At 64.7% G+C, this 113,698-nt stretch carries 105 protein-coding genes and 1 pseudogene (1 of these 106 running past the window's edge); 52 read left to right on the plus strand and 54 right to left on the minus strand.

Translation table 11 applies throughout. From position 1 onward, the window contains the following. Positions 1-158 precede the first annotated feature (158 nt). The 4 genes from erpA to rplM all read right to left on the minus strand — a co-directional run bounded on the left by erpA (position 159) and on the right by rplM (position 2,590). Complete coding sequence (gene erpA, locus AC1PPK_RS23555; RefSeq protein ID WP_481115412.1) at positions 159-509, minus strand: iron-sulfur cluster insertion protein ErpA; 351 nt, start codon at positions 507-509, stop codon at positions 159-161. A 99-nt stretch (positions 510-608) separates the two neighbouring features. Further along, positions 609-1,637 (minus strand): N-acetyl-gamma-glutamyl-phosphate reductase, encoded by a 1,029-nt coding sequence (argC, locus tag AC1PPK_RS23560; protein ID WP_481115413.1) that lies wholly within the window; start codon positions 1,635-1,637, stop codon positions 609-611. Between the two features lie 119 nt (positions 1,638-1,756). After that, on the minus strand, positions 1,757-2,149 hold the full coding sequence (gene rpsI / locus AC1PPK_RS23565) for a 30S ribosomal protein S9 (protein WP_141351686.1): 393 nt from the start codon (positions 2,147-2,149) through the stop codon (positions 1,757-1,759). Positions 2,150-2,161: 12 nt separating this feature from the next. Further along, positions 2,162-2,590, minus strand: coding sequence for a 50S ribosomal protein L13 (gene rplM, locus AC1PPK_RS23570; protein WP_079437046.1), 429 nt, complete (start codon positions 2,588-2,590; stop codon positions 2,162-2,164). Between the two features lie 504 nt (positions 2,591-3,094). Here rplM and AC1PPK_RS23575 point away from each other — a divergent pair. Further along, positions 3,095-3,511 (plus strand): OsmC family protein, encoded by a 417-nt coding sequence (locus AC1PPK_RS23575; RefSeq protein ID WP_481115414.1) that lies wholly within the window; start codon positions 3,095-3,097, stop codon positions 3,509-3,511. Between the two features lie 11 nt (positions 3,512-3,522). Here AC1PPK_RS23575 and coq7 read toward each other — a convergent pair whose 3' ends face one another. The 4 genes from coq7 to AC1PPK_RS23595 form a co-directional block, all read right to left on the minus strand. Beyond that, positions 3,523-4,143, minus strand: coding sequence for a 2-polyprenyl-3-methyl-6-methoxy-1,4-benzoquinone monooxygenase (coq7, locus tag AC1PPK_RS23580; RefSeq protein ID WP_481115415.1), 621 nt, complete (start codon positions 4,141-4,143; stop codon positions 3,523-3,525). A 25-nt stretch (positions 4,144-4,168) separates the two neighbouring features. Further along, on the minus strand, positions 4,169-4,705 hold the full coding sequence (locus AC1PPK_RS23585; RefSeq protein ID WP_481115416.1) for a CNP1-like family protein: 537 nt from the start codon (positions 4,703-4,705) through the stop codon (positions 4,169-4,171). Between the two features lie 101 nt (positions 4,706-4,806). Then, entirely contained in the window at positions 4,807-5,400 is a 594-nt protein-coding gene (locus tag AC1PPK_RS23590) for a CBS domain-containing protein (protein ID WP_481115417.1), read from the minus strand. Between the two features lie 155 nt (positions 5,401-5,555). Continuing rightward, complete coding sequence (locus AC1PPK_RS23595) at positions 5,556-6,107, minus strand: RNA pyrophosphohydrolase (RefSeq protein WP_481115418.1); 552 nt, start codon at positions 6,105-6,107, stop codon at positions 5,556-5,558. Between the two features lie 154 nt (positions 6,108-6,261). Here AC1PPK_RS23595 and AC1PPK_RS23600 point away from each other — a divergent pair, with 154 nt between their 5' ends. Beyond that, a complete protein-coding gene (locus AC1PPK_RS23600) occupies positions 6,262-7,980 on the plus strand; it encodes a proline--tRNA ligase (protein ID WP_481115419.1) in 1,719 nt (572 codons plus the stop codon). A gap of 14 nt (positions 7,981-7,994) precedes the next feature. Beyond that, complete coding sequence (locus AC1PPK_RS23605; RefSeq protein ID WP_481118259.1) at positions 7,995-8,612, plus strand: lytic transglycosylase domain-containing protein; 618 nt, start codon at positions 7,995-7,997, stop codon at positions 8,610-8,612. A gap of 52 nt (positions 8,613-8,664) precedes the next feature. On the opposite strand, the gene mnmA is transcribed toward AC1PPK_RS23605, so the two are convergent. Genes mnmA through AC1PPK_RS23620 form a run of 3 tightly spaced genes read right to left on the minus strand, consistent with a single transcriptional unit; the run spans position 8,665 to position 10,794 of the window. Next, positions 8,665-9,777 carry a tRNA 2-thiouridine(34) synthase MnmA gene (gene mnmA, locus AC1PPK_RS23610; RefSeq protein WP_481115420.1) on the minus strand — a complete coding sequence of 371 codons (1,113 nt, stop codon included), beginning with the start codon at positions 9,775-9,777 and terminating at the stop codon, positions 8,665-8,667. Next, entirely contained in the window at positions 9,767-10,336 is a 570-nt protein-coding gene (locus tag AC1PPK_RS23615; protein WP_481115421.1) for a hypothetical protein, read from the minus strand. Before AC1PPK_RS23615 ends, mnmA begins: the two co-directional genes overlap by 11 nt. Next, complete coding sequence (locus tag AC1PPK_RS23620; protein ID WP_481115422.1) at positions 10,336-10,794, minus strand: NUDIX hydrolase; 459 nt, start codon at positions 10,792-10,794, stop codon at positions 10,336-10,338. Before AC1PPK_RS23620 ends, AC1PPK_RS23615 begins: the two co-directional genes overlap by 1 nt. Positions 10,795-10,910: 116 nt before the next feature. Between AC1PPK_RS23620 and AC1PPK_RS23625 the strand changes: the two genes are divergently transcribed. The 6 genes from AC1PPK_RS23625 (at position 10,911) to AC1PPK_RS23650 (ending at position 17,510) form a co-directional block, all read left to right on the plus strand. Beyond that, positions 10,911-11,831, plus strand: coding sequence for a branched-chain amino acid transaminase (locus AC1PPK_RS23625; protein ID WP_481115423.1), 921 nt, complete (start codon positions 10,911-10,913; stop codon positions 11,829-11,831). An 18-nt stretch (positions 11,832-11,849) separates the two neighbouring features. Further along, entirely contained in the window at positions 11,850-12,050 is a 201-nt protein-coding gene (locus AC1PPK_RS23630) for a zinc-finger domain-containing protein (RefSeq protein WP_481115424.1), read from the plus strand. A 79-nt stretch (positions 12,051-12,129) separates the two neighbouring features. Continuing rightward, positions 12,130-12,561, plus strand: a complete 432-nt coding sequence (locus AC1PPK_RS23635; protein ID WP_481115425.1) for a YybH family protein — start codon at positions 12,130-12,132, stop codon at positions 12,559-12,561. After that, entirely contained in the window at positions 12,558-13,532 is a 975-nt protein-coding gene (locus tag AC1PPK_RS23640) for a YheT family hydrolase (RefSeq protein WP_481115426.1), read from the plus strand. The genes AC1PPK_RS23635 and AC1PPK_RS23640 overlap by 4 nt, the downstream gene beginning before the upstream one ends. A 125-nt stretch (positions 13,533-13,657) precedes the next feature. Beyond that, positions 13,658-15,040, plus strand: a complete 1,383-nt coding sequence (locus tag AC1PPK_RS23645) for a phosphomannomutase/phosphoglucomutase (RefSeq protein WP_481115427.1) — start codon at positions 13,658-13,660, stop codon at positions 15,038-15,040. Between the two features lie 166 nt (positions 15,041-15,206). After that, positions 15,207-17,510, plus strand: coding sequence for a bifunctional diguanylate cyclase/phosphodiesterase (locus AC1PPK_RS23650; protein WP_481115428.1), 2,304 nt, complete (start codon positions 15,207-15,209; stop codon positions 17,508-17,510). A 45-nt stretch (positions 17,511-17,555) separates the two neighbouring features. Here the strand turns inward: AC1PPK_RS23650 and alaS are convergent, their stop codons facing one another. Continuing rightward, positions 17,556-20,180, minus strand: a complete 2,625-nt coding sequence (alaS, locus tag AC1PPK_RS23655; protein WP_481115429.1) for an alanine--tRNA ligase — start codon at positions 20,178-20,180, stop codon at positions 17,556-17,558. Between the two features lie 143 nt (positions 20,181-20,323). Between alaS and AC1PPK_RS23660 the strand changes: the two genes are divergently transcribed. Then, a complete protein-coding gene (locus AC1PPK_RS23660; protein WP_481115430.1) occupies positions 20,324-20,875 on the plus strand; it encodes a cob(I)yrinic acid a,c-diamide adenosyltransferase in 552 nt (183 codons plus the stop codon). Positions 20,876-20,931: 56 nt separating this feature from the next. On the opposite strand, the gene murI is transcribed toward AC1PPK_RS23660, so the two are convergent. From murI to queG, 3 genes are all read right to left on the minus strand, one after another. After that, positions 20,932-21,741, minus strand: a complete 810-nt coding sequence (gene murI, locus AC1PPK_RS23665; RefSeq protein ID WP_481115431.1) for a glutamate racemase — start codon at positions 21,739-21,741, stop codon at positions 20,932-20,934. Between the two features lie 69 nt (positions 21,742-21,810). Beyond that, positions 21,811-22,584: an N-acyl amino acid synthase FeeM domain-containing protein gene (locus AC1PPK_RS23670; protein ID WP_481118260.1), complete on the minus strand. Its 774-nt coding sequence runs from the start codon at positions 22,582-22,584 to the stop codon at positions 21,811-21,813. 9 nt (positions 22,585-22,593) lie between these two features. Beyond that, positions 22,594-23,691 carry a tRNA epoxyqueuosine(34) reductase QueG gene (queG, locus tag AC1PPK_RS23675; RefSeq protein ID WP_481115432.1) on the minus strand — a complete coding sequence of 366 codons (1,098 nt, stop codon included), beginning with the start codon at positions 23,689-23,691 and terminating at the stop codon, positions 22,594-22,596. Here queG and tsaE point away from each other — a divergent pair. After that, positions 23,674-24,183 carry a tRNA (adenosine(37)-N6)-threonylcarbamoyltransferase complex ATPase subunit type 1 TsaE gene (tsaE, locus tag AC1PPK_RS23680; RefSeq protein WP_481118261.1) on the plus strand — a complete coding sequence of 170 codons (510 nt, stop codon included), beginning with the start codon at positions 23,674-23,676 and terminating at the stop codon, positions 24,181-24,183. The genes queG and tsaE overlap by 18 nt on opposite strands. Beyond that, positions 24,147-25,565: an N-acetylmuramoyl-L-alanine amidase gene (locus AC1PPK_RS23685; RefSeq protein WP_481115433.1), complete on the plus strand. Its 1,419-nt coding sequence runs from the start codon at positions 24,147-24,149 to the stop codon at positions 25,563-25,565. Before tsaE ends, AC1PPK_RS23685 begins: the two co-directional genes overlap by 37 nt. A 24-nt stretch (positions 25,566-25,589) precedes the next feature. On the opposite strand, the gene AC1PPK_RS23690 is transcribed toward AC1PPK_RS23685, so the two are convergent. From AC1PPK_RS23690 to AC1PPK_RS23725, 8 genes are all read right to left on the minus strand, one after another. Continuing rightward, a complete protein-coding gene (locus AC1PPK_RS23690; protein ID WP_481115434.1) occupies positions 25,590-27,947 on the minus strand; it encodes an ATPase, T2SS/T4P/T4SS family in 2,358 nt (785 codons plus the stop codon). A 101-nt stretch (positions 27,948-28,048) separates the two neighbouring features. Then, positions 28,049-28,819, minus strand: coding sequence for a 3',5'-cyclic-nucleotide phosphodiesterase (locus tag AC1PPK_RS23695; RefSeq protein ID WP_481115435.1), 771 nt, complete (start codon positions 28,817-28,819; stop codon positions 28,049-28,051). A gap of 142 nt (positions 28,820-28,961) precedes the next feature. Further along, on the minus strand, positions 28,962-29,642 hold the full coding sequence (locus tag AC1PPK_RS23700) for an FHA domain-containing protein (RefSeq protein ID WP_481115436.1): 681 nt from the start codon (positions 29,640-29,642) through the stop codon (positions 28,962-28,964). Positions 29,643-29,666: 24 nt separating this feature from the next. Next, on the minus strand, positions 29,667-30,446 hold the full coding sequence (locus AC1PPK_RS23705; protein WP_481115437.1) for a PP2C family protein-serine/threonine phosphatase: 780 nt from the start codon (positions 30,444-30,446) through the stop codon (positions 29,667-29,669). A 23-nt stretch (positions 30,447-30,469) separates the two neighbouring features. Continuing rightward, a complete protein-coding gene (locus AC1PPK_RS23710; protein ID WP_481115438.1) occupies positions 30,470-31,168 on the minus strand; it encodes a TerC family protein in 699 nt (232 codons plus the stop codon). A gap of 93 nt (positions 31,169-31,261) precedes the next feature. After that, positions 31,262-32,155, minus strand: a complete 894-nt coding sequence (gene sucD, locus AC1PPK_RS23715; protein WP_481115439.1) for a succinate--CoA ligase subunit alpha — start codon at positions 32,153-32,155, stop codon at positions 31,262-31,264. Positions 32,156-32,166: 11 nt separating this feature from the next. Next, complete coding sequence (gene sucC / locus AC1PPK_RS23720) at positions 32,167-33,327, minus strand: ADP-forming succinate--CoA ligase subunit beta (protein WP_481115440.1); 1,161 nt, start codon at positions 33,325-33,327, stop codon at positions 32,167-32,169. 285 nt (positions 33,328-33,612) lie between these two features. Then, positions 33,613-34,170, minus strand: coding sequence for a DUF2889 domain-containing protein (locus tag AC1PPK_RS23725; protein ID WP_481115441.1), 558 nt, complete (start codon positions 34,168-34,170; stop codon positions 33,613-33,615). Between the two features lie 301 nt (positions 34,171-34,471). Here AC1PPK_RS23725 and AC1PPK_RS23730 point away from each other — a divergent pair. Then, positions 34,472-34,750: pseudogene (locus tag AC1PPK_RS23730) on the plus strand (type IV pilus assembly protein FimV); the annotation flags it as partial. A 517-nt stretch (positions 34,751-35,267) separates the two neighbouring features. Further along, positions 35,268-36,161 (plus strand): type IV pilus assembly protein FimV, encoded by an 894-nt coding sequence (locus AC1PPK_RS23735; RefSeq protein WP_481118277.1) that lies wholly within the window; start codon positions 35,268-35,270, stop codon positions 36,159-36,161. Here AC1PPK_RS23735 and AC1PPK_RS23740 read toward each other — a convergent pair whose 3' ends face one another. Next, positions 36,162-36,908 (minus strand): Nif3-like dinuclear metal center hexameric protein, encoded by a 747-nt coding sequence (locus tag AC1PPK_RS23740; RefSeq protein WP_481115442.1) that lies wholly within the window; start codon positions 36,906-36,908, stop codon positions 36,162-36,164. A 66-nt stretch (positions 36,909-36,974) separates the two neighbouring features. Here AC1PPK_RS23740 and AC1PPK_RS23745 point away from each other — a divergent pair, with 66 nt between their 5' ends. Both AC1PPK_RS23745 and AC1PPK_RS23750 read left to right on the plus strand, forming a co-directional pair. Next, positions 36,975-38,144, plus strand: a complete 1,170-nt coding sequence (locus AC1PPK_RS23745; RefSeq protein WP_481115443.1) for a Do family serine endopeptidase — start codon at positions 36,975-36,977, stop codon at positions 38,142-38,144. Beyond that, positions 38,141-39,385, plus strand: a complete 1,245-nt coding sequence (locus tag AC1PPK_RS23750) for an MFS transporter (RefSeq protein WP_481115444.1) — start codon at positions 38,141-38,143, stop codon at positions 39,383-39,385. The genes AC1PPK_RS23745 and AC1PPK_RS23750 overlap by 4 nt, the downstream gene beginning before the upstream one ends. Before the next feature lie 133 nt (positions 39,386-39,518). Here AC1PPK_RS23750 and AC1PPK_RS23755 read toward each other — a convergent pair whose 3' ends face one another. Next, the gene (locus tag AC1PPK_RS23755) at positions 39,519-40,544 is read right to left on the minus strand and encodes a type I glyceraldehyde-3-phosphate dehydrogenase (RefSeq protein WP_481115445.1); all 1,026 of its coding nucleotides are present in this window, start codon (positions 40,542-40,544) and stop codon (positions 39,519-39,521) included. A 408-nt stretch (positions 40,545-40,952) separates the two neighbouring features. Between AC1PPK_RS23755 and AC1PPK_RS23760 the strand changes: the two genes are divergently transcribed. The 6 genes from AC1PPK_RS23760 to AC1PPK_RS23785 all read left to right on the plus strand — a co-directional run bounded on the left by AC1PPK_RS23760 (position 40,953) and on the right by AC1PPK_RS23785 (position 47,922). Further along, positions 40,953-42,716, plus strand: a complete 1,764-nt coding sequence (locus tag AC1PPK_RS23760) for a PQQ-dependent dehydrogenase, methanol/ethanol family (RefSeq protein WP_481115446.1) — start codon at positions 40,953-40,955, stop codon at positions 42,714-42,716. A gap of 56 nt (positions 42,717-42,772) precedes the next feature. Further along, on the plus strand, positions 42,773-43,561 hold the full coding sequence (locus tag AC1PPK_RS23765; RefSeq protein ID WP_481115447.1) for a transporter substrate-binding domain-containing protein: 789 nt from the start codon (positions 42,773-42,775) through the stop codon (positions 43,559-43,561). Between the two features lie 29 nt (positions 43,562-43,590). Then, complete coding sequence (locus tag AC1PPK_RS23770; protein ID WP_481115448.1) at positions 43,591-44,073, plus strand: c-type cytochrome; 483 nt, start codon at positions 43,591-43,593, stop codon at positions 44,071-44,073. A gap of 220 nt (positions 44,074-44,293) precedes the next feature. Continuing rightward, positions 44,294-45,718: an aspartate ammonia-lyase gene (gene aspA / locus AC1PPK_RS23775; RefSeq protein WP_481115449.1), complete on the plus strand. Its 1,425-nt coding sequence runs from the start codon at positions 44,294-44,296 to the stop codon at positions 45,716-45,718. A gap of 34 nt (positions 45,719-45,752) precedes the next feature. Further along, entirely contained in the window at positions 45,753-47,051 is a 1,299-nt protein-coding gene (locus AC1PPK_RS23780; RefSeq protein WP_481115450.1) for a dicarboxylate/amino acid:cation symporter, read from the plus strand. Between the two features lie 115 nt (positions 47,052-47,166). Then, complete coding sequence (locus tag AC1PPK_RS23785; RefSeq protein ID WP_481115451.1) at positions 47,167-47,922, plus strand: sulfite exporter TauE/SafE family protein; 756 nt, start codon at positions 47,167-47,169, stop codon at positions 47,920-47,922. 97 nt (positions 47,923-48,019) lie between these two features. On the opposite strand, the gene thiC is transcribed toward AC1PPK_RS23785, so the two are convergent. Beyond that, a complete protein-coding gene (thiC, locus tag AC1PPK_RS23790) occupies positions 48,020-49,936 on the minus strand; it encodes a phosphomethylpyrimidine synthase ThiC (RefSeq protein WP_481115452.1) in 1,917 nt (638 codons plus the stop codon). Between the two features lie 385 nt (positions 49,937-50,321). Here thiC and AC1PPK_RS23795 point away from each other — a divergent pair, with 385 nt between their 5' ends. The 3 genes from AC1PPK_RS23795 to AC1PPK_RS23805 all read left to right on the plus strand — a co-directional run bounded on the left by AC1PPK_RS23795 (position 50,322) and on the right by AC1PPK_RS23805 (position 54,006). Next, complete coding sequence (locus AC1PPK_RS23795; RefSeq protein ID WP_481115453.1) at positions 50,322-51,470, plus strand: porin; 1,149 nt, start codon at positions 50,322-50,324, stop codon at positions 51,468-51,470. A gap of 40 nt (positions 51,471-51,510) precedes the next feature. Then, positions 51,511-53,181 (plus strand): outer membrane protein assembly factor BamB family protein, encoded by a 1,671-nt coding sequence (locus tag AC1PPK_RS23800; protein WP_481115454.1) that lies wholly within the window; start codon positions 51,511-51,513, stop codon positions 53,179-53,181. A gap of 156 nt (positions 53,182-53,337) precedes the next feature. Then, positions 53,338-54,006: a c-type cytochrome gene (locus AC1PPK_RS23805; protein WP_481115455.1), complete on the plus strand. Its 669-nt coding sequence runs from the start codon at positions 53,338-53,340 to the stop codon at positions 54,004-54,006. Positions 54,007-54,341: 335 nt separating this feature from the next. On the opposite strand, the gene AC1PPK_RS23810 is transcribed toward AC1PPK_RS23805, so the two are convergent. From AC1PPK_RS23810 to AC1PPK_RS23830, 5 genes are all read right to left on the minus strand, one after another. Beyond that, positions 54,342-56,633 (minus strand): TonB-dependent receptor, encoded by a 2,292-nt coding sequence (locus tag AC1PPK_RS23810; protein ID WP_481115456.1) that lies wholly within the window; start codon positions 56,631-56,633, stop codon positions 54,342-54,344. Positions 56,634-56,738: 105 nt separating this feature from the next. Then, positions 56,739-57,830: an ABC transporter substrate-binding protein gene (locus AC1PPK_RS23815; protein ID WP_481115457.1), complete on the minus strand. Its 1,092-nt coding sequence runs from the start codon at positions 57,828-57,830 to the stop codon at positions 56,739-56,741. 34 nt (positions 57,831-57,864) lie between these two features. Further along, positions 57,865-58,884: an amidohydrolase family protein gene (locus tag AC1PPK_RS23820; RefSeq protein WP_481115458.1), complete on the minus strand. Its 1,020-nt coding sequence runs from the start codon at positions 58,882-58,884 to the stop codon at positions 57,865-57,867. A 51-nt stretch (positions 58,885-58,935) separates the two neighbouring features. Continuing rightward, positions 58,936-60,198: an acyl-CoA dehydrogenase family protein gene (locus AC1PPK_RS23825; RefSeq protein WP_481115459.1), complete on the minus strand. Its 1,263-nt coding sequence runs from the start codon at positions 60,196-60,198 to the stop codon at positions 58,936-58,938. Between the two features lie 32 nt (positions 60,199-60,230). After that, entirely contained in the window at positions 60,231-61,550 is a 1,320-nt protein-coding gene (locus tag AC1PPK_RS23830; RefSeq protein WP_481115460.1) for an MFS transporter, read from the minus strand. 342 nt (positions 61,551-61,892) lie between these two features. On the opposite strand from AC1PPK_RS23830, the gene AC1PPK_RS23835 reads away from it, so the two are divergent. Continuing rightward, positions 61,893-63,020: an AraC family transcriptional regulator ligand-binding domain-containing protein gene (locus tag AC1PPK_RS23835; RefSeq protein ID WP_481115461.1), complete on the plus strand. Its 1,128-nt coding sequence runs from the start codon at positions 61,893-61,895 to the stop codon at positions 63,018-63,020. Between the two features lie 109 nt (positions 63,021-63,129). Continuing rightward, positions 63,130-63,687, plus strand: coding sequence for a M15 family metallopeptidase (locus AC1PPK_RS23840; protein WP_481115462.1), 558 nt, complete (start codon positions 63,130-63,132; stop codon positions 63,685-63,687). 12 nt (positions 63,688-63,699) lie between these two features. Here AC1PPK_RS23840 and AC1PPK_RS23845 read toward each other — a convergent pair whose 3' ends face one another. From AC1PPK_RS23845 to petA, 4 genes are read right to left on the minus strand one after another with little or no spacing between them, the layout of a single operon-like run. After that, positions 63,700-63,945 (minus strand): YfhL family 4Fe-4S dicluster ferredoxin, encoded by a 246-nt coding sequence (locus AC1PPK_RS23845; protein ID WP_481115463.1) that lies wholly within the window; start codon positions 63,943-63,945, stop codon positions 63,700-63,702. 14 nt (positions 63,946-63,959) lie between these two features. Then, complete coding sequence (locus tag AC1PPK_RS23850) at positions 63,960-64,625, minus strand: MBL fold metallo-hydrolase (protein WP_481115464.1); 666 nt, start codon at positions 64,623-64,625, stop codon at positions 63,960-63,962. Between the two features lie 11 nt (positions 64,626-64,636). Beyond that, complete coding sequence (locus tag AC1PPK_RS23855) at positions 64,637-64,936, minus strand: cyd operon YbgE family protein (RefSeq protein ID WP_481115465.1); 300 nt, start codon at positions 64,934-64,936, stop codon at positions 64,637-64,639. Between the two features lie 18 nt (positions 64,937-64,954). Further along, the gene (gene petA, locus AC1PPK_RS23860) at positions 64,955-65,584 is read right to left on the minus strand and encodes a ubiquinol-cytochrome c reductase iron-sulfur subunit (RefSeq protein WP_481115466.1); all 630 of its coding nucleotides are present in this window, start codon (positions 65,582-65,584) and stop codon (positions 64,955-64,957) included. Between the two features lie 293 nt (positions 65,585-65,877). Between petA and AC1PPK_RS23865 the strand changes: the two genes are divergently transcribed. Further along, positions 65,878-67,212, plus strand: a complete 1,335-nt coding sequence (locus AC1PPK_RS23865; RefSeq protein ID WP_481115467.1) for a sigma-54 interaction domain-containing protein — start codon at positions 65,878-65,880, stop codon at positions 67,210-67,212. Positions 67,213-67,403: 191 nt separating this feature from the next. On the opposite strand, the gene ccoG is transcribed toward AC1PPK_RS23865, so the two are convergent. Further along, on the minus strand, positions 67,404-68,843 hold the full coding sequence (gene ccoG / locus AC1PPK_RS23870) for a cytochrome c oxidase accessory protein CcoG (RefSeq protein WP_481115468.1): 1,440 nt from the start codon (positions 68,841-68,843) through the stop codon (positions 67,404-67,406). 266 nt (positions 68,844-69,109) lie between these two features. After that, the gene (locus AC1PPK_RS23875; protein WP_481115469.1) at positions 69,110-70,372 is read right to left on the minus strand and encodes an MFS transporter; all 1,263 of its coding nucleotides are present in this window, start codon (positions 70,370-70,372) and stop codon (positions 69,110-69,112) included. A gap of 94 nt (positions 70,373-70,466) precedes the next feature. On the opposite strand from AC1PPK_RS23875, the gene AC1PPK_RS23880 reads away from it, so the two are divergent. Then, positions 70,467-71,447, plus strand: a complete 981-nt coding sequence (locus AC1PPK_RS23880; RefSeq protein WP_481115470.1) for a LysR family transcriptional regulator — start codon at positions 70,467-70,469, stop codon at positions 71,445-71,447. Between the two features lie 133 nt (positions 71,448-71,580). After that, positions 71,581-72,177, plus strand: a complete 597-nt coding sequence (locus AC1PPK_RS23885; protein WP_481115471.1) for a nitroreductase family protein — start codon at positions 71,581-71,583, stop codon at positions 72,175-72,177. 75 nt (positions 72,178-72,252) lie between these two features. On the opposite strand, the gene AC1PPK_RS23890 is transcribed toward AC1PPK_RS23885, so the two are convergent. Then, positions 72,253-74,274 carry a sigma-54-dependent Fis family transcriptional regulator gene (locus tag AC1PPK_RS23890; protein ID WP_481115472.1) on the minus strand — a complete coding sequence of 674 codons (2,022 nt, stop codon included), beginning with the start codon at positions 74,272-74,274 and terminating at the stop codon, positions 72,253-72,255. A 333-nt stretch (positions 74,275-74,607) separates the two neighbouring features. On the opposite strand from AC1PPK_RS23890, the gene AC1PPK_RS23895 reads away from it, so the two are divergent. The 10 genes from AC1PPK_RS23895 (at position 74,608) to AC1PPK_RS23940 (ending at position 83,919) form a co-directional block, all read left to right on the plus strand. Beyond that, positions 74,608-75,651 carry an ATP-NAD kinase family protein gene (locus AC1PPK_RS23895; protein ID WP_481115473.1) on the plus strand — a complete coding sequence of 348 codons (1,044 nt, stop codon included), beginning with the start codon at positions 74,608-74,610 and terminating at the stop codon, positions 75,649-75,651. Between the two features lie 145 nt (positions 75,652-75,796). Then, positions 75,797-76,771 (plus strand): thiamine pyrophosphate-dependent dehydrogenase E1 component subunit alpha, encoded by a 975-nt coding sequence (locus AC1PPK_RS23900; protein WP_481115474.1) that lies wholly within the window; start codon positions 75,797-75,799, stop codon positions 76,769-76,771. Between the two features lie 34 nt (positions 76,772-76,805). Further along, entirely contained in the window at positions 76,806-77,816 is a 1,011-nt protein-coding gene (locus AC1PPK_RS23905; RefSeq protein WP_481115475.1) for an alpha-ketoacid dehydrogenase subunit beta, read from the plus strand. Further along, positions 77,816-78,928, plus strand: coding sequence for an acetoin dehydrogenase dihydrolipoyllysine-residue acetyltransferase subunit (locus AC1PPK_RS23910; RefSeq protein ID WP_481115476.1), 1,113 nt, complete (start codon positions 77,816-77,818; stop codon positions 78,926-78,928). The genes AC1PPK_RS23905 and AC1PPK_RS23910 overlap by 1 nt, the downstream gene beginning before the upstream one ends. Before the next feature lie 149 nt (positions 78,929-79,077). Next, positions 79,078-80,043 carry a lipoyl synthase gene (lipA, locus tag AC1PPK_RS23915; protein WP_481115477.1) on the plus strand — a complete coding sequence of 322 codons (966 nt, stop codon included), beginning with the start codon at positions 79,078-79,080 and terminating at the stop codon, positions 80,041-80,043. After that, a complete protein-coding gene (thiS, locus tag AC1PPK_RS23920) occupies positions 80,040-80,246 on the plus strand; it encodes a sulfur carrier protein ThiS (RefSeq protein ID WP_481115478.1) in 207 nt (68 codons plus the stop codon). The genes lipA and thiS overlap by 4 nt, the downstream gene beginning before the upstream one ends. 55 nt (positions 80,247-80,301) lie before the next feature. Then, the gene (locus tag AC1PPK_RS23925; RefSeq protein WP_481118262.1) at positions 80,302-81,069 is read left to right on the plus strand and encodes a thiazole synthase; all 768 of its coding nucleotides are present in this window, start codon (positions 80,302-80,304) and stop codon (positions 81,067-81,069) included. A gap of 126 nt (positions 81,070-81,195) precedes the next feature. Beyond that, positions 81,196-82,197 (plus strand): LLM class flavin-dependent oxidoreductase, encoded by a 1,002-nt coding sequence (locus tag AC1PPK_RS23930; RefSeq protein ID WP_481115479.1) that lies wholly within the window; start codon positions 81,196-81,198, stop codon positions 82,195-82,197. Between the two features lie 34 nt (positions 82,198-82,231). Then, complete coding sequence (locus tag AC1PPK_RS23935) at positions 82,232-83,698, plus strand: aminoacyl-histidine dipeptidase (RefSeq protein ID WP_481115480.1); 1,467 nt, start codon at positions 82,232-82,234, stop codon at positions 83,696-83,698. Further along, on the plus strand, positions 83,695-83,919 hold the full coding sequence (locus AC1PPK_RS23940) for a DUF3820 family protein (protein ID WP_481115481.1): 225 nt from the start codon (positions 83,695-83,697) through the stop codon (positions 83,917-83,919). Before AC1PPK_RS23935 ends, AC1PPK_RS23940 begins: the two co-directional genes overlap by 4 nt. A 77-nt stretch (positions 83,920-83,996) precedes the next feature. On the opposite strand, the gene bfr (AC1PPK_RS23945) is transcribed toward AC1PPK_RS23940, so the two are convergent. Both bfr (AC1PPK_RS23945) and bfr (AC1PPK_RS23950) read right to left on the minus strand, forming a co-directional pair. Then, the gene (bfr, locus tag AC1PPK_RS23945) at positions 83,997-84,479 is read right to left on the minus strand and encodes a bacterioferritin (protein ID WP_481115482.1); all 483 of its coding nucleotides are present in this window, start codon (positions 84,477-84,479) and stop codon (positions 83,997-83,999) included. A 15-nt stretch (positions 84,480-84,494) separates the two neighbouring features. Beyond that, on the minus strand, positions 84,495-84,980 hold the full coding sequence (gene bfr, locus AC1PPK_RS23950) for a bacterioferritin (RefSeq protein WP_481115483.1): 486 nt from the start codon (positions 84,978-84,980) through the stop codon (positions 84,495-84,497). 237 nt (positions 84,981-85,217) lie between these two features. Between bfr (AC1PPK_RS23950) and AC1PPK_RS23955 the strand changes: the two genes are divergently transcribed. Both AC1PPK_RS23955 and AC1PPK_RS23960 read left to right on the plus strand, forming a co-directional pair. Continuing rightward, complete coding sequence (locus AC1PPK_RS23955; protein WP_481115484.1) at positions 85,218-86,120, plus strand: PhnD/SsuA/transferrin family substrate-binding protein; 903 nt, start codon at positions 85,218-85,220, stop codon at positions 86,118-86,120. Then, positions 86,120-88,558: an ATP-binding protein gene (locus tag AC1PPK_RS23960; protein ID WP_481115485.1), complete on the plus strand. Its 2,439-nt coding sequence runs from the start codon at positions 86,120-86,122 to the stop codon at positions 88,556-88,558. Before AC1PPK_RS23955 ends, AC1PPK_RS23960 begins: the two co-directional genes overlap by 1 nt. A 16-nt stretch (positions 88,559-88,574) precedes the next feature. Here AC1PPK_RS23960 and AC1PPK_RS23965 read toward each other — a convergent pair whose 3' ends face one another. Then, entirely contained in the window at positions 88,575-90,767 is a 2,193-nt protein-coding gene (locus AC1PPK_RS23965; RefSeq protein ID WP_481115486.1) for a TonB-dependent receptor plug domain-containing protein, read from the minus strand. Between the two features lie 511 nt (positions 90,768-91,278). Next, positions 91,279-91,530 (minus strand): hypothetical protein, encoded by a 252-nt coding sequence (locus AC1PPK_RS23970; protein WP_481115487.1) that lies wholly within the window; start codon positions 91,528-91,530, stop codon positions 91,279-91,281. On the opposite strand from AC1PPK_RS23970, the gene AC1PPK_RS23975 reads away from it, so the two are divergent. Next, entirely contained in the window at positions 91,529-92,569 is a 1,041-nt protein-coding gene (locus AC1PPK_RS23975) for an OmpA family protein (protein ID WP_481115488.1), read from the plus strand. The genes AC1PPK_RS23970 and AC1PPK_RS23975 overlap by 2 nt on opposite strands. A gap of 14 nt (positions 92,570-92,583) precedes the next feature. Here the strand turns inward: AC1PPK_RS23975 and AC1PPK_RS23980 are convergent, their stop codons facing one another. Next, positions 92,584-93,258, minus strand: a complete 675-nt coding sequence (locus AC1PPK_RS23980; protein WP_481115489.1) for a carbonic anhydrase family protein — start codon at positions 93,256-93,258, stop codon at positions 92,584-92,586. Between the two features lie 107 nt (positions 93,259-93,365). Between AC1PPK_RS23980 and AC1PPK_RS23985 the strand changes: the two genes are divergently transcribed. Further along, positions 93,366-94,280, plus strand: a complete 915-nt coding sequence (locus tag AC1PPK_RS23985) for a LysR family transcriptional regulator (RefSeq protein WP_481115490.1) — start codon at positions 93,366-93,368, stop codon at positions 94,278-94,280. Positions 94,281-94,340: 60 nt separating this feature from the next. Continuing rightward, positions 94,341-94,850, plus strand: coding sequence for an N-acetyltransferase family protein (locus AC1PPK_RS23990; protein WP_481115491.1), 510 nt, complete (start codon positions 94,341-94,343; stop codon positions 94,848-94,850). Between the two features lie 117 nt (positions 94,851-94,967). On the opposite strand, the gene AC1PPK_RS23995 is transcribed toward AC1PPK_RS23990, so the two are convergent. Further along, the gene (locus AC1PPK_RS23995) at positions 94,968-95,846 is read right to left on the minus strand and encodes a LysR family transcriptional regulator (RefSeq protein ID WP_481115492.1); all 879 of its coding nucleotides are present in this window, start codon (positions 95,844-95,846) and stop codon (positions 94,968-94,970) included. A gap of 96 nt (positions 95,847-95,942) precedes the next feature. Here AC1PPK_RS23995 and AC1PPK_RS24000 point away from each other — a divergent pair, with 96 nt between their 5' ends. The 7 genes from AC1PPK_RS24000 to AC1PPK_RS24030 all read left to right on the plus strand — a co-directional run bounded on the left by AC1PPK_RS24000 (position 95,943) and on the right by AC1PPK_RS24030 (position 104,118). Continuing rightward, a complete protein-coding gene (locus AC1PPK_RS24000) occupies positions 95,943-96,395 on the plus strand; it encodes a DMT family transporter (protein WP_481115493.1) in 453 nt (150 codons plus the stop codon). A 102-nt stretch (positions 96,396-96,497) separates the two neighbouring features. Further along, a complete protein-coding gene (locus AC1PPK_RS24005) occupies positions 96,498-98,135 on the plus strand; it encodes an MbnP family copper-binding protein (protein WP_481115494.1) in 1,638 nt (545 codons plus the stop codon). Between the two features lie 20 nt (positions 98,136-98,155). Then, complete coding sequence (locus AC1PPK_RS24010; RefSeq protein ID WP_481115495.1) at positions 98,156-99,331, plus strand: MbnH family di-heme enzyme; 1,176 nt, start codon at positions 98,156-98,158, stop codon at positions 99,329-99,331. Positions 99,332-99,340: 9 nt separating this feature from the next. Beyond that, a complete protein-coding gene (locus tag AC1PPK_RS24015; RefSeq protein WP_481115496.1) occupies positions 99,341-100,483 on the plus strand; it encodes an MbnH family di-heme enzyme in 1,143 nt (380 codons plus the stop codon). Next, positions 100,464-101,663: a hypothetical protein gene (locus tag AC1PPK_RS24020; protein ID WP_481115497.1), complete on the plus strand. Its 1,200-nt coding sequence runs from the start codon at positions 100,464-100,466 to the stop codon at positions 101,661-101,663. The genes AC1PPK_RS24015 and AC1PPK_RS24020 overlap by 20 nt, the downstream gene beginning before the upstream one ends. A 242-nt stretch (positions 101,664-101,905) precedes the next feature. Beyond that, positions 101,906-102,793: a ThiF family adenylyltransferase gene (locus AC1PPK_RS24025; protein WP_481115498.1), complete on the plus strand. Its 888-nt coding sequence runs from the start codon at positions 101,906-101,908 to the stop codon at positions 102,791-102,793. An 854-nt stretch (positions 102,794-103,647) separates the two neighbouring features. Beyond that, positions 103,648-104,118, plus strand: a complete 471-nt coding sequence (locus tag AC1PPK_RS24030) for a DUF6714 family protein (RefSeq protein WP_481115499.1) — start codon at positions 103,648-103,650, stop codon at positions 104,116-104,118. A gap of 57 nt (positions 104,119-104,175) precedes the next feature. Here AC1PPK_RS24030 and AC1PPK_RS24035 read toward each other — a convergent pair whose 3' ends face one another. The 10 genes from AC1PPK_RS24035 to AC1PPK_RS24080 form a co-directional block, all read right to left on the minus strand. Then, on the minus strand, positions 104,176-104,799 hold the full coding sequence (locus AC1PPK_RS24035) for a response regulator transcription factor (protein WP_481115500.1): 624 nt from the start codon (positions 104,797-104,799) through the stop codon (positions 104,176-104,178). A gap of 17 nt (positions 104,800-104,816) precedes the next feature. Beyond that, the gene (locus tag AC1PPK_RS24040; protein WP_481115501.1) at positions 104,817-107,726 is read right to left on the minus strand and encodes an ATP-binding protein; all 2,910 of its coding nucleotides are present in this window, start codon (positions 107,724-107,726) and stop codon (positions 104,817-104,819) included. Between the two features lie 81 nt (positions 107,727-107,807). Further along, the gene (locus AC1PPK_RS24045; RefSeq protein ID WP_481115502.1) at positions 107,808-109,214 is read right to left on the minus strand and encodes an OmpP1/FadL family transporter; all 1,407 of its coding nucleotides are present in this window, start codon (positions 109,212-109,214) and stop codon (positions 107,808-107,810) included. 31 nt (positions 109,215-109,245) lie between these two features. Next, the gene (locus AC1PPK_RS24050; RefSeq protein WP_481115503.1) at positions 109,246-109,473 is read right to left on the minus strand and encodes a hypothetical protein; all 228 of its coding nucleotides are present in this window, start codon (positions 109,471-109,473) and stop codon (positions 109,246-109,248) included. Further along, on the minus strand, positions 109,457-110,260 hold the full coding sequence (locus tag AC1PPK_RS24055) for a 2Fe-2S iron-sulfur cluster-binding protein (protein WP_481115504.1): 804 nt from the start codon (positions 110,258-110,260) through the stop codon (positions 109,457-109,459). Before AC1PPK_RS24055 ends, AC1PPK_RS24050 begins: the two co-directional genes overlap by 17 nt. A gap of 15 nt (positions 110,261-110,275) precedes the next feature. After that, complete coding sequence (locus AC1PPK_RS24060) at positions 110,276-111,262, minus strand: aromatic/alkene monooxygenase hydroxylase subunit beta (RefSeq protein ID WP_481115505.1); 987 nt, start codon at positions 111,260-111,262, stop codon at positions 110,276-110,278. Between the two features lie 49 nt (positions 111,263-111,311). Next, positions 111,312-111,626, minus strand: coding sequence for an MmoB/DmpM family protein (locus AC1PPK_RS24065; RefSeq protein WP_481115506.1), 315 nt, complete (start codon positions 111,624-111,626; stop codon positions 111,312-111,314). Between the two features lie 39 nt (positions 111,627-111,665). After that, complete coding sequence (locus AC1PPK_RS24070) at positions 111,666-112,001, minus strand: monooxygenase system ferredoxin subunit (protein ID WP_481115507.1); 336 nt, start codon at positions 111,999-112,001, stop codon at positions 111,666-111,668. A 28-nt stretch (positions 112,002-112,029) separates the two neighbouring features. Next, on the minus strand, positions 112,030-112,290 hold the full coding sequence (locus tag AC1PPK_RS24075; RefSeq protein WP_481115508.1) for a toluene-4-monooxygenase system B family protein: 261 nt from the start codon (positions 112,288-112,290) through the stop codon (positions 112,030-112,032). Positions 112,291-112,373: 83 nt separating this feature from the next. Further along, positions 112,374-113,698 carry the 3' portion of an aromatic/alkene/methane monooxygenase hydroxylase/oxygenase subunit alpha gene (locus AC1PPK_RS24080; protein ID WP_481115509.1) on the minus strand. The gene runs 181 nt beyond the window's last position, so only the last 1,325 of its 1,506 coding nucleotides appear in the window; the start codon falls outside the window, past its right edge — the gene reads right to left on this strand; the stop codon is at positions 112,374-112,376.

Here is a 113,698-nt window from a genome sequence, read left to right on the forward strand (position 1 = left end):
AAAAAAAGAGCCAAAATTCTAGCCCATCCCGGTGGGCCGAACTCAACCTTCCGATTTTCGTTAACGAAGAAAAGGCGCCTATCGCTTTCGCAACAGGCGCCTTCCAACACAACCTACCAAATCAGGGCGCGACTTCCCGCACCAACTGATCGCTCAGGTTATGCAGAGAACGACGAGCCACAACCACAGGTGCTCGTCGCATTGGGGTTACGAATAACAAACTGCGAACCTTCAAGACCTTCCGTATAGTCGATCTCAGCCCCAACCAGATATTGATAACTCATCGGATCGATCAGCAGCATCACGCCATCCTTTTCCATAACGGTGTCGTCTTCGTTGCAGATTTCATCGAAGGTAAAACCGTACTGAAAACCGGAACAGCCGCCACCCGTCACGAAGACACGCAACTTGAGATCCGGATTCCCTTCCTCGAGGATCAGCTCCTTCACCTTGCTGGCAGCGCTATCGGTAAACACAAACGGGCTCGGCATTTCGGTCACGGCATCCATGGAACAACTCCTTCAAAACGGTCGTCGGATTATGGTCAGCCCCCAACAGCGGGTCAAGGCAACACCATCAAATAGTCGACAAAAACGCTCAATTTTAGTTCAAGGCATCACTGGGATCTGCCCAAGCCCTGCCGCTTCAGGCAACCCGAACAGGATGTTCATGTTCTGCACCGCCTGACCTGCCGCCCCCTTCACGAGGTTGTCGATGACCGACAGCACCACCACCACATCCCCACCCTGCGGACGATGAACCGCAATCCGGCAGATGTTGGCAGAGCGCACGGAACGCGTGGAAGGATGGGCCCCGCGCGGCATCACATCGACAAACGGCTCGTCGGCAAAACGGGCCTCGAACAGCTCCTGCAGATCGACATCCTTAGTGAGGCGCGCATACAGAGTCGCATGGATACCACGAATCATGGGCGTGAGATGCGGAACGAAAGTCAGCCCGACGGGCGCCTTGGCGTAGCGCGACAGCCCCTGCCGAATTTCCGGCAGATGCCGATGACCGGCCACACCGTAAGCCTGGAAGTTGTCTGCCGACTCGGAGAATAGAATGTGCGTTTCCGCCTTACGGCCACCACCGGAGACACCGGACTTGGCATCAGCAACCAAGCCATCCAGCTGCACAATACCGGCCTCGACGAGCGGCAAGAAGCCGAGCTGCACCGCGGTGGGATAACAACCCGGATTGGCCACCACCCGCGCAGCCTTGACAGCCTCGCGATTCACCTCAGGCAAACCATACACGGCCTCGGCAACCAGCTCGGGGCAGGCGTGCTTCATCCCGTACCACTTTTCCCATTCAGCCACGTCGGAGATCCGGAAATCCGCAGCCAGATCGATGACCTTCACACCCGCAGCAACAAGGGCCGCAGCCTGCTGCATCGCAATCCCGTTAGGCGTAGCGAAGAAGACGACGTCACACCCCGACAGATCGGCTGCCTGGGGATCGATAAACCGCAGATCAACCCGGCGGCGAAGGCTCGGAAACATATCAGCCACCGGCACCCCCGCCTCACCACGCGAGGTGATTGCCTTCAGCTCCACCTCCGGATGCTGCGCCAGCAAGCGCAACAGTTCAACCCCGGTATATCCCGTCCCACCAACTACACCAACCTTGATCATTCTCGCCCCCAACAGGAAATGAACTACCAGCAGATACCAAAACTACGCCGGCACAACATACTACGCCAAGATGACAAAAAGCCGCCCGAAGGCGGCTTTTTGACCATACTCGAAGCGAATTAACGCTTGGAGAACTGCTTGCGACGACGCGCCTTGCGGAAACCGACCTTCTTACGCTCGACTTCACGGGCATCGCGAGTAACCAAGCCAGCCTTCTTCAGCGGGGACTTGAGCTCTGCATCGTAGTCGATCAGCGCACGGGTAATGCCGTGACGAACGGCACCAGCCTGGCCGGATTCGCCACCACCGGTCACATTGACCAGGATGTCGAAGGTGTCGACGAAGTTGGTCAGAACCAGCGGCTGACGCACGATCATGCGGCCGGTTTCACGGGAGAAGAACTGATCAACCGGCTTGCCGTTTACGACGATGTTGCCGGAGCCCTTCTTGATGAAGACACGAGCAACAGCCGACTTGCGACGACCGGTACCGTAGTTGTAAGTCACAGCCATTATCGGCTCCTGTTAAATCGCGAGAACTTGGGGCTGCTGTGCGGCATGCGGATGCTCAGCACCGGCGTAGCACTTCAGCTTCTTCAGCATGGCGTAGCCGAGCGGCCCCTTGGGCAGCATGCCCTTGACGGCCTTCTCAAGCACGCGAGCCGGGAAACGCTGCTGCAGCTTGGTAAAGTTGGTTTCGTAGATACCGCCCGGGTAACCGGAGTGACGGTAGTACTTTTTGTCCTGGGCCTTGGTGCCGGTTACACGCAGCTTGTCGACATTGACGACAACGATGAAGTCACCGGTATCAACGTGCGGGGTGTAGATGGCTTTATGTTTGCCGCGCAAGCGAAGCGCAACTTGGGAAGCAAGCCGACCAAGGACCAAGTCCGTCGCATCAACGACGAACCAGTCGCGCTTGACCTCATGCGGCTTGGCAGAAAACGTTTTCATGAAGATCCCTCTGACTTTTCCCGACACCGGGAACGACCATAATTCGGAAAGCCGCGGATTTTACCCTAGGCTCGAGGCCAGTGTCAAACACTAAATCAAGGCAAAAAAAAGCGCAGATCGGGGAGATCTGCGCTAAATCCACACCAAAGGAGGAGGGTGGAGGAGACACCTTGCAGCCGCTTCAAACAACAAAAGCAACTGGACTGAGCAAATTATCTCCCCCCTGCCCCCTTGGTGCAAGATTTTTTTGTGCATCGCACAATAAAATTACATATCTGATGATAAATTTTTTTTATTCAACAAGAAACTCGTTCAAGCCCATGATTTAATTGAAAAACAACCGACCCAAGACGCGCATCGCAGCGCACTCATAAGAACTTCGCCCTACAGAAATGCGGCATTGCAGCACAAAGACACTCCAGCGCCCCGCGGCAAGACAGCTACAATCAGCGCCGGAAGAAGGGGCCTGGCCTCTCCATACAGTCAATATTGAAGGGAAGCAGAATGGAGTGCGTAGTTAAGTGGGTTGGCGACATGACCTTCATGGCGGAAACTGGTTCCGGCCATATCGTCACCATGGATGGCGCCCCGGAAGCCGGCGGGCGCGACCTTGCCCCCCGACCGATGGAGCTGATGCTGGCCGGCGCAGGCGGCTGCACGGCATTTGACGTCGTCCTGATTCTCAAACGCGGTCGGCAGGATGTGCGGGGCTGCAGCGTCCGCCTGACGGCGGAACGCGCCGAAGCCGACCCCAAGGTGTTCACCCGTATAGCGTTCCACTACACCGTCACGGGCCATGAGTTGAAGCCGGAGAGCGTCGAGCGCGCAATCAAGCTGTCGTCCGACAAGTACTGCTCCGCCACGATCATGCTCAGCAAGACCGCGGAAATCGAACACACCTGGGAAATCGTTCAGGTCTAGTCTCTTTCCGATCAGACCCAGTAAGCCACGCCAGTCATGACTTTCGAGGTCGCCTTCATAGCGGCCTTCACTGGCGTCGGCAGTTCCACCGCGCCGAGGCGGACTGCCGTATCGGCATGAGCAACTTCGTCGATCTTCATCTGGGTAACAATTTCCCGCGAACGCTGATCCTGTTCCGGCAAGCGGCCCAGGTGACTGATCAGATGGGCCTCCACTTGGCGCTCTGTTTCGGCCAAAAAGCCGAGGTTCACCCCATCGCCAAAGCGCGCGGCTAGCATACCGATAGCTAGCGAACCGCCGTACCAGAGCGGGTTAAGGAAGCTCTTACGCCCACCCAACTCAGCAATCCGGCGCTCTGTCCAAGCCAAGTGCTCGGTCTCCTCGTGCGCGGCACCTGCCAACGCCTTCTTGATACCTTCATTCTGAGACATCAACGCCTGCCCTTGATACAAGGCTTGAGCGCAGATTTCACCACAGTGATTCACCCGCATCAGGGATGCCGCACGGCGCTTCTCCTGTTCACTCAGATCAGCTTCAGGCAGCGCCTCCCCCGGAACCGGACGCACTGTGTAGGCGTCCGCAAAGACCGTACGCAAGGCCTTGTCAAAGCCAATGATCAGTTGATCCAGCATCACAAACTCCACTCGAAATTTGACGCTAACGCAGGCGGGCCGCCTGCCGCAGGGATTTCACGATCTCATCCCGATTCGGAAGAATTGCCCCCCGCGGACAAAAGAAATCCATCGCCAGCAAAGCGTACTGACGGTTGTATCCATTGTCTGAAATCCTCTTCCAGTCGCCGGCACGAGGCCTGATCCATTCCCGGTCATTGCGACCTATCGCGTAGAGCTTGCGCTCCGCCGTCTCACAGCGGATACCCTCGAAACTCACGTTCTGAGCACCACCCGCAGCACGCACAACCAATGTAAAGCGCACGACGCCGTCTTCTGCAAGGGTCAGCGATTTTTCATCGATAAAAGACAACGAGGTGGATTCGCTCCCCAGATCGAGAGGGATCAGATTTGCTCTCTCGGGAAACGCGGGGAGCTCCGGCTCGACTTCCTTCCAAGCGGACTTGGCTTCTTCTTCAAACAGGTATGTGCGACCACCGGTTGCACACCCAACGAGTGCAATGCTTGCCGCGGCGAAGAAAAATGGAAGACATGAACGTGCTAAACGGGAGACTGCTGCCATCAGGTTTCAAAGGGAAGGATGGAGGACAGCCGAGATTCTACTCCCCTCCCCTTTCGCCGGGCCAAACCCGCGCAGCACTCGGCACTTGCCGGCCTGCAAACTCAACTCCTGATGGCTGCCTCGATCTCAGCAAACGTACGTGCCACCTCCGTGGTCTGCAAGGGAATGCCCATCTGGCGCGCTATCTGCGAAGCCGAGAAGATACCTCGGATCACCGGCGCCCTGCCGCCCTCTTCTTCCACCACGAGCGCATGCTGCCGCCCACAGGCCTTGAGCATCGCCACGACATGCCCCACCTCAGCGCGCAGGACATCGGCCATCGTCACCGCATCAAGCTCTTCGGTTGCCACCATGATGTCACGCACGGTCAGCTCTTCATGCCGTGACATCCGCTCCCGGGCAACCCGCGTGGGTTTCTCGCCCAGCAGATCGTTGGACGTGATGATGCCCACCACACGGCGGTCGTTATCCATCGCGAAAAGCATCCGCACACCGCGCAAAATCATGCTGTGATTGGCTTCGACCAGTGAAACCGTGTCGGAAATGGTTGCCGCTGGGATTCGTCTCAGGTCAGTCATCACTTCGATGGCCGGCGACGACGCAACGACCTTGGTCAGGCTCCAGGCATCCGCAACTTCGCAGGTGCCGCTCTTGACCCGGAATTGCCGGATCGGCTGATAGTGCAAGCGCTCCATGGTGTCTCCCGATGTGCCCCTACAACAATGAACCGGGATTGGCCGACATGGCATACCCGGACCCGTCGTCGCATCGCAGGCGGCGACAAAACCAGCAACAATCGCAGGATAAGACAAAAAGACGTGTGCCAAGTTTCAACTCGGCACACGTCTTGTCAGGAGAGGGGGGGCTTTCCCGGGGATTCCGGGGTCACTACTATCGGTCGGTAACTTTCCGGGATATCGAGGCTTCGATCGCGGAACAGCAGGCGGGACAGTTCCAGTAGCGCGGCCTGATAAACACCGCGCTTGAACTCAATGACCGCCTCGAGGGGCACCCAATAATAACTCCAGCGCCAGGCATCGAACTCCGGGTGAGTACTTGCACGCAGGCAGACGTCGGAATCGCGTCCCACCAGTCGCAACAGGAACCAGATCTGCTTCTGGCCGCGATAGGTATTACGCCATTCCCGCTTGATCCAGTGCTTGGGCACGTCGTAGCGCAACCAGCCGCGCGTGCGGCCGATGATACGAACGTGCTCAGGCTTCAAGCCGACTTCTTCGAAGAGCTCACGGTACATGGCCTGTTCCGGCGACTCGCCGTGCTTGATTCCGCCCTGCGGAAACTGCCAGGAATGTTCTCGTATCCGTTTGCCCCAGAAAACCTCGTTGCGCGCATTCACCAGAATGATGCCGACGTTAGGCCTGTAGCCTTCACGGTCGAGCATGGTGCAACCTTTAATTCATGAACTGTGCGGAATTCTTCCATATTTCCCCTTGCCACGGAAGCCGACGCCCCGAATCGGTGCAATGCAACAGAAGCGGCGCCAAGGCGCAAGGTGCACGTTAAAATTGAACGCTGTACTAACAATGGACTCCGTCATGCGTGCCTCCCAGTTCTTCCTCTCCACCCTCAAGGAAGCCCCTTCCGACGCAGAAGTCATCAGCCACAAACTGATGATGCGCGCGGGGCTGATCAAGCGCCTCGCCGGCGGTATCTATACCTGGATGCCCCTGGGCCTGCGCGCCCTGCGCAAGGTGGAAGCCATCGTGCGGGAGGAGATGAACCGGGCCGGCGCCATCGAAGTGCTGATGCCCGCCGTTCAACCGGCCGAGCTGTGGCAGGAATCCGGCCGCTGGGATTTCTACGGCCCTGAGCTGCTGCGCTTCAAGGACCGCCACGACCGTGATTTCGTCGTCGGCCCGACCCACGAGGAAGTCATCACCGACGTGGTGCGCAAAGAGCTGAAAAGTTATCGCCAGCTGCCCAAGCACTTCTACCAGGTCCAGATGAAATTCCGCGACGAGATCCGCCCCCGTTTCGGCGTGATGCGCGGCCGCGAATTCGTCATGAAGGACGGCTACTCTTTCCACAGTTCCTTCGAGGATCTGCAGCGGGAATACCGCAACATGTACGACACCTACCACCGCATCTTCAACCGGCTCGGCCTGAAGTTCCGGGCTGTTGCGGCAGATACCGGCTCGATCGGCGGCACCGGCTCCCACGAATTCCATGTGATCGCCGAAACCGGCGAAGACGACATCGCCTACTGTCCGGACTCCGACTACGCGGCCAACGTGGAGCTCGCTGAAGCCCTGGCACCGACCACACCTCGCCCTGCTGCCAGCGCTACGCTGACCAAGGTGCACACGCCCGGCGCCAAGACCATCGACGAGTTGGCGGCCTTCCTGAAGATTCCAGCCACCCAGACCGTCAAGGCGATCGTGGTGGACGGCGACGAAGCGTCCGGCAGCAAGCCGGTACTTCTCCTGCTGCGCGGCGACCATGAACTGAACGAGGTCAAGGCCCAGAAGGTCGCCGGCGTCAAGAATCCGCTGACCTTCGCAAGCCCGGCCTCCATCCTTGCCGCCTTCGGCGCCAACGCCGGCTCCCTCGGCCCCGTCGGCTTCCAGGGCCGCGTGGTCATAGACCGCACCGTTGCGGCGATGGCCGATTTCGTCACCGGCGCCAACGAGGACGACTACCACTACACAGGCGTCAATATCGGCCGTGACTTCCCCGAGGCCGAAGTGGCCGACCTGCGCAACGTCGTCGTCGGCGACCCCTCGCCGGACGGCAAGGGCAGCCTCGACATCTGCCGCGGCATCGAAGTCGGCCACATCTTCCAGCTGCGCACCAAGTACTCCGAAGCCCTCGGCTGCAAGTTCCTCAACGAACAGGGCAAGGAACAGGTCATGGAGATGGGTTGCTACGGCATCGGCGTCTCGCGCATCCTCGGCGCCGCCATCGAACAGAACAACGACACCCGCGGCATCATCTGGCCGGACGGTATCGCCCCCTTCCAGGTGGCCATCGTGCCGATGGGCTACGCCAAGTCCGAAGCGGTGCGCGAAACCGCCGACAAGCTTTACGGGGAACTCGTTGCAGCTGGCGTCGACGCCTTCCTCGACGACCGGGACGAACGTCCGGGCTCCCTGCTGGCCGACAATGAGCTGATCGGCACGCCGCACCGTGTCGTCATCGGCGACCGCGGCCTGAAGGAAGGCGTCGTCGAATACCAGGGCCGCCGCGATGCCGAAGCCACCAAACTGGCCGTTGGCGACATCGCCGCCACGGTCATCGCCAAGCTGAAGAGCTGAGAAGCATGCCGCCCATGCGCTCCATCGTCGCCCGCCTACTGGCCACCTGCCTGCTGGGCGGGACGACGATGGCGCATGCCGGCAATCAGCTCTACGAGCCGCTCGCCGCCAGCGTACAGGCTGCACTGCATGCGGCCGTCGCCGACCAGGCCCCGCTCGACCCGAGCTTTGAACGCTCTCCCGAGCGGGCCCGTTGGCTGGCCGAGATGTCCCGTCGCCTGGCCAAGCGCATCCCAGACGAAACCTATCGCTCAGAGCTGCTGAGGACAATCCACTACGAGGCCACCCGCGCTGGCCTCGACCCACAACTGGTGCTGGGCCTGATCCAGGTAGAAAGCGGCTTCAAGAAATACGCCCTGTCTTCAGCGGGCGCCCGTGGCTACATGCAGGTCATGCCATTCTGGGTCAAACTGATCGGCAATCAAGAGAGCAACCTCTTCTACATGCGCACCAACCTACGCTTTGGCTGCACAATCCTGCGCCATTACTTGGACATCGAACGGGGCGACCTGTTCCGCGCGCTGGGGCGCTACAACGGCAGCCTTGGGCGGCCCGAGTATCCGAACATGGTGCGTGCCGCGTGGGAGCACAACTGGGCCTATCCGAGCTTCCGGCTGGCTCAGAACCCATGAAAGCAAACGGGTGCCACACAGCGCCCGTTTGCTTTTGCATCAACAGGGGCTTTCAAGCCGTGATGATGCCACCGCCCAGGCAAACCCGACTTTCGTAGACCACCACGCTCTGCCCAGGTGTCACCGCCCACTGAGGCTGAGCAAAGGCGATCTCGGCCCGGCCATCGGCAAGAACATCGATCTCGCAGGGCGCATCCGGCGTCCGGTAACGCGGCTTGGCCGTGTACACCCAATGCGTACGCGGATCCCGGCCGGAAACCCAGCTCAGATCTGTAATCACGAGGCGATCCTTCAGGAGCGCTGGGTGATCATGGCCTTGCACAACGTACAACACGTTCTTCGCCATGTCCTTCTGCGCGACGTACCAGGCGTCGTGCTCGCCCGCATCATCCTGGTTGCCCTTGATACCGCCGATCTGCAGGCCCTTGCGCTGACCAATGGTGTGATGCATCAGGCCCTGATGCTGTCCGATCACCTTATCGCCTTCCAGCGTGCGGATCTCTCCCGGCTTGGCTGGCAAGTAGCGAGACAGAAACTCCCGGAACGGGCGCTCGCCGATGAAACAAATACCCGTCGAATCCTTCTTGGCATGTACATGCAGGTTTGCCGCCTCGGCCATCTTGCGCACGTCACGCTTGTAGAGATGGCCAATAGGGAACAAGGCCTTCGACAGTTGGGCCTGATTCAAGCGATACAGGAAGTAGCTCTGATCCTTGGTACCGTCTTCCGCCTTGAGCAATTGGTACTCGGTACGCCCGTCGTTGGTCCACTCACGCACCTGAGCGTAATGCCCGGTCGCGATGCGGTCCGCCCCCAAGGCCAGGGCGTGATCGAGGAAAGCCTTGAACTTGATCTCCGAGTTGCACAGGATGTCCGGATTGGGCGTGCGACCCGCCTCGTACTCGCGCAGGAAATCGGCAAACACCCGCTCCTTGTATTCCTTGGAGAAATTCACCACTTCCAGCTCGATGCCCAGCACGTCGGCCACCGACACCACGTCCACCAGGTCTTCCCGGGTGGAACAGTATTCATCGTCGTCATCGTCTTCCCAGTTCTTCATGAACAGGCCGACCACGTCGTAGCCCTGCTGCTTGAGCAGCATCGCCGCCACGGACGAATCCACGCCGCCGGACATGCCGACGATGACTTTTTCCTTACGAGACATTCGGTCCCTCTCCATCCAGCCAATCTTCCAGGGGCAAGACAACGGCAGGATCGCCGTGCTCCCCAAACCAGGAGTCCACCACGAATCGCGCTCCGCCTGTCGGCGCAGCAGCGTCTTTCTCGCGAATCACCGCCGAGAAATGCTGGGCAACCAGCCAGCGCACCCGACGATGCACTTCATCCACCACATGAAAACGCAGCATCCCGCGCCGCTCCAGCATCTTCAACAGACGCGTCGTCGTCTCTGCATGATCGATGCAATCCATCTTGCCAGGCACATCGTCATCGAGGAAATCCCCCGGCCTGTCGGCATGAATCGGCGACTGCTCGCCCGCCCAACGATAAAACAGCCCGATGACCTGGGCCAGGATGGCCCTTTCCTCGATCGGTGACGTGGCCTGCGTCAGGCGCTCGCCAGCCTCGGCGAGGCGTTCATCGGAAAACACCACCGTCGCCTCGCTCAGACAACCGTAGTTGAAACACACCACGACCTGCTCGGTGGCTTGCGCGATACCGAAACACAGTAGCAACGCTGCGGACAGAACCCACCTGCGTGCCATCAGGCGTCGTAATGGCGCACCAGGTCCAGCGGGTAGCGCCGGCCGGCAAGGTAATCCTCGCAACACTGCAGGATCAGCGGGCTGCGATGGCGCTCCCGCGTCTCCCGCAACTCGTCCAGCGTCAACCACACGGCCCGTACGATCCCAGAATCCAGGCGCCGCTCCGGATCGAACCCCGTAACGCTGCCGCCGAAAGTGAAACGCAAATAGGTAATGTCGCTGTCGGGCTTGGGCCACTGGTAGATACCAACCAGGAACTCCGGCCGGAAGTGATGGGCGGTTTCCTCAAGTGCTTCGCGGACGACGGCCTGCCGCAGGGATTCCCCCTGATCCAGGTGCCCGGCCGGCTGGTTGAAACGCAGACCGGTCTCGGTCTCCTCCTCGACAACCAGAAAGCGTCCATCGCGTTCGACCACGGCCGCCACCGTCACATTCGGCTTCCAGACTCTCATCGCCATCCCACTGCGGATAAAGGCAGCATTTTACCCCGTTCCGGGTGAGGGTCCGCAGTCCCCGCGGAATGAGCTAGAATCGTGGGCTCAAAATTTATTGTTTTCAGCTGGAGATCCCCACAATGTCAATGGCAGACCGCGACGGTTTCATCTGGTACGACGGCAAGCTCGTGCCGTGGCGCGAAGCGACCACCCACGTGCTCACCCACTCCCTGCACTACGGTCTGTCCGTATTCGAGGGCGTCCGCGCGTACAAGACCGTCAAGGGCACGGCGATCTTCCGTCTCGCCGAACACACCCAGCGCCTGCTCAACTCCGGCAAGATCTACATGATGAACATTCCTTACTCCAAGGAAGTTCTGATGGAAGCCCAACTGGAAGTCGTCCGCGCCAACAAGCTCGAGTCCTGCTACCTGCGTCCGATCGCCTTCTACGGCTCCGAAAAGATGGGCATCTCCACCAAGGGTGCCACCGTCCATGTGGCGATCGCCGCCTGGCCGTGGGGTGCTTACCTGGGTGAAGACGGCCTCGAGAAGGGCATCCGAGTGAAGACCTCGTCCTTCGCTCGCCACCACGTCAACGTCACCATGCCGCGCGCCAAGCTGGCCTCCACCTACGCCAACTCCATCCTGGCCAACCTGGAAGCCACCGAAGCCGGCTACGACGAAGCCCTGCTGCTCGACACCAACGGCTTCGTCGCCGAAGGCGCCGGCGAAAACCTCTTCGTGATCAAGGACGGTGCCATCTACGAACCCGAGATCGCCTCTGCGCTGACCGGCATCACCCGCGCGTCCGTGATCCGCGTCGCCAAGGAGTTCGGCCTCGACGTGGTTTCCAAGCGCATCACCCGCGACGATATCTACATCGCCGATGAAGCCTTCTTCACCGGCACCGCCGCCGAAGTGACTCCGATCCGCGAACTGGACGGTCGCACCATCGGCGAAGGCAAACGTGGCCCGATCACCGAGAAGCTGCAGAGCCGCTTCTTCCGGATCGTCAGCGGCCAAGCCCCCGAATACGAAGAATGGCTGTCTTACATCTAAGATCCTACGGAGCAACCCATGCCTGAAAATCAGGACAAGTCGAAGCCGATCGAAGTCACCGCCCACGAACTACCGCTGCACTGCCCGATGCCCGACGCCCCACTGTGGGCACGACACCCGCGCGTCTTCCTTGACGTCACCAAGGAAGGCGAGGCAACCTGCCCGTACTGCGGCGCGAAATACGTCTTCAAGGGCGAACTGCCCAAGGGACATCACTGAGGCTCCTCATCGGGCTTCAGTCGGAACGGGGGCGGCGACGCCCCCGTGTCGCATGCGAACGTCCATTCGAGAAACCCGCATGAGCAACCCGATCTACACCTCCCCCGACGACGCCGAAGCCGCGTTCTACGCCGCGCTGACCCGCGCTGATATTGACGGCATGATGTCCGTCTGGTCGGAGGACGAGGAGGTCGTCTGCGTCCAGCCCGGCAGCATCCGTCTCATCGGGCTCGCCGCGATCCGCGAATCCTGGCGCCAACTCTTCGCCAGCGGAACCCGCATCAACGTCAACATCAGCCACCCGGTCCGCTGGGTCAGCGTCATGACTGCGGTGCATACCCTGCAGCAGCACGTGCATGTGGAGGGTGACGACAGGCTGCACCCCCCAATCATCGCCACCAACGTCTTCACCCGTGGAGCACTGGGCTGGCGCATGGTCATGCACCACGCCTCGCTCGCGCCCGACATGGACAGCCTGCACAGCAACGACGCGCCCCACGTGGTCCATTGACGCTCAACACAGCTGCCATGGGGGCCTATGTCGCCCCCCGCTGGCTTCCCGGCGGACATGCCCAGACCATCTGGCCGCTGCTGCGCAAGGGGCCGCTATCGGCCCTCCAGCGGGAGCGCTGGGACACGCCGGACGGCGACTTCATCGACCTCGACTGGTTGCCGCATCAACCCGGCGCACCGCTGGTCGTCCTCTTCCATGGGCTGGAAGGCTCGAGCCAGTCGCCGTACGCGCGCCACCTCATGCGACATCTGGCGGAACGAGGCTGGAATGGCGTGATCCCGCATTTTCGAGGCTGTTCCGGCGAACCCAACCGCCTGCCTCGCGGTTACCACGCTGGTGACGCCGACGAGATCAGCTGGATCCTGGAGCGCCTGACCGGCTTGTTTCCGACACAGCCCCGCTATGCCGCCGGCGTCTCCCTTGGGGGCAACGCTCTGCTGCTGTGGCTCGGCACCCGCGGCAACGCTGCCACCGGTCTGGTCACCGCCGCTGCTGCGATTTGCCCCCCGGTTGACATGACGGCAACGGGCCACGTGCTGGCCCGCGGCTTCAACCGCCTCTACACCCGCCACTTCCTGGCCACCCTCAAGCACAATGCGGCCGTCAAGCTGAGCCAACATCCGGGGCTCTTCGATGGGCAGAGCATGTGGCGCACGCGTACACTGTACGAATTCGACGACCTGGTGACCGCCCCCTTACACGGATTCCGGAGTGCGGGCGAATATTGGCTCCAAGCGTCCAGCAAGCCGCACTTGGCGGGCATCCGTGTACCGACGCTGCTGCTCAATCCGCGGAACGATCCCTTCCTTCCAGCCCATCATCTGCCCGGACTACGCGACGTTTCCAACACGGTGCTTCTGGAGCAGCCACGGGGGGGAGGTCACGTAGGCTTCGTCAGCGGAGTATGGCCCGGACATCTGAACTGGCTCCCCATGCGCATACTGTCCTTTTTTCAGACAGGCAACTAAAGCTTGCGACCTAGCCAAGCTCTGGCAACCGATAAAACGTCAAATTTCGTGCCACCAGCACACCCAGCCGTCATGGTGCACCGCGTATAATCGAACCCTCATCGTTTTCGACCGGAGTCCACAGCATGTTCGTTCCCGCCCCAGAGATCTTCAAGGCCTATGACATTCGCGGCATCGTTAACAAGACCCTGACTGCCGAAGCCGTGCGGGCGATCGGCCAGGCCCTCGGTTCCGAAGCAGTTGCCCGCGGCCAGAAAGCCATCTCAGTGGGGCGGGATGGCCGCCTCTCCGGTCCGGAGCTGGCCGGTGCGCTGGCCGACGGCATTCGGGCCGCCGGCGTCGACGTCATCGACGTCGGTTGTGTGCCAACCCCGCTCACCTACTTCGCCGCCTACGAACTGGGCACCAACTCCTGCGTGTCCGTCACCGGTAGCCACAACCCGCCCGATTACAACGGCCTCAAGATGGTCCTCGGCGGCCAGACCCTGTTCGGCGAGTTGATTCAGGGCCTGCGCCAACGCATCATCGACGGCAATCTCGTGACCGCCGCCGAACCCGGCAAGCTCAGCCACGCCGACGTGGTGCCGGCCTATGTGGCCAAGATCGTCGGCGACGTCAAGCTGTCCCGCCCGATGAAGGTCGTCATGGATTGCGGCAACGGCGTGGCCGGCGCCGTTGCGCCGGAGCTCTTCAAGCGCCTCGGTTGCGAGTTGGTCGAACTATTCTGCGAAGTGGACGGCAACTTCCCCAATCACCACCCCGATCCTTCCAAGCCTGAAAACCTCCAGGACGTGATCCGTGCCCTGCAGGAGACCGACGCGGAAATCGGCCTGGCCTTCGACGGCGACGGCGACCGCCTGGGCGTCGTCACCAAGGACGGCGAGATTATCTTCCCCGACCGCCAGCTGATGCTGTTCGCCGAAGACGTGCTGACCCGCGTGCCCGGCGGCGAGATCATCTATGACGTCAAGTGCACCCGCAACCTGGCCGGCTGGATCAAGGATCGCGGTGGCAAGCCCACCATGTGGAACACCGGCCACGCGCTGGTAAAGGCCAAGCTGAAGGAAACCGGCGCACCGCTGGCCGGCGAAATGAGCGGTCATGTGTTCTTCAAGGAACGCTGGTACGGCTTCGATGACGGCCTCTATACCGGCGCGCGCCTGCTCGAGATCCTGTCCCGTCACGCCGACGCCAACCCGGTGCTGAAGGGCCTGCCGAACGCCACCAGCACCCCCGAACTGAACATCAAGATGAACGAAGGCGAGCCCTTCGCGCTGGTGGACAAGCTCAAGGCCGAAGCCCAGTTCAACGGCGCGGAAAGCATCCTGACCATCGACGGCGTGCGCGTCGAATACGCCGACGGTTTCGGCCTGGCGCGCCCATCCAACACCACGCCGGTCGTCGTCCTGCGGTTCGAAGCCGACAACCAGGCCGCCATCGAGCGCATCCAGGCCGATTTTCGGCGTGCCATCGAAGGTGTCTGGCCGGGCGTCGCGCTGCCGTTCTGATCCACCCGGCCGGGCTTGCCACTCCATCGCCAAGCCCGGCCGGATGGTTTTTTACACAAATCGCTTCCTCCCTTGTGAGAAAAAAGTGAGACTGGCGGCTGGCAACAGCCGAACAGCCCTCACCGGGACGCTGTCATAAGTTCCACGCCTCGATGGAGGAGCAGCCATGAAGGCTGTGCCCACTTTTCAGTCGGCAAGCTTCAGCTCATCCCAATTCCGAACACGGCTGATCATTGCCGTGGTTCTGCTGAACCTGATGGTCATCGGCCTGGCCTTCCAATCCCTGTACCAGGGACTGGACCAGTCGCGGGCACGCGCCATCGTCAACACCCGCAATCTGGCACAGCTGCTCGATCACGACATCGCCGCCATCTTCGATCGCATCGACCTGACGCTTCAGGCCCTGGTGGACGATCTCGACGATGGCCTTGCGAGCAAGCACGCCCCCAAGCGCTACCAGAGCATTGTCCAGCAGCACTTCGCCAGGCAGCCTGCCCTGCACAGCCTGCTGGTCGTCGATGAACGGGGTAGCCTGCTAGCCAGCAGTGGCCAGTTGAACCGGACCCCCGCCCTGCTGGTCGATCGGGATTATTTCCGGCGCCAGCGCGACTCGGCATCGGCCGGCCTCGTCATCTCCCCGCCCCTGCAGGGACGTGTCGGCGGAGAGTGGATCATCACCTTGAGCCGCCGCATCAATGCCAGCGACGGCCAGTTTGCCGGCATCGCCGTCGCCAGCATCCGCCTGGCCCACCTGCGCGAGCTGTTTGCCGGTATCAATCTTGGACTGGACGGTGCGATCACCCTGCGCGATACCAACCTCGGCCTGGTCACTCGTCATCCAGCGCCAAGCACACCCGAAGTGCAGATCGGCTCACAAGCCGTTTCCCCCCAACTCGCTGCCGCGATCCGGGCCAACCCCGAGCAGGGGGCCTATCTCGCCGCCACCAAGATCGACGGCATAGAGCGGACCAATGCCTATCAGCGCATGAGCCACTATCCCTATTACATCATCGTCGGGCTGGCCGATGACGACTACCTGCTCGGCTGGTACCGCGAGCTCACCAAGACTGCCGTGCAGGTCGCCGCCTTCATGCTGGCAACCCTTCTCATGCTGAGCTTGCTCATCCACACATGGTCACTTCGGGAACGGGACATGAAACACATCGCCAGCAAGGAACTGGAACTGCGCATCCTGCTCGATACCGCCCCAGATGCGATCATCATCATCGATTCGTCCGGGCATGTCCGCCGTGCCAACCAGCGCGCACTGAGCACCTTCGGCTATCAGTACGAGGACCTGATAGGACGCCCCGTCGAAAACCTGCTGGCATCCGAGTGGAGCGAACTGACGCAGCCATCCCATTCCGTCGCCGACGTGGACCTCATCGCCATCGCTGCAGATGGCCGCAGCTTCCCGATCAGCGTCAGCATGACTCCGACCGAAACCGAGAGCGGGCGCATGGCGACATTGGTAATCCGGGACAGCAGTGAACGCCGCGAGCGGGAAGATGCCCTACGGCTGGCTTCGCTCGTCTATCAGGCGGTCGGCGAAGCCATCATGGTCACCGACACCACCAATCGCATCGTCGCCATCAATCCCGCCTTCACCCGGCTCACCGGCTTCACGCCCGAAGAGGCAATCGGACAACAGGCTGCCTTTTTCAGTTCCGGGCGCCACGACCACGCCTTCTTCCGCAGCATGTGGGAGAGCCTTGACGCCACCGGCACCTGGAAAGGGGAAATACTGAACCGCCGGCGCAACGGGGAAATCGCTGCCGACTGGCTGATGATCAACACGATCTACGACGACAACGGCCAAGTGCAGTGGCGAGTCGGCATGTACTCGAGCGTCACCGAGCAGAAGCGTGCGGAAGAGCAGCTATGGCGCCAAGCCAGCTACGACACGCTGACGGACCTGCCCAACCGTCGTCTGTTGCTGGACCGCCTGCAGCAGGACATGAGCATTGCTGACCGCACGAAGACGGAAGTCGCCTTGCTGCTAGTGGACCTCGATTACTTCAAGGAGGTTAACGATAGCCTCGGCCATCTGGCCGGCGATCAATTGCTGGTCGAAGTCGCACACCGTCTGGAGTTCTGCATCCGCGAGATGGACACCGCAGCCCGTCTCGGTGGCGATGAATTCGCCGTGCTCCTCGGTGGTATCACGAATCGGCAGCACGTCGAGCCTATCGCCCAGTCGATCCGGAGCACATTGGCCAATCACTACACCCTCAAGGAAGGCGACGCACGAATTTCGGCCAGCATCGGCATCGCCCTGTACCCTTCGGATGCGAAGGACATCGAAACCCTCTTCCAAAAAGCTGACCAAGCCTTGTACCTCGTCAAGGGCGACGGTCGTAACGGCTTCAGTTTCTATCCGGAATCGTCCACGGAAAAACGGCCTGGAGACAACCCGGCCGTTTATCTGGAAGCCGCCTCACCTACGGAAGAGAAAATCGGCGACGCCTGAAGCAGCGGCGCTAACGCGCGCGCCCCCAGGAACACGGGCCGGCACTCAGCCCAGTTTGCCACCCACCCAACCAGCCACAGCAGCCAGCGCAGCTGGCAGGGCAGCCGCATCGGTACCACCAGCCTGAGCCATGTCGGGACGGCCGCCGCCCTTGCCGCCCACCTGCTGGGCAACGAAGTTGACCAACTCGCCGGCCTTCACCTTACCGGTCAGGTCGGCCGTCACGCCGGCGATCAGAATGACCTTGCCGTCATTCACGCTGGACAGCACGATGGCCGCCGATTTGAGCTTGTCCTTCAGCTTGTCGAGGGTCTCGCGCAAGGTCGGCACATCGGCGCCTTCCAGCGTCGCAGCCAGCACCTTGGCACCGGCCACATCAGTAGCCTGGGCTGCCAGATCATCCCCCTGGCTCGCAGCCAGCTTGCTCTTCAGGCGGGCCAGCTCCTTCTCGAGGGCCTTCACGTTGTCCATCACCTGGGCCACGCGTGCCAGCACGTCCTGCGGCTGGGCCTTGAGCGCGCCGGTCACACCGTCGAGCAGAGCCTGCTGGTCCTGCACCAGCGCCAGCGCCACATCGCCGCACACGGCTTCGATACGGCGCACGCCCGCAGCCACGCCGCCTTCGAGGGTGATCTTGAACAGGCCGATGTCGCCGGTACGCGCCACGTGGGTGCCACCGCACAGTTCCTTGGAGGAGCCGATGGTCAGCACGCGCACCGCGTCGCCGTACTTCTCGCCAAACAGCATCATCGCGCCGGTCTTCTGGGCGGACTCGATATCCATGACGCTGGCGTCGGTGGCGGCGTTGGCGAGGATTTCGTCATTGACGATGCGCTCGATGCGGACGATTTCCTCGGCGGTCACTGGCTGAGTGTGGGCGAAGTCGAAGCGGGTCTTGTCCGGATCGACCTGGGAACCCTTCTGCTGGACGTGGCTGCCGAGCACTTCACGCAGGGCCTTGTGCAGCAGGTGGGTCGCCGAGTGGTGGCGGGCGGTACGGGCGCGGGCCTGGGTATCCACCTTGGCGGTGACGCCGTTACCGACGGTCAGCTTGCCGGTCTTGACCACGCCGTGGTGCCCGAAGACGGTAGCCTGGATCTTCTGTGTGTCCTCCACCGCGAAGATTCCGTGCACGGAACGCAGCTCGCCGCGGTCACCGACCTGGCCGCCGGATTCGGCATAGAACGGCGTGTCGTCGAGAACCACGACGCCCAGTTCGCCCTCGTTGAGCTCGTTGACGGCCACGCCGTCCTTGTACAGGGCCAGCACGTTGCCTTTGGCTTCGAGCTTCTCGTAACCGTGGAAGGTGGTCGCCGGACCGTCGTATTCCAGGTTGGCTGCCATCTTGAACTTGCCTGCGGCGCGGGCCTGCTCCTTTTGGCGGGCCATCGCAGCGTCAAAGGCCGTGCTGTCCACGGTGACATTGCGCTCGCGGCAGACGTCTGCCGTTAGGTCGAGGGGGAAGCCGAAGGTGTCGTGCAGCTTGAAGGCGGTCTCACCGTTGAATACGGTGGAACCTGCGCTGGCCATCGCAGCCAGTTCGCCTTCGAGGATGGCCATGCCGTTCTCGATTGTGGCGAAGAAGCGGTCTTCCTCCTGCTTGAGGATGTCGGTCACGCGGGCTTCGCCTGCCTTCAGCTCGGGATAGGCCTCACCCATCTCGGCGACCAGATCCGGCACCAGCTTGTGGAAGAAGGCTGCGCGAGCGCCCAGCTTGTAGCCGTGGCGGATGGCGCGGCGGATGATCCGGCGCAGCACGTAGCCGCGGCCTTCGTTGCCGGGGATCACGCCGTCGGCGATCAGGAATGCACAGGCACGGATGTGGTCGGCCAGCACCTTCAGGGACGGGCTGTCCATGTCGGCGCCGGAGGTCTCACGGGCCGCAGCCTTGATCAGGGTCTGGAACAGGTCGATCTCGTAGTTGGCATGCACGCCCTGCAGCACGGCAGAAACCCGCTCCAGGCCCATGCCGGTATCCACCGAGGGCTTGGGCAGCGGATGCATCACGCCGGCCTCGTCCCGATTGAACTGCATGAACACGTTGTTCCAGATCTCGATGAAACGGTCGCCGTCTTCCTCCGGCGATCCCGGGGGACCGCCCCAGATATGCTCGCCGTGGTCGTAGAAGATCTCGGTGCACGGGCCGCAGGGGCCGGTGTCACCCATCATCCAGAAGTTGTCGGACGCGTAGCGGGCACCCTTATTGTCGCCGATGCGGATGACCTTGTCGGCCGGCACGCCGACTTCCTTGGTCCAGATGTCGTAGGCTTCGTCGTCTTCGGCATAAACGGTGACGGTCAGCTTGTCCTTCGGCAGCTTGAAGACTTCGGTCAGCAGCTCCCAGGCATAGGTAATCGCATCGCGCTTGAAGTAGTCGCCGAAGCTGAAGTTGCCCAGCATCTCGAAGAAGGTGTGGTGGCGGGCGGTGTAGCCGACGTTTTCCAGGTCGTTGTGCTTGCCGCCGGCACGCACGCACTTTTGCGATGTGGTGGCGCGGGTATAGGGGCGCTTGTCGAAGCCGAGGAAGACGTCCTTGAACTGGTTCATGCCTGCGTTGGTGAACAACAGGGTCGGATCCTCATGGGGAACCAGCGAACTGGACGCCACGATCTGGTGGCCCTTGGAGGCGAAGAATTCGAGGAATTTCTGGCGGATTTCGGCGCTTTTCATCGGCGTAGGGTCTCCGGTTGTCTCAACTGCGACGGTCGGGGAAGGACAAGTATCAAAGCCGGAAATTGTAGCATCCCTCCCCGCCGGGCCCCGCTGGCTATAATCGGCCTTCCAAAAACACAACTCCTTCAGGAGACAGCACAATGGGCCACCGCCTGTCCAAGATCTACACCCGCACCGGCGACGCCGGCACCACCGGCCTCGGCAACGGTAACCGGGTTTCCAAGAACAGCCTTCGCATCCACACCCTCGGTGAAGTGGACGAGGTCAATGCCGCCATCGGCGTACTGCTGTGCGAAGAATTGCCGGACGACGTGCACACGCTGCTGACCAATGTGCAGCACGATCTTTTCGATCTGGGCGGCGAAGTGTGCATCCCCGGCATGGAGATGATCACCGCCAAGCAGGTACAATACCTGGAAGACGAACTGGATCGTTTCAACGACGACCTCGAGCCGCTGAAGGACTTCATTCTGCCCGGCGGCACCCGCGCTGCCGCCCTCGCCCACCAGGCCCGCACCATCTGCCGCCGCGGCGAGCGGATGATCGTCGCACTGGCCCAGGAAGAAGCCGTCAACGACGCACCGCGTCAGTACCTCAACCGCTTGTCCGACTTGCTCTTCGTGCTCGGCCGCGTCCTCAACCGCGCTGGCGGCCGCGGCGACGTGCTGTGGCAGAAGCGCAAGAACGCGTAAATTGAGAAAGGCTGCGGATCACGCAGCCTTTCTCTTACTTGGATGAGCGCCCTTGTTCACCAGTCCACTTTCTGGACCTGCCCCAGCGAACGCCCGAGAAAGCGTTCGCCGATGGTCTGAAAGCGCAGCGGGATGTCGGTGACGGTATAGCGGTAGGTGGACAGACTGTCGCCTGGATTGGCGAGCCCCATCTCGGTCAGCCTGCGTGCCGCCTGCTCGGCGACGGTGATGGCGGAATCGACCAGATGCACGTCCGGCCCGACCACGTCCTGCAGGAGGGGCTTGATCAGCGGGTAATGGGTGCAACCGAGGACCAGCGTATCCACGTTCTCGGCCAGTACCGGTTTGAGGTACTCCTGGGCCGTCAGACGGGTGACCTCGTGCTCCAGCCAGCCCTCCTCGACCAGCGGCACGAAGAGCGGACAGGCCTGGGAATACACGCGCACGCTGGGGTCCATGGCGTGCATCCGCCGGGCGTAGGCATTGCTGTTGACCGTCGTCGGCGTACCGATCACACCGATAGCCCGCGAGCGGGACTCAGCGACCGCCGCCCGGGCCCCCGCATCGATCACATCGAGCACCGGGATGCCACCCGCTTTCTGCTTGACCACCTGAGCCGCCACCGCCGCCATCGTGTTGCAGGCGATGATCAGCATCTTGACGCCCTGCTCGAGCAGATAATCGGTGATCTGCCCGGTGAAGTGCTCGATGGTCGCCACCGACTTCACACCGTAAGGAACGCGGGCCGTATCGCCGAAGTAAACGATGTTCTCAAGGGGCAAGCGCTCCATAAGCGCTCGCACCACGGTTAGTCCACCCACACCGGAGTCGAAGACGCCGATGGGCAGCTTGCCAGGATCAGACATGAAAATGCGAGGGGAAGAGGAGTCGGGATTCTACGCCAGCCGGCCCCTGCTGGTGCGGGGCCTCATCAATCAGTTCTTGAGGCGCTCAATCATTTCCAGTTCTTCTTCAGGCGTGAAGGCGAACTTGTAGATCGACTTCTCATCCGGCAACTCGCGCCAGCGCCCACCGATTTCCTTCATCCGCTGCTCGATGCGGGCGCATGATATGTGCATTAGAAGGGCCGGAGCCTTGACACGTTCACACGTACGCTCCTCACCCAACTGCCTGAATTCCAGCATCTTTTCATAGAAATCCCGGTGGCGCGGATTGATCTCGATGAGGATGTCAGTACAGCCTTTGACGCGCGCTGAATAGACATAGAGCAGATTGAACAGGGAGGCGATGAGGCGCTTGGAGCGAGCCGACGGGTCGATTGCAAATCGACCGAACTCGCACAGCTTGCGCCCTTGCGCGCGCAGGCGTGCGGCTTCGGCCCCATAGGTGCTGTCGAGCGCCAGCCCGGCAGGCGAGTCGACATTGACCGTGAGGGTTGCATAGACACGACCGAACAGCTCAGCATTCATCGTCAGCTGATTCGGCTCATCCTTGGAGTCGAGCTGGCCGTAACCGCGCCACGCATAACGCTTCTGGATCAGAAGCTCGGTTTCGCGGCGGCGCTCGCCGTCACGCATCAGCATCTTGATCCGGAACTTGTCCGGCCGGTGGCTAGGCGCATCGACCTTCGGATCGTCTTCAGCGATGCACAGTGGATCGAAACGCCACGACTCCATGGCGGTAACTTCCGCTAGAGTTTGCGGAGCCGGAGTTTCGTGTACGGGAAGTTTTGACTGTTTTCGGAACATCGTCACCAACTATACCGCGGCATCCTGGGGCTGTGCATCGTGTTGTTGCAAAGCCCACTGGATATGTTCTGCAAGCAATGGAGAAGCTCCCCCGAGACGAGTCTCGAGGACCTGCGTCACCGCTATTTCACGAGGTGCGTTACCCAACGCAACGGCCAGATTGCGTGACCAGCGCTCGTAACCTATACGGTATATCGGACTACCAGCCATACGCTCGACAAAATCCCTCTCTGTCCAATGGAATAACTCTACCAGTTTTGCATTATCAAGCCCATGTCGCGGGGCAAACTCAGCCTCGACGGAGACGCGGGCAAATCTATTCCAAGGACATACTACCTGGCAATCGTCGCAGCCGTAAATCCGGTTCCCGAGCAGCGGGCGAAATTCCATAGGAATGGCTTCTTTCAACTCGATGGTGAGGTAGGAAATACAGCGGCGAGCGTCCACCTGGTAAGGCGCGATGATCGCCCCCGTGGGGCATGCAGCAATGCAAGCGGAACAACTACCACAATGGCTTTCCACTGGTGGATCCACCGGTAGCGGCAGGTCGGTATAAATCTCACCGAGAAAGAAGAATGAACCGGCCCGCCGCGACAGCAGCAAGCTGTGCTTGCCCCGCCAGCCCAAGCCCGCCTTGTCGGCCAGCGCGACCTCCATCACTGGCGCGGAATCCACGAATACCCGATGGCCGTGGGGAACCACAGCACCGATCCGGTCCGCCAGCTTCTGCAGACGTCCGCGCAGCACCTTGTGGTAGTCACGCCCAAGCGCGTAACGGGATACGTAAGCGAGGGTCGGATCCGCCAATACATCTGCAGCCGGTTTGGCCACGGGCCAGTACGACATACGCACCGAAATGACTCTCCGCGTGCCAGGAACCAGTTCCGCCGGACGGGAACGTTTGGTTCCATGTTTGTACATATAATCCATCTGTCCATGGCAACCGGCGGCAAGCCAGTCTTCCAAGCCGGATTCTGCATGCGTCAGATCGACATCCGAAACACCCGCCTCATCAAAACCCAGGGCTTGTGCCCAGTCCTTGATCTGCAACGTCAGAGATGCCAGATCACCTCGCTCATCAAAAGGATTATCGTGTCCCACGCTCATCCCAGTCATGATAACGCCCCCTTCGGGAGCCTGTACCTCGCCAATGAAGATGCCACTCTTGCCGCTGGCGAACAGCTGGCAACAGCCCTTCCTTCACGCCTGACCATCGTCCTACGCGGTGACCTCGGGGCCGGCAAAACGACGCTCACTCGCGGTCTGCTACGCGGCCTCGGCTTCACCGGGAAGGTAAAAAGCCCAACATATACCTTGGTCGAACCGTATAAAGATTCTAGAATTGTCGTATATCACTTTGATTTTTATCGTTTCACCCATGCAGAGGAATTTCTCGAGGCAGGACTGGAAGAATACTTCGAAGGCGACGGCATTCGTATTGTGGAGTGGCCTGATCGCGCAAACCCTTATCTTCCGGCAGCAGACCTCGAAGTTCAGCTGCAGCTTTCCGCCGAAGGCGGCCGTACTCTGGAATTTCGGCCGTTGAGCGGAGAAGGTCGCACATGTCTCGAACGTTTCGCCGCATCCCATCACCACTGACTCCCCTGCGCGTCGATGCCAACCTGCGTCGACGCTTCATCGGTTCCGCAGGTGCCAGCCTCCTCCTGTTGATCAGCCCACTGGGCCGCGCCGCCCAGAGCAGTGTTCTGGCCGTGCGGGTCTGGCCGGCCAAGGACTACACCCGCATCACCCTGGAAAGCCGTGACGCCCTCAATTTTACCCACCAGTTGGTACACAGCCCGGAACGGCTGGTCGTCGACCTGGAGGGCGTCGAACTCAACGAGGTGCTCCAGTCCCTGCCAACTAAGATCACTGGCCAGGATCCGTACATCCAGCTGATCCGAGCTGGGCGCAACCGCCCTGGCGTCGTGCGGCTGGTCATCGAACTGAAGGCCGAAATCAGCCCACAGGTGTTTACACTGAATCCGATCGGCGAATACGGCCATCGCCTGGTACTCGACCTCTACCCAACCGAACCGGTCGACCCCCTGCTGGCGTTACTCGAAAAGATCACCCCTGAAGAAGCCGTCGTCGGCGGTGCGCCACCGCCCCAGAAGCCGGAAAAACCCGAAGAGCCGCGCAAGGCCATCGATGTCACCCGCAAGCCGGAACCATCGCCGAAACGCGAACCGACCAGCATCGAGCCCCCCCAGCAGGCCTCTCGCCCGGCGGCCAAGCCGGCGGACGAAGATAGCAGCATCAGTCGCCTGATCACCATCACCATTGACCCCGGCCACGGCGGCGAAGATCCCGGCGCCGTCGGGGCTGCCGGCAGCTACGAAAAGCACGTCACGCTATCGGTGGGAAAACGGCTGAAAGCCAAGATCGACGCAGAACCCAACATGCGTGCCATGCTGACCCGCGACGCGGACTATTTCGTACCGTTGCAGCAGCGCGTCGCCAAAGCCCGCCGGGTGCAGGCCGATTTGTTCGTGTCGATCCATGCCGACGCATTCATCAGCCCGACAGCCCGCGGCAGCTCGGTATTCGTGCTGTCCGAAAAGGGTGCATCGAGCACGGCTGCGCGCTGGCTGGCCCAGAAGGAAAACGCAGCCGACCTGATCGGTGGCGTCAATCTGGGCGTAAAGGACGATCACCTTGCACGCACGCTGCTCGACCTGTCCCAAACGGCAGCCCTCAACGACAGCATGAAAGTCGGCAAGGCAGTCCTCGGTGAGCTCGGCAACATCAATCGCCTGCACAAGGGCGAGGTTGAACAGGCAAGCTTCGCCGTGCTGAAGGCCCCGGACATTCCGTCCATCCTGGTGGAAACCGCCTTCATCTCCAACCCGGACGAAGAGGCCAGGCTGAACGACGAGGCTTACCAGGACCGCATGGCCGACGCGATCCTGCGTGGGTTGCGCCGCTACTTCGCCAAGAACCCGCCGATGGCCAAATCCAAGCTGGCCCGCCTCGATTGAGAGGGGGGGCGCAGGTGGGCGAGGTCAGCGAATGCAGACCTTGCTCACCTGCTTGAGGTCGGTCAGACCGTCCAGCACCTTTTCGATGCCATCCTGGCGCAGCGTCCGCATTCCTTCTTCGAGGGCAGTGGCGAGCAGCACGGCGACCCGGGCGCGCTCCTGGATCAGCTCCTTGACGCGCTCGGTCCCGACCATCAACTCATGCAAGCCCAGGCGGCCCTTGTAGCCTCCGGTACAATGTTCGCAGCCGACCGGTGCATACAGCATGAACCGTCCTTGCGCATCCGCGTAGCGCTGGCGCCAGGCATTGAGAATATCGCCCCGCGCCCGCACCGGGTCCTCCTGGAAAGCGGCAGTATGGCGCAGATCTTCGCAATACTCGTCGAGCAGGTGACGTATCTCCGCCTCATCCGGCTGATAGGCCTGCTTGCACTTTCCGCACAGGCGTTTGGCCAAGCGCTGAGCCAGCACGCCCAGTAGCGCGTCGGAGAAATTGAACGGATCCATGCCCATATCCAGCAGGCGCACCACCGACTCCGGCGCACTGTTGGTGTGCAAGGTGCTGAACACCAGATGGCCCGTCAGTGAGGCCTCCAGGCCGATGGACACCGTCTCCTTGTCACGCATTTCACCGACCATGATCACATCGGGGTCGGCCCGCAGAAAGGAGCGCATCACCGTCGGGAAATCGAGCCCCGCCTTGCGGTTCACCTGCACCTGACGCAAGCCCTTCTGCGTGATTTCCACCGGATCCTCCGCCGTCCAGATCTTGGTGTCCGGAGTATTGATCGAACCGAGAATGGAGTGCAGTGTCGTGGTTTTGCCCGACCCCGTCGGGCCGCAGACGAAGAAGATCCCATAGGGCTTGGTGATCGTCTGCTGAAGGCGGGTGAAATTGTTCTCCAGCAACCCAAGCTTATCGAGCGGCAACGGTTCGCTATTGGCCAGCAATCGCATCACCACATCTTCCATGCCGCCGGCGGTGGGAATCGTCGCTACCCGCAGTTCAATATCGAGAGGCGCAAAACGCCGGAACCTGATCTTGCCGTCCTGCGGCTTGCGACGCTCGGAGATGTCCAGATCACACATGATCTTGATGCGGGTAACGATCGGGCTCCGGTAGCTGGCCGGAATCTCGATGTAGGGGACCAGCGAACCGTCCTTACGGAAACGGATCTGGGTCTTTTCCTTACCCGGCCGCGGCTCGATATGGATGTCCGACGCCCCCTGACGATGGGCGTCGACGATGATCCGGTTCACGAGCTTGACCAACTCATTGTCGGCGGCAGCCGACGCATCATCGGTGGAGACGCCTCCTTCTCCTTCATCCTCCCCCATGTCGGACAGCAGCTCCGTCACCGATGCATCATCGGCTCCGGCCGCAAACAACTGGGCCACAGTCTGCATGAACTCCAGGTGCGTGGTCACGTGGAAGACAGGCACCGCCTTCGGAAAGACGTTCTGCACCATCCGCGAGGCCGTTGCCTGCTCGGGATCGGTAACCATCACCACCAAGCCATCCGCCCCCTCCTCCAACGGCAACCACTCGACCTGCTGCACATAATCCCGCTTCAGGTTACGGAGCAGATCGAAGGGCTTGACCCGGTCTGGCCGGAAAGGCTCATAGGGCACCCCGAAGAAACGGGAAATCGCGTTGCCGATGTCGGCCAGCGTGACCCCGTAATCGGTAATGAGCAGTTGCTCGATGGAAATGCCGCGCTCCCGTGCAAGGCTGGTTGCCGTCTCGAGTTCCTGTGCCGTCAGCTTCGAGTCGTGCACCAAGCCCTCGTATTTGGACTTGGGCTGGGTCAGCGCATGGCGACGTTGGGAAAAGGCTATCGCGAGCGTCTGCCCAAGCCCCTGGATGCCTTCTTCCGCCACGGACGAAAAAGCTTCGCCACTACGGCTATTGATGAGCTGAATGACCCCCAGCACATCACCTTCGTCCTGCCGGATCGGCGCCACCAGCATCTGATGGGACCGATAACCCGATCTCTCGTCGACTTCCCGCCGGAACTCCATGCGTGGCGAAATGGCCTTCAGCGCATGTTCATCGTACGCATCGGCGATATTGAGCATTTTCCCTGTCAGCGCCACATAGCCGGCCACACTGTTCTCGGCGATTGGCAGCCGGATCGTACGGATGGTCTGCAAGCCGGTCTTGATCCGCGATGAGATCGTGCTGCGATTGTCATCAACCACATAAATAGTCATGCGCTCGGCAGCAAACAGCGCACAGATCTCCGACGAGAGCTCGAAGATGATTTCGTCGATGTTCTCGGTTGCATGAACTCTGTTGGTGACGGCCTGAAGACCTTTGAAGAAGGCTAGGCGACTGGCCACATCACGGCCGCTCGGTCTGCTGAGAGCACTGCTACTCATGGAAAAGTCATATCCGGAAAATGAAACATTTCATACAGCCGCTTGACTTGAAGAAACACTCACAGAGACGAACCGGTAACTTCGACGCAACGGCGCGGCAATCAGACCTCGATTTCAAGACCGTTGTACAACGCTTTCGGCTTGAATTGGCCGCAATTGTCGGTAATTTCCTGCAGCGTCGTCTGTGCTCGACTTGGCTTGAGGTGGGTAATCCATACATCCGGCTTCGCCTTCACCTTTTCCAGGAACAAGGCCAGCAGGCTTGGACACAGATGACGGGATGCCAGTGCCAGATCTTGTTGCTCGTCGGGAAAAGCGGTCTCGACAATCAGATGCCGAAGATCGGGAATCTTGTTGATGGCTGCAATCAGCGCATCCGAGTACGCCGTATCGCCAGAGAACACCAGACTGCGCCCATCCACCGACAACTGATAAGCCACCGCTGGCACTGTGTGCAGTGCCGGCAGCATCGCGACCTCACGCCCTCCTCCAATCCGCGCCGACTCGCCAACCCGCATTTCCTGGAAACGCAGGAACGGATTGCTACGATCGGGAATCGACGAAAAGTCGGGCCACACCAGCCAGTTGAAAATGTGCGAACGCAGAATACGCAGCGTCTCGGGGGTGCCGTGCACGACGATTGGCATCGAACGTGCGTCACCGACCGTGTCGACAAGCAAGGGGATCATCGCGATGTGATCGAGATGGGCGTGTGTCACGAAGACGTGATCGATGCGCAGGAGTTCTTCAAATTCCAGATCACCAACACCCGTACCGGCGTCAATCAGCACATCATGATCCACCAGCAGGGCGGTAGTACGCTGACTACGCCCACCAATCCCGCCGCTGCACCCGAGAACCCTTACTTTCATCTTGATATCTCGGCACCTCTCAAGTGCGATCGGCCAGTCGCCCAGCCCTCGCGAATAGTCGGAAAAATTCCAATGAACTCCGGGCTACGCACTGCCATCCCTGGCGCGAGTGGATCAACACAGCCAAGTCCGGGCCCCCCGGTCAAGTCGCGCTCTTCGTAAAGAACTCCATTTTGACACCGGCAATTTCAATGATGTCATTGTCGTTCAGGCGATGCGCCTGGGCATCCAGGGCGCGGCCATTCACAAGCGGGAAGACAGTCCCTTCGACGTGGGTGATGAAATAACCGTGCGGACGCCGGGTAATCACCGCAACCTGGGTACCCGGCTTGCCAAGAGTAGTCAGGGATTTGGACAATTCCAGCGTGCGCCCCGCATGCGCTCCGCTGAGAATCTGCAGCATGCCCAGCGCCCCCACCGGAGCGGCAGCATTGGTGGAAGTCAGATCCGCCGATGCATTCGACGCAGACCCCACATCCGTCGCCACAGCAGCCTGAGCGTAGCTCACGGCCTCACCCTGCTCAGCCCCGGACGCACTGTCGACAAGATACTTCAAGCGGTACTTTCCCAACTCGATAACATCGCAGTCCTTCAGGACATGCTTCTTGACTGGCTGCCCATTCACATAGGTGCCATTGGTACTGTTCATGTCCTCAAGAAAAGCGTCATTGAGGATGGTCACGATCGCCGCATGCTCGCCGCTGATTGCCAGATTGTCGATCTGGATGTCGTTGTGCGGTTTCCGGCCGATGGTCGTGCGCTCCTTTTCAAGAGTCATCTCCTTCAACACCAGACCATCCATGCTCAATATCAACCTGGGCATCACTCTTCCTATCTACAACCAGCCTCAATCAAGTTCAGTGCCGAGCCGTCCTGCTCGGCGCGACGACGCAATGACAACCGAAACATTATCCACGCCCCCCCGATCATTCGCCAGATCGATGAGGTGCTCTGCCGCCAATCGGGGAGCCCCACCAAGCGCCCCCAGCACATCCGCGATTTCAGAGTCGGGAAGCATATCGGTTACCCCATCCGAGCACAGGAGATAAATGTCACCATCCTGCAGCGGAAAATCAGCCACATCCGCTTCGACACTGGCTGCCACACCAACCGCCCGGGTCAACAGACCACGCAACTCGAGGGGGCCGGGAGCAAGGGGATCAATCATGCCCGCGTCGCATTGCTCCCGCAATACGCTGTGATCACGGGTCAGGCAATCGAGTACATCGTTCCGCCACCGGTAGATGCGGGAATCCCCCACATGACAGGCCAGCAAGCGGTCGCGGGAATCAGGCAGGCAGATCCCGGCCAAGGTCGTTCCCATCTGCCTCAGAAACGGATCCCGCCGGGCCTCGTCGAACACGGACTGATTGGCAGCAGCAACCGCTCCCCTCAGCTCGCCCTCATTGACCGCCCCCTGTGCCACGACCATCTGCATGTACGCCATCCAGGCCTCGGCAGCAAGGCGGGATGCCACGGCCCCCCCTACATGCCCCCCCATACCATCGGTCAGTACGGCAAGGCCCAGGCGCTCGGAACAACAGACGTAATCCTCATTCCGGACGCGAACACGCCCAACATGGGAAAGCATGGCCATGCGCCAACGCACAGACTGTTGTTGATCCATGGTCGAAGTTTAGGCAATGCGCCTCAAAGAATCTGCCGCTCCGGAGCGTTCTCTGTGCGCTTTTGCAGCAAACGGGCCACCCCCAACACGACCAAGGCCCCCACGCCTCCCGCCACTGGCCTCAACCATGCGGGACGATCGACCAGGATGGAACGCCAGAGCGGGTCATCGACGATCATGCCTCCTGCCACCCACCCCAGTAGCGCCGCCCCGAGCGTGACGATCAACGGAAAGCGCTCCATGCACCTCATGATGAGTTGGCTGGACCACACGATGATCGGAATGCTCACTGCCAGACCGAGCCCCAACAGCACCAGGCTGTCTCCCGCAGCCCCCGCTACACCGATCACATTGTCAACACTCATCACGAAATCGGCCAAGATGATCGTCTTCACCGCTCCCGCGACCGAGGTCGCCGCGTCGATCTCGTGATTGCCATCATCCTCGGGCAGCAGCAACTTGGTGCCAATCCACAGCAACACGAGCCCACCGATCAGTTTCAGCCAAGCCAGCCCGAGCAGGCTCGCCGCAAACGCGGTCAGCACCACTCGTAGGCCAACAGCCCCTGCCACGCCCCAGAAGATACCGACCTTCCGCTGTTCCGGCTGCAAGCGCCGGCAAGCCAACGCAATCACCACCGCGTTGTCACCGGACAACACCAGATCGATAGCCACGATCTGCAGCAAGCCAATCCAGAACATCGGCACCAGAAACTCGGGCATGTGAGACTCAATCAATGGAAAGAAGGGTACTAAAAATAAAACCGCGCCCGGGCGTCAGCCACGGGCGCGGTCTGCGTCAAGCTATAAACCTGATTACAGCATAGCCTTCAGCAACTTGGCCATTTCGGACGGGTTGCGGGTCACTTTGAAGCCGCACTCTTCCATGATGGCGAGCTTGGCATCAGCGGTATCCGCACCGCCGGAGATCAGCGCACCAGCATGGCCCATGCGCTTGCCCGCGGGGGCAGTCACACCGGCGATGAAGCCGACGATCGGCTTCTTCATGTTGGCCTTGCACCACTGGGCGGCTTCAGCTTCATCGGGGCCACCGATTTCGCCGATCATGATGACGGCGTCGGTATCCGGATCGTCATTGAACATCTGCATGACGTCGATGTGCTTCAAACCGTTGATCGGGTCACCACCGATACCGACGGCGGAAGACTGACCCAGACCGATTTCGGTCAGCTGGGCAACGGCTTCGTAGGTCAGGGTGCCGGAGCGGGAAACCACGCCGATACGACCCTTGCGGTGGATGTGGCCCGGCATGATGCCGATCTTGATTTCGTCGGGGGTGATGAGACCGGGGCAGTTCGGCCCCAGCAGCAGGGTCTTCTTGCCGCCAGCAGCTTCCTTGGCCTTCATCTTGTTGCGCACTTCCAGCATGTCGCGGACGGGGATGCCTTCGGTGATGCAGATTGCCAGATCCAGGTCGGCCTCGACAGCTTCCCAGATCGCGGCAGCCGCGCCTGCGGGCGGCACGTAGATCACGGACACGGTAGCGCCGGTTTCGGCAGCCGCTTCCTTGACGGACGCGTAGATGGGGATGTCGAAGATCTTCTCGCCAGCCTTCTTGGGGTTCACACCGGCAACGAAGCATTCCTTGCCGTTTGCATACTCCTGGCACTTCTCGGTGTGGAACTGACCGGTCTTGCCGGTGATGCCCTGGGTGATGACCTTGGTGTCTTTGTTGATCAGGATGGACATTCGCTAACTCCTTACTTGACCGCGTCGACGATCTTCTGGGCCGCTTCGGCCATGGTGTCGGCCGCGATGATCGGGAGGCCCGAATCGCGCAGGATCTGCTTGCCGATCTCTTCGTTGGTGCCCTTCATGCGGACGACCAGCGGGACGGACAGGTGCACTTCCTTGGCCGCGGTGACCACGCCGGTGGCGATGGTGTCGCAGCGCATGATGCCGCCGAAGATGTTGACGAGAATGCCCTTGACCTTGGGGTTCTTGAGCATGATCTTGAAGGCTTCGGTCACCTTCTCGGTGGTGGCACCGCCGCCCACGTCGAGGAAGTTGGCCGGCTCGGCACCGAACAGCTTGATGGTGTCCATGGTGGCCATCGCCAGACCGGCGCCGTTCACCAGACAGCCGATATTGCCGTCCAGGGAGATGTAGGCCAGATCGAACTTGGAAGCTTCGATTTCGTCCGCGTCTTCTTCGTCCAGGTCACGCATCTCGACGATTTCGGGATGGCGGTACAGGGCGTTGGAGTCGAAGTTGAACTTGGCGTCCAGAGCCTTGATGGTGCCGTCGCCTTCGTGGATCAGCGGATTGATTTCCGCCAGCGAAGCGTCGGTTTCCATGTAGGTGGTGTACAGCTTCTTGAAGGTGTCCACGGCCTGGGCCACGGAGCCTTCGGGAATGCCGATGCCCTTGGCCAGCGTCAACGCCTGCTCGTCGGTCAGACCGGTGAGCGGATCGACGAAGACCTTGATGATCTTCTCGGGGGTGCTGTGGGCAACTTCCTCGATGTCCATGCCGCCTTCTGAGGAGGCCATGATCGCAACCTTCTGGGTCGCGCGGTCGGTCAGCGCTGCAACGTAGTACTCGTGCTTGATGTCGGCGCCTTCCTCGATCAGCAGATTACGCACCTTCTGGCCTTCCGGGCCGGTCTGATGGGTGATCAGCTGCATGCCGAGGATCTGGTCGGCGTACTGGCGTACTTCGTCCAGGGACTTGGCGACTTTCACGCCACCGCCCTTGCCGCGCCCGCCGGCGTGGATCTGGGCCTTGACGACCCAAACCTTACCGCCCAGGGTTTCAGCTGCCTTGACCGCGTCGTCCACGGTCGTGCAGTGAATACCGCGCGGAACCGTTACGCCGAACTTCTTCAGGATTTGTTTGCCCTGATATTCGTGAATTTTCATGGTTGCCCTTCGATCGAAGTCTTGGCCTTATAAAGGCCGCTCACGCTTGGTTGATGGGACTCTTCGGGGCCAGCACGCACCCCGCGACACATACGCCGTTCTCCCTCGTCCAACGTATGTACCGCCCCGCTTTCCACCCTGCCCGCTTATGCTGCCGGGCTGGCCGGAAAACCATCCGCAGCCGACCTGCTTCTTGACATGTCGGTATTTGGACCGACCGATTATATACGAAACCTCGGGCACAACCGCTTTCACGCTGCACCGCACAGTGGCGGCAGTTCCGGGCTATGCGGGATCGGACTTGCGGTACCAGCGCGGGTAATAGCGCTTCACCGTCTGAGAGGTCGTTTCGAGGGCATGGCAACGGTCGAGCTGGAAGGGTTTGCCACCGTCGTCGCCCTCTCCCGTGTCGCGCCGGAAGGTGGCCATCGTCTGGATCGCCGCGGTCGGCAGGGATGCCAGCAATTCCGTAAGATGGGTGCATCCCCGCACATCGCTGAACATCTCGCTGACAGCCTTGCGGAAGCCACGCACCAGATTCAGGCCGATCAGCGCCCGATATGCAGGCCCGATGGTGTCACAACCACCTGGATAGGGCACCCATTCGGAATGAGCCTCCACATCGACAACCTCGAAAGAACTATCGATGGTGACGCGGATGAACAGGTCATGCACCGGATCGCCGGCCTTGCGGATGCCGGACGCAAGCGGATAGTCGGCATCCTTCGCGTCGGTCAGACGAGCATCCAGGTCGAACAAGCCATCGTCCCTCAAAAAGCCCTGGACTTCGATGCTACGGGTATGGGCGCGACGACGCCGGACAACAGGTTCGGAAAGCGGCATTGAAATCAAAAAACAAAATGACGAGGGACAATGCGCAAATGGACCGAAAGAAAATCCGTGGTCCATTTCACGACACGTAACATTTGCCTTTGTTTCGCGGAAAACAAGGCACCGCGCCTACAGACAAACTTCACTAGAATATTGTATCGACTGCGGCGCACTGGTGGATGCCGCAACGCACAACAAAGCAACCGCGATCCCATCGCCTCCGTCTCCATTGATGAACAGCGCGCAAAAGCCCCTCTCCATACTCGTCGCGACGCTTGCCCTGTTATTCGAACCTTCCGTCATGGCGGCAGGGATGGGTGATCTTGTCGTCCACTCCGCGCTGGGCCAACCCTTGCGCGCAGAACTGCGGCTGACTCCTGCTGCGGGTGAATCAATCGAGCCGGACTGTCTCCTGATCGTCGCGCCTGCTACGGCAAGTGCTGACGACCTGCCCAGGATCCGGAACGCCCGGCTCTCACTCCAAGGAAACCGGCTGCGCATCACAACCCGCGAGCCCATCAACCACCCGGCCGCCATGCTCAGCCTGCGCATGACCTGCGGAGTCGACCTCCAGCGCGACTATCCCATCCTTCTGCAACCGCCGATCGAACACGCAAGCACCCCGGAGATCAGCCCCCCCACAGCCGCCAACGCCCTCCCCTCGCCGCGCCCCCGTGGCACCCCGGCCCGCAGATCCTCGCAGACCGTCGCAGTGCCTGTCGGCAAACGCAGTGACCATGCCGGCCAACCTACGGTCACTGCACGCAACAAGACCACCCGGACAGGAACGGGCAAGAACCGACATGGCGATAGACTGATCCTCAGCAAGGACAAAAACCCGGCGCTGCGCCTCGACTACCAGCTTTCCCATCCCCCCGCCGCGGCAAACACCCAGGAGCCTCCCGCCGGCAAATCGACGGTCTCCGCCTACGACGCAAGCGTTTCGGCCCAACTGGAACTCGACGAAAAGATCAAGCGCCTCGAGGAATACCAGACGGTGCTACGCCAACGCATTGCCGAACTGGACAGGCAGGAGGCGGCCCGGCGCCCGGCGCCGGAGCAGCCCCCCCTGAGCAGGCCACGGCAGCTCCTCCCCCCCAGCGCGGCCCATGCCTCCCGCTGCCCCGCAGCAGGCCAATGTTGGCCCTGGCGCCATGCCGGACTGGCTGATCGCGCTCGGCGGCATCGTAGCGGTGGTCGCTGGCGGCCTGGCCCTGACGTGGATGCGCAAGCGACGCGCCGAGGCCGGATCTGCAACCGAAGTCGATGCGGAGCTACCGGACGAGACCTCGTACCCCCGCGAACCCGTCATCGAATCCCACACCGAGGCGGCCGCCACTCCTGCGGCACCGCAGGCCCAGGCCGCGCCGACCGCGCTGCCAGCGATACCTCTCCCGCCGCAATCCTACGCACAGCAGGCCGCCCCCGACGAGGCTACCGACTGGACCGCGCGCACGTTCGCCCCTGCCCATCCGATCCCTTTCGACGAAACCGTCGACGAACAGGATTCAGCCCTCGAACTGGCGGAAATCATGATGTCTTTTGGCCGCACCCAAGGTGCCGCCGAGACGCTGGCCGACTACATCCGCCATAACCCGCGCCAGGCCGTAAAACCGTGGCTCAAGCTGCTCGACGTCTATCATGTGGCCGGCATGCGGGCCGAGTTTGAGGCACTGACCCGTCAGCTCAACAAGACCTTCAACGTCAAGACGATCACCTGGGCCGACTTCAAGGCGTCCCGGGCCGCACCGGACTCCATCGAACAGATGGAGCATGTCACGCACCAACTGCAGGAGTTGTGGGGAACCCAGGAAGCCCAGGTCTACATCCACCAGTTGCTGCGCGACAACCGCAACGGCACCCGTCAGGGCTTCCCCCTCAACGTGATCGAAGAACTCCTGCTGCTGGTCGCCGTCCTCGACGACACACTGGGCACCTATCGGCCTAACCTGGAACTCACCCTTGCAGACCTGGAGCCCAGTCCGGCCAGCAAGGCAGCCTGATCAGACCGGGTTATCCACCTCGACGAACTCGGCTTCGATGCCGAAGGTTTCGGCCAGGTGGCGGCCCAGCGCCTGCACGCCATAACGTTCGCTGGCATGGTGGCCCACCGCCAGGTAGGCCACGCCAGACTCGCGCGCCAGGTGGGTCGTCTGCTCCGACACCTCACCAGAGATGAAGCAGTCCACGCCGGTGGCGATGGCCTGCTCGAAATAGCCCTGCGCACCGCCCGTGCACCAGGCCACCCGTCGTACCGCTCGCCGGGCATCGCCAAGCACCAGCGGCTCGCGCCCGAGCCGCGCGGCAGCCTGGCGAGCCAGCGCCGTCAGCGTGGTTTCATGGGATAAAGAACCGGTCCAGCCCAGATCCTGCTCGCCGAAGCGCCCGTCCCCGTGCCAGCCCATCAGCTTGCCCAGCTGCGCGTTGTTGCCCAGCTCCGCATGGGCATCCAGCGGCAAGTGGTAGGCGAACAGGTTGATGTCGTTGTTGAGCAGCGTTGCCAGGCGGCGCTTGCGCATGCCGGTGATGCGCCCGTCCTCGCCACGCCAGAAGTAGCCATGATGGACCAGCACCGCGTCCGCCCGCTTCGCCACCGCCGCATCGAGGAGCGCCTGACTGGCCGTCACGCCGCACACCACGCGGCGCACCTCGCCCCGTCCTTCCACCTGCAACCCATTTGGGCAATAATCCTTGAATCCGCCGACATTCAGCAGAGTGTCGAGATAGCGCTGCAATTCGGCTCTGTCCATGGCCGCCTCCCCTTAACCCTTCAAATTTCCGGATGCCTTCGGGCACCCCCGGTCGCAGATTTTACGATGCATCGCCTGTGGATGATCTTTGCCCAAGCCGTCACCATCTCGGTGGCGATCCTGTTCGTGGTCAGCACGCTGAAACCCGAATGGATCGGCGAGCGCGCCGTACTGCCCTCCGTGACCATCCAGGAAGCAGCGGCCCCTGCGGCGCTCCCGACGGGGAAAGGCCCGGCTTCGTATGCAGACGCCGCCAAAGCCGCGCTGCCAGCCGTGGTACACGTGTTCACCAGCAAGGAGGTGAAGGCCCAGCGCAATCCCTTCAGCGATGACCCGCTGTTCCGCCACTTCTTCGGCGACCGCCTGAACAATAACAACAAGCCCCAGCAACGCGCCTCCGGCCTCGGCTCGGGCGTCATCGTGTCACCGGAAGGTTACATCCTCACCAACAACCACGTCATCGAGGCCGCCGACGAGATCGAGGTCGCTCTCAACGACGGCCGCAAGCTGCCGGCCCGCATCGTCGGCCGCGATCCGGAGTCCGACCTGGCCGTGCTTCAGATCAAGACCGACGGCAAGCTGCACCCGATCACCTTCGGCCACACCGAACAGCTCCATGTTGGCGATGTGGTGCTGGCCATCGGCAACCCCTTCGGCGTCGGGCAGACGGTCACGATGGGTATCGTGTCGGCCCTTGGCCGCTCCCACCTGGGCATCAACACCTTCGAGGACTTCATCCAGACCGACGCGGCGATCAACCCCGGCAACTCCGGCGGTGCGCTGATCGACGCAGCCGGTAATCTGGTCGGCATCAACGCCGCGATCTACTCCCGCTCCGGCGGCTCCCTCGGCATTGGCTTCGCAATCCCGGTGTCCCTGGCCCGCAGCGTGATGGAGCAGATCATCCAGAGCGGTTCCGTCACGCGCGGCTGGATCGGCGTCGAAGTGCAGGCCATCACGTCCGATCTGGCCGACTCCTTCGGCATGCCGTCCAGCGACGGCACGCTGATCTCCGGCGTCATGCGTGGCAGCCCTGCCGACCGCGCCGGCGTCAAGCCGGGCGATGTACTGCTGACCGTCGAAGGGCGCAAGGTCAATGACCCGCAGATCATGCTGGAAGCCATCGCAGCGCTCCTGCCGGGGCGCAAGGCCAACGTCGAACTGCGCCGCGGCAAGGACAAGCTCGACCTGAAGGTGGAAATCGGTCGCCGCCCGGCACTGTCCCGCGGCGAATGAGCACCTCAGCCCCCGATCCCCACGCGCCGGACTTTCTGCGCCGGCACCGCCCATTCGTGCTGTTCTGGTTGGCGCGCATCCTGTATGGCGGCGGCAGCCAGATCAAGGACGTGGCGGTCGGCTGGCAGGTCTACCAGCTCACCGGCAGCGCGCTGGACCTGGGCCTGGTTGGCCTGATCCAGTTCCTGCCGCGCATCCTGCTCACCGCCATCGCCGGCGACCTGGCCGACCGCCATGACCGGCGCTGGCTGACCGTCGCCGCCCAGTTGGTGCAGACTGCCGGCTTGGCCGTCCTTGCCATCGCCAGCGCCACCGGTTTCGTCAGCCGCGAGCTGATCTTCGGTGTAGTGCTGGTTCTCGGTGCCGCCCAGACCTTCCAGATGCCGGCCAGCGCATCCCTGCTGCCGAGCCTCGTGCCCGCCGCCGCGCTACCGCGGGCGCTGGCGCTGAGCGCCTCGGCGATGCAGGCGGCAACCATCGTCGCGCCGGCCCTCGGCGGTTTCCTGTACCTGTTCGGTGCGCCGCTGGTGTACGGCCTCACCGCTTTGCTGCTGGCCCTGTCGTCGATCTTCCTGGCGCGCCTGCCCGACGTGCACGTGGAACGCGTGCTGGCCGGCTCGGCGTGGCAGCGCTTCGTCGCCGGCATCCTCTTCATCCGTGGCCAGGGCATCGTCTTCGGCGCCATGTCGCTGGACCTCTTCGCGGTGCTGTTCGGCGGCGCCACCGCGCTGCTGCCGATCATCGCCCACGAGGTGCTGCACACCGGCTCCTGGGGCCTCGGCCTGCTCCGCTCCGGACCAGCCATTGGCGCGCTGGCGATGGCCCTGTGGCTGGCCCGCAACCCACTGCGCCATTCGGTCGGACGCATTCTGTACGCAGCGGTGGCCGCCTACGGGCTGTCCATCATCGCCTTCGGCCTGTCCTCCAACCTGTGGCTGTCGGTGTTCTTCCTCGCCATCGGCGGCGCCACCGACATGGTCAGCATGGTGATCCGCCAGTCCCTGGTGCAGCTGCAGACGCCGGACGACATGCGCGGCCGGGTCAGCGCGGTCCATTCCATCTTCGTCGGCGCCTCCAACCAGCTCGGCGAATTCGAATCCGGCCTCACCGCCGCGTGGTTCGGCGCGGTGCCGTCGGTGCTGATCGGCGGCGCCGCCACGCTGATGGTCGTGGCGCTGTGGACGCGCCTGTTCCCGCAATTGAGACAGACCGAATCCCTGCACGGCACGCCGCCGCGCTGAAGACAATGCTGTTCCGACGCTGGTCGATGGGCGTCCGGGGGCATACGGATACGCCGGCCCCGCATTCGTCGCCACCGTCAAGGCCGCCGGTATCGGGCTGAAGTCGCCGCCCGATACCGCCCCGCTCTACCCCTCAGCCCATCCGCGAACCCCAGTAGGCCGCCACATCCACCATCCGGTTGGCGAAGCCCCATTCGTTGTCGAACCACACCAGCAGATTAAGCAGGCGGTCGCCGCTCATGCGGGTCTGGCCGCCGTCCACAATGGCCGAGTGGGGACTGTGGTTGAAGTCGATGGAGGCGTGCGGTTCGTCCGTGTAGGCCATGCGGCCGGAGCCCTGGCCTTCCACCGCCGCCCGCAGGCGGGCCTTAACATCGGCCGCGTCGGTGCCGCGCTTCAGCGTCACCATCAGGTCGATGGCCGATACGTTCACAACCGGCACGCGGATCGCCTTTGATTCGATACGCCCGGCCAGGTGCGGCAGCAGGCGCTGCACGCCACGGGCCAAACCGGTGGACACCGGGATCATCGACTGCATCGCCGAACGGGTGCGGTGCAGGTCGGTGTGGTGGTAGCCGTCGATCAGCGGCTGATCGTTCATCACCGAATGCAGCGTGGTCAGCATCGCGTGGTCCAGCCCATAGGCCTCGTCGAGGATGGACAGCACCGGCACGATGGCGTTGGTGGTGCACGACGCTGCCGACACGATGCGCTCCGCGCCGCTCAGCAGTTCATGGTTCATGCCGAATACGATCGTCTGGTCCACGTCGCCGGCGCTATGCCCCGGATGGGACAGCAGCAGGCGCCGGCAGCCCGCATCCAGGAAGCGCTGCAGCTCCGGCCGGTAGCTGTAGCGCCCCGAGGCCTCCACCAGCACGTCCACGCCGATCTTCCCCCAGTCCACGCCCTCCGGCGTGTCCGCATGGAAAACCGGGATGTCCTTGCCGTCGATGCGCAGGCAGCCTTCGCCGACCTCGACGGTGCCCGGAAAGCAGCCATGGGTGGAATCGAAGCGGGTCAGGTAAGCCATGCTGTCCAGATCGGCCGGCTCGTTGATCACCACCACCGAAAACCCCTCCCGCATCGGCGAGGCCAGCAAGGCCCGCAGGAAACACCGTCCGATCCGCCCGTACCCGTTTATTGCAATCCGCAAAGACATCGATCCACTCGTCACACACCGCATCCGGCCCGCATCCCGGTCGTCCCGACCGGCCTCGACACATCACGCTGGGCGCGATGCATGACGGACAGGAGCGACCGACGCCCGCCCGACAGGGGCGAGACTACACCCTCCGGGCCATCCGCGTCCGCTCCGGCCCTCTCCGCCGCTCCGCGCAGGGAACCACTGCGGGCTTGAGACAACTGTCTCGCCTGTCTCGATCAGACTGCCCAAATTGAGAAGAGTGTCTCGCCCACCGACCGCACACCAAACGCAAGCCCTTGTTAAGAAAAGATTTCACTGTCTGGCACAAAGCTGGCTGGAGGAGCTTGCCGGCCGTTGCGACGCAGCCTCGCACGGCCTGACGACAAGATCCACCACACCACGCACAAAGCGGGAGACAAAACGATGAGAAAAACCCAACGCATTTCCGGGTCGGTGCTGGCCGCCGCCCTGGCGACGCTGTTCGCCACCGGCGCGCTGGCGGCCGACGCGGCCCCTGCCGATCCGGAGCCGCCCCTCGGTGTCGACGTCCTGGAAGCCGGCTTCAAGTGGCGCCCCAACTACGTGTCCGAGGACATGCTGATCAACGCCGACAAGGACGCCAACAACTGGCTGCACTACGGCAAGGACTACCAGGCCACCCGCTTCAGCCAGCTGCGCCAGATCACCCGCGACAACGTGGTGAGATTGGTGCCCAAATGGAACCTGTCCTTCGGCGTGAACGACGCCCAGGACAGCCAGACCACCGTCGTCAACGGCCGCATCTACGTCACCGCCAGCCAGAACAAGGTCTTCTCCCTCGACGGCGAGAGCGGCCGCATGCTGTGGAAGTACGAGCACCCGCTGCCCGGCGACCTGGGCCCGCGCCTGTGCTGCGAGGCTGTCAACCGGGGCGTCGCGGTGTTCAAGAACATGGTCTACATGGCGACCCTCGACAGCCACGTGGTCGCCCTCGACAATACTACCGGCCGCGTGGTGTGGGACGTGCCCCTCGGCGACTACCGCACCGGCGAGATCTACACCTCCATGCCGCTGGTCGCCAACGGCCTGATCGTGGTCGGCAACTCCGGCTCCGACGTGGGCGGCAACGTCGGCAAGATCACCGCCCTCGACCCGGACACCGGCAAGATCGCCTGGCAGACCACCACCCGCCCGACCAGCGCCAACGACCCCGCTGCCAAGACCTGGGCCAACGACTCCTGGAAGACCGGCGGCGCCTCGGCCTGGCTGACCGGCAACTACGACCCCAAGACCAAGACCATATTCTGGGGCGTCGGCAACCCGTCACCGGACTTCGACCCCCGCGTGCGCGCCGGCGACAACCTGTACAGCAACTCCACGCTCGCCCTCGACGCCACCACCGGCAAGATCAAGCACCACTTCCAGTACACCCCCAACGACTCCTGGGACTACGACGGCAACAACGAAACCATCCTGGTGGACGACGACCAAGGCCGCAAGGTATGGCTGCACGCCGACCGCAACGGCCACGTCTATTCGATCAACCGGGACAGCGGCAAGTGCAACTGGGTGGTGCCGATCGCCCGCGTGAACTGGGTCACCGGCTTCCAGGGCAACTGTCGTCCGATCGTCAATCCGGACAAGGTCCCCGGCTACGACAAGGTCGCCACCGACGTGGCGCCCATCCTCGACGGCGGCAAGGAGTGGCACCCGGCCGCCTACAGCCCGCTCACCAAGCTGCTCTACGTGCCCTACATCGACAGCTCGATGGACATCCAGGCCAAGAAGATGGAATGGAAGCAGGGCGAGTGGTTCCTGTCGTCCAAGGTCCTCAAGGCCAACCCCTACACCGGCGGCGTGAAGGCCTTCGACGCCACCACCGGCAAGCTGGCGTGGTCCCGCCCGCAGAGCACGCCGGCCACCAGCGGCCTGCTCGCCACCGCCGGCGGGCTGGTCTTCTCCGGCGACGCCGAGGGCTACTTCTCGGCGATGCGCGACGACACCGGCGAGACCCTGTGGCGCTTCAACGTCGGCACCGGCATCCACGGCAACCCGACCACCTTCAACGTGAACGGCCAGCAGTACGTGGCCATCGTCTACGGCCCCGGCGGCGGCAGCCTGTGGCCGCTGGTGTACGGCGAGCTGTTCAAGCACCAGAACCGCGGTGGCGGCATGATGGTCTTCGCCCTCACGCCCCAGTACCGCTAAACCCTGCCCTTGCGGCGGGCGCGGCCGAAGCCTTGGCCGCGCCCGCGGAGCGATCCATGACACCGCGCATACGCCTTTGCGGCGCCCTGCTGGCCCTGCTCGCCCACGGCCAGCCGGCCAACAGCGGGCCACCCCCGGCAGAACCAGGCGGTGGCCCGCTGACCGTCTGTCTCGCCGAGGCCAACACCCCGTTCTCGGCCAGCAGCCTGCCGGACGGCGGCCTCGACGCCGAGCTGGCCCGCGCCGTCGCCGGGCAGCTCGGCCGGGACCTCCGCCTGCAGTGGGTGACCATCCCGAACCGGGGCGGCCTCGGCAAGGCCCTCGCACAGAACCTCGCCGGCGGCGCCTGCACGCTGTTCGCCGGCATTCCGGAGAGCGGCGGGCCCAACGAGGACCTGGCCGAGAAACGCCTGGCGGCCAGCAACCCATACCTGGAAACCGGCTACGTGCTGGTCGGCGCGCGCACGGCAGTGCGCCGCCTCGACGACGCCCGCCAGCTCGGCCGGATCGGCGTGGTCACCGCCACGCCAGCCGATCTGTACTTGTTCCAGCAGCACCTGCACCGGGTGCCCTACGGCAGCAACGCCGCACTGCTGGCCGCCCTCGCCAGCGGCAGCGTGGACGCCGCCGCGCTGTGGCAACCGGCCCTTGCCGAGGCCCGGCGGCTGGGCAAGGCCCCAACCATCGACGGCCTGTCGCTGCCCGACGCCGGCCGCACCCGCTTCGTCTTCGCGCTGCGCCGCAGCGACGCGGCCCTGCTGGCCGACGTCAATGCCGCAGTGAACAGCCTGCGCAGCGACGGCCGCCTCGACGCAATCCTGAGGACCCACGGCCTGGCGCCGTGATCAAACCAACGACCCCACACCAGAGAACCATGACACCCCGCACCTCCCCCACATCCCTCACCGCCCGTGCCGTCCGGCAGCGGGCCTCCGCCATTGGCCTGTGCCTCGCCCTCGGGCTCAGCGGCCTGGCCCACGCCTTCGGTGTGACGCCGGCCGGTGGCGCACCTGCAGCCGCCGCGTCGGCCAATCCCCTCGCCGGCAATGCCGAAGCCGCCCGCAAGGGCGAGGAACTGTTCGGCCGCAACTGCCAGCAGTGCCACAACACCCGCGGCCACGGTGGCAAGTGCCCGCAGCTCGTACGCGGCGCCTGGGCCCCCGGCGGCCCCAACTCCGACAAGTTCATGTTCGACACCATCTCCAAGGGCCGCCCCAACACGCAGATGGGCTCCTTCGGCATGGCCCTCGGCGAAGAGGAGATCTGGCAGATCGTCACCTTCCTGCGCGAGGAAGCCGTCCGCGTAAAGGCCGCTGCCCGCAAGGCGACCGACGACGACGATTCGAACTGGTACTGAGCCCGCCCCACCTTCGCGGCGTTCGGATTTCCGGATGCTTTTTTCGCCCCCTTTCCGGGAATCCGAACGAACCCGTAACCAGAGAAAACAAAACCCTTTAAAAACATACATATAAAAACTCGGATCGAGGTCCGGGCGGTGGCACAGCTCCTGCAAATGAATGGGTACGACGGCCTCTCCACGGCCCGGCAAACGACATTCAAAAGCATTGGAGACACGTATGACCACCACCGCCATCTACCGCACGGAACACGACCTGCTCGGCGACCGCCAGGTCCCCACCGCCGCCTACTACGGCGTGCACACCCTGCGGGCCCTGGAGAACTTCAACATCAGCGGCATCTCCATCGCCGCCTATCCGGATCTGGTGCGTGCCCTCGCCCAGATCAAGCTCGCCGCCGCCCAGGCCAACCAGGAACTGGGCCTGCTCGACAGCGAGCGGACCGAGGCCATCGTCAAGGCCTGCCGCGAAGTGATTGCCGGCCAGTTCCACGAGCACTTCGTGGTGGACGTCATCCAGGGCGGCGCCGGCACCTCCACCAACATGAACGCCAACGAGGTGATCGCCAACCGGGCACTGGAGATCCTGGGGCACCGGCGTGGGGAGTACCTGTTCCTGCACCCCAACGAACACGTCAACATGAGCCAGTCCACCAACGACGTGTATCCCACCGCGCTCAAGCTGGCCACCTACGTGGGCATCTTCCGACTGGTGGACGCCATGGCCCATCTGCGCTTCGCCTTCGAGCGCAAGGCCACCGAATTCGCCGACGTGCTGAAGATGGGCCGCACCCAACTGCAGGACGCGGTGCCGATGACCCTCGGCCAGGAGTTCTCCACCTACGCCACCATGCTCGGCGAGGACGAGGAGCGTCTGAAGGAAGCCGCGCTGCTGATCCGCGAAATCAACCTCGGCGCCACCGCCATCGGCACCGGCATCAACGCCCACCCGGACTACGCCGGCCTGGTGTGCCGCCGCCTCGCCGAAGTCAGCGGCATCCCGGTCGTTACCTCGCCGAACCTCATCGAAGCCACTCAGGACTGCGGCTCCTTCATCCAGCTGTCCGGCGTGCTCAAGCGCGTCGCCGCCAAGCTGTCCAAGGTCTGCAACGATCTGCGCCTGCTCTCCTCCGGCCCCCGCGCCGGCTTCTGCGAAATCAACCTGCCGCCGCGCCAGGCCGGCTCCTCGATCATGCCGGGCAAGGTCAATCCGGTGATCCCGGAAGTGGTGAACCAGATCGCCTTCGAAGTGATCGGCAACGACATGACCGTCACCTTCGCCGCCGAAGCCGGCCAGCTGCAGCTCAACGCCTTCGAACCGATCATCGCCCACAGCCTGTTCAAGAGCGTGCTGCACCTGTCCCGCGGCTGCACCACGCTGGCCGACCTGTGCGTGGACGGCATCACCGCCAATCGGGATGCCCTGCGCGCCAGCGTCGAGCGCTCCATCGGCATCGTCACCGCGCTGAACCCCTACATCGGCTACGCCAACGCCACCGACGTGGCCGCCGAGGCACACGCCACCGGCAGGGGCGTCGCCGAGATCGTGCTCAACCGCGGCCTGATGAGCGCCGAAGCGCTGGCCGAGGTGCTGCGCCCCGAAATTCTGACCAAGCCGCAAATGATCCCGGCCCGGGCCGCCTGAGCGCCCGTCCCTTTCTGGAACCAAGGAGAACATCATGAAAATGAACCGGCTGACGACCCTGATCGGGATCGCCCTGGTGCTCGGCATCATTGTCGGCTACGCCTGCAACACGCTGGCCGCCACCCCCGCCCAGGCCAAGGAGATCGCCTCCTACTTCGGCATCCTGACCGACGTCTTCCTGCGCCTGATCAAGATGATCATCGCCCCGCTGGTCTTCGCGACCCTGGTTGCCGGCCTAGCCGGCATGGGCGACACCAAGACGGTCGGCCGCATCGGCCTCAAGGCCCTCGGCTGGTTCGTTGGCGCCTCGTTCTGTTCGCTGCTGCTCGGCCTGCTCTTCGCCAACATCTTGCAGCCTGGCACCGGCCTCAACGTGCCGCTGCCCGAGGCCGGCACTGCCACCAACCTGAAGACCAGCGCACTGAACCTGAAGGACTTCATCACCCACGTTTTCCCGAAGAACATCTTCGAAGCGATGGCGGCCAATGAAATCCTGCAGATCCTGGTCTTCGCGGTCTTCTTCGGCACTGCCCTGGGCCACCTGCACAGCCAGACGGCGCGCAGCCTGGTGTGCACCATGGAAGAAGTCGTCCATGTGATGCTCAAGGTCACCGACTACGTGATGCGCTTCGCCCCGGTCGGCGTCTTCGGCGCTGTCGCCGGCATCATCACCACCAACGGTCTGGGCATGCTGCTCGTCTTCGGCAAGCTGCTGCTCAGCTTCTACGCTGCGCTGGCAGCCCTGTGGCTCGTGCTGATCGCCGCCGGCTACTTCGTGCTCGGCAAGAACATCTTCCGCCTGCTCAAGCTGATCCGCGGCCCGATGCTGCTTGGTTTCTCGACGGCAAGCAGCGAATCGGCTTACCCGAAGCTGATGGAGCAGCTCGAGAAGTTCGGCATCAAGAACCGCATCACCAGCTTCGTGCTGCCGCTGGGCTACTCCTTCAACCTGGACGGCTCGATGATCTACACCACCTTCGCGGCGCTGTTCGTCGCCCAGGCTTACGGCATCGAAATGAGCCTGACGACGCAGATCACCATGTTGCTGGTGCTGATGGTGTCCTCCAAGGGCATCGCCGGCGTGCCGCGCGCCTCGCTGGTCGTCGTCGCAGCGGTGCTGCCGATGTTCAACCTGCCGGAAGCCGGCCTGCTGCTGGTGCTGGGCATCGACCACTTCCTCGACATGGGCCGCACCGTGACCAACGTGCTCGGCAACGCCATCGCCACCAGCGTCGTCGCCAAGTGGGAAAACGCCATCGTCCCGGTCAATGAAGCCTTCGACGACGAAGACGAAGCCCTGCCGGTCGACGAAGGCGTTACCGCCGCAGCCTGACCTTCCCCTCTTCGGCCCGAAACTCGCCCCCCTTGCGGGGGCGAACTCATTCGCCCTCGGCTACCAGCACGGCCAGGAGGACGCATGATTTCGCCCCAACGGAAAACCGAACACGATGTCCCTCGAACTCCTGCTGCTCGGCAGCGTGGCCTTCTTCGCCGGTGCGGTCGATGCCGTGGTCGGCGGCGGCGGCCTGATCCAGATCCCGGTCCTACTCGGCCACTTTCCGCAGGTGCCCATCCCGACGCTGTTCGGCACCAACAAGCTGTCGAGCATCGCCGGCACCAGTGCGTCCCTGTGGCAGTACGCACGGACCGTACGGATTCCGTGGTTCGTGGTGCTGCCGGCCGCCCTTGCAGCGTTGGTCGGCGCCTGGCTGGGCGCCGCGGTGGTGGCCTGGCTGCCCCGCGAAGCGATGCGCCCGCTGGTGATGGTGCTGATGCTGGCGGTGGCCATCTACACTTTCCGCCGCAAGGAACTCGGCCACGCGCCGACCCGCGAGCTACACCCGTCGGACCGCTGGCGCGCCGCCGCCTTCGGTGCCGCCATCGGCTTCTACGACGGCTTCTTCGGCCCCGGCACCGGCAGCTTCCTGATCTTCGGCTTCGTGCGCCTGTTCGGCATGGACTTCCTGCGCGCCTCGGCCAGCGCCAAGCTGGTCAACGTCGCCACCAACCTGTCCGCCATCGCCTTCTTCGCCAGCCATGGCCCGCTGCTGTGGGGCATCGGGCTGACGATGGCGGTGTGCAACCTGGCCGGCGCCCAGGTCGGCACGCGACTGGCCGTTCGCCACGGCAGCGGCTTCGTGCGCAAGGCCTTCCTGGCCGTGGTATCGGTGCTGATCGGCAAGCTGGCCTGGGAGATGGTCTAAGGGGTCACACGCATCCCCTGTAGGGGCGAATGCACTCGCCCCTACAACCCGCTTTCTCTCAAGCCGCCCTGCCTGCAAGCCGCAGGGCCGTCGGGCCTTACACCTTCTGGTAGATCTCCGCGCCGCTCTTCACGAACTCGACGGCCTTGGTCTCCATGCCCTTGCTGAGCGCTTCCTCTTCGCCGATACCCTGCTTCGCCGCGAAGTCGCGCACGTCCTGGGTGATCTTCATCGAGCAGAAGTGCGGGCCGCACATGGAGCAGAAGTGGGCCACCTTGGCGGACTCCTTCGGCAGGGTCTCGTCGTGGAAGCTCTTGGCCTTGTCCGGGTCCAGGCCCAGGTTGAACTGGTCGTCCCAGCGGAACTCGTAACGGGCCTTGGACAGTGCGTTGTCGCGGATCTGCGCGCCCGGGTGGCCCTTGGCGAGGTCGGCGGCGTGGGCGGCCAGCTTGTAGGTGATGATGCCTTCCTTCACATCGTTCTTGTCCGGCAGGCCCAGGTGCTCCTTGGGGGTCACGTAGCACAGCATGGCGGTGCCGTACCAGCCGATCATCGCGGCGCCGATGCCGCTGGTGATGTGGTCGTAGCCGGGGGCGATGTCGGTGGTCAGCGGGCCGAGGGTGTAGAACGGGGCTTCCTTGCAGTGCTTCAGCTGCAGGTCCATGTTCTCCTTGATCAGGTGCATCGGCACGTGGCCCGGGCCTTCGATGATGGTCTGCACGTCGTGCTTCCAGGCGATGTCGGTCAGCTCGCCGAGGGTTTCCAGCTCGCCCAGCTGTGCCGCGTCGTTGGCGTCGTAGATGGAACCGGGGCGCAGGCCGTCGCCGAGGCTGAAGGCCACGTCGTAGGCCTTCATGATCTCGCAGATTTCCTCGAAGTTCGTATAGAGGAAGCTCTCCTTGTGGTGGGCCAGGCACCACTTGGCCATGATCGAGCCGCCGCGGCTGACGATGCCGGTCATGCGGTTGGCGGTCATCGGGATGTAGCGCAGCAGCACGCCGGCGTGGATCGTGAAGTAGTCGACGCCCTGCTCGGCCTGTTCGATCAGCGTGTCGCGGAAGATCTCCCAGGTCAGCTCCTCGGCCTTGCCGTCCACCTTCTCGAGGGCCTGGTAGATGGGCACGGTGCCGATCGGCACGGGCGAATTGCGGATGATCCACTCGCGGGTTTCGTGGATGTTCTTGCCGGTGGACAGGTCCATCACCGTGTCGCCGCCCCAGCGGGTAGCCCAGGTCATTTTGTCCACTTCCTCGTTGATGGAGGAGCCGAGCGCCGAGTTGCCGATGTTGGCGTTGATCTTCACCAGGAAGTTGCGGCCGATGATCATCGGCTCGGACTCGGGGTGGTTGATGTTGTTGGGGATGATGGCGCGGCCGCGGGCGACTTCGGAACGCACGAACTCGGGGGTGATCTCGCCGGGGATGCTGGCGCCGAAGTCCTGGCCCTTGTGCTGGCGGGTCAGCAGCGCGGCCATCTTCTCGCCCTGCGGGCCGGTGGCGCGCAGGCTTTCCAGATAGGCAGCCCGATTGACGTTCTCGCGGATGGCGACGAACTCCATCTCCGGCGTGATGATCCCCTGGCGGGCGTAGTGCATCTGGGAGACGTTCTTGCCGGGCAGTGCGCGGCGCGGCTTCCTGTGCAGGCCGGGGAAGCGCAGCTCATCGAGTTTGGAATCCAAGGCGCGGGCGCGGCCGAACTCGGAGGACAGGTCGGCGAGCACTTCGGTGTCACCGCGTTCCTCGATCCAGCCCTGGCGCAGGGCCGGCAGGCCGGAGCGGATGTCGATGCGGGCGGTCGGGTCGGTGTAGGGGCCGGAACAGTCGTAGACGAAGATCGGCGGGTTCTTCTCCCCACCAAAACCCGTGGGCGTGTCGGCCTGGGAGACTTCGCGCATCGGCACCTGGATGTCCGGGCGGCTGCCTTCGACGTGGATCTTGCGGGAATTGGGCAGCGGCGCAACGGCCGCTTCGTCCACGTGGGCGGACGAGGCGAGGAATTTGTCGGTGGCGTTCATGGAGGCTCCTTTGGGGATTCGGTCTATGCTCGTTATATAAATGGCGTACCATTTCCAGCTGACTTTCAGCAATTTCCACGCCACGCCGCTCCAAGCCCTGTGAACAGGCCCTGCGCGCAGACAGGCATCCATTCGGCGGGCAATGGGCAGCAATAAGCGCTGAGACGGCAGAGACAAAAGAGACGCCTGTCTCCATTACCACCCCGCCAATTGAGACATCTGTCTCTACTTTCATTTCCCATTTCCGCCCTATTCCCCGCCAGAATTGGGAAAACGCGACCTGGCAAACTAATTGCAATTCCCTCCTCACCACCGGCCTATTAAGCCGGCGGAATCCGGATGCTTCCGGCCCAATAGCCGGAAAGACAATAACGAGGAGACATTCATGATTCAGCACTCATCCGCAGCCAAGGGCCGTCTACAGAATCCACGCCTTCTCCGCCACGCCGTCGCCATCGCCGTGGCCGGCCTGGCCTTGCCGGCACTGGCTGAAACCAATGTGGCGATCTACGGCATCATCGACGCCGGCCTGCTCTACCAGAGCAAGACCGGCACCGACGGCAAGAGCAAGTCGTCGATGGAAACCAGCGGCCTGCGCCAGACCATCATCGGTTTCAAGGGGGACCGTGACCTGGGCCAGGGCCTGGAAGGCTTCTTCAACCTGGAAGCCCACTTCGACACCAACAACGGCCAGTTCCACGGCACCGGCGACGCCCAGGGCAACGGCACCCCGTTCTTCCGCCGCCAGGCCAACCTGGGCCTGCGCGGCGACTGGGGCAGCGTGACCTTCGGCCGCCAGTACGGCCCCGCCCTGCTGGCCCACATCGGCACCGAGCCGCGCGCCTTCAAGGAGCAGTTCTCCAACCTCTACGCCTGGGCCTACAACCAGTACGCCGCCACCAACGGCGCGCCGGGCACCGACCGCAACACCAACAACGACGTCGGCATCTTCTTCAGCAACGCCATCCAGTACCGCAACACCCTCGGCCCCTACAGCTTCGGCGTGCTGTACTCCCCCGGCGGCCAGGCCGGCAGCCTGGACAAGAACAGCGTGTGGGCGGTGGGCGGCACCTATACCGGCCCGGTGGTGCTGTCGGCCTCCTATCAGGTCATCAAGGACCAATCCACCGCCAACGACAACGTGCGCCATGGCGGCCTCGGCTTCGCGGTGCCCTTCGGCGACTTCACCTTCAAGGCCAACTACCTCAACGCGCGTAATTCCCTCAGCACCGGCGCCAACGTGTCCAACGTCAATGCGATCGGCGTCGGCACCGACTGGAAATGGCACCCCAAGAACACCGCGACCCTTGCCTACTACGACAACAAGGACCGCATGAACAAGGACGATCACACCCGTAACATCGTGATCAGCAACGACTACTCGCTGCGCAACGACACCATCCTGTACGCTCAGATGGCCTACGTAGATGCCGGTGACGCCGCCACCATCAAGACCAGCATCGTCGCCGCCGGCATTCCGAGCGTAGGCAACAAATCCACACTGCTCAACGTCGGCCTGAACTTCACGTTCTGACCCCCGCCCCGACACACCAGAAGAACACAAGGACACCACCATGAAGATCGCCCAAATCCGCCTGGCCGCCTGCCTCGGTGCCGCCGGCCTGATCGCCGGCTCCGCGCTGGCCGCCGACACCCGCCCCGGCTATGCCGATCCGGACAACTGGCCGCAGTACCACCGCAGCTACAACGCCTGGCGCTTCAGCCCCCTCACCCAGATTAACAAGACCAACGTGAAGAAACTCAAGGTGGCGTGGATCCACCAGCCGGGCAACATCACGCACGGCCTGCAGGCCACCCCCATCGTCATCGACGGCATCCTGTATTACGTGTCGGCCAACAACAACGTGTGGGCGGTGGACGCCACCAACGGCAAAACCCTGTGGCATTACGAGCCCAAGCTGGCAGCCATCTCCAAGCAGGTCTTCTACGCTGCCGCCAGCCGCGGCGTGACGGTGGGCCGCGGCAAGGTCTTCCTCGGCACGCTGGACGGCCGCTTCATCGCCATCGACCAGAAGACCGGCAAGGAAGTCTGGTCCACCCAGCTCACCGACCAGAAGACCCAGTACGGCGCCCTCTTCTCGGCCCCGCCGCAACTGGCCGGCGACGTGCTGTTCGGCGGCACCACTGGCGGCGACCAGCCCATCGCCGGCAAGATCTACGCGGTGAACGCCGACACCGGCAAACCGGTGTGGAACTTCGACATCATCAAGAACGACCCGGCCAGCTGGCCGGGCGACAGCGGCAAGGTGGGCGGCGGCTCGGCGTGGATGCCCGGCACCTACGACGAGAGCACCGACACCATCTACATCGGCACCTCCAACGCCGCGCCGGATTACTACACCGCTGGCCGCGAAGGGGACAACAAGTACACCTCCACCCTGCTCGCCCTCGACCCCAAGACCGGCAAGCTCAAGTGGCATCGTCAGGAAATCCCCCACGACACCTGGGACTTCGACGCCGCCTACGAGGCCCTGCTGGTCAAGAAGGACGGCAAGGACGTGATCGTCCACCTCAACAAGAGCGGCTTCGTCTTCGTGATGGACAAGCAGGACGGCAAGCTGGAGAACGTCTGGCAGTTCGCCGAGAACATGAACTGGGCCAAGGGCATCGACCCCAAGACCGGCGCCCTCATCGAGCCGCGCCGCCCACAGCCCGGCAAGCGAGAGCTGCTGTGCCCCAACCTGCTCGGCGCGCGCAGCTGGAACCACGGCGCCTACAACCCGGGTACCGGCCTGTGGTACTCCCACGCGATGGAAGTGTGTAACGAGGTGGTCTCCGGCAAGGACGACCCGTCCAACCTGACCGCCATCTCGGCCCTGTCCCTCGGCATCGACGAGATCAAGCTGGTGCCGCCGCCCAACGGCAAGAAGCCGGACGGCCGCCTCGACGCCCGCGACCCGCTGACCGGCAAGATCAAGTGGAGCATCCACTACGAGCTGCCGCCCCTCTCCAGCGTGCTGACCACCGCCGGTGGGCTGGTGTTCACCGGCGACATGGAAGGCCATCTGTTTGCCTATGACGCCGACAACGGCAAGGAACTGTGGCGCTTCAACGCCGGCTCCGGCGCCCGCGGCGGCCCGGTCAGCTACGCCGTCAAGGGCAAGCAGTACATCGTGATCCCGACCGGCCTCGGCTCCCACGCCCCGGGCTTCCTGTCCGGCGCCTTCCCGCAGATCAAGGACCTGCCCGGCGGTGCCGCGCTGATCGGCTTCACCCTCGAGTAAGCCCGCCTTACGAGCTCCGCGGCACGACGGGTCCGGACGCGGCCCGGCGTGCTGTTCCTAGGGTGTGGTGCAGACCTCCAGGTGCCACACCCCTTTTTTATTCCCCCGCCCCACCGCTCTTTTCGTTCCTATAACAGCCCATAACGGAGACCCATCATGCAATCCCTGCGCATCCGCCTCCGGCAGTTTGCCCCTGCCCTGCTCGTCACCCTCTGTGCCGCCGCCCACGCGGTCGCGCCGCCCCCCGACGAAGGCAAGGCCATGGTGGCCGCCGGCCATAACCGCTTCGACAAGCTGTGCGTGAGCTGCCACGGCGCAGGTGGCGCCGGCGTGGCCCCAGGCGGCAACAACGCCAGCTACGGCCCCAAGCTGGCCTCCCGCAGCGACCTCACCGAAGAACGCATCCGCGACCGCATCATCCACGGCAAGCACGGTGACAAGGCCATGCCGCCGTGGGGCACCGTCCTCGAGGCCAAGGAGATCGACCAGCTCGTCGCCTACGTACAGCGCATCGCCAGCACGCCCAGCGGGCATGCCACGGGCCCGCTGGCCCCCTTCGACCTCAACGACCAGGCCCGCATCGACGCCGGCAAGCGCCGCTTCGCCAAGACCTGCGCCGGCTACTGCCACGGCTTCGAAGGCGTCGGCGGCCGCGCCCCCGACTTCAAGGGCCGCACAGACCTCCCCGCCGAAGTGGCCTACGAGACCATCTCCAAAGGCCGCCAGGGCGCCGACGTGATGCCCCCGTGGGGCGGCGCCTTCAGCGAAGAACAGATCTGGGAACTGGTCGCCTACCTGCAATACCTGGGCAAGCAGCAGCCGTAAGCGGGGAACGGCAGCCCCCCTTTCGACTCCGGAATGGCGAGAACGGAAGGATACTTCCCACCTTTCGAGCTCCGAGTCCGAAAGTTCGGACTCGGAATCCGAAACTTCGACCCGAATCATCGAAACTTCGGACTCAAGGATCGAAGTTTCGGACTCCGGGCTCGAAACTTCGAGCAATGCGATCGAAACTTCGAGCTCGGAATTCGAAGTTTCGAGCTCGCGACCCGAAGTTTCGGCAAATTCATCCGAAAAGCGGACAGCAACCATCCAATGACGGATGATTGCTTTCCGTTTTCATGCAACGAGCGGGCGCCTGCGCGCGCCCGTGCCCCTCATCAGTACTTCAGGCTCAGACTCAGCCCCACGATACGTGGCTCGCCGTAGCCGGTCGGGTAGTGGCCGTTGGTGGCGTTGGTGCCGCCCTGGTAGAGCATCGCCTGGTTCTTGTAGCGCTGGTCGGTCACGTTGTTCACGTAGGCCCCGACGGTGACCTTGCTGCCGGGCAGCGTGTAGGCGGCGCGCAGGGAGCCGAGCCAGAAGGCTTCCTGGATGGCGTAGGGGTCGGTGTTGTCGGTGACATTGAAGTTCACCTGGCTGGTGTAGCTCCAGTCGGTGCTGAGCAGCAGGCTGCCGCCGGCGACGGACAAGCGGTAGTCGGCGCCGAGCAGGCTGGTGACCCGCGGCACGCGGGCGAAGTTGAAACCGGCGTAGCTCTTGCCACCCGCGGTGAGCTCGTTGAACTTGGTGCGCAGGCTGCTCAGGTTGGCGCGCAGCTTGAGGGCCGGCGTAGCCTGGAACAGGGTCTCGAACTCGATGCCGTCCACCTCGCCGGCGCCGGCGTTCATCAGCGTCGGGTAGAAGGCGCTGCCGAACACCTGGTTCACCACCAGCTGCATGTCCTTGTAGTCGTAATGGAAGGCGCTGGTATTGAAGGTCAGGCGCTGGTCGGGCCAGGTGCTCTTGTAGCCCACCTCGTAGGACTTCAGCTTCTCCGGCTTGACCACCGAGAACTGCGAGACGCCGGGCACGCCGTTGGGGGTGATGTAGGTGTTGTAGTTGCCGGAGCGGAAGCCGCTGGCGTGGCGCGCGTAGAGCAGCTGGTTGGCGGCCAGGCGGTACTCGGGCGTGAAGTCGTAGCCGAGATTTGACCAGCTGTTCTCGACCCGCCCGTTGGTGGAGAAGTAGGTGCTGGTGGTGGCGGCGCCCAGGGAATCGGGCGACCACCAGTCGGCGGCCACCGGGAAGGCCGCGGCGCTCGACGCGATGCGCGTGCTGAGGTCGATGCCGACGGTCTCGCGGGTGTAACGCAGACCGCCGTTCAGCTTGAAGCGCTCGTTCACGCGGTAGCCGGCGCTGCCAAAGAGGGCCGTGCTGCGGGTGTCCTGGGTGTAGGCCGTGTAGTTGTACGACTGGGTGCCCGTGGTGCCGGTGAGCTTGGCGTTGGTGGTGAAAGAGTCGTTCTTGTCGTGGAAGAAGTAGGCCCCGGCGATCCAGCTGAGGTCCTGGTCCTTGCGCGAGGCGAGGCGGAATTCCTGGCTCTCCTGGGTCACGCTGTTGCGGTTGTAGGAGCGGGCGTTGCTGCCGGTGCTGTATTCGTAGGGCGTGTAGTCGGAGTCCGCGACGCCCCAGCGACGGCCGTGATCGATGGCCGTGATGGAGGTGAGGGTCAGCCCGCCGAGGGCCCAGTTGAGGGTCAGGTTGAGGCCCTGGGTCTCGACGCGCAGGGGCAGATCCACGTTGTAGGCGACGTGGCGGCGGTCACCGTTGCCATTGCCGATGGGCGCCACGTAGCCGTTGAGGTCCGCCGCGCCGTTGCGGGTGACCGAATACCAGGGGTTCTGGGTGCCTTCCAGGTTGCGCAGGTTGAGGGCCAGGCTGGCGTCGAAGTCCGGCGTCACCAGGGCCAGCAGCTGGAAGCGGCCGGCGAAGTCGCGGAAGTCGCCGACGTCGCGGCCGGTCGCGGTGTTGGTGGCGAGGCCGCCGCGCTCCTCGTAATGCACGGCGGCACGGCCGGCCAGCACGCCTTCCTGGAGTTCGCCGCCGATGGCGCCTTCGGCCACCCGGGTGCCGTAGCTGCCGGCCTCGAAGCGCGCGTAGCCGTCGGTGTTGAAGGTCGGCTTCTTGGAAATGAAGTGGAAGGCGCCGCCGGTGGTGTTCTTGCCCCACAGGGTGCCCTGGGGCCCGCGCAGCACTTCCACCTGCTGCAGGTCGTAGAGCGGGCCGCCCTGGAACAGGTTGTTGTTGTAGTAAACCTGGTCGGTATAAAAGCCGATGGGATTGACGGCGTTGTTGGTGGCCTCGTTGGAGCCGACGCCGCGGATGAAGAAGCGCGGGCGGGCGCGGCTCTCGGTGTTCCAGCCCTGGGCCGCCGGCACGAACTTGGCAACGTCCTTGGTGCTGCGCAGCTCGGCATCCTGGATGTCGGCGCCGCTGATGGCGGTTACCGCGGCGGGCACCTCCTGCAGTTTTTCCGAGCGCTTGGTGGCGGTGATGACCACCGTGTCGAGGGCGGCGCTGTCCGCCTCGCCGTCGGCGCCCCAGGCGGCCGGGACGCTGCCGAGGCCGATCAGGGTGCCGGCGACGGCCAGGGCGATGCGCTGTCGTTTGAATCGCTTTACGTGATGCACTGTGTTCTCCGCGCAAGAGGGCACGGCCCGCCCGCCAGGGGCGCAGCCGGCCGTTTCGGTTTCAATGGAAAGAAGGGGAATGGGATTCGGGAGTCGGGGCCCGGGCTACACCTTGCCGGCGGCCTTCCAGTCGGCCAGCAGCAGCCGGGCTTCGGCGAGGGGCGCCGGGTCCACCCACGGCCCGATGTCGAAGTCCTGCTGGATGAAGCCGTGCTGGAGCAGGAAGTCCTTCTGCACCCGCAGGCTGGCGACCTTGTCCGCGTCCAGGTCGATCTGCACGCCCTCGGCCACGCTGTCGTAGGCGCCGGCCAGGGTCTGCGGGGCCACGTTGAAGTCCCGCGCGATCAGCGTCACCGTCTCGTCCGGGTGGGCCAGCGCCCATTCGGTGGCCTGCAGCAGGCGGGCCAGGTAGCGCACCACGATGTCGCGCCGCTCCTCGAGCAGCGCCCCGCTCACCGCCAGGCCGCGCAGCACCGAAGGGTGCACGCGGGCCAGCGGGTCCGGGTTGTCGCGGCTCTCGTAGAGGGTACGGATGCCCAGCGCGGCCTCCACATCGGCCGGCAGGCGGGCGAACACCGCGTCCACCTGCCCGGTGCGCAGGGCTTCGGCCAGCACCGCGGCCTGCTCGCGGAAGTAATCGCGGCGCAGCCCGTCGGGCCCCGGCTCGGTGGAATGGGGCGGCGCCGGCAGATCGACGCGCTGCACATCGGCCAGGCTCAGCCCGGCCGTGGCGAGGGCCGCCGAGAAGAGCTTGAGCTGCTGGGCGATCATCAGGTCGAAGGCCTGCTCGGCCCGCCCGATGATGCCCACGCGGCGGCCTTCCAAGTCGGCCAGCGTGGCAAGGCGGGAGGACGCCAGCACCTTCAGCGGGTAGGAGCCCTCCAGCCAGGCCAGCGCGACGATGCGGTTGTCCACCCCGTGGGAACGCGCCCACACCGCCGGCGTATGGCCGGCGTTGCGGATCCACAGGCGCTCGTGGTGAGCATAGGACAGCTTGCCGGTGAAGCCGACGGACTTGAAGGTGACGTCGAAGCCGGGCTCATCGGCGAACTCTTCCTGCAGGTAGCCCAGCTGGTAGGCCAGCGCCGAGGCGGTGGGCACCGCCGGGCAGCGGGTCAGGCTGAGGGCGCTGCGGGTCGGGGTGGCGGTGTCGGTAGCGGTGGGGGCGGCCGCGGCCGCGTCGAGGGTAAGGCTCATCGGAATCTCCTGGGCGATGGGGGCCGGGCGGGTCTCAGGCGGCCTTGGCCAGGCGTTCGAGAATCTCGCGCCCGTTGTTGAAGAGGGTCTGCAGGGTCGCGGCGTCGAGGCCGCTGCCGCGCACCGCGGCCAGCACCGGGCTGCTGGGCACCAGCGGGTAGTCGGAGCCGAAGAGGATCCGCTCGGCACCCAGCACGCGCACCGCCAGGCCGAGGGCTTCCGGGTCGCTGCCGAGCACGCCGGTGTCGATGTAGATGCGGCGCAGCGCCGGCAGCTGGGAGGGCAGGCCTTCCTTGCGGGAACGCGCGTCGATGGAGCCGGCCAGCGCCGGCAGGATGCCGCCGAGCATGGCGAGCTGGACCGTCACGTCCGGGAAGGGGGCGAGGAAGTCGGTAAGGGCCAGGGTGATCCACGCCGCCGAGAACTGGGACGTGGATTCCAGCAGCCAGCGCGCGGTGGCCGCGTCGGCCGCCGCCGGATGGGCCCACTGCCCCGGCACGCTGGAGTGGGCCAGACCGGTGTGCAGGTAGAGGTGGCTGCCATGGCGCTGGGCCACTTCGAGGATCGGCGCCACGTGGCGGGCACCCTCCAGGCTCAGGAAGGCGCCGGCCGGCAGCACCGCGCCGATCAGGCCCAGCTCCCGGTGGGCCCGGTCCAGCTCGCGGGCCGACCATTCGACATCGGCGGTGGTCAGTGCGGCGAGGCCGCTGAGCCGCCCCGGATGGCGGGAGACCAGTTCCGCCAGGTCGTCGTTGTAGTCGCCGAACAGCGTGCGGGAGGCCGCCGCGTCGAGGGCTGGATCGACGCCCAGGGTGGTCGGCCAGGAGATCACCTGGTGGTCGATGCCGGCCTCGTCGATGTGGGCGATGCGGGTCGGCCCGTCGAAGAAGGTCGGGCCGATGGGGATCGCCCGCGCCAGCACGGAGCTGTTCACCAGGAACTCCAGGCCGCCGTCGGGGCGGCGCTGCACGCGGGGGGCGGTCTCGCGCGTTTCGAGGAAGGCCAGCGCGCGGGGCGACAGCCAGTGGGTGTGCCAGTCGATGATCTTGGTCATGTCGGGTTCTCTCTCGGGGTCGGGGATGCGGGCGGTTCGGGGCTGGGTGGCTCAGGCCTCGGCGGGTTCGGGGAAGCGCGACGGGAAGCGCGGCAGCGTGCCGTTCAGCGCGTAGTCGCCCACCAGGCGCAGGGACAGGATCAGCGGGTCGTGGGAGGCCAGCGTGCGGACGTCCCGCCAGTAGCGGTCGAAGTCGTTGGCGGCGCTGGTGCCGCGGCCACCGGCAAACTCGAAGACCCGCGGCGTCACCTCCAGGGCGATCTGCGAGGCGTGGGAGCGCAGCCCGAGGGACTTCACCGACAGCTCGGAAAGCTGGTCCTCATCGATGTGGGCGCGGCCGTCCCAGCCCGCCTGCAGGTCGGCGATGAAGCGGTCGAAGTAGCCCAGCGCCGCCTCCACCTTGATCCACAGGTCGGCGAACTGGGTCTGTACCAGCGGGTCGCCACCGATGGAATTGGCGCCCGGCAGGATGGACTGGCGCCGGTCGTGCAGGGCGTAATCGCGGGCTGCATCCAGCGCGGCCAGCGCCGAACCCAGGTACACCGCCGAGTAGTAGAGCGCCCCGAAGGTGGTCCAGAAGGGCAGCACGCTGCGCTGGGCGCCGGCGTGCTTCCACGGGATCACCTCGTCGGCGTACAGGCGCACGTTGTCGAAGCTGACGGTGCTGGAGTCGGCGCCACGCAGGCCGATGGGGTTCCAGTCGTCGTGGAAGCGGATGCCTTCCCGGTCGGTGGGCAGGTAGCCGTAGATGAAGTGCTGGCGGTTGCTGTGCTCGGCCAGCACGGTGGTGACGTTGGCGAGGGGCGCACCGGTGTTCCACTTCTTGACGCCGTTGATGACGTAGCCGCCGTCCGGGTGCGGCGTGGCGAAGAACTCCCGGTTCACGTACTGGGTCACGTTGCCCCAGTACCAGCGCCCGGCGGTGGCCTGGCGCACGATGGCGGCGTTGTCGCCAGTGAAGTCGTGGAACAGCGGCACCGCCGAGTTGTACATGTGGAAGCCCAGCAGCGCCCCCACCGAGCCGTCGCCGCGGGCGATCTCCAGCACCGACCAGGCGGCATCGCGCACGCGGCCCCCGCCCCCGCCGTGCTCCCGCGGGTAGAAGAGGTTCACGATGCCGGTCTCGCGCAGGCGGCGGATCGCATCGGCGGGACGGATGCGCTGGTGGTCGCGCTCGGCGGCACCGGGCTTGAGCTCGGCGGCGAGGGCCCGGGCGGTGGCGACCCAGTCGCCGGGATAAGGCTCGAAGCGGAGTTCGGAGGGCGCAGCGGCGCGGGCGGAGTCCCGCGCAGGGATCGCGGTGATGAGGCTCATGGCAGGCTTTCGTTTCAGGTTGCGGGGGAAGTTCAGGACGCGGTGGGCAACACGCGGGCCGGGCTCACCTTGATGGCGACGGCCAGCCCCAGCCAGACGAGGCCGGCGGCCAGGTAGCAGGCCGGCGCCACCAGCACCGCAGTGGCAAGGGAGTAACGGTCGGAAAGGACGCCGACCAGCTCGGGGCCGATCACGCCGGCCACCCCGGAGGTCAGCACCACAGAGAAGGCGGCGGCGCTGTTGCGCAGGCGCGGCGGCACAGTCTCCACCACCAGCGTGGTCAGCGTGCCGGCACTGAGGCCGAAGCTGGTGATGGCGGCGACGATCAGGATCTGCGCCAGGGCCAGGTCGGCAGTGGTGTAGGCCAGCGTGAAGGCCGCCGCGGCGATCACCGAGGTGCTCGCCAGGAAGGCTGGGAAGCCCCAGCGGTACTGGCGCAGGAAGAGGCTCGACAGGTAGCCGCCGATCAGCCCGGCGGGCAGTGTGAAGAGCAGCGTCTGGGCGAGGAAGGCCGAGGCCTGCTGGTTGGCCAGCCCATGGACGCGGTGCAGGAAGGCCGGAATCCACATCTGCACCGACATGGCGGTGAAGAAGAACACCAGCGCCAGCCCATGCAGCACGTAGCCCGGGCTGCGGAACACCGCCAGACTGGCCCGGAAGTCCGGCCGCTCCAGCTTCGCACCACCGGCAGCCCGTGCCTCGCTGCCGCCCAGCTCCGGCTCCCGGACCCACAGCAGGGCCAGCAACAGTGCGATGCCCGGCACGCCGGCGACGAAGAAGGCGGCCCGCCAGCCATATTGAGCGGCGACCCAGCCCCCGACGGCCAGCGCCAGCGCCGCGCCGATCTTGTTTTTCAGCATGTAGAGGGAGAACACCAGGTTGCGCCACTTGGGGCGGTACAGGTCCGCCAGCCAGCTGGGCGCCAGGCTGTTGTAGGCCGCTTCGCCGAAGCCGGTGACGATGCGCCACAGCAAGAGGCCGGCAAAGCCCTCGGCAAGGCCGGTGGCCGCCGCGGCGACGCTCCACAGCAGCACGCCGGCCAAGAGCACGACCTTGCGCCCCAGGCGGTTGGCGAGGAAGCCGAAGACCGGCGCGCCGACAATGCCGGCAAGGGTGAACAGGGACGACAGGCGGCCGATCTGCTCGTCGCTGAAGCCGAACTCGTTCTTGATCGGCGTGAGCAGCGACGCAATGATCATCGCGTCCATCACGCAGACCACGCCGAGGGCTAGCAGCAGCGCCAGGGAGGCATGCGCGCCCCAGTCGCGGGACGACGCGGCATCGGCCGGATTCGGGAGGCGATCGGCCGGCGTCAATGGAGCGGCAAGAGTGGATTCGCGGGGCGGGGCCATGGTCGGAAATAAGGGAATGAATAAAAGGGTATTGGCTCCGGGCCCCGTCCAATTCGCTTCGGGGCGTATCGCCAAATCTGGACACTATTGTTGGGGAGCGCCCCATCCTGAGAGAAGGACAATCCGTGCCACGTTTAGAAGGATTAATGGATTGCTTATCGCAAGGATTGCGTTGGGTGCGCAGCGGGCCTTTGCTATATTTTTCCCTGCCCCGTGCATCCGGCGGCCAGGCCGCCTCCAATTTGGCCCCACGGGAATAAGCGCTACCCGGCACGACCTGACGCTCCATTCCCCCCGCCCTGCAATCGGCAAGGCCCACCAATCCGCGCATGGAGAGACCCGATGGGATACCTGGACCCGGACAATTTGCGCCACGCAGCTTCTGCGGCGGGCTACGGCGCCCCCCGGGGCTGGGACATCGGCATCCACGACCGCCAGTTCACGCTCTACCAGCTGTCCGGACTGATCGCCTGGGCGCGGGAACGGGGCGCCCTGCCACCCGCCCTGGAGCGGGAGCTGGGGCTCGACGTGTCGGCCCAGGACTGGCCGTCGATGATCATTTCCTACACGGAATTGCGGCGCATCCTCGAACGGCTGTGGCACGGCGCCGACAAGGGAGAATCCCTTTTCAATCACGCCTCGCGGGTCAATTTCGCCAGCTTCGGCCTCGTCGGGCTGGCGGCAATGGCATTTCCCACCGGCGAGGAAGGCATCCGCTTTTGCGCCCGCAGTTTCCGCACCGCCTGGAGCGCGGTGCCGGAATCCGGCAACGGCGGACTGCGCATGCTGCACATTCCGAAATTCCATGATCCGGAAATGCGCAGCGCCCTCGAGCTATTTCATTTCGTCAATTGCCTGTCGGTATCCCGTTCGCGCACGCCGGGCATTCCGATTGCCCGGCAGGTGGAGCTGACGCATTCGGAGGGTATTTCCCGGCAGGCCCTGGAGGACTTCTTCGGCTGCCCGGTGAAACTCGGCGCCGATATCGCCCAGATCCATTTCACGCGGGAATGGATCCAACGCCCGACCGGCGTGCCCAATTCCGATGTGCGCGGCCACCTGCTGCGCCTGTGCGCCCAGGTGGACAGTGCCGAGGCGCCGGGCGCGCGCACGCCGCTGCAGTTCCTGTCCGACCATATCCGCGAGATCCGCTCGTCGGAGGAGATGGCCAGTTACATGGGTGTCAGCCGCCGCACCCTTGCGCGCATGCTCGACCGGGAAGGCGTCAGCTACAGCATGCTGTCGCGTGCGGCCCGCTCCCTCCACGCGCAGCGCATGCTGCGCGGCCAGGAGCCGATCCGCGAGGTCGCCGAAGTGCTCGGCTTCGCCGACGAGCGCAGCTTCCGCCGCGCCTTCCGCGAATGGACCGGCTTGTCGCCCAGCGACTACCGGGCCCGGCACGGTGCCGGAGACGCGTCGCCCCGGCCGGCCGCCGGCTTCTCCGCGGGCAAGGTGCGCCACGCCGGCTGAGTCTTCCGCCCGGCGGAAGGCCAAACGGCCATCTGCGTGCCTGTCGCGCAGGCTTCGATTAGGATGACTGCCCGGACCGGATCGCGCCCGTCCACTTCAGCCCACGGCCATGGCTTTGCCTCTTCCAAGCTCACAGACACATCTGCCCGACCTCCTCCACCCACTCGGCATTCCGGCCAGCGAGATCGCCCGGCGCGGACTGCACCTGTTCGCCGAGGCGCAGGACCTGGTCGTGGTGGAAACCCACGCCACCCGCGGCTTCCTGCTGCACCGGCGGGCAGCACAGGCCTGGCGGGAAATGCGGGCCGCCGCCGCAGCGGACGGAGTGGAGCTGGAACTGGTGTCCGCCTTCCGCAGCATCGAGCGCCAGGCGGAACTCATCCGCCAGAAGCTGGACAAGGGTCTCCCGCTGGCCGACATCCTGAGTGTGCTGGCCATTCCCGGCACCTCCGAACACCACACCGGCTGCGCCATCGACGTGACGACACCGGGCTGCCCGCCAGCGGAGGAACAGTTCGAAGACACCGCGGCGTTCGCCTGGCTGAACGCCCATGCGGCAGGCCATGGCTATACCTTGTCCTACCCGCGCAACAATCCCGAGGGCTTTCTGTATGAACCCTGGCACTGGTGCTTCGAACGGGATCGACTTCTACCCGAAGCAGACTGAACGATCTTTCCTTCAAGCCCTCGTCCGCTCGTATTTCGCATGTAGCTCGTCCCGGCTCTCCACATGTGCCGGGTCATGGACAATGCAGTCCACCGGACAGCTCTGGATGCACTGCGCCTCATCGAAGTGGCCAACGCATTCGGTACATCTGGCGGGATCGACCACATAGATGTCGTCTCCCTGGGAAATGGCTTCGTTAGGGCACTCGGGAACGCACACGTCGCAACTGATGCATTCCTCGGTAATCATCAAGGCCATGGTTTTCTCCTGATTCAAAGGGATTGGGAATCGAAACGGAAGCCGGCGGGCTTCGGCCGCTGGCGTTCCCGGAAAGCAGTCATGAAGGCATCGCGGGAGCGCGGCAGGAAGAAGGGGTTGCGCTGGCGCTCCTCGCCGATCGTCGACACCGTGCGCCCATGCACATCGTGGCCGGGAAAGACCAGCACCTCGTCAGGCAGCACGAACAGCCGGTGCACTACCGAGTCGTAGATACGCCCCGGATCGCAGACTTCCCCTTCCGCCAGGCCGCAGCCGCCCAGCTCCAGCGTGTCGCCGCAGAACAGGCGGTCCTGCCACAGGTAGCTGACGCTGAACGGCGTGTGGCCGGGCGTGGCGATCACGCGGATCGCCTCGGCGCCGACGAGAAGCGTGTCGCCATCGCTGGCCACCTGGTAGCGTTCGCCGCCGCCCGGCGGCGCGCCAGCCACCAGCGGCACCGCCGGATAGAGATTGGCCAGGCGTTCCAGCATGTCGCCATGGACATGGGTCAGCAGGATCATCCGCAGCTCGAAGCGGCGCTCGGCCAGCAGGGATTGAAGCAACAGCGCCTGGCAAGGATCGGGATTGGGATCGACGGCGACCGCCGCGTCCGCTTCCGCCAGGGCGAACAGGTAGCTCATCGCGGAAGTCCGCGGGTCGAAGAACTGCCGGAAGTACATTGCTGCGCTCCTCAATGCCCCGCCACCCTGAGCACGGCCAGCACGAGGGCAAACAAGCAGGCGTGGCTGGACGCGGCGAGCCGGAACGGCCACCACGCCGGGCGCATGACCAGGCCGCTCGCAAAGCCGGCGACCATCGCCCACAGCAGACACAGGGCGGCGAACGGGTCGGCAGAGCCCCAGCGGTCCAGGGCTACATGCGGGAAGGCCACCAGCAGGACGGCCAGCAGGACACCGGTCAGCAGGGACAGCAGGCGCAGTCCGGGGTCTGTGTCATCGGGTATTCCCGCGTCGGGATGAATCTTGTGCATGGCCATCCTCCACCAAGGTCAGGCCGCCGCGGCATCGTCCGCGCCGATCAGCAGACGGGTGTCGCTCAGGTACTTGTAGGGCGGGATCTCGAGGTTGGTCGGCGCCGGCTTGTTCTTGAAGACCCGCCCTGCCAGATCGAAAGTCGAGCCATGGCAGGGGCACAGGAAGCCACCGGGCCAGTCGGCACCGAGGGCCGGATTACCGGCCTGGAAGGCGCTGGACGGCGAGCAGCCGAGATGGGTGCAGATGCCTACCGCCACGAAGATCTCCGGATTGCGCGACCGATGGGCGTTGCGGGCGTAGTCGGGCTGCTGGGAGGCCACGCCGGATTGGGGATCGGCCAGCCGGGGTTCGGCCCGGGCCAGCGCGGCCAGCATGTCGGGGGTGCGCCGCAGGATCCACACCGGCTTGCCGCGCCATTCGACGACCATCAGCTCACCCGGCGCGAGCTTGTCGATGTCCACCTCCACCGGCGCCCCGGCGGCCATCGCACGCTCGGACGGGGTCAGCGTTGCCACGAAGGGCGCGGCGGCGGCCACCGCCAAGGCCCCGCCGGCCCCCGCGGTGGCGATGAGCAGGGTCCGGCGGGACGGATCGCGGGGAGATTCGGGTCCGCCGATAACGGGCGGCAGGGTCGTGGTAGGCATGGAATCCTCTCGGTTGGGCTGGCGGTGGTCTTCAAGCTGCATCAGCTCCGGCTAATCAACATTCATGCCACCCGAATGCGTAACACCAGCCCCTTTCACATCAAGCACTTACGCACCCGTAGCACCGAGCTTGCTGCCATCAGGCCTGCCACGCGAACTGCCACGACCTTGCCTGGCAGTTCTTCCGGCCACCAGGACGGAAGGTGCTCCGAAACGGGCCGCCCGAAGTGATTTGACCGAGGCGGTCTGCCATGACAGCATCCGGCAGTCCATCTGGCAGAAAGCCTTTCCCCATGAGCATCGGCCCCCATCCCCTCCCCGAACTCGTGTCCTTCCTCGACACGCTGCCGGAACCGCACATCCTGTGTGACCGCAACTACCGGATCCTGGCCGCCAACGGCGCCTACCGGGCCAAATGCGAGCGGCCGGACGACCTGATCGGGCGCCACTGCTACGAGGTGTCCCACCACTATCCGGTGCCCTGCGATCAGGCCGGCGAATCCTGTCCGCTGGCGCGCAGCCTGCAGTCCGGCCAGCGGGAGCGCGTGGTACACCTGCATCACACTGCCGGCGGCGAGCGCTATGAGAACATCGAACTGTCGCCGGTGCGCGACCGAGGCGGCGAGATCGCCTTCTTCATCGAGAAGCTGGAGCCGCTGCCGGTGGCCCGTGGCGTCGCCGCCGACCAGGGCCTGATCGGCCGCGCGCCGGCCTTCCTGGCGATGCTGGAGCTGGTAGCCCGCGTCGCCCCATCCGAAGCCAGCGTGCTGCTGCAGGGGGAGTCCGGCACCGGCAAGGAGCTGGCTGCCCAGGCCATCCACGAGGCGAGCCGGCGCGCCGATCGCCCCTTCGTGGCGGTGGATTGCTCCGGCCTCACCGAAACCCTGTTCGAGAGCGAGCTGTTCGGCCACGAGCGCGGTGCCTTCACCGGCGCGACCACACGCAAGAGCGGCCTCGTCGAAGTGGCCAGCGGCGGCACGCTGTTCCTCGACGAACTGGGCGACATTCCGCTGGCGATGCAGGTCAAGCTGTTGCGCCTGCTGGAGACCGGCACCTACCGACGGGTCGGCGGCACCGAGCTGATCCGCGCTGACATCCGCCTGGTTTCCGCCACCCACCGGCCACTCAAGGCCCTGGTGGAAAAGGGCCAGTTCCGCCAGGATCTGTTCTACCGCGTGAATGCCTTCCCGATCAGCCTGCCGCCGCTGCGCCGCCGCCGCGAAGACATCCCGCTGCTGGCCGAAGCCCTGCTCAAGCGGGTGGCGCCGGAGCGCCCGCTGGACATCGCCGTGGACGCGCTGGACTGCCTGCTGGCCTACGACTACCCGGGCAATGTGCGGGAGCTGCGCAATATCCTGGAACGCGCCAGCCTGCTGTGCGACGGTGATCTGCTGCAACTGCGGCATCTGCCGGAGGAACTGCAATTCGGCGAAGCCGGTGGCGACGCAGCAATGGACGCCGGCAGCACGATAAGCCATAGCGCCGTGCCCGCCGGGCGCCAGGCAGCACCGAGCGACGTACAGCTGCGCGCCGCGCTGCAGGGCCACCGGGGCTCCCGCAAGAGCCTGGCGGCGCAGCTGGGCATGAGCGAGCGCACGCTGTACCGCCGCATCAAGGAACTGGGCTGACGGGTATCCGCAGGGCGTACCGCCCGGCATTCAGGGCATCCGGGAAGGCAAGCGCCAGCGAACACTGGCGGCCCCCATCCACCGACCTTCCGGACATGAAAAGGGGAAGCCGGATCGCTCCATGCTTCCCCTCGCCTGCCGCTGCTCCAGGCCCCACTCACAAGTGGCGTCCGGCGGCCTCCGGTGCTTGCTTACTGCGGTATCAGGAACACCGACTTCTCCCGTACCGCCACAGTTTCATCGTCCAGCGCCTTCACCTCGATATACACGGTGTTGGAGCCGGGCTTGCCCGACTCGGGCGGCGCCGCCACTTCGATGGTGACCGACTTCAGCTCCGCCGCATCCAGCTCGATCGGCCCGGCCGGACTCAGCTTCACCCCGTCCAGACCGCTCGCCGACAGGGCAAAGCGCCGCGGCTTCTCGGTCATGTTCATCACCTGCAGATTGTACACGTTGGCAATCAGGCCGCCTTCGATCTCCCGGCTCAGCGTCGAGCGGTCCTTGATCACATCGACCCGCAGCGTCGAGCGCGTCGCCAGGCCCCACACGAAGGCCGTGCAGATCGCCACCAGCACCCCGGCGTAGATCAGGATCCGCGGGCGCATCACATGCCCGACGATCTCCTTCCTGCCCCAGTGCCGCTTCATCGCGTTCTCGGTGGTGTAGCGGATCAGCCCCTTGGGATAATTCATCTTGTCCATCACCTGATCGCAGGCGTCGATACACGCCGCGCAGCCGATGCACTCGTACTGCATGCCATTGCGGATGTCGATGCCGGTCGGGCAGACCTGCACGCAGATGCCGCAATCGACGCAGTCGCCCTTGCCCACCGTCTTCGGCTCGACACCCTTGCGCCGCGCGCCGCGCGGTTCGCCCCGCTCGGGGTCGTAGGTGATCACCAGCGTGTCCGGGTCGAACATCACGCCCTGGAAGCGGGCATACGGGCACATGTACTTGCAGACCTGTTCGCGCATCACGCCGGCAAACAGGTAGGTGAAGCCGCCGTAGAAGAAGATCCAGAACAGCTCCCACGGGCCGAAGCTGAATGTCGCCGCCTCATTGAGCAGTTCGTGGATCGGCGTGAAGTAGCCGACCAGCGTGAAGCCCGTCCACAGCGCCAGCAGCCCCCAGGTGCCGAACTTGGCGCCCTTGATCGCCAGCTTGCGGGCGCTCAGCGGGGACTGGTCCAGCTTCATGCGTTGGGCGCGATTGCCTTCGATCTTCTCCTCGATCCACATGAAGATCTCGGTATAGACGGTCTGCGGGCACGAATAGCCGCACCACAGCCGCCCCGCCACCGCCGTGAAGAAGAACAGCGAATACGCGCTGATGATGAGCAGGATCGCCAGGAAGAACACGTCCTGCGGCCAGAAGATCCACCCAAAGATGTAGAACTTGCGCTGTACCACGTCCAGCAGCACGGCCTGCCGCTCGTTCCACGGCAGCCAGCACAGCCCATAGAACAGAATCTGCGTCGCCCACACCAGAATCCACCGCCAGGTGGCGAAACGGCCCGTCACCGCACGGGGGTAGACCTTCTGGCGGACCGCGTAGAGGGTGTCTTCAGTTTCCGCCCGCACCTTGGCCTGGGTATCGGGGGGGATGATGGTTCGAGGGTCTGCTTCGCTCATGGCTGCAAGGAACTCGCGTTGAAATGGGTCGGCACCACGACAGACTCTGCTGCACACAGCCGTGGCGGGTCACCCGATCCATAACAACATCCGTGCCATCCGGTCCGGCTTCCGGAAATCGCCTGCGATCAAGGGCTTAGCCTGCGTCGGCACAGGTGGAGTACGCCGAACTGGCAGTTTTTTGACAGAAATACTGCCAAATCTGGCAGTATTTCTGTCCGAAACACGCGGTGGCAAACCCATACCCACCGCGACCGCAGCTCCAATCAGCCGCGCAGCCCACGCACGGCGAGCGCCGCCAGGGACGTCAGCATCGCCAGGCCAGTGACCGCCAGCCAGCCCCACTGGGCAAACAGCAGGCTGCCGGCCACCGCCCCCGCCGCCATGCCGACGAACATGCTGACCACCAGGACCGCGTTCAGCCGGCTGCGCGCACCGCTGTCGAGGCCATACACGATGCTCTGGTGGGCGATCAGCGAGGCCTGCACGCCGAGGTCGAAGCCCACCGTGGCAATCCCCAGCAGCACCAGCTGGACGGTCGGCGGCAGCTGCGTGCCGAGCCCCATCAGACCGAAGGACAGCGCCGCGAGACCGGACGCCAGGCGGATCACCAGGGCCGGCCCGCGACGGTCCGCCAGGTGGCCGGCCATCGGCGCGGCCAGCGCACCCGCCGCGCCCGCCAGCCCGAAGGCTCCGGCCGCGGCACTTCCCAGATGGAAGGGCGCGCCGTGCAGCATCAGTGCCAGCGTGGACCAGAAGGCACTGAAACCCACCGACAGCAGCCCTTGGGCCAGCGCCGCGCGGCGCAGCTCCCGATGGCGGCCCAGCAGCGCCGGCAACGACGCGAGCAGCGCCCGATAGGAGAGCTGCGTGGTCGGTGCGAACCGCGGCAGCCACCGCCACGCGGCCAGGCCGATGAGCGCAATGCCGGCCGCCGCCGCTGCGAACATCGCCCGCCAGCCCCAGTATTCGGCCACCAGGCCGCTGACGACACGGGACAACAGGATGCCCATCAGCAGGCCGGTCATCACCGTACCGACGATGCGCCCGCGGCTTTGCTCCGGTGCAAGGCTGGCGGCGGCCGGCACGAAATCCTGGGCCAGCGTAGCGGTCAGGCCGATGGCCAGGCTGGCCAGCAGGAAACCGCCGAAATCCCCGGCCAGCCCGGCCGCCAGCAGGGCCAGCATCAGCAGCACCGACTTGCCGAGGATGATCTGGCGGCGGTCGTGGCGGTCGCCCAGCGGCGCGAGCAGCAGGATCCCCAGCGCGTAGCCGAGCTGGGTCAGGGTCGGTACGAAGCCGGCTTCCCGCGCCCCGGCGCCGAACTCCGCCGCCAGCACGCCGAGCAGCGGCTGGCTGTAGTACAGGGATGCAACGGACAGGCCGGCGCCCGTGGCCAGCAGGAAGATCAGCGAGCGGGCCGGCTTGCGGACCTCCGGCAGCGCCGGTTCGAGCCGCTCAGGCAGCTCGGGCGGCTCCGGCATCAGCGGAACGGCCAGCGGGTCATGCGTCTTACAAATGGAAGTCATGGCAAAACTCCTGTTTCATGGGTGAGCGAAGCTTGCCCGTCACCCGGCCACCACGGTAGTAGCCTGACATGCAGATTTGTTATACGTTTGACGCATGAAGAAGACGCTCATCACCGCCCCCGGCGAACCCCGCGCCCGTGCCGATGCCCCCGCCGCCGCTTCAGCCACCGGCGACCGCCTGGAACTGATCCAGACCTTCGTACGCATCGTCGAGGCCGGCAACCTGTCGGCCGCTGCCACCCAGCTCGGCATGACCCAGCCGACCATCAGCCGGCGCCTGCAGACCCTGGAGAAATCCCTCGGCGTGCGCCTGCTGCAGCGCTCCACCCACACCATGCGCCTGACGGTGGACGGCGAACGCTGCTACGAAGGCGCCAAGGCGCTGCTGGCCAACTGGGCAGCCTTCGAGTCGGGTCTGAAAGGCGCCCGCGAGGAGCCGGAAGGCGTGCTGCGCGTCGTGGCACCCCATGCCTTCGGCCAGGAACGTCTGGTCGGCCCGCTGGCCAGCTACCTGGAGCGCTACCCGCGCATGAAGGTCGAATGGCTGCTGCACGACGACAGCGCGATCCAGGACTTCATCGCTGCCGGCATCGACTGCGCGATCCAGGTCGGCGAGATCGACGATTCTTCGCTGGTCGCCATCCAGCTCGCCGAGGTGCCACGCATCGTCGTGGCGGCGCCGTCGGTGCTCGCAGCCGGCCCCCTGCCTCAGGAGCCGGAAGAACTCGCCGGCCTGCCGTGGCTGGCCCTGCGCACCTACTACCGGCACGAGATCGCGCTGCGCCACGTGACGACCGGCGAGCGCCGCATCGTGCCGATCGAGCCGCGTCTGAGCACCGACAGTCTGTACGCGCTGAAGAGCGCGGCCCTGATGGGCCTGGGCATCGGCGTCGGCTCGGCGTGGGTGATGACGGAAGCGCTGGCCGACGGGCGCCTTGTGCAACCGGTACCCGACTGGCAGGCCTCACCGCTACCGGTCAGCCTCGTCTATCCTTACGCCCGCTTCTACCCAGCCCGCCTGCGCTGCTTCATCGATGTGATGCGCGCCGCGCTGCCGCAGGCGATTGCCGGCTGAATGCCACACCGGGCAATGCGCATCCGCAGCTTAGTTTTGCGTCACAAGCATCCCAGGATTCCTTGTTTCACCCCGGCACAGGTCCGGATGCATGATGGAAGCCTCTCTTCGATCCCTTCCCCCGGAGCCACCGATGACCCAGGCACGCCAAACCGACTACCCGATCGATCCCCTGTTCACGCAGCGCTGGTCGCCCCGCGCCTTCACCGGCGAACATATCCCCGAGGAAAGCCTGCTCGCGCTGCTGGAGGCCGCGCGCTGGGCGCCATCGGCCTACAACGCGCAACCGTGGCGCTTCATCTACGCGCGCCGCGACACGCCGAGCTGGCTGCCGGTCTTCGACAATCTCGTGGAGTTCAACCGCGGCTGGGCCCACAAGGCCGCGGCGCTGGTCGTCGTGCTGTCCCACAAGCAGTACACCGCACCGGGCGCCGCCGAGAGCCAGCCCAACGCATGGCATTCCTTCGACACCGGCGCCGCGTGGGCCAGCCTGGCCTTCCAGGCCACCCTGTCGGGCTGGCACGCCCACGGCCTCGGCGGCTTCGACGCCGACGGCCTGCGCGCGAGCCTCGGCATTCCCGACGACTACGCGGTCGAGGCAGTCATCGCGGTGGGCAAGCTCGGCGACAAGGCCAGCCTGCCCGAAGCCCTGCAGGCGCGGGAAACACCCAACACCCGCCGCCCGCTGGCCGAGCTGGTGGCCGACGGCCGTTTCGACTTCGTGGCGTAAAAGCGGAAATGCCCGTCCGGCCTCCCCTTTCGGGTGCCGGACGGGCACTTCACTCAGCCAGACGAAACGCGCTTGTCAGTGGTCCCGCCGGTTGGGCGGCACGATGTTGAGGCGTGTCAGCTTGCGGTAGAAGGTGGCCCGCGACAGGCCCAGTTCCTTTGCCGACACCGTCACCTGCCACTGGTTACGCCGCAGCACCTCCAGCATGCGCTCGCGCAGCCGGGCATCCTTCTCCTTCAGCGGCGGCGCGGGCGGTTCCGGCAGCGATTCGCGCAGGCTGTGGATGCTGTGCTCATCCCGCGGCGCCAGCCGTGCAGACACCAGGCGTGGGCCGAAGAACAGGTCCGGCGGGAAATGCGCGGTGTGCAGCAGCGTGCTCTCGCAGATCGCACAGGCGTAGCGCATCGCGTGACGCAGCTGGCGGATATTGCCGGGCCAGCCGTGACGGATCAGCGCATCGCGGGTTTCCGGTGCCAGGCGTAGGGATTCCCGCCCCATCGCCTTGACCTCCTCCTCCAGCACCCGGTCGATCACCGTGCCGATGTCCTCTCGCTCGCGCAGCGGCGGCAGCACGAACACCGCGCCATTCAAACGGTAGTACAGATCCTCGCGGAAGCGTCCCTCCTCCACCAGGCGCGGCAGGTTCTGGTGGGTCGCGCAGATGATGTGCAGCTTCACCGGAATCGGCTGTTCGGCCCCCAGCGGCAGCACCTCTCCCTCCGCGAGCACACGCAGCAGGCGGCTCTGCAGCACCAACGGCATGTCGCCGATCTCGTCGAGGAACAGGGTGCCCCCGTCCGACTGCACGATCTTGCCGCGGGCCCCCTTGGCCCGCGCCCCGGTAAAGGCGCCGTCCCGATAACCGAAGAGCTCGCTCTCGATCAGGCTTTCCGGGATCGCCGCACAGTTGAGGGCGATGAAGGGCTGCCGGTGACGGCTGCTGCAGTCGTGGATGGCCTTGGCGAAGGCTTCCTTGCCGGTGCCGGTCTCGCCCAGCAGCATCACCGGGATATCCCGGTTGGCCACCTTCAGGGCACGGCTCACGTTGGTACGCACCCGCGAATCCTCGGTGGCCAGATGGCCGAAGCCCCGCACCTCGTTGCAACCGTCGTCGTTGATCAAGCCGTGCTCCACATCGCTCGGCGCACGGCGCCGCGCATCGGGCACCCGCAGCAGCGCGAAGAACCGTTCGCCGCTGTCCTGCACGCGCAGCGGAATGGCCTGCCCCGGCTGGGCGTGGGCCGCCGCCAGCAGATCGGCGGCCGAGCATTCGAAGAGGTCGGACACACAGCTGATCATCCGCCCCGGCCGCTGCAGCAGTTCTTTGCGGGCCCGCCGATTGCCGCCGACGATCATGCCGGTATCGTCGAAGGCGAGCAGGTAGTCGGTCTGCACGTGCAGCAGCTCGGGGCTGCGGCCGAACTGCAATATCCAGTACTGGCGCAGGCTGTGGAACGCGAAGGCATCCTCGATCAGGCGCGCCTTCTCGACCACCATCTGGAACACCAGCAGCTGGCTGTCCCGGTTCTCGGGTGAATACAGCGCCGAGGCATCCAGCACCGCGAGCGGCTGGTCGTCGATGCCGAGGATCGGCGCCGAGCTGCAGGTGAAGCCGATGTTGTGGGAGCGGAAATGCTCGCCCCGGTGCACCAGGATCGGCTGGCCATCCACCAGACAGGTGCCCACGCCACAGGTGCCCTCGTCCATTTCGGACCAGCGCGTGCCATTGCGGAAACCCTGGGCGCGGAATTCCTTGTCCAGTTCCGGCACGGTCCGGAAATCGACGGTGACGCCGGTGGCGTCGGTCAGCAGCACGCAATAACTCGAGGGCCGCAATTGTTCATGCAGACGATCCATGCCCTCCCGCGCAATGCGCATGAAGGCATCCAGACGATCGCGGTGCTCGCGCAATTCCTGCGCGGTCACCACCTGGGGCGTCGTCGCCAGCCCCGGATCGACCTGGTATTTGCTCAACGAGCGTTGCCACGAGCGCGTCAGCCGGTCTTGCGCCGGATGCCTGGGCAGCCGCGCGCCCCTCTCCACCACCTCGACCACGCGTTCCACGTGGCGGGCGATATCACCTTGTCCCCGCATCATTTTATTTCCCCCATATATATCGGGAGTGTTTTAGGAAAAACATCCTTTGGTAACGGCAAAGCGTATTCCGCTACGGCAATTAAATCAATGCTGACGTTTGTCTCCGTAAATTGAGACACCTGTCTCAGTTTCTCGTCTCTTTCTCGCCCCCGCGCCTCATTTCTCACTCTTTCTTTTCAGGTCTCATTTCACCGCACAGCAAGATCAAAAATAAAACCTCCATACATTTCACCTGCTTACAAAAAAAGCAGTGCACAAATCCGGTATTCAATCGGCAATTGGCACGCCCCGTGCACAAAGGAGCGTAATTCGCCAACCAATTGAAGCCCAATTGTGAAACACGACTTCCAAATTCCTCCGATCGGCATCCTGGCCAATCCCGCCTCGGGGCGGGACATCCGCCGGCTCACCAGCAAGGCGCTGGTTTTTCCGACGGTGGAGAAGGTCAACATGATCGAGCGCCTGCTCGGTGCCTTCGGCGCAGTGGGGGTGCAGCGGGTCGTGATGATGCCGGACGTGGTGGGCATCGCCGCCGGCCTGACCCGCGCCATCGACGGCCACCGGGCCGACCGCGGCCAGCCGTGGCCGCAGGTGGAATTCCTGCAGATGCCGCTGCGCCATGACGCCAGCGACACCACCGAGGCGATCCGCCGCATGCGGGCGGCCGGCGTGGCGGTCATCGTGGTGCTCGGCGGCGACGGCACCCACCGCGTGGTGGCCTCCGAATGCGGCGACATCCCGCTGGCGACGCTGTCGTCGGGCACCAACAACGCCTTCCCCGAATTGCGCGAAGCAACGCTGACTGGCCTCGCCGCCGGCCTGCTGGCGAGCGGCGCCGTCGGTATCGACGAGGCCGCGGTGCCCAACAAGCAGCTGCGCGTACGCCTCGGTGATCGGGAAGAAATTGCGCTGGTGGATGTCTGCGTGACCCACCTGGACCACGTGGGCGCCCGCGCCGTGTGGGACCCGTCGAGCATCGCCGAGCTTTTCGTGAGCTTCGCCGAACCGGACGCCATCGGCCTCTCCAGCATCGCCGCGATGCTCGCCCCGGTGGGCCGCAACGAGTGGCACGGCGCCTGGGTGCAATGCGATGGCGCCACCTCGTCGGTGCTGGCCCCCATCGCGCCGGGGCTGGTCGTGCCGGTGCCGGTGGCCAACCACGGCCTGCTTCTGCCCGGCGAGCCCCGCCCGCTGCGCTGCCTGCGCGGCAGCCTGGCCCTCGACGGCGAACGGGAAATCGAACTGAACGGCCGCCAGCCGGCCAGCGTGACCCTCGAACTGGACGGCCCGCGCACGCTGGACGTACGCGCCACCCTCGCCGCCGCAGTACGCCACGGAGCGCTACGGCGACCGCTGGCCACGGAGCTGCTGGCATGAAGCCCCCCTTTCTTCCCGTCTGCGGCCCGCCCGCAGCCCTCAACCCCGGACGGCGCCCCGCGGCGCCGACCGCCACCGACCCCGGCGCGGGCAGCCCGCTCCGCACCGGAAGCACCACCCAAAAATCCACAATCTGGAGACAACCGTGACCAAGAAACTGACTCGCGATGACCTGCTGACGGCCTACCGCACCATGCGCACCATCCGCGAATTCGAAGAGCGTCTGCACACCGACTTCGCCACCGGCGAGATCCCCGGCTTCGTCCACCTCTATGCGGGCGAAGAGGCGTCCGCCACCGGGGTGTGCATGAACCTCACCAAGGACGACCACATCGCCAGTACCCACCGGGGCCACGGCCACTGCATCGCCAAGGGCGTCGATCCGGTCGGCATGATGGCCGAGATCTGGGGCCGCAAGACCGGCACCTGCAAGGGCAAGGGCGGCTCGATGCACATCGCCGACCTGTCGGTGGGCATGCTCGGCGCCAACGGCATCGTCGGCGGCGGCGGCCCGCTGGTGTGCGGCACCGCGCTGGCGGCCAAGCTGCGCGGCACCCGCAACGTCAGCGTGTGCTTCTTCGGCGACGGCGCCTCCAACCAGGGCACCATCTTCGAAGCCATGAACCTGGCCTCGGTGTGGAATCTGCCGGTGATCTTCCTGGCCGAGAACAACGGCTACGCGGAGGCCACCTCCTACAACTACTCGGTGGCCTGCGACACCATCGCCGACCGCGCCTCGGCCTTCGGCATGCCTGGCATCACGGTGGACGGCTTCGACTTCTTCGCCGTCCATGAAGCCGCCGGCGAGGCCATCGAGCGCGCCCGCAACGGCGGCGGCCCGTCCTTGGTGGAAGTGAAGCTGTCCCGCTACTACGGCCACTTCGAGGGCGACCAGCAGACCTACCGCGCCCCCGGCGAAGTGCAGAACATCCGCGACACCAAGGACTGCCTGCTGCAGTTCTCCCGCCGCGTGACCGCCAGCGGCGAACTCGCCCAGGCCGACCTGGACGCCATCGACGCCGAAGTGAAGGCCCTCATCGACGGCTCCGTGGTCAAGGCCAAGTCCGACCCGAAACCCACCGAAGCCGACCTGCTCACCGATGTGTACGTGAGCTACTGATCACGCCCGCCCAAAGAATCCAGGAGACATAAAAATGGCACGAAAGATTACCTACCAACAGGCCATCAACGAGGCTCTCGACCAGGAAATGAGCCGCGACCAGAACGTCATCGTGATGGGCGAAGACGTGGCTGGCGGCTCCGGTGCGCCGGGCGAGCAGGACGCCTGGGGCGGCGTGCTCGGCGTGACCCGCGGGCTGTACGCCAAGCACCCGGGCCGCGTCATCGACACCCCGATCTCCGAATCCGGCTACGTCGGCGCCGCCATCGGCGCCGCCTGCTGCGGCATGCGCCCGGTGGCCGAGCTGATGTTCGTGGATTTCCTCGGCGTGTGCTTCGACCAGATCTTCAACCAGGCCGCCAAGTTCCGTTACATGTTCGGCGGCAAGGCCGAGACCCCGGTGGTCATCCGCGCCATGTACGGTGCCGGCTTCCGCGCCGCGGCCCAGCACTCCCAGTGCCTGTACAACATCTTCACCCACATCCCGGGCCTGAAGGTGGTGGTGCCATCCAACCCCTACGACGCCAAGGGCCTGCTGATCCAGTCGATCCGCGACAACGACCCGGTGATCTTCCTGGAACACAAGGCCCTCTACACGATGGAAGGCGAAGTGCCGGAAGAACTCTACACCGTGCCCTTCGGCGAAGCCGCCGTGGTCCGCGAAGGCCACGACGTGACCATCGTGGCCTTCGGCCGCATGGTGCTGAAGGCCCAGGAGGCCGCTGCCGATCTGCAGAAGCAGGGCATCCACTGCGAGATCATCGACCCGCGCACCACCTCGCCGCTGGACACCGACACCATCCTCGAAAGCGTCGAGAAGACTGGCCGCCTGGTCGTCGTCGATGAATCCCACCCCCGTTGCAGCATGGCCTCCGACATCGCCGGCCTGGTCGCCGAACAGGCCTTCGACAGCCTCAAGGCACCGATCCGTCAGGTTACCGGCTTCCACTCTCCGGTGCCGTTCAGCGACGCACTGGAAGAGCTTTACATCCCCAGCGCGGCGAAGATCGTCGCCGCCGTCAAGAGCGTCAAGGAGTACAAGTAATGTCTGCCATCCAAACCATCACCATGCCGAAGTGGGGCCTTTCCATGCAGGAGGGAAAGGTCAACGGCTGGCTCAAGCAGGTCGGTGATGCCGTCGAGCAAGGCCAGGAAATCGTCGAAGTCGAGAGCGAGAAGATCGCCGGCGCCGTCGAAGCCGGTGCCACCGGCGTGCTGCGCCGCCAGCTCGCCAATGAAGAAGACGTGCTGCCGGTCGGCGGCCTGCTCGGCATCATCGCCGACGCCAGCGTGTCCGACGCCGACATCGACGCCTTCGTCGCCGACTTCCTGTCCAACTTCAAGCCGGCCGACGGCGAGGAGGAAGACCAGGGCCCGACCACCCAGAAGATCGAGGTCAATGGCCACAAGCTGCGCTACCTCAAGCGCGGCGAAGGCGGCGAGCCGATGCTGCTGATCCACGGCTTCGGCGGCGACCTCAACAACTGGCTGTTCAACCACGAAGCGCTAGCCGCCGATCGGGAGGTGTATGCCCTCGACCTGCCCGGCCACGGCGAATCCACCAAGGACGTTGGCGAAGGCAGCCTGGCTGCGCTGGCCGACACGGTGGCAGCCTTCCTCGATTCGGTCGGTGTCGCCTCGGCCCACCTGGTCGGCCACTCGATGGGCGGCGCGGTGTCCCTCACCGTGGCCCTGCGCCACCCGGCCAAGGTCCGCTCCCTCAGCCTGATCGGCAGCGCCGGCCTGGGCAACGAGATCAACACCGGCTACATCCAGGGCTTCGTCTCCGCCGCCAACCGCAACGCGCTCAAGCCGCTGCTGGCCGACCTGTTCGCCGACAGCAGCCTGGTCACCCGCCAGCTGGTGGACGACCTGCTCAAGTACAAGCGCCTGGAAGGCGTCGGCGAGGCCCTTTCCACCCTGTCCGGCAATCTGTTCGCCGACGGCCGCCAGAACAGCGTAATGGCCGACCAGCTCGCCGCACTGGGCAAGCCGGTGCTGGTGATCTGGGGCGAGGAAGACCGCATCATCCCGGTCGCCCACGCCCACGCGGTGTCCGGCAAGGTGCAGGTGGAAGTGTTCGGCAACCGCGGCCACATGGTTCAGATGGAAGCCGCCAACGACGTCAATCGGGCCATTGCCCGCTTCGTCGGCTGACCGGCTCCGCCGGCGGGCGGAACGCCGGCCCACGGGTACCCCCCCTCCCCGTGGGTTAGTGTCCGCCCTGCCGCGCGGGCCGCCGCAGGCCTGAAAACATCGGAGTCCGGCCCGAACCGGACCGCAAGCCCCCACCCCAAGGAGACATCATGCCCACCGCCCACGCCACGCCCGTTAGCCTGCGCGGCGCCGACAAGCTGGCCCGCATCCCCGTGAAGGTGGACAGCCAGCGCGCCTCGCCACCCAAGCCGCCCTGGCTGCGCGCCCGCGATCCTGGCACCGCGTCCGTGCGCGAACTGCAGAAGCTGCTGCGCGAGCAGGAGCTGCACACCGTCTGCGAGGAGGCCGACTGCCCCAACATCGGCGAGTGCTTCGCCCGCGGCACCGCCACCTTCATGATCATGGGCAGCATCTGCACCCGCCGCTGCCCCTACTGCGACGTGGCCCACGGCCGTCCCGCCCCCCTCGACGCCGACGAGCCGGCCCGGCTGGCACGCACCGTGGCGGCAATGGCGCTGCGCTACGTGGTCATCACCTCGGTGGACCGGGACGACCTGCGCGACGGCGGCGCCGCCCATTTCGCAGCCTGCATCGCGGCGATCCGCCAGAGCTCACCGCAAGTGCAGATCGAGATACTGACGCCAGACTTCCGCGGCCGCGAACAGCTCGCGCTGGAAACCCTGGCCGACGCACTGCCCGACGTCTTCAACCACAACCTGGAAACCGTGTCGCGCCTGTACCGCGCGGTGCGCCCCGGCGCCGACTACGCTGCGTCCCTGCGCCTGATCGCCGACATGAAGGCCCGCCACCCGGCGCTACCCACCAAGTCCGGGCTGATGCTAGGCCTCGGCGAGACCGACGAGGAAGTGCTCGCCGCGATGCGCGACCTGCGCGCCCACCACTGCGACATCCTGACCCTCGGCCAGTACCTGCGCCCGTCCGCCTCCCACCTGCCGGTGGAGCGCTACGTGCCGCCGGAGGAGTTCGAACGCTGGCGCCACATCGCGCTGGAGATGGGCTTCGTCGAAGTCGCCGCCGGGCCGCTGGTGCGCTCCTCCTACCGGGCCGACCAGCTGGCCGCCGGCAGCGGGCTGATCGCGGAGGGCACAGCATGAGCATCCCGATCCGTCTCAACGGCCAGACCCGCGAGATCCCCGCCCCGTGGCGCGTCGCCGACCTGGTCATCGACCTCGGCTACGCCGGCAAGCGGGTGGCCGTCGAAGTGAACGGGCAGATCGTGCCCAAGAGCCATTACGCCCATACCCCGCTGGTCGGGCAGGACCGGGTGGAAATCGTTGTCGCAGTCGGAGGAGGCTGACATGGGAAAACCCGAAGCACATCACGTCACTACACCGCTGGACACGCCCTTCGTAATGGGCGGCCAGACCTTCCGCTCGCGCCTGCTGGTCGGCACCGGCAAGTACCGGGACTTCGCCCAGACCCGCGACGCGGTCGAGGCCAGCGGCGCGCAGATCGTCACCGTGGCGATCCGCCGCACCAACATCGGCCAGGACCCGGCCCAGCCCAGCCTGCTCGACGTCCTGAACCCGCGCCAATACACCCTGCTGCCCAACACCGCCGGCTGCTACAGCGCAATGGAAGCGGTCCGCACCCTGCGCCTCGCCCGCGAGTTGCTGGACGGGCACGACCTGGTCAAGCTCGAAGTGCTGGGCAGCCCGGAAACCCTCTACCCCAACATGCCGGAAACCCTCAAGGCGGCCGAAGTGCTGGTGCGCGACGGCTTCCGCGTGATGGTGTATTGCTCCGACGACCCGGTGCAGGCACGCATGCTGGAGGACATCGGCTGCGTGGCGATCATGCCGCTGGCCAGCCTGATCGGCTCCGGCATGGGCATCCTCAACCCGTGGAACCTCAACCTCATCATCGACGCCGCGCGGGTGCCGGTGATCGTCGATGCCGGCGTCGGCACCGCGTCGGATGCCGCCATCGCCATGGAGCTGGGCTGCGACGGCGTACTGATGAACACCGCCATCGCCGCCGCCGGCGACCCGGTACGGATGGCCACCGCCATGCGCCTCGGCGTGGAGGCCGGCCGCCACGCCTTCCTGGCCGGCCGCATGCCGCGCCGCCTGTACCATGCCAGCGCCAGCTCGCCGCTGGAAGGCGTCATCGGGCGCTGAAACGTCCCGCTGCCGGCCCACCGGCGGCGGGACAAAACAGCGGGCAAGGGAACGCGCACGCGCGACCACGACTCTCAAGGGCTTTCCCCATTAGCGGAGCCGGCGCCAGCCGCCGACAATGCGCCCATGAAAGCCCTCAACCAGATCCCCCTGTCCATGCTCGACCTCGTCGCCGTCCGCGAAGGCGGCAGCGTGGCCGACGCCCTTGCCATCTCCCTGCGCACCGCGCGCCACGTGGAGTCCCTCGGCTTCACCCGCTACTGGCTGGCCGAACATCACAACATGGCCGGCATCGCCAGCTCGGCCACCGCCGTGCTGGTCGGCCACATCGCCGGTGGCACCACGCGCATCCGCGTCGGTTCCGGTGGTGTGATGCTGCCCAACCACGCCCCGCTGGTGGTCGCCGAAGCCTTCGGCACGCTGGCCGAGCTCTACCCCGGACGCATCGACCTGGGCCTCGGCCGCGCCCCCGGCACCGACGGCCTGACCATGCGCGCCCTGCGCCGCGAGCGCATCGAACGCGAAGAAGACTTCCCCCGCGACGTGGCCGAACTGCAGCAGCTGCTCGCCGCCCCCCAGCCCGGCCAGAAACTGATCGCCATGCCCGGCGCCGGCACCAATGTGCCGATCTGGCTGCTCGGCTCCAGCCTGTTCTCGGCGCGCCTCGCCGCCGAGCGCGGCCTGCCCTACGCCTTCGCATCCCACTTTGCGCCGCGCCTGCTGCTGCAGGCCCTCGACGTCTATCGCAGCAACTTCCACCCGTCGGAACAGCTCGCCAAGCCCTACGCCATTGTCGGCGTACCGCTGATCGCTGCCCCCACCGACGAGGAGGCCGACTTCCTGGCCAGCAGTACCTACCGCCGCGTGCTCGGCATCCTGCGCGGCGACCGGCGCCGCCTGCAGCCGCCGGAAGAGCACTTCATGGCCAACCTGCATCCGGAGGAGCGCGCCGCCATCGGCGACTTCCTCGGCGCCGCGGTGATCGGCAGCCCGGACAGCGTGCGCGCCGGCCTCACCCGCCTGGCAGAAGCGACCGACGCCGACGAGTTCATGCTGGTCAGCGACGTCTTCGACCCGGACCTGCGCCTGCGCGCCCTCGACATCGCCGCCCAGGTCTGCAAGGCTTGAGGCCTTCCCCGATCAACCGACGCCTTCGCATCCCATGTCCGACTCTGTTTTTAGCGGCCTCGAACCGGCCGCCGTGTGGTCCCATTTCGCCACCCTGTGCCGCATTCCACGCCAATCCAAGGCCGAGGACGCACTGCGCGAGCATCTGCTCGACTGGGCGCTGAGCCGCGGCCTGGCCGCCGAGGTGGACGGCGCCGGCAACCTGATCATCCGCAAGCCGGCCAGCCCCGGCTACGAGGCGGCCCCCGGCGTGGTACTGCAAGGCCACCTGGACATGGTCTGCCAGGCCAATGCCGACACGCCCCACGACTTCGCCCGCGATGCGATCCGCCCGCGCCGCGACGGCGGCTGGCTGGTTGCCGACGGCACCACACTCGGCGCCGACAACGGCATCGGCGTTGCACTGATCCTCGCCGCGCTGGAGGACAAAGCCCTCGTCCACGGCCCCCTCGAAGCCCTGTTCACGGTAGATGAAGAAGCCGGCATGGGTGGCGCCCAGGGCCTGGCTCCCGGCGTGCTGCAAGGCAGCCTGATGCTCAACCTGGATACGGAAGACTGGGGCGAGTTCTACCTCGGCTGCGCCGGCGGTGCCGATGTCAACGTCCATCGCCCGGGCCACCCGGCACGCCTGCCCACCGGCTTCATCTGCCGGCAGATCCGCCTCGGCGGCCTGCGCGGCGGCCATTCCGGCGTGAACATCCACGAAGAACGCGGCAACGCGATCAAACTGCTGGTGCGCGTGCTGCGCAGCCTAGAGGCGGACTTTCCGCTGCGCCTGGCCAGCCTGCAGGGCGGCACCGCCCGCAACGCGCTGCCCCGCGAGGCCCAGGCGGTGGTGGCCCTGCCGACGACGCAGGTCGCCGAACTGGAGGAAGCCCTCGCCGGCTGGCAGGCCCTGCTGCGCGAAGAGCTGGCCGGCGTGGACGACGGTGTCAGCCTGCACACGGGCCCGGCCAGCGCCGATACATTGCTGGCCGAAACCGAACAGGCGGTGTGGCTGGCCTCCCTGCACGCGGCGCCCCATGGCGTGCGGCGCTGGAGCCTGGCCGTACCCGGCGTTGTGGAAACGTCCAACAACCTGGGCGTGGTGTCCGTGAGCCCCACCGAAGGCAGCGCCAACTTCATGGTGCGCTCCCTGCGCGACAGCGGCAGCACGGCGCTGGCGGAAGAGATCGTCAGCCTGTTCGCACTATCCGCCACGCCCGCCGAAATCTCCGGCCACTATCCGGGGTGGACGCCCAATCCCACCTCGCCCTTGCTGGCCCTGTGCCAGGCAGCCTACACACGGGAGTTCGGCGGCGAATCGCAGGTCAAGGTGATCCACGCCGGGCTGGAGTGCGGCATCATCGGTGCCAAGTATCCGGAGCTGGACACGGTCTCCTTCGGGCCGACGATACGTGGCGCCCACGCCCCAGGCGAGCGCGTCGACATCGACTCCGTCGGCCGCGCCTGGCAGCTGTTCACCGCCATCCTCGCCGACATCGCCCGCAGCCCGCGATGAACCCGGACGATCTGCAGGCGCTGGTCGAGTATGTGATGCCCTTCGGCAAATACAAGGGACGCGTGCTGGCCGACCTGCCGGGCAACTACCTGGCCTGGTTCGCCCGCCAGGGCTTTCCGCCCGGGCGGCTGGGCCAGCTGCTGGCGCTGATGCTCGAGCTCGACCACAACGGGCTCAAGCCGCTGCTGGCTCCACTGCGACGCCGACCGCCACCAGCATGAAAAATGCCGCCCCCTCACGGGAGCGGCATTTTTCATTTCCTGGGCGGCACTCGGTCATGAGTCCGTCCGACGGCAACTCAACTGCCACCCGGCTCCATCTGCGACTGCAGGTAGTTGGGCAGGGTCACGTCGTCGATCAACGACAGCTGGGTTTCCAGCCAGTCGATAGCTTCTTCACAGGCTTCCAGCAGCTCCTGCAGCAGGTCGCGGCTGACGTAGTCGCCCAGCGACTCGCTCAAGGCAACGGCTTCGACCAGCAGCGGGTGCTGCACGTCCTGCTCGTACTTGAGGTCGCCTTCCAGGCATTCCCTGACGTTCTCGCCGATCAGCAGCTTGCCCAGGTTCTGCAGGTTGGGCAGGCCTTCCAGAAAGAGGATGCGCTCGATGATCTCGTCCGCTTCCTTCATCACCCGGATCGACTGCTTGTAGTTGTAGTCGTTGAGCTTCTCGAAGCCCCAGTTGCGGAACATCCGGGCATGCAGGAAGTACTGGTTGATCGAGGTCAGCTCGTTGGTGAGCGCCTTGTTCAGGATGTCGATGACCTTCTTTTCGCCTTTCATCGCGGACCTTTCTTGTTAGTTGGGGTGGCCAGGCTTCATCTGGCTTTGCAGGTAGTTGTGCAGGCCCACCGCGTCGAGCAAGCGGAGCTGCTTTTCCAGATAGTAGGCGTGGTCCATCTCGGTGTCCTCGAGTTGCACCAGCAGCATGTCGCGGGTCACGTAGTCCTGGGCCTTCTCACAGGCCGCGATGGCCTTCTTGAGTTCGCCGACCACGTGGTATTCCAACGCCAGGTCGGCCTCCAGCATGTCCTTCACGCCCTTGCCGACCTTGATCGCGCTGCGCTTGTCCACGTAGGCCGTGCCTTCCAGGAACTGGATGCGCTGGATCAGCGCGCGGGCGTGCTGACGCTCGTGCTCGGATTCGTGCAGGGCCTTCTCGGACAGGTGCACATAACCCATGTCCGAATACATCTCGCCGTGAATCAAATACTGATCGACCGCCGCCAGCTCTCCCGCCAGCAGGTCGTTGAGAATGCCAATGATCTTCTTGTCGCCTTTCATGGGGGACTCCTTTTTATTCCAGCTTTTTAGGCTGGCATGGAAAGCGCGGAGAATCAAGCTTGGCCGGGGAGTAGGAGGTTTTACAGACTCGCCTATCGCCGCGGGTCCGGCGCAAGGCACAATAGCGAAATATAAGGAATCTCTGATTGCCGCGGCCCGGCAATCCCTCGATTGAGGCGGCAAACGATGAAACCGATGCCCGTTCCACATGCATCCTCTCCTCTGCTCACAGCCCCTGTGAAACGCTTCGCATCGTTACTGACCCTTACCCTGCTCGGCGGCTGCGATGCGCCGCCTGCGCCCAGCGGCCCCCACTACACGGAAGTACCGCCGGGCGGTAGCGCGCCGGTACTGCGCTTCGCCATCCCCCCTCTGCACAATCCGCAAAAACTGGCCTCGGCCTACCAGCCGCTGATCGACCACCTCAACCGACAGTTGAACGGCGTACACCTGGAACTGGAAGCCTCCCGCGACTACGCTGAATTCGAGCGGAAGCTCCGCCAGCGTGGCCCTGAATTCCTGCTGCCCAATCCCTGGCAAACCCTCGAAGCCGGAAAAATGGGCTACCACGTGCTGGCGATGGCCGGTGAGCCCGCCGACTTCAAGGGCCTGATCCTGGTCCGGCGGGACAGCCACATCCTGCACATCCACGACCTCAAGGGCAAAGCCGTCAGCTACCCGTCGCCGACAGCGCTGGCGGCCTGCATCATGCCCCAGTGGTTTCTCCACACCCAAGGCATCGACGTCATGCAGGATCTGGACAATCGCTACGTCGGCTCCCAGGAGTCCTCCATCCTGAACGTCTATCTCGGGCAGACGGCCGCCGGCGTGACCTGGCCGCCGCCATGGCGCGCCTTCCAGAAAGACCACCCGCGCGAAGCCGCCGAACTGCGGGTGGCCTGGGAAACGCCAGCCCTCATCAACAATTCGGTGATGGCCCGCCAGGACGTGCCGGAAGCCATCGTCGCCACGGTGCGCCGCAGCCTCGTCGAACTGGAAGGCAGCGCGGAAGGGCGCCACATCCTGGCCGGCATGGAGACCGCCCGCTTCCGCCCCGCCGAGGACAAGGACTACGAGATGGCGCGGCGCTTCATCGCCGAATTCGAAGCCAAGGTCCGCAAGGTCGAGGACCGGCGCTGATGACCATTCCTGTACTCAAAGGCATATTCGGCAGCCTGCGCCGCCAGCTGATTGCCGGTGTGGCCGTCTCCATCGCGCTGCTGACCATCGCCTTCGTGTTCTTCCTGACCTACTGGCAGCAGCAGTTTCTGCTCGAACGGCAGGAAGAACACGCCCTCGGGATGGCGCGGACCCTCGCCACCTCGTCGGCGATCTGGCTGGCCTCGCGGGACGCGGCCGGCCTGCAAGAACTGGTGTCGGCCCAGCAACGCTACAAGTCGCTGGAGTTCGCGATGGTCACCGATGTGCGCGGCCAGATCCTGGCCCATACCGACATGCGGCGGATCGGGCTGTATCTGGCCGATCTCCCGCGAAGCACCCACGAAACCTTCCTGTCCCGGCATCTCTCGCTCACCGACGCCGCCGTGCCGGTAATGATGAATCAGCGGATCATCGGCTGGGTGCGCGTCGGTGTCGGAGAGTCCGACATCGAAACCCGCCTGACCACCATCCGCCATTCCGGCCTGCTCTTCGCGGTGCTGGCGATTGCCCTCACCACGCTGTTCTCGGTCTGGCTCGGCACCCGCATCACCCGCCGGCTCGGAGTGCTCAGCACCGCCATGAGCCACGTCGAGGGCGGCGACGCTCAGGTCCGCATCACCCTCGCAGGGGCGGACGAAGTAGCCTACCTGGCCCACGCCTTCAACCGCATGCTGGACGCCCTCGCCGAACGCGAGGAGCAGCGCCGCCAGGCCGAAGCCGCGCTGCAGGACTACCGGGAACACCTGGAAGAACAGGTGGCCGAACGCACCGCCGCGCTGTCCCAGGCCCGCGACGCAGCCGAGGCCGCCAACGTCGCCAAGAGCGTGTTCCTGGCCAACATGTCCCACGAGATCCGCACGCCGATGAACGCGATCATCGGCCTCAACCACATCGTCCGCCACGCCGAGCGCGACCCGCTGCAGGTCGAACGGCTCGACAAGATGCAGCAGGCCGCCCAGCACCTGCTCGGCATCATCAACGACATCCTGGATTTCTCGAAGATCGAGGCCGGCAAGGTCAGCCTGGAGAGCGAGGAGCTGGAGGTCGCCGCCTTGGTACAGGAACTGCTCGACATGGTCGGCGAACGGGCCGCGGCCAAGCAGCTGTCGGTGATCCAGGAGATCGACCCGGCCCTGCCCGCGTGGCTGTGCGCCGACCGCCTGAAGCTGACCCAGGTGCTGCTGAACCTGGCCAGCAATGCGGTGAAATTCACCGAGCACGGCCGCATCGTGTTCCGCATCCGCCTGCAGGATACCGACGGCGACCTCCTCCGGGTGCGCTTCGAGGTCAGCGACACCGGTATCGGCATCGACGAAGCGCAGCGCGAACGCATCTTCAAGGCCTTTCAGCAGGCCGACAGCTCGACCACCCGCAAGTACGGCGGCACCGGCCTGGGACTGGTGATCAGCCGCAAGCTGGTCGAGCTGATGGGCGGCTGCCTCGCCGTGGACAGCGTTCCCGGCGAGGGCAGCACCTTCTGGTTCGAACTGCCGCTGCGGCGCAGCCTGCTCGACGGAGGCCAGCACGCCGCCACGGCGCAACCCGCCGCTCTCCCGACCATCGCGAGCACCCCCGATCCCGGCCTTCTGCACGACAAACGGATCCTGCTTGCCGAGGACAACCCGACCAATCAGGAGGTCGCGCTGGCCCTGCTGACCGAGCAAGGCATGCGGGTGGACGTGGCCAACGACGGGCGCGAGGCGCTGGCCCTGGCCACCGCCACCGCCTACGACCTGATCCTGATGGACATGCAGATGCCCAACATGGATGGCCTGGCGGCCACCCGCGCGATCCGCCAGTTGCCGGACCGGCAGACGGTGCCGATCCTGGCGATGACCGCCAACGCCTTCAAGGACGACCGCGAGCTGTGCCTCGCCGCCGGCATGAACGACCACATCGCCAAGCCGGTCGATCCCGAACGCCTGTACCGCACGCTGCAGGAATGGCTGCCGCCGCGGCCGGCCGCACCCGCATCGACGACGGAAACCGCAGCCCCGACCACCGACGCCAACGGCGACGGCCAGCTGCGCGCGCAGCTCGAATCCATCACCGGGCTGGATGTGGCCGCCGGCCTGCACATCGTGCGCAACCGCCTGCCGACCTATCTGCGCATCCTGCACATCTTCCTGCGCACCGAAAGCGACGCCGCGGCGCAGATTCTCGCCGCCCTCGCCAGCGGCCGGCGCGACGAGGCCTACGAACGGGCCCACACGCTGAAGGGCGCGGCCGGCAACATCGGTGCGATGCCGGTGTACCACCTGGCCGACGCCCTCTGCCACGCCCTCAAGCAGGACACCGCCGATGGAGCGGCACAGGCGCAGCGCGCCGCCGCCGAGCTCGCCCAGGCACTCCCACCGCTGGTCGACGCGCTGTGCGCGCGGATCGGCGACGACACCGACGCCCCGCCCAACCCGTGACGGGGCGCGTGCGCCGTCAGAACTTCAGCGTCAGCCCCGCATATAGCGAACGCCCCATGCCCGGCACACCGATGCCGTAGGGTGTGCCGCTGCCGTTGAGCGACATCGTCGTGCCCTGGCCGATGTAGGCGCCGCCCAGCGGCAGGGTGTATTGCTTGTTGAAGGCGTTGTCGATGCCCACGTCGACGCGGTAATGCTGCTGCTCGTAACTGCTGCGCAGATTCAGCAAACCATAGCCGGCGGTGCGGATCTCGTTGCGGACCTGGGATACGTCATCCTTGGCCTTCACGAAGACACCTTCGACGCTGTTGATCCACGCCCCCACGCGCTGCTCGACGGTGAGCCGCGCGTTGAGCGGCATGATGTTGTAGAGGTGATCGTCGGTCTGCGCATTCTTGCCGCGCACATAGCCGACGACGGCCTTGCCGGTGAGGCTGCCGAAGCCCGCGCCCTCGGCCAGCAGCGCCTGCCCGGACAGGTCGATGCCGGCGATGCGCGCATCGGTGTTGACCAGCTTCAGGTAATTGAAGCGCTGCGGCGTACAGGTGGTGAGGCAGCGCGCATCGATGTAGTTGTCGATATAGGAATAGTAGGGCGTGATCTTCAGCGCCCAGCGCTGGCTCTCCGTGTCGCGGAGATCGGCGCTGACGCTCACGGTGTGCGCCACCTCCGGCTTCAGCTCGATATCCCCCACGTAGCCGTTGCCGTCGTTGAGCCAGTTGTTCATGGTCATCGCCATGCCATTGGTGGACCACGTATAGCGCTCGTAGAGGCTCGGCGAGCGGGTCTTGCGCGAATAGCCGCCCTCGAAGACGCGCCCGGCGGCGGGCGTGAAGCGCAACATCAGCGTCGCGTCCACGTTGTCGTCGGTCTTGCGGCGGTCGGCGGCGTTGAAGCGCGCCGCATCGGCGCCGTACATCATCGCCATCGTGTTGTAGCCCTGCACCGTGCCGGCATTCATGCGCAGGGTGCTGCTGCGCACGCCAGCCAGCGAGGTCCACCGCGGCGACCATTGGGCTTCCCATTCCCCATAAAGATCGAAACGGTCGCGCTGGCCGTCGTTGATATTCGAAAAGGTATTCGGCGACATCATCATCGAGTTGGCCACCGGCAACCACCAGTCGTCCAGGCGATAGCGCTGGTATTCTGTGCCGACCCGCAGCGTGTCGCGCTCGTTCAGATTGATCTCGGCCTTCAACTGCGCGCCGATGTTGTTGCCCTTGGTGTCCATCGGCATGCCCGCCACGTTTTTCGCAGCGCCATACCAGTACAGCTTGTCCTTGCCGAAATCCATCTGGTGGCGGGTCTGCTCCTGGTAGATCCGCCCCTGCAGGCTGCCCCACACAAAAGTCCCCGTGTAATTGAAAGCAAAGCGGGAACTCTTGTTATCCGTCATATCCATGTGCTGGTTCGGGAATCCCTGATAGGGAATGTGCTGCAGTCCGGCCTTCAGCTCGAACAGATGGTTGCCATTGCGCAAGGCCACATCCAGCGCCTGGTTGATGGACTTGTAGGCCGACGAGGCGACCTCGTCGCTGGCGATCCAGTGCGATCCCGCCAGCGTATCGAGCGCTGTCGTCCCGCTCTTGAAGGCCTTGGCCGACCGGTAATTTCGCGACTCCGCCTCCGAGCCGGCGTAGGTGACGCTCAGGTTCTCGCTGGCCCAGGTCGCCGTCGTATTGAAGCCGTGCGCATCGCCATTGGAACGGTAGAACGCCCCAAGCTCACCGGTCGTCAGCGTACCCTCGCCCGCCGCCGCAAAGCGTGGTGCACGGGAATCGACGACCACCGTCGCGCCGATGCTGTCGCCCCCCAGGCTCACCGGCCGCACGCCGGAATAAACCTGAATCTCGCCAATGCGCGTCGGATCGATATAGGACAGCGGCGGATTCATGTGATTGCCACAGGCCGAAATCAGGTCCATCCCATCCACCTGGATGCGATTACGGTCGTCCGCCAGCCCCTGGATGACCGGCAAGCTCGACACCCCACCCGCCGTCGACATCGCCGCCCCCGGCACACCCAGCAGCAAGGCTGCCGAATCGCTCGTCGCGGCCCGCTGGCGCGCGATCCACGACCGCTCCACGCCCTGCTTACCATTCACAGGCTCGATGCGGGACGCCGACACCGCCACCTCCGACAACTCGGCTGGCCCATCCGCCGCCCACGCAGCCGGAACGGAAACAATCGGGAACAACGAGGCAATCATCAGGGCAAGCCGGGAGGGCACGGGCGCAACACGTCGCATGGGGACTTCCTTATCCACTCAATTTCGTCAGGCCCGGATTCTCTTACCTCGCGAAATGATTGCCGATGCGACAAGATGCCGCAGCAAGACGGCGGCATGACGCTTCAATGGCGTCGCATGGAGCATGTTTGAGCGTGCGGATATCATGTGGACGACTGCGCATCGAATGCGGGCCGGTGCACGGACAGCGTGCACGCGGCGACATGCCATGTTGCGACGTCAATATGCTTCGAGGCGCCGACAGCATTCAATACTGACAACGCACCGTGCAATATCACTACAGCAATATTCGACGGTCACGCCGCAACATTGTCCGTTCACGCCGCAAGATGCTTGCAGAGAGATGCAGCATGCATCGTGCACTGCTCACGCCCCTATCTGCGCGCAGCAGCATCACATCGCAACCCGTGCACAGTTGATCAGCCCATTGTCGCAACGCTCTGCGCTGGCTGAAGTGCTCATTCAGCATCACTCACATCGCATAAAGAACGTGAAGGATGTGAACTGCGCCGCTGCGAAAACGTCGCTCCGCCGCCGAGAATAAGGAACAGTGTCCGGCCAGGTGCTGACGGTCACGAGCGACGGCGTCAGCCATGCCTCTCTGTTTTCCAACCGCTGAACCAATCGCATGAAGGAGCTGGTGCACGATGACAGAATTCCGTGATGCAGAAGAGCCGGTGAGACTGCCTTCAAGTCTTTCAATCACAAAAGAAATGGCGGACATGTTGCACAAAATCATCCTGGGTGCGCGCGCATCGTTCATCGCCGCTTCGGCGATGGCGCTTCTTCAAGCAGCCCATGCGGGAGACTTCCCGAAGGACGTTCCGGGATCGACCGATCCGGCGCTCATCAAGCGCTTCGCCGGTTCCACCTTGATCGGCTACAAGGCCGAGCCCTGGGAGGCTGCGCGCTTTCCTGTGTCTGCGGTTATCAACAAAGACGTACAGGGCAAGCCGTTCCGGGATGTGGTCACTGTAGAGGGCAAGCGCACGCGCGCTGTTTACCTGTCGCCGGCCGGCAAGAGCCCCCTCGAGGTCTATCGCAACCATGAGCAGGCATTAAGCGCAGCCGGGTTCAAGAAGAAATTCTCGTGCGAGGTGGCGTGCAGCGATCAGTACTTCGCCTTGACCCCCCTTGAATTCGACAAGGGCCTCGTGTGGTCGCGCGGCTCCGTTCCCGCAGTGGGGTCAAATGCCACATACAACCCGGATGCCGCAGTCGCATTCGAAGAAGGGCGCATGTGGGTCGGCACGCTGGTTCAGGGCGGCGTCGAGAAATGGGTGTTGCTGTATGTGAGCAAGGCGGTCAACGCGAACACCAACTACAGCGCGGCCTTTATCGAAGTGGTGGAGCCGAAGGCCATGCAGACAGGACAGGTGACAGTACTGAAGGCATCCGACATCCAGTCCGGCCTGCAGAAGGAAGGCAAGGTGGCCTTCTATGGCCTGTACTTCGATACCGGCAAGGCCGAGATCAAGCCCAACTCCAAACAGCAACTTGAGGAGATGGGCAAGCTGCTCAAGGCGCAGCCGTCTTTGCAGGTCTATGTGGTGGGGCACACCGATGGTCAGGGCCAGCTCGATGCCAATCTGCTGCTTTCGCAACAGCGCGCCCAGGCAGTGGTCGATGCCCTGGTCAAGGATCAGCGCATTGAAGCCAGGCGTTTGATGGCAAAGGGGGTAGCCAGCCTCGCACCGCTGGATACGAACGCGACCGAAGATGGGCGCGCACGCAATCGGCGGGTAGAGTTGGTGGTGCGCTGAGGCCGGCTGGCCCCCTACCCGACCATCGCCTGAATCGATGCCTTGTCGTTCAGCCAGGTGTCATCGAAGAAGGTGACTTCGCCAGTGGCCAGGTCGTGTTTGGCGCCGATGATGCCGATCTTGCCGGCGGCGACCATGTGCTCGAGGATGTAGCTGCGGTTGATGATCGAGCGCACCGAATGGCGTACGTTCAGGTCGGCAACGTTCTCGACGAACGCGGGGTTCTTCGAATTGCGCTTTGCCGGTTCCAGCGTCTGGCCCTCCTGGTACACGGCGGGCTGGATCTTCGACAGCAGTTCGGTCAGGTTGCCGAGTTCCACGTGGTCGCAGGCGCCCTTGATGGCGCCGCATGAGGAGTGTCCGAGCACCACGATGAGTCGCGACCCGGCCACGTTGCAGGCGAACTCGAGGCTGCCGAGGATGTCGGTGTTGATCACATTGCCGGCAATACGCACCGAGAAGATATCCCCGAGGCCCTGGTCGAAGATGAGCTCGGCCGATGTACGGCTGTCGATGCAGCTGACGATGGTGGCGAACGGCCATTGACCATCGCGCGTCGCATTGGCTTGCTGCAACAGGTCGCGGCTCACGCGCAGGTTGTTGACGAAGCGTGCGTTGCCTTCCTTGAGGAATTGCAGGGCGAGTGCCGGGGTGACGGTGGCCTGGGTTTCGGAGGTGTGCGTTTTCATGGTGGGTTGTGTCTGGCTTTCCAGCGATTGGGCTGGGTCGCAATGTTACCGACGAGAAGAAATAAGCAATAATCGATATTCACAATGATATCGATCGACAAATATCTATGAATGCCACCTTTCGCCAGTTGCGTCTCTTCCTGGCGCTGGCCGAGCGCGGCAGTGTCACCGCTGCCGCCGAGGCCTGCCACGTCACGCAGCCGACGGTGTCGATGCAGTTGCGCGAGCTTGCCGAGGCCGCCGGTCTGCCGCTTTACGAGCAGATCGGCAAACGTCTTTTCCTGACCGCTGCCGGCGAGGCACTGGCTACGACGGCACGGGCGATGCTCGACGAGTGGCTCACCTTCGAGCAGACCCTTAATGCCATGAAGGGGCTGAAACAGGGACGCTTGCGCGTCGCGCTGGTGAGCACCGCGAAATACTTCGTGCCGCGCCTGCTGGGCAACTTTTGTACGGAACACCCGAACATCGAGATTGCACTCGAGATCCTGAATCGCGACGGCGTGGTCGCGCGCCTGCGCGAAAACCGCGATGATCTGTACATCATGTCGATGCCGCCCGAGAGCCTCGACCTCGAACAGCACGCCTTCCTGCCCAATCCACTGGTCCTGATTGCCCCCGAGGGGCACCGACTGAAGGGGCGCCATCTGGAACTCGCCGACCTCGCGGCCGAGCGCTTCATCCTGCGGGAGCGTGGTTCGGGCACACGCCTCGCATGCGACGCGTTTTTCTCGCGCGCGGGCTTCGTGCCGCAAGTCAGGCTTGAGTTGGGCAGCAATGAGGCGATCAAGCAGGCGGTTGCCGGCGGCCTCGGTCTTGCTGTGATCTCGCGCCACGCCCTTCCTGCGCGGCCCGCAGACGATCAGCTGACCATTCTGGATGTGGACGGTTTTCCACTCCAATCCCGGTGGTTCACACTGTATCCCCGCGGCAAAAGGCTTTCGCCGGTTGCCACGGTCTTTCTCGCACATCTCGCGCGAACAGCCCTGGAATGGAATGAGCGGCGCGAGTCTGGCTCATAGGCGGCAAGGACGGCTCAGAAACAATGACCTTAGCGAATATCGGGACGCTACAAAGTGCCCATGCTGATCCGTACCGCCCAACCTGAAGACGCCGAGCTCGTCAGCGCGATCCGCGTCGCAGCCTGGCGGGCCGGCTATCGTGCCCTCTTGCCCGCCGCCTATCTCGCCGCTCTTGATCCAGGCGCGAATCTCGAAGGGCTTCGCGCCGCCTTGCATGCGGATACGCCGCCATTCACGCTGCGCATCGCGGAGATCGACGGGCAACCGGTCGCATTCTCTATCCTGGGCCGCCCACGCTATGACGCCGATCAGTCCGTTGCCGAACTGTGGGCCTTGAATGTTCACCCTGCCTACTGGCGAAAAGGCGCAGGCCTGGGGCTTGTGAAACAGGCCATCCGCGATGCCAGGGAACAGCAGTTCGCTCGCCTGGAACTCTGGTGCATGCGAGACAATCCGGCCGCCCGGCATCTGTACGAAAGTTGTGGTTTCGTACCCAACGGGCAGGTTCGCATCATCGACGCTCTGACGGGCTACCCACTGCATGAACTGGCGTATGCGTTGGCGCTCTGAGCGCGTGGTCAGCGAGCACTCCGTTCGGTGGAAGAGCCGCCGTGGATCTCGACGACGTCATGGATCAGGAGCATCCGCAGCAGGCGATTGGTCCGAGTGGCGTGGAGTGCATGGTTTTCAGTTCGTCAGGATGTCTGCGAAGGTCCGTGCGAGTAATGTCGGCTGAATGGGGAGGACAAGGGCACAGGTGGATCTGGCATCTTCGTCGCTCAAGCGCACGAAGACGATGCCCAGGCCGCCGAGCGTCGTCATGCGCTCAGGCACGATGGCAATCCCCCGCCCGGCAGCGACGAGATTCAGCATCGAGGTCTTGGGGGAAACGATCCGGGCGGTGCTGGGCACGAAGCCGCGCTGCAGGCACAGATCCGTGACGACCCGCGCCAGGCCGCCGCGCTCCCGATACACGGCGGAAACGAACAGTTCGTGCTGCAGGCTGGCCACCGGGACGCTTTCCTGGCCGGCCATCGGATGATCTGCAGGGAAAGCAACCCACAAGGGCTCGGCCTCCAGTTCAACAAAGCGCACGCGCGAATCCCGCCGCAGCACGGGAAGCCGGATGACGCCCGCATCGGCATTGCCATTGGCCACCAGCGAAACCTGCTCCTCGGACGACGCCCGGTCCAACTCGATGCGGGCCTTCGGACAGCGGGCGGTGAACGCATCGAGACCCGGCATCAAACTCGTCGCCGGGATCGTGCTGGAGTGCAGCAGCTTCAGCACGCCCGACTCGCCCCGCGCCAGTTGCAGGCCTTCCTCCGCAGCGGACGCCAGGGTGGTCGGAATGGTCGCGACCCGCTCCCGATAAACCGCGCCGGCCGGCGTCAATCGCACGCCGCGCGGTTCCCGCTCGAACAGGATGAAGCCCAGTTCGTCTTCCAGTTGCGAGATCTGCCTGCTCAAGGCCGACTGGGCAATGAACAGGCTGGCAGCGGCCGGGGTGAAGCCACCGAGATCGGCAACAGTCAGGAAATACTGGATTTGCCGAAAACTGGGCATGCCGAAACGAGATGAATAAAGGGCCGATTTGGTATTTGTCTTATACCGGCCCGCTCCACAGAATGAAACACCCCACTCACGTCTCCGGAGTCATCCGTGTCCATCACGTCCCATGCCTTGTCGTACCTGCTGGTGGTGTTCGCCGGCGCGAGCGTCGCGCTGCAGCAACTGCTCAACGCCAATCTCCGCGCGCATCTCGGTTCCCCGTGGTGGGCCGGTTCCGTCAGCTATCTGGTCGGCCTCGCGGCGATGCTTGCCATCGCGCTCATCGCACCGGGGCCGCGCTTCAGCGAATCGTTTTCCGGGGCGGCGCCCTGGACCTCGTGGACCGGCGGCCTGTTCGGGGCCCTCTTCATCGGCATCGCCATCCTGATGGTCCCGCGACTGGGCGCGGCAACCACGCTGGCCCTGATCGTCGTCGGGCAGATGATCGGCTCCCTCGCCTTCGACCACTTCGGCGTGCTGGGCATACAGCAGCAACCCGCCACCACCATTCGGATGGCTGGCGCGGCGTGCCTGATTCTGGGCGTGGTGCTGATCCGCGCCTGAGGCTCCGCCCTCCTCCCAATGCGACGTCATGCCGCATTGTTGATTCGCTGCGCTCGCCAGAGAATCCCCGGCCATTCGACAACATGCCCAGAGGATTCTCACATGAGCAGACCGGCCATCCGTTTCGCATTGACCGCCATTTCCACGGCCCTCCTCTCCGCCTGCGGTGGCGGCGGAGGTGGTGGAGGGGCCGCAACAACTTCACTGAGCGGGACGGTAGCCGACGGCTATCTGAAGGGTGCGACGGTGTGCCTCGACGTCAATACCAACGGCCTGTGCGACAGCGGAGAGCCGACTGCAACGACCACCGACGGCGGCAAGTACACCCTGTCCGGCGTGACGGCCGGCGACGAGACGAAGTACCCGGTGCTGGTCCTCGTTCCGGCTAGCGCCGTCGATAGCGACAACCCCTCCGGCACCGTCGGCAAGAGCTACTTCCTGTCCAGTCCGGCCGGCAAGGGCGGCTTCGTCAGCCCGCTCACGACCCTGATCCAGCAGAAGGTCGCCGCCGGCGCCACCCTCGATGCCGCCGAAAACAGCGTCAAGGCGTTGCTGGCCATCAACGACAGCGCGGTGAGCCTGCTCAGCGACTATGTGGCCGCCCAGGGCAGCGCCGTCCAGACCGATGCCACCTCGGCCGGTCGCTTCGCCCGCGCCCACGAAGCGGCCAAGGTCGTCGCCGCGTCCCTGCAGGCCGGCTACGACACGCTCAAGTCCGACACCAGCGCCAGGGCGGTGCAAAAGGTTCTCCTCGCCCAGGCCGAAGATGCCCTCACCGTCCAGGCGGCCACGTCCACCGACACGGCCAACCCGACCTTCTCCACCACCGGCGTGGTCGCCGCGGACAGCGCCAATACGCTGAAAGCGCGCGTCGCCTACGAGAAATACGGCAGCACAGCTGCCACCCAGGCCGTCTCCATCGACTTCGACGTGACGGCCGGCGGCCAGGCCGTCAGCTGCGGCACCACCCTCACCGGGCTCGGCACCAAGGGGACCAGCGGCCAGGTCCGCGACCTGCGCTTCTATATCGCCAACGTGATGCTGATCGATGCCCAGGGCAACGCCGTGCCGCTGAAGCTCGACGACAACGCCAACCAGTCCCGCGGCGTGGCGCTGGTGGACTTCGAAGACGCGACCGGCAAGTGTCCGACCAGCACCGGCACCGCCGCCACCTACAAGACCATCTCCGGCAAGGTCGCGCCGGGCAACTACGTCGGCGTGGCGATGACCCTCGGCGTGCCGGTCCGCTCAGCCGACGCCGACAAGGTCGCCCTCAACCACAGCGACACCACGGCCGCGACCACCCCGGCGCTGCTGGGCAATTCGGCAATGGCCTGGTCCTGGCAGTCCGGCCGCAAGTTCAGCAAGATCGAGTTCGTGCCGGACGCACCCATCGTGCGCCCCAGCGGCACCACCACCGCCTGGAACGTCCACCTCGGCTCCACCGGCTGCAAGGGCGATCCCACCAAGAGGGTGGTGACAGCGTGCACCAACCCCAACCGCATGGACTTCTCCTTCCCGGCCTTCAACGCCGGCACACAAAAGATCGTTCTCGACCTGGCCGAGCTGTTCAAGTACTCGGACCTGTCCTACGACGGCGGCGGCGCAGCCGGCTGCATGTCCGGCACCACCGACCCGGAATGCCCCGGCATCTTCCAGGCCCTGCAGATCGATCTGGCGAGCGGCCTGCCGATCAATGGCGGTGCGGCCCAGACCGTGTTCGTCGTGAAGAGCAAGTAAGCCATCCGCCCAGCATTCCGATGAAACGCCACGCCCCCGCCCGGGCGTGCGCCGCCGCCCTGCTCGCGAGCCTCGTGTTCGCCGGCTGTGGCGGCGGTGGCACGTCCACCACCGATACCAGCCTTGCCACCAACACCGACGCATCCTGGAACTGGAGCCTGCCGGTGAATTTCGCCACGCCGGCAGTGCCCGCCGACAACCCCATGTCGGAAGAGAAGTTCCAGCTCGGCCGGCGCCTGTTCTACGACACCCGCCTGTCCGGCAACGGCACCCAGTCCTGCGCGTCCTGCCATTTCCAGAACCTCGCCTTCACCGATGGCAAGGCCGTCTCCACCGGCTCCACCGGCCAGCTCACCGCGCGCAGCGCGATGCCCATCGCCAATTCGGCCTACCACCCGACCCTCACCTGGGCCAACCCGACGCTCACCTCCCTGGAAAAGCAGATGGAGGTGCCCCTCTACGGCACCAACCCGGTGGAGCTGGGCATCAACGACGGCAACAAGGCCGTCGTGCTGCAGCGCTTCCAGACCGACAGCGACTACACGGCGCGCTTCGCCCGCGCCTTCCCCGGCGAGGCCAACCCGCTCAATTTCACCAACATCATCAAGGCCATCGCCACTTTCGAGCGGGGCATGCTGTCCGGCGACGCGAAGTACGACCGCTACCAGAAGGGACAAACCACCCTCAGTGCGGCGGAGGAACGCGGCCGGTCCCTGTTCTTTGGCGAGAAGGCCGAGTGCTTCCACTGCCACGGCAGCTTCAACTTCAACGATCAGCTGCGCCACGCCGGTTCCCGCGAGGTGGAAACCCCTTTCCACAACACCGGCCTCTACAACATCGACGGCAAGGGTGCGTATCCATCGCCCAACCGGGGCGTCTTCGAGATCACCGGCAAAGCCGAAGACATGGGAGCCTTCCGCGCCCAGAGCCTGCGCAACGTAGCGGTCACTGCGCCCTACATGCACGACGGCAGCCTCGCCACCCTCGAAGAAGTGCTCGACTTCTACGCCGCCGGAGGGCGCAACCTGACAACCGGCCCCTATTCCGGCGACGGCCGCGCCAACCCGTACAAGAGCGACCTGATCTCGCGCATCGATCTCAATGCCCAGGAGAGGGCCGACCTCATCGCCTTCCTCAAGACCCTGACGGACGAGAGCCTGCTCACCAGCAGCCGCTTCGCCAATCCTTTCCAGTAAAGCCCGATCATGCGCCACACATCCCTGATCGCCTCCGTCGCCCTGGCTTCGAGCGTGCTCGCCGGCCTTGCCACCGAACACGCACTGCGGCCGCAGCCGGCCTGGCGATGGTCCCTGCCCGCTTACCTCAAGCCGCCGCGGATACCCGCCGACAACCCCATGTCGGAAGAGAAGTTCCAGCTCGGCCGGCGCCTGTTTTACGACACTCGCCTGTCCGGCAATGGCACCCAGGCCTGCGCCTCCTGCCACCTGCAAAAGCTCGCCTTCACCGATGGCAAGGCCGTTTCCACCGGCTCCACCGGCGAGACCACTGCCCGCAGCGCACCGTCCATCGCCAACAGCGCCTGGTACCCCACGCTGACCTGGGCCAATTACTCCATCCTCGACCTCGAACGCCACATGCTCGTCCCGATGTTCGGCGAGAACCCGGTGGAGCTGGGCATCAACGACAGCACCAAGGAAACGGTGCTGCAGCGCTTCCGCGCCGACCCGGACTACCGGACCCGCTTCGCGCGGGCCTTCGGCCCCGGCAGCGAGGCCATCAGCTTTGCCCACCTGATCCAGGCCATCGCCGTGTTCCAGCGCGGCGTGGTGTCGGTGAATTCCCGCTACGACCGCTTCCTGCAGGGCCAGCTCACCCTCAGCGACGCCGAGGCCCGCGGCCGCGCGCTGTTCTATTCGGAGCGCGGCCAATGCGGCAACTGCCACAGCGGGCCGAATTTCAGCGACCAACACGCGGACGTCCAGACACGAACGGTGCAGACCCCTTACCACAACACCGGCCTCTACAACCTCGAGGGCAAGGGCGCCTACCCCGAGGACAACCGCGGCATCCTCGAACTCTCCGGCCAGCCCCGCGACATGGGCCAGTTCCGCGCGCCCAGCCTGCGCAATGTGGCCGTCACCGCTCCCTACATGCACGACGGCAGCATCCCCACGCTGGAGGCCGTGCTCGACCACTACGCCACCCACGGCCGGCGCATCGCCGACGGCCCCCGTGCTGGCGACGGCAGCCGCAACCCGCTCAAGGACGCCCGGCTCGACCTCATCCGCCTGAACGCCGACGACAAGGCCGACCTGATCGCCTTTCTCAAGACCCTGACCGATGAAGACCTGCTCACCAATCCCCGCTATGCCGACCCGTTCAAGTAGCCGCCTCACCGCCCTCCTGCTCCTTCTGGCCGGCCCGGTCCACGCCCATGAGGCCCATGAGGCCGACAGCAGCGAGCGACTCAGCCTCCTCGGTGGCATTGGCCTGATGTCGCTACACGCCGACGATCCCTACCCGCGCCCCCGCCTGCCCGGCGTACTCGAAGCCGGCAGCCCGCGGGCCGACGAGCGCCGCGACGGCCTCGACTTCGCCGAGATCGGCCTGCGTGCCCGCTTCACGGATCAACTCCAGGGCTACCTCAAGGTCGGCCACCACGGCGGCCGCGACGCCCGCAACGAAACCGAGGAAGCCTGGCTGGACGGCCACGCCGAACCCGGCGCCGAACATCGGGCCAGCCTGCGCGCAGGTCGCCAGCTCGTGCCGCTGGGACTGCTCAACCCCATCCACGCCCACGCCTGGGACTTCGGCATTGCGCCCCTCGCCCTGCGCGCCGCGGTCAATGAATCCTGGCGGGCCGACGGCTTCAAGGCCGACTGGAATTTCCCCGGCGGCTGGAGCGCCGGCCTCGGCGCCTGGCGCAACCAGGGCTTTCCGGGTGCAGACGCCGGCGGTCTCAAGCTCGTCACCGCGCGCGGCGGCTGGCGCAACGACAGCCTGCGCATCGAGGCGGGCTACGCCAACGTGAATGCGGACGGCCGTGCCCTGCTCAGTACCGGCAACATGGGCCACACCCACAGCGTTCCCAGCTGCACCCGCATCGCCAGCGACCGGGTGTGCTTCTTCGGCACCGCCCAGCTCCTCACCCTGGCGGCCCGCTGGCAGCCAGCCGAAAGCCGCTACTGGATGGGCGGCGAATGGTGGCTCAAGCGCGAGGACGGGCGCCTGGACAGCATCAACGGCAGCCCCAGCTACACCGGCACCCTCAACGGCGGCTGGCTGGATGCCGGCTGGCGCCCGGCTCCAGGCTGGGAAACCATCCTGCGTGTCGAACGGACGGTGGCGCGGCACGACCTCGTCGGCGCCAACGCCGGCCTGGTCGCCAACCAGTCCGGCATCGCCGATTCCGGCCACGCCCTGCGCGCCATTGGCGCGGTCGTCCAGTGGCGCCCCGCCGGCGGCCACCGCCTGGCCGCCGAATGGCACCGGGAACAAGGCGGCGGACCGGCCAACAACGTCTATCTGTTGCGCTACCAGTTTCTATTCGAGAAAGGCGTGTTCTGAGACGTAATGCGGATGCCATGACGGTAAGAGTTCTGTATTTAAGCCTACCGATCATCGACAAAGTGATGCGTTACATAGATACGCTGTGCGCGCCATGCAAAAATGCCACCAAACAACTCAAAATGCATTTATTAATGCCATTTCTCTGAATACAGAAGTAATCCATTTCGTTGAAACGGTTGTTCATATGACGCGTCGGGCTATTTTGCGAACTGCTCGATAACCTTTCAGAAAGCAGTTCAATGAACCAAGACTTCGTTTACACCAACGCTTTCTCTCGCAATATCGGATGGCTGACGGAAGCAGAACAGCAAGTTCTACGCAAGAAGCGCATAGCCATCGCCGGCATGGGAGCAGTGGGTGGCCACCATTTGATGACGCTTGCGCGACTTGGCGTTGGTGCGTTCAACATCGGCGACTTCGATGAGTTCGGGCAGCACAACTTCAACCGACAGACCGGCGCGATGATGTCCACTATCGGCAAGGCGAAGGTTAATGTCATGTCTGGGCAAGTACTGGACGTGAATCCCGAGATTGAATTGAGATCTTTTGCCGATGGTATTCACCCCGCGAACATCGATGAGTTCCTGCATGGCGTCGACATTTACGTCGACGGCCTCGACTTCTTCGCCTTCGATGCCCGTCAAATGGTATTCGCCGAATGCACCAAGCGCGGCATTCCGGCCATCACGGTTGCGCCCATGGGCATGGGAGCGGCGCTTCTCACCTTCATGCCCGGCGGCATGAGCTTTGAAGACTACTTCGGCTGGGGTGATAACTCTGACGAGGAGAAGGCTCTGCGCTTTGCGCTTGGGGTGGCTCCCGCCGGCCTGCACCGCGCCTACTTGATGGACCCGAAGGCGATCAGCTTCATCCACAAGCGCGTTCCATCGACTGCTATGGGCTGCGTCATCAGTGCCGGCGTCGCGTCAACCGAGGTCCTCAAAATTGCACTCGGCCGCGGCAAAGTCATTGCAGCTCCCCATGGTCGGCATTTCGATGCCTACACCGGTCGTACGGTGCGCACCTGGCGCCCAGGCGGCAACAACCACCCCCTGCAGCGCATTGCCCTTGTACTGGGGCGGCGCTATCTCGCCAAGCTTGAATCTCAAGCTGCAGCGCACATCTGAACGAACGGTGCCGTCAGCCGGAATTTCACCACGACATCCACATCCAAGATGAAGCCTCTGGTATCGGTCGTGCCCCTCTTATTTCTTGCATTCATAAGTATAAGTCCGGCAAGCGCGCAGCCATTTCGCTGGAAGAACTTCCCTGCTCTCAACCAAAGCGAGTGTTTGGCGCAAAGCGGTGACTGGAGAGTGATCGGTATGCGGGGATCCCCATACCCTCCCACTTGCAACTTACATACGAAAGACGCTGATAAGGTTTGCTCCAATCCGGAGGAATGCGAAGGCTATTGCATCTACGATAGTGTGAACTCCAGCAGCACCCACAAGATCGGCCGCTGTTCCGCCGAGCAAAAACAAATTGGCTGCCGCTACTACGTCCAAGACAATACGGTATTAAGCGTATGTTCAGATTGAAATTATCCTCCAGCGAACTAAATGATCTCGCCAAGGCCCATCGCCTTTCGATCTGGGCCATCATCGCTGGATTTATAGGTACCTTTTCTCACATATATATTGCGCTCGCTGCCATACCCCTTCATCTGTACGGCGCCTTGAAGGTAGGCCGTTGCCTTCGCATTCGTCCAATTGGATTGTTTCTAATTGGTCTTCTCATGATTGTACCGGTGGCAAACACGCTGACGTTGCTTCTACTCAACAACCGCGCAGGTCGGTCGTTGCGGGAGGCTGGCCTGCACTTAGGACTAATGGGCGTTTCGGGGAGCGCACTGAAAGCGCATCAATCAATCAAAGCCCCTACTGAACAAAATTGAGGTCAGGAAGACAGTGTCTCAATCCATCCGGCAAGCTTCACATGCATCAGTCCGATCGGTTTCTACGCGAAACCTCATAGCGCTATGGGCCAGTCACTGCTTGTTGCCGAATTGATTGCAGCCTTCGCGCTTGAGGTGGCGGCAACGCCATCGGTCACTTTGCGCGCAGGCAGCGCTCTCGACGACTACCAACATCCCTCCACATTTGACTCCGTCGCTGACTCGATTTCTGACGGTTACCTTGAGCGCTATCCTTGGGGCATCAACTATCTGGACGCAGCCTCCTGGCGACATTACCTCCCCTATCTGATCGAGTACGCCCTTCGCCACAAATTTGATGGCAACCTCGTCGTAAACGGGTTATTGAATTCCTTGCGCCCGCCAGATCGCGAACCTCCGCGCCTTGCTTCTCTTTCCCCGCAACAAGAAGTACTTGTTACGCAATTCCTGGAGTTTCTTGCGTTTGGCGAGCCGTCGCCTCACCAGGAGTTTGCCTGCCAAGTTCTCGAAGAATGGTGGATGCCGAACGCGCTTTACCGACCAGCCGCCAAATGACATCCATCCCATCAACCGAGCGGGTTTCACGCTTATTTCCGCACGAGTTACCTCATTTCAGACACTGGACGTAACCGTCAGCCGCTCCACCATCCTCACCAGATCCGGCAACCGCGTCACACCCATCTTCTGCATGATGTTGTGGCGGTGCACCTTGACGGTCATTTCGGACACGCCGAGTTCGGCGGCGGCTTGTTTGTTGAGGGCGCCTTTGACGATGAAGGCGATCACCTCGCGTTCGCGGGCGGTGAGGGAGTCGTAGCGGCGGCGGATCTCGCCGACTTCGGTTTCGTCCTTGTAGGTGGCCCGCGCGCGTTCGAGGGCGGCGTGGATGGCGGCGAGCAGGTCGTCGTCGCGGAAGGGCTTGGAGAGGAATTCGACGGCACCCTTCTTCATTGCCAGCACGGCCATCGGGATGTCGCCGTGGCCGGTGATGAAGATGATCGGGATCGACAAGCCGTCCTGCGCGAGCCGCGTCTGCAGTTCCAGCCCGTTGAGGCCGGGCATGCGGATGTCGAGGATCAGGCAGGCCACGCCGGGCGGGCGCTGCGCGGCGAGGAAGTCCTCCGCCGAGGAAAAAGTTTCGACGGGCAAGCCGACCGAGCGGATCAGGCTGCTCAGCGCCTCCCGCACCGAGAGGTCGTCATCGACCACATATACCCGTTCGGGGCTGTCCACCATGCTGTCTCCGTGTGTTTTCAATTGTCGGGGATCGTGAAGCGGAAGCAGGCGCCCGGCCCGGCGCCGCGCTCCAGCCACAGGCGGCCGCCGTGGTTCTCGACGATGCCGCGGCTGATCGCCAACCCCATGCCGAGTCCATCCTGCTTGGTGGTGTAGAAGGCGTCGAAGAGCTTGGCCTCCGCACCTTCGGGCACGCCCGGACCGTTGTCCTGCACCGAGAATTGCAGCCCGCCGGCGGGGGCCGGCTCGACGCGGATGTGCAGCAGGCGCTCGCCGCCGGGCAGGTCGCGCATGGCATCCACCGCGTTGACGATCAGGTTGAGGATCACCTGCTGCAGCTGCACCGCGTCCGCGATCAGGCACGGCGTGGGTACGGGCAGCTCGACGCGCACCTGCACGCCGGCGTCGGCGAGCATGGCGTGCAGCATCTGCAGGAGCTCGTCGAGCATGCGTGCGACGTCCACCGGCTCGCGCCGGATCTCACCGGCGCGCAGAAAGCCGCGGATGCGCGAGATCACCGAGCCAGCCAGGCTGGCGTCCCGATTGACCCGCTGCAGGGCGGCCTCCACCTCGCCGAGGTCCGGTGCCGGCCGGGCCAGCCAGCGCAGCGCCGCCTGGCTGTTGGTGATGACCGCCGACAGGGGCTGGTTGATCTCGTGGGCGATGGACGCCACCAGTTCGCCCATCGCGGTAAAGCGCGCCACCCGGGTCAGCTCGCCACGGGTCGCCGCCAGCGAGCGTTCCGCCTCCATGCGCAGCGTGACGTCCTCGACGATCACCGCCAGCATCGGCCCGTCCTGGGCCATGGCCGGAATGCGCGACGCGCACACGTTGGCCCACAGGTAGCCGCCGTCCTTCTTCTCGTAGCGCTTCTGGGTCTTGTAGCCGGGCAGCTCGCCGTCGAACAGCCCATACACGTTGCGCTGGGCGGTGGCGCGCTCGGACGGCTCGGTGATCTCGATCAGCGACACGCCGACGATCTCGTCGGCGCCGTAGCCGAGCATGCGCTGCAGCGCCGGGTTGGCGGACAGGATGCGCCCTTCCCGGTCGGCCAGCGCGATGCCCACCGCGGTGTTCTCGTAGAGGCCGAGCCAGCGCCGGTCGGACACCTGCAGCGCGGTAAAGCTGCGTTGCAGGGTCTTGCGGCTCTCGACCAGCCCCGACGTGAGTTCGAGGATGTCCGACGCCTGGGAGTTGAGCTCCCGCTGCAGGATGTCCACGGTGCGCTTCACCGCCACCAGGTTGCGCGCGCGGGCGCACAGCTCCTGGGCCGAGAAGGGCTTGATCAGGTAGTCCTGCACCAGGTTCTCGAGGAGATTGGAGCGCAGCGCATCATCGGCCCGCGCCGACAACACCAGCACCGGCACATTGGGATAGTCCGGCCGCTCGGCCAGCGCCCGCACGAAGCGCTCGCCGTCCCAGCGCGGCATCATCAGGTCGGTGACGATCAGGTCCGGCGGATCGGCGACCGCCGCCTGGAAGGCCGCCTCCCCGTCCTCGCACAGAACCACGTTGTACTCGTCCGACAACACGTCGTGCAGGAAGAGGCGCAGGTCCGGGTTGTCCTCGGCCACCAGCACCTTCGGCTTGCCCGGCTGGAAGGCGCCCGGGTGGAAAGCCTCCTCACCGGGCAAGGGCAGGCCCGCAGCAGGGGACGGCACAGCTTCCGCCGCGGGCAGGCCCTCGCGCCCCGCCCCCGCACGCACGAAGGCTCCATCCGGCGCGCGGGCCGGCAGCTCCACCTGGAAGCAGGCGCCGCCGCCCGGCGCATCGACCACCACCACCGTACCCCGGTGCAGCTCGACAAACTCCTTGACGATGTTGAGCCCCAACCCGCTGCCGCCCGCGCCGAGGCCTTCGCGGCCCTGGGTGAAGCGGTCGAAGATGTGCTGCTTCATCTCGTCCGGCACACCCGGCCCGGTGTCCTGCACGCTGATCAGCACACGGCCGCCGGGCAGATGCTCGAAGCCGCAGGCGATGCGCCCGCCCGGCGGCGTGAACTTGAAGGCGTTGGACAGCAGGTTCTCCACCACGCGGGCGAACTTGGCCCGGTCCACGTCGGCGTACAGCTCGTCCTCGCCGCGCAGGCTCAGGGTGATGTGGCGGTCCTCCGCCGCCGCGTCGAAGCCGGCCGCAATCTCGCGCACCAGGGCCACCAGGTTGGCCTGCACGTAAGCCATCGGCATCCGGTCGGCGTCGATACGGGCCAGGTCGAGCAGGTTGTTCACCTGCTGCAATAGGGAGCGCGCGTTGCGCTGGATCGCCGCCAGGCGGAAGCGCTCCCGCTCGCCGAGGCCAGTGCCTTCATGGATGAGCTGCTCCACCGGGCCGAGGATCAGGGCCAGCGGCGTACGCAGCTCATGGCTCACGTTGGCGAAGAAGCGGGTCTTGTAGCCATCGAGCTCCTTCAGGCGCTCCAGCGCCGCCTGCAGCTCGCCGTTCTTGCGCGACAGCTCGGCGCTGCCGGCAATCTTCTCGGTGATGTTGCGCCCTTCGGGCAGCAGGAAGGCCACCTGCCCCGCGTCGTCGAGGATGGGCGTCAGCGAGAAGTCGATGACGATGGTGCGGCTACCGTGCAGGTCGCCAAAGACCTCGAAGTCGCAGCGCGCGAAGCGCCCGGTGCGGGCCTCCTCGATCATCTCGCGGACCCGCTGGCGCACCTCTTCCGACACCTCCCACCAGCGCGCCTGCCAGAAGGGCTTGCCGATCACGTCCTCCAGCGCCAGGCCGGCCCCATCCAGCGCCGCCTGGTTGATCTCCAGCACATTGCCGTCCAGGTCCAGCAGGCCCAGAAACTGGTACATGGAATCGAGGATGATCCGCGCCATCTTCTGGCGGCGCACATCCATCGCGTCGCCGGCCTCGATGACGACCCCACGCACCGAGGTCTGCCTGGCCACCCTGCAAATCTTGTCGTCGGGATTCATCCCGTCTTCCCCCAATGCGGACAGGCCGCGGGGACAAAATCTGTCCCCGCGGCCGCCCTTTTTCCTGCCAAGGATGCGCGTTCAGAAGCGATAGGTATAGGCCAGCGTTGCGTTGTCCTGAGCGTGGCTCACCCGGATCGGCGCCGAGGTGTTCGGCAGGCTGCCGTTATCCATGCTCTCCTGGAAAGCGTGGGACCACGCGAAATCCACGCTGGAATTCGGCGACACCGCATAGCCGAAGCCCGCCGACAAATGCTTGCGCGGAATCGCCGGAATCACCGCAAACAGCGTCGAACTGGGCAAGGCCTGCTGCGCAAAACGGAAGCCGCCGCGGATTGTCCAGCGGGAATCCGCCTGCCAGGCGCCGCCCACCGCCAGGATGGTCTGGTCCTTGTAGTTCTGCGGCAGCAGGATGTTCAGGTCGCCCCCGGCATCGGCAGCAAAGCCCACTTTGATGTCCTTCATCACGCTGGACCAATACACCCGCGACAGATCCGCCGCCAGCGTGAGGCGCTCGTTCACCCGCTGGCTGACGCCGAGGTTGAGCACCGCCGGCATCTGGAAGTCGCGGATGCTGATGCGCCCCTGCAGCGGCACCTGCCCCGCCACCCCATCCACAGCCGTCAGCGTCGCCCGGCCCTCCATGTCCGACACATGGCTGCGGCCGGTGTAGGCGGCGCCGAGGCGGGTCGCCTCGGAGACCGCGTAGGTCATACCGACCCGCGGCGTGTAGCCCCAGGCGCCGATGCCGCTCGCCACCGGCGAATTGCGGGTCAGGCTGAAGTGCGCACCGCGCAGGTCCGGCAGGCCGCCGAGCACCGGCAGCAGCGAACCCGACACCCGCCCGGCGCCGATCAGACTGCCCACCTGGTCGGCCCCCAGCAGCAGGTTGAGGTTCATGCCCTGCCACGTGGCGTCGATACCGGCACCGACGGTCAGCGCTTCCGACACGCGGAAGCTGGCCGCGAACGGAATGTTCAGCACCAGCAGGCGGCTCGAATTCTCCAGCCCGGTATCCAGCCCGCCAGTCGCGCGGGACAGGAAGCTGCTGCGGCCGAACTCGGTGCCCAGCCCGCCCTGCGCAAAGGCGCCGACGCCGAAGGTCCACTCGCCGACGCGGCGGCTGTAGGCCAGCTGCGGCGCGTAGTAAGGGCCACGGTTGGCGCTGTGGTTGCCGGAACTCACGCTCTCGCCGGTGCTCTGGTTGCGCACGTCGATGTCGGTGGTCACCAGATCCACGCCGAGCAGGAAGGCGTTGTCGGTCTGCATCAGCGACAAGGTCGCCGGGTTGGTCATCATGCCGGCGGGGCCGGTGTCGAACGCCGTCGCCGCGCCCCCCATGCTGCGGGAAACCGCCCCGAAGCCCTCCAGGCGGAACACATCGGTGGCGCAGGCGCTGCCGCTGGCCGCGGCGAGGGCCAGCGCCAGCGCGCTGACGGCCACACCGCGACGCTGCGCGCCCTGCCCCTTCGAATACCGTCTTCTCATTATTGTCTCCGCATCGGTTCCAGCCGGAACCTCAAAAGAATCGATCGAAATGGATCTGCTCGAAGGGCACCCGGTGATCGACCATCAGCATTTCCTGCAGGGCCTGGGTCATCGGCGGTGGGCCGGCAAAGTAGAACTCGTAGCTGGAGAGGGCGGCCGGCAGGGCCTGGGGAAGGCGGGTGTGCACGAAGCCCGTGGCACCCGCCCAGCCCTCTACGCCCGGGGAGGAGACCACCGGACAGTCAGACGATGTGCTCACCGAAGCCGTCGAGCGCGGCGAGCATCGACTCACCGCACACGTCACGAGGCTCCCGTGCGCCGTAAAAGAAATAGAGTTTGCGCGGGCCGAGCATGTCTGCCTCCACCGCCCCGCGGGCGATGGAGATCATCGGCGCGAGGCCGGAACCACCCGCCACGCAGACCAGGTCGCGGGGCGAATCGGTGCGCAGCCAGGCCACGCCGTAGGGGCCGTCCAGCCCGATCTCCATGCCCGGCCGCAGCAGGTTGAACAGGGCGTATGTGCCCTTGCCCTGCCCCACCCGGCGGATCTGGAAATGCCACTCGCCGGCCTTGTTGGGCGTATTGGAGAGGGAATAGGCGCGGGATGACCCGACGCCCGGCAGGTCGAGCATCGCGAACTGGCCGGGCCGGAAATCGGCCGGCCCCTCGGCGCGGAAGCGGAACTCCCGCAGGTCGTGGGTGATGTCGGTGATGCCGGTCAGCACCACCCGGCGCCGCTTCGGCGGGATGGTCGGCACGTATTCCGGACCGGTCGGCGCCTTGATGGACACATCGCCCACCGCCCGGCACTGGCAGGCCAGCAGGCGGCCACGGCGGCGGTCGCGCTCGCCGAGGCCCGGCGCGTCGGGCCACAGGTTCTCGACCTCGCCGCTCAGCAGCTCGAACTTGCAGCCGCCGCAACCGCCGGAGTTGCATTCGTAGGAGAGGCCGATGCCGCCCCGCAGCGCGGCGCGGAGGATGGTGTCCCCCGGCGCCTGCTCGAAGCGGCTGCCGTCCCGCTCATTCAGGATCAATGGCGCGTTCATGGCGTTTCGGCCCGGTCAGAGGCCCAGGCCGCGGCGAAAGTCGCGGGTGGCGGCCTTGGCGGCTTCGGCAGCGCCCGGCACATCGGGCAGCGCGGCGCAGTAGGCGTCGATGGCGCGGTCGGCCAGCGGCTCCCACTTGGCGATCCAGCCCTGCATCAGCTCCTTGTTGCCCGGCGTCTCCTGGGCCATCGCGGCAAAGGCCGTCGCCCAGCGGCGGTGGCGGGCCACGTCGGTCAGCTGCGCATCGGTGATCAGGCCGAGCAGCGTGTCGCCGTTGTGACGGGCGGATTCGCCGAGGCGGCGCAGCACAGTCTCCTCGACCGCCGGCTTGACCACCAGGTTCAGCACCACGACGGCCTCGCCCCAGTCCCACACCGTGAGCGCCTTTTCCATCAGCTCGCGGAAGCCCTGCCAGGCGGAATCCTCTTCCCAGTAGTGCCGCTCGTCCGCGCCGAAGCCCTTGTCGGCGAAGGTCTGGGACAGCTCCTTGGTACGGTAGGCGGTGTGGCTCAGCCAGCGCAGGCTGTCGGCCATCTGGAAGTAGTTGCAGTTGGTCAGCGTGCTGGCCGGCGACACCTGGCCGACGTAGGCCGACGCCATCTGCAGGGTGTGGAACAGGTAACGGGCCGGGGTGTACAGGCGGGCCAGCGTGCCGGCCCAGCGCGGGTCGAGGGCCTTGTCGTGCTCGCGCTCGTTGAACTGGTCGAACAGGCCGAAGACGTAGGTCTCCTGGCCGTCCTGCATCAGGTTGTAGGTGCGATAGACCACCTCGTCCGGATCGCGGAAGGCGTTCCAGTCGGCATGCTTCAGCGCGGTACCGAAGGTGTTCTTCTTGTACCACTGGTTCATGAACATGTTCGGGTCCAGCTCGTAGGGCGAGTCCGGGCGCTTGTCGTTGTAGTGCAGGTTGGTGCTGACGATCTCGTATTCGCTCGGCTTGCGGCGGCGGGCGGCCAGGTGGCTCCAGGTCTTCTGGGGCTTCAGGACTTGAATCTCGGACATGCGGTGTCTCCTCGCGTCGTTCTTGTCTGGGGTGGCGGTCTGCGGCCGCTCAGAGCGTCTTGTTGAAATAGAAGCGGATCTGGTCGTCGCGGCTCTCGATCTGGCCAGCGAAGGAGCTCAGGTCCACCTCCAGGTCGTTCATGCGGAACGGGCGCCCCAGTTCCTCTTCGATGGTGGCCTGGCGCAGGATCATTTCCTGGTCGGCGTGGATGCGGATGTAGGCGCGCTTGTCATCCACGAAGATTTCCTTGCCCGGGTTGTCCACCTTGGCGGCCTCGATGACCGCCTGGGCCAGATCGCCGGCGCGCATCACCGGGCCGACCAGGTTGTTGTGATAGGCCTGCGCCGAAGTTGCAGTGCTCATGCTCGTGTCCTTTTAAATAGAGGTGGCCTGCAGCGGCGCTCAGCTGTGGGCAAACAGGGGCTCGACGCCCTCGGTGCTGACGAACACATCGTCGCCATCGATCTTCACCGGATAGCTCGCCAGCGCGCAGTCGTCCGGGTTGATGCCCTTGCCGGTGCCGGCATCGAACTGCCACAGGTGGGCGCGGCAGATCAGCTTCTTGCCGTCGAACTTGCCTTCCGACAGCGCGATGTCCTGATGCGGACAGATCGCCTGGAAGGCCTTGATCTCGCCGCCGTCCGCGCAGACCAGCAGCACCTCGTGGCCATTGACGGTGTAGGGCGCCATCTCCCCTTCCCACACGTCATCGACCGTACATACCTTGGTGAAACTCATGCTCTTGCTCCTCGATCCGGCAGGTGCCTCAAGCGGCTTGCCAGATGATGTCCACCGTCTCGGTGGGCTTGAAACCCGCGTCGGCAACCTTCAGGTTGCGCGGCAAAAACTCGGTGCTGCCGTGGCGACGCACCCGCAGGATGTGGCCCGGCCGGTCGCGCACGCGGCGGCCTACCGAATGCACGGCGGCGGCAGCCGCCACCTCGTCCATGGTGTGCTCCGTATCCACGGGCACCAGCTGCAGGACGAAATCCCCCTCGAAATTGGAGGTCAATGGAAAAAGGGCCATGGTGTAAATCTCCTCGTGTGGCACGCGGCGCACCGGCAGTAGGCCTGCCGGGCGCGCCGTATCAGGGGGTCAATGGGAAAAAATCAACCCGCCTTACGGGTCTCGCGCAGGGCGCGGTAAACCTCGGCCCAGGCATAGTTGTGGGCGTCGTCGCCGATCTCGCCCGGGGCCAGGCCCATGTACTGCAGGGCCCCGCCCAGATCCATCGGCTGGATCATCCCGGCCAGGAATCGATCGACGATGGACAGGTGGCCGGCGTAACGCTCCGGCTCCTGCTGGAACACCCAGCGGTCCACCTCGGAGCCGAAGTGGTACAGGCGGCCGTTGTATTCGAGGGGGTAGTCCTTCACGTCCCAGCCCTTGCCCGGCACGCCGAGGATGGGCAGCTGGCACATGTTGCAGACGTAGGGCAGCGTTTCCGGATAGGTCTTGGCCATGTTGCCGTCGACCACGTTGTCGATGAACACGTCCCAGCACTGGCCCCAGGTGTCGTTCCAGCCGGGGTACTTCTCCTCCAGCCAGGCGCGCTCGTCCGGGGTCACGCCGGCGGCCGGGTTCCACCACAGGGTCGGGCGCCAGAAGTAGGAACCCAGGTGCATGCCGTGGTGGGTCTGGCCGATGTCCTTCAGGAAGATGTCCCAGTACCAGGGCAGGTCGAGGCCCATGTCGGTGAGGGCACGCTCGAACTGGGCGACGATCCACTCCTCCATGAACTCCTTGAAGGACTGCTTGCGGTGCTCCAGCGGAGTGTAATAGTCCATGATCGGACCGGTCAGCACCGAGAACAGCTTCCAGGCGCCCCACACCGCAATATCCACGCGCTTCTGGGCTTCTTCCTTCTTGCCGTTCTCGATCAGCACCTTCAACGCCGGGCCGCCGATCTGCGCATGGCGCGATTCATCCGTCTGGATGCTGGAGATCAGGTTGGCAAAAGTGTGGTCGCCCGCCTCCGCCGCATCCGCCGCAAGACCGAGGAACTGCATGTTGGTGAAGCCGGTCTCGAAGCTGAAAGTCAGCATGATGGAAACGCTGATCGCGTCCCGCGTCATCATGATGTCGTCGAAGAAATGGCGGGCTGCGATCATCGCCCACTCATTGGTGTCGTATGCCTTGAAGGCCCAGTCCATCTGGCGGTCCTTGGCCACGTGCTCGTGGGGGAAGTAGAGCTGCATCTGGCCGTGGCGGATCTCGTCCATGCAGCCCAGCGTGGACATGTTGCGCATGCCCGGCGCCTTGGAGAACCGCATCATCCGCGCCTCGGCGCTGGCCGCCGCGTATTCGCCGCGGGCAATGGCGCCGTAGTGGGCCTTCATCACGGACTTCCAGCCCGGATCGGCATTCTCGAAAATCCGGCTGCGCTCCAGCGCCGCCTTCACCGAATACGCCCCCGCGTCCTTCTCGCGCTGGA

Source organism: Zoogloea sp. JDB1, assembly GCF_056724025.1.

Coding starts and splice junctions, on each gene's coding strand:
- erpA (WP_481115412.1), bottom strand. CDS start 509: ATGGATGCCGTGACCGAAATGCCGAGCCCGTTTGTGTTTACCGATAGC.
- argC (WP_481115413.1), bottom strand. CDS start 1,637: ATGATCAAGGTTGGTGTAGTTGGTGGGACGGGATATACCGGGGTTGAA.
- rpsI (WP_141351686.1), bottom strand. CDS start 2,149: ATGGCTGTGACTTACAACTACGGTACCGGTCGTCGCAAGTCGGCTGTT.
- rplM (WP_079437046.1), bottom strand. CDS start 2,590: ATGAAAACGTTTTCTGCCAAGCCGCATGAGGTCAAGCGCGACTGGTTC.
- AC1PPK_RS23575 (WP_481115414.1), top strand. CDS start 3,095: ATGGAGTGCGTAGTTAAGTGGGTTGGCGACATGACCTTCATGGCGGAA.
- coq7 (WP_481115415.1), bottom strand. CDS start 4,143: ATGCTGGATCAACTGATCATTGGCTTTGACAAGGCCTTGCGTACGGTC.
- AC1PPK_RS23585 (WP_481115416.1), bottom strand. CDS start 4,705: ATGGCAGCAGTCTCCCGTTTAGCACGTTCATGTCTTCCATTTTTCTTC.
- AC1PPK_RS23590 (WP_481115417.1), bottom strand. CDS start 5,400: ATGGAGCGCTTGCACTATCAGCCGATCCGGCAATTCCGGGTCAAGAGC.
- AC1PPK_RS23595 (WP_481115418.1), bottom strand. CDS start 6,107: ATGCTCGACCGTGAAGGCTACAGGCCTAACGTCGGCATCATTCTGGTG.
- AC1PPK_RS23600 (WP_481115419.1), top strand. CDS start 6,262: ATGCGTGCCTCCCAGTTCTTCCTCTCCACCCTCAAGGAAGCCCCTTCC.
- AC1PPK_RS23605 (WP_481118259.1), top strand. CDS start 7,995: ATGCGCTCCATCGTCGCCCGCCTACTGGCCACCTGCCTGCTGGGCGGG.
- mnmA (WP_481115420.1), bottom strand. CDS start 9,777: ATGTCTCGTAAGGAAAAAGTCATCGTCGGCATGTCCGGCGGCGTGGAT.
- AC1PPK_RS23615 (WP_481115421.1), bottom strand. CDS start 10,336: ATGGCACGCAGGTGGGTTCTGTCCGCAGCGTTGCTACTGTGTTTCGGT.
- AC1PPK_RS23620 (WP_481115422.1), bottom strand. CDS start 10,794: ATGGCGATGAGAGTCTGGAAGCCGAATGTGACGGTGGCGGCCGTGGTC.
- AC1PPK_RS23625 (WP_481115423.1), top strand. CDS start 10,911: ATGTCAATGGCAGACCGCGACGGTTTCATCTGGTACGACGGCAAGCTC.
- AC1PPK_RS23630 (WP_481115424.1), top strand. CDS start 11,850: ATGCCTGAAAATCAGGACAAGTCGAAGCCGATCGAAGTCACCGCCCAC.
- AC1PPK_RS23635 (WP_481115425.1), top strand. CDS start 12,130: ATGAGCAACCCGATCTACACCTCCCCCGACGACGCCGAAGCCGCGTTC.
- AC1PPK_RS23645 (WP_481115427.1), top strand. CDS start 13,658: ATGTTCGTTCCCGCCCCAGAGATCTTCAAGGCCTATGACATTCGCGGC.
- AC1PPK_RS23650 (WP_481115428.1), top strand. CDS start 15,207: ATGAAGGCTGTGCCCACTTTTCAGTCGGCAAGCTTCAGCTCATCCCAA.
- alaS (WP_481115429.1), bottom strand. CDS start 20,180: ATGAAAAGCGCCGAAATCCGCCAGAAATTCCTCGAATTCTTCGCCTCC.
- AC1PPK_RS23660 (WP_481115430.1), top strand. CDS start 20,324: ATGGGCCACCGCCTGTCCAAGATCTACACCCGCACCGGCGACGCCGGC.
- murI (WP_481115431.1), bottom strand. CDS start 21,741: ATGTCTGATCCTGGCAAGCTGCCCATCGGCGTCTTCGACTCCGGTGTG.
- AC1PPK_RS23670 (WP_481118260.1), bottom strand. CDS start 22,584: ATGTTCCGAAAACAGTCAAAACTTCCCGTACACGAAACTCCGGCTCCG.
- queG (WP_481115432.1), bottom strand. CDS start 23,691: ATGAGCGTGGGACACGATAATCCTTTTGATGAGCGAGGTGATCTGGCA.
- AC1PPK_RS23685 (WP_481115433.1), top strand. CDS start 24,147: ATGTCTCGAACGTTTCGCCGCATCCCATCACCACTGACTCCCCTGCGC.
- AC1PPK_RS23690 (WP_481115434.1), bottom strand. CDS start 27,947: ATGAGTAGCAGTGCTCTCAGCAGACCGAGCGGCCGTGATGTGGCCAGT.
- AC1PPK_RS23695 (WP_481115435.1), bottom strand. CDS start 28,819: ATGAAAGTAAGGGTTCTCGGGTGCAGCGGCGGGATTGGTGGGCGTAGT.
- AC1PPK_RS23700 (WP_481115436.1), bottom strand. CDS start 29,642: ATGCCCAGGTTGATATTGAGCATGGATGGTCTGGTGTTGAAGGAGATG.
- AC1PPK_RS23705 (WP_481115437.1), bottom strand. CDS start 30,446: ATGGATCAACAACAGTCTGTGCGTTGGCGCATGGCCATGCTTTCCCAT.
- AC1PPK_RS23710 (WP_481115438.1), bottom strand. CDS start 31,168: ATGCCCGAGTTTCTGGTGCCGATGTTCTGGATTGGCTTGCTGCAGATC.
- sucD (WP_481115439.1), bottom strand. CDS start 32,155: ATGTCCATCCTGATCAACAAAGACACCAAGGTCATCACCCAGGGCATC.
- sucC (WP_481115440.1), bottom strand. CDS start 33,327: ATGAAAATTCACGAATATCAGGGCAAACAAATCCTGAAGAAGTTCGGC.
- AC1PPK_RS23725 (WP_481115441.1), bottom strand. CDS start 34,170: ATGCCGCTTTCCGAACCTGTTGTCCGGCGTCGTCGCGCCCATACCCGT.
- AC1PPK_RS23735 (WP_481118277.1), top strand. CDS start 35,268: ATGCCTCCCGCTGCCCCGCAGCAGGCCAATGTTGGCCCTGGCGCCATG.
- AC1PPK_RS23740 (WP_481115442.1), bottom strand. CDS start 36,908: ATGGACAGAGCCGAATTGCAGCGCTATCTCGACACTCTGCTGAATGTC.
- AC1PPK_RS23745 (WP_481115443.1), top strand. CDS start 36,975: ATGCATCGCCTGTGGATGATCTTTGCCCAAGCCGTCACCATCTCGGTG.
- AC1PPK_RS23750 (WP_481115444.1), top strand. CDS start 38,141: ATGAGCACCTCAGCCCCCGATCCCCACGCGCCGGACTTTCTGCGCCGG.
- AC1PPK_RS23755 (WP_481115445.1), bottom strand. CDS start 40,544: ATGTCTTTGCGGATTGCAATAAACGGGTACGGGCGGATCGGACGGTGT.
- AC1PPK_RS23760 (WP_481115446.1), top strand. CDS start 40,953: ATGAGAAAAACCCAACGCATTTCCGGGTCGGTGCTGGCCGCCGCCCTG.
- AC1PPK_RS23765 (WP_481115447.1), top strand. CDS start 42,773: ATGACACCGCGCATACGCCTTTGCGGCGCCCTGCTGGCCCTGCTCGCC.
- AC1PPK_RS23770 (WP_481115448.1), top strand. CDS start 43,591: ATGACACCCCGCACCTCCCCCACATCCCTCACCGCCCGTGCCGTCCGG.
- aspA (WP_481115449.1), top strand. CDS start 44,294: ATGACCACCACCGCCATCTACCGCACGGAACACGACCTGCTCGGCGAC.
- AC1PPK_RS23780 (WP_481115450.1), top strand. CDS start 45,753: ATGAAAATGAACCGGCTGACGACCCTGATCGGGATCGCCCTGGTGCTC.
- AC1PPK_RS23785 (WP_481115451.1), top strand. CDS start 47,167: ATGTCCCTCGAACTCCTGCTGCTCGGCAGCGTGGCCTTCTTCGCCGGT.
- thiC (WP_481115452.1), bottom strand. CDS start 49,936: ATGAACGCCACCGACAAATTCCTCGCCTCGTCCGCCCACGTGGACGAA.
- AC1PPK_RS23795 (WP_481115453.1), top strand. CDS start 50,322: ATGATTCAGCACTCATCCGCAGCCAAGGGCCGTCTACAGAATCCACGC.
- AC1PPK_RS23800 (WP_481115454.1), top strand. CDS start 51,511: ATGAAGATCGCCCAAATCCGCCTGGCCGCCTGCCTCGGTGCCGCCGGC.
- AC1PPK_RS23805 (WP_481115455.1), top strand. CDS start 53,338: ATGCAATCCCTGCGCATCCGCCTCCGGCAGTTTGCCCCTGCCCTGCTC.
- AC1PPK_RS23815 (WP_481115457.1), bottom strand. CDS start 57,830: ATGAGCCTTACCCTCGACGCGGCCGCGGCCGCCCCCACCGCTACCGAC.
- AC1PPK_RS23820 (WP_481115458.1), bottom strand. CDS start 58,884: ATGACCAAGATCATCGACTGGCACACCCACTGGCTGTCGCCCCGCGCG.
- AC1PPK_RS23825 (WP_481115459.1), bottom strand. CDS start 60,198: ATGAGCCTCATCACCGCGATCCCTGCGCGGGACTCCGCCCGCGCCGCT.
- AC1PPK_RS23830 (WP_481115460.1), bottom strand. CDS start 61,550: ATGGCCCCGCCCCGCGAATCCACTCTTGCCGCTCCATTGACGCCGGCC.
- AC1PPK_RS23835 (WP_481115461.1), top strand. CDS start 61,893: ATGGGATACCTGGACCCGGACAATTTGCGCCACGCAGCTTCTGCGGCG.
- AC1PPK_RS23840 (WP_481115462.1), top strand. CDS start 63,130: ATGGCTTTGCCTCTTCCAAGCTCACAGACACATCTGCCCGACCTCCTC.
- AC1PPK_RS23845 (WP_481115463.1), bottom strand. CDS start 63,945: ATGGCCTTGATGATTACCGAGGAATGCATCAGTTGCGACGTGTGCGTT.
- AC1PPK_RS23850 (WP_481115464.1), bottom strand. CDS start 64,625: ATGTACTTCCGGCAGTTCTTCGACCCGCGGACTTCCGCGATGAGCTAC.
- AC1PPK_RS23855 (WP_481115465.1), bottom strand. CDS start 64,936: ATGCACAAGATTCATCCCGACGCGGGAATACCCGATGACACAGACCCC.
- petA (WP_481115466.1), bottom strand. CDS start 65,584: ATGCCTACCACGACCCTGCCGCCCGTTATCGGCGGACCCGAATCTCCC.
- AC1PPK_RS23865 (WP_481115467.1), top strand. CDS start 65,878: ATGAGCATCGGCCCCCATCCCCTCCCCGAACTCGTGTCCTTCCTCGAC.
- ccoG (WP_481115468.1), bottom strand. CDS start 68,843: ATGAGCGAAGCAGACCCTCGAACCATCATCCCCCCCGATACCCAGGCC.
- AC1PPK_RS23875 (WP_481115469.1), bottom strand. CDS start 70,372: ATGACTTCCATTTGTAAGACGCATGACCCGCTGGCCGTTCCGCTGATG.
- AC1PPK_RS23880 (WP_481115470.1), top strand. CDS start 70,467: ATGAAGAAGACGCTCATCACCGCCCCCGGCGAACCCCGCGCCCGTGCC.
- AC1PPK_RS23885 (WP_481115471.1), top strand. CDS start 71,581: ATGACCCAGGCACGCCAAACCGACTACCCGATCGATCCCCTGTTCACG.
- AC1PPK_RS23890 (WP_481115472.1), bottom strand. CDS start 74,274: ATGATGCGGGGACAAGGTGATATCGCCCGCCACGTGGAACGCGTGGTC.
- AC1PPK_RS23905 (WP_481115475.1), top strand. CDS start 76,806: ATGGCACGAAAGATTACCTACCAACAGGCCATCAACGAGGCTCTCGAC.
- AC1PPK_RS23910 (WP_481115476.1), top strand. CDS start 77,816: ATGTCTGCCATCCAAACCATCACCATGCCGAAGTGGGGCCTTTCCATG.
- lipA (WP_481115477.1), top strand. CDS start 79,078: ATGCCCACCGCCCACGCCACGCCCGTTAGCCTGCGCGGCGCCGACAAG.
- thiS (WP_481115478.1), top strand. CDS start 80,040: ATGAGCATCCCGATCCGTCTCAACGGCCAGACCCGCGAGATCCCCGCC.
- AC1PPK_RS23925 (WP_481118262.1), top strand. CDS start 80,302: ATGGGCGGCCAGACCTTCCGCTCGCGCCTGCTGGTCGGCACCGGCAAG.
- AC1PPK_RS23930 (WP_481115479.1), top strand. CDS start 81,196: ATGAAAGCCCTCAACCAGATCCCCCTGTCCATGCTCGACCTCGTCGCC.
- AC1PPK_RS23935 (WP_481115480.1), top strand. CDS start 82,232: ATGTCCGACTCTGTTTTTAGCGGCCTCGAACCGGCCGCCGTGTGGTCC.
- AC1PPK_RS23940 (WP_481115481.1), top strand. CDS start 83,695: ATGAACCCGGACGATCTGCAGGCGCTGGTCGAGTATGTGATGCCCTTC.
- bfr (WP_481115482.1), bottom strand. CDS start 84,479: ATGAAAGGCGAAAAGAAGGTCATCGACATCCTGAACAAGGCGCTCACC.
- bfr (WP_481115483.1), bottom strand. CDS start 84,980: ATGAAAGGCGACAAGAAGATCATTGGCATTCTCAACGACCTGCTGGCG.
- AC1PPK_RS23960 (WP_481115485.1), top strand. CDS start 86,120: ATGACCATTCCTGTACTCAAAGGCATATTCGGCAGCCTGCGCCGCCAG.
- AC1PPK_RS23965 (WP_481115486.1), bottom strand. CDS start 90,767: ATGATTGCCTCGTTGTTCCCGATTGTTTCCGTTCCGGCTGCGTGGGCG.
- AC1PPK_RS23975 (WP_481115488.1), top strand. CDS start 91,529: ATGTTGCACAAAATCATCCTGGGTGCGCGCGCATCGTTCATCGCCGCT.
- AC1PPK_RS23970 (WP_481115487.1), bottom strand. CDS start 91,530: ATGTCCGCCATTTCTTTTGTGATTGAAAGACTTGAAGGCAGTCTCACC.
- AC1PPK_RS23980 (WP_481115489.1), bottom strand. CDS start 93,258: ATGAAAACGCACACCTCCGAAACCCAGGCCACCGTCACCCCGGCACTC.
- AC1PPK_RS23985 (WP_481115490.1), top strand. CDS start 93,366: ATGAATGCCACCTTTCGCCAGTTGCGTCTCTTCCTGGCGCTGGCCGAG.
- AC1PPK_RS23990 (WP_481115491.1), top strand. CDS start 94,341: ATGCTGATCCGTACCGCCCAACCTGAAGACGCCGAGCTCGTCAGCGCG.
- AC1PPK_RS23995 (WP_481115492.1), bottom strand. CDS start 95,846: ATGCCCAGTTTTCGGCAAATCCAGTATTTCCTGACTGTTGCCGATCTC.
- AC1PPK_RS24005 (WP_481115494.1), top strand. CDS start 96,498: ATGAGCAGACCGGCCATCCGTTTCGCATTGACCGCCATTTCCACGGCC.
- AC1PPK_RS24010 (WP_481115495.1), top strand. CDS start 98,156: ATGAAACGCCACGCCCCCGCCCGGGCGTGCGCCGCCGCCCTGCTCGCG.
- AC1PPK_RS24015 (WP_481115496.1), top strand. CDS start 99,341: ATGCGCCACACATCCCTGATCGCCTCCGTCGCCCTGGCTTCGAGCGTG.
- AC1PPK_RS24020 (WP_481115497.1), top strand. CDS start 100,464: ATGCCGACCCGTTCAAGTAGCCGCCTCACCGCCCTCCTGCTCCTTCTG.
- AC1PPK_RS24025 (WP_481115498.1), top strand. CDS start 101,906: ATGAACCAAGACTTCGTTTACACCAACGCTTTCTCTCGCAATATCGGA.
- AC1PPK_RS24030 (WP_481115499.1), top strand. CDS start 103,648: ATGGGCCAGTCACTGCTTGTTGCCGAATTGATTGCAGCCTTCGCGCTT.
- AC1PPK_RS24035 (WP_481115500.1), bottom strand. CDS start 104,799: ATGGTGGACAGCCCCGAACGGGTATATGTGGTCGATGACGACCTCTCG.
- AC1PPK_RS24040 (WP_481115501.1), bottom strand. CDS start 107,726: ATGAATCCCGACGACAAGATTTGCAGGGTGGCCAGGCAGACCTCGGTG.
- AC1PPK_RS24045 (WP_481115502.1), bottom strand. CDS start 109,214: ATGAGAAGACGGTATTCGAAGGGGCAGGGCGCGCAGCGTCGCGGTGTG.
- AC1PPK_RS24055 (WP_481115504.1), bottom strand. CDS start 110,260: ATGAACGCGCCATTGATCCTGAATGAGCGGGACGGCAGCCGCTTCGAG.
- AC1PPK_RS24060 (WP_481115505.1), bottom strand. CDS start 111,262: ATGTCCGAGATTCAAGTCCTGAAGCCCCAGAAGACCTGGAGCCACCTG.
- AC1PPK_RS24065 (WP_481115506.1), bottom strand. CDS start 111,626: ATGAGCACTGCAACTTCGGCGCAGGCCTATCACAACAACCTGGTCGGC.
- AC1PPK_RS24070 (WP_481115507.1), bottom strand. CDS start 112,001: ATGAGTTTCACCAAGGTATGTACGGTCGATGACGTGTGGGAAGGGGAG.
- AC1PPK_RS24075 (WP_481115508.1), bottom strand. CDS start 112,290: ATGGCCCTTTTTCCATTGACCTCCAATTTCGAGGGGGATTTCGTCCTG.